Consider the following 108,746-nt stretch of genomic DNA (forward strand, 5'->3'; position numbering starts at 1 on the left):
AATGGATTGGCGCGCGACCTCATTAAATGCGATATTTTGCGCTGAAAGTTTAGGCGCACTGGCAATAATGACACAGTTATTTAATCGGTCAGGATAATCTACAGACCACTGAAGTGCCTGCATGCCTCCCAAAGAGCCACCAATAATAGAGTGCCAAACAGTGATACCAAGACGATCAGACAGCATTGCTTGAGTTTTAACCCAATCGCGCACGGTCACTAATGGAAAATCTGGACCATAAGGACGATTTTCATTTTCAGGATTTGGGGAGGTTGGTCCTGTTGATCCGTTACAACCACCAATATTGTTTAATGCCACCACAAAAAATGTATTGGTATCAATTGCTTTGCCTGGCCCAATACAAGCATCCCACCAACCTGCTTTTTTATCATCTTCATGGTGATAACCAGCAGCATGATGATGACCAGAAAGCGCATGGCAGATCAAAATTGCATTAGATTTATCTGCATTGAGTGTGCCATAAGTTTCGACCATCAATTCGAAACGTGGTAAAACGCGGCCACATTCTAATGCGAGTGGTTCTTCAAATTGGAACTTTTGTGGAACAACAATGCCCACTGAGTCAGCTGGAAAAGACACAGGATAAATTCGCCTAAAATCTTAAGTATGAATAAATAAAAGGATACCACTTGAGGGTATCCTTCTAAAGTCATTTTCGTGCTAAATATTATTGCTAATATTTATACTGCCGCAGCGATCACTTGATCTGTGCTCAAAACACCTTGATCAATTAAACGATTTGTACATGCAATAATTCCTTCAATAGATGAAGTCACGATGTTGTCATGTACACCAGCACCGAATGCTGATTTACCTGTACCTTTGACTTGAAGTTCAATTAGTGCCAACGCTTTAGCATTTGCACCAGAACCAATGCTACGTTCTTCATAGTTCACAACATCGATTGGCAACTGTAAAGCATCTAAAATTGCAGAGATTGGTCCGTTGCCTTCACCACGTAGATGTTGAACTTGACCACCGACTTCAATATCTAATTCAATGACTTGATTGCCATTTTCATCAGATAATCGATAGTTTTTCGCGACATAATGTTTATCTTTCTGATTTACATATGTACTTTGGAATAAACTCCAAATTTGCTCAGCAGAAACTTCTACGCCTTCTTCGTCAGCTACCTGTTGCACGACTTGCGAGAACTCAATTTGTAAGCGACGTGGTAATACGACGTTGTAGTTCGACTCTAACAAGTATGCGATACCACCTTTACCTGATTGTGAATTGACACGAATGACTGCGTCATAATCACGTCCCAAATCTTTAGGATCAATTGGTAAGTAAGGCATGTCCCAAATTTCTTCGTTTTTCTGGAACTCAAAGCCTTTTTTAATCGCATCTTGGTGTGAGCCAGAAAATGCAGTAAATACTAAATCACCCGCATATGGATGACGTGGATGAACGGGTATACCTGTACATTCTTCAATAGTAGAAATGATTTCATTAATATTTGAAAAATCTAGATTTGGAGCGACACCTTGGGTATACATATTTAATGCAATCGCTGCAACGTCAACGTTACCTGTACGTTCACCATTACCAAATACACAACCTTCCACACGATCAGCACCAGCCATGATCGCTAACTCGGATGCTGCAATACCGCATCCACGGTCATTGTGACAGTGTACAGAAATAATGACACCATCGCGGCGTTGTAAGTTGCGATGCATCCATTCAACTTGGTCAGCGTAAACATGAGGCCCAGAAACTTCAACAGTCGCGGGTAGATTCAAGATAACTTTATTATCTGGGCGAGCATCCCAAATTTCAGTGACTGCATCACAGACATCTTTTGCAACTTCTAATTCAGTTGCGGTAAAGCATTCAGGAGAGTATTGGAACACCCATTCAGTTTCAGGGTATTGCGCTGCATATTCTTTCACTTTTTGAGCCGCATTCACCGCTAAGGCTTTTGCACCCGCTACATCAACATTCAATACTTTTTGGCGGAATGTTGGTGAGTTTGAATTATAGATATGCACAATTGCACGTTTTGCACCTTGTAATGATTCAAATGTACGTTGAATCAAGTGATCACGAGCTTGAACTAATACTTCGATATAGACATCATCTGGAATATGATTTTCTTCGATTAATTTACGGGTAAAGTCAAAATCAATCTGTGAGGCAGATGGAAAGCCAATTTCAATATGTTTGAAACCAATTTTCACCAACATTTGGAACATCTTGAATTTTTGTTCGATGTTCATTGGTTCGAAAATAGCTTGGTTACCATCACGAAGGTCGGTGCTCATCCAGATAGGCGCTTTATTAATTTCGTTATTTGGCCATTGACGGTCAGGTAAGTCTACACGTTGGTACATGCGACGGTATTTTTTGCTTGGATCAGCCAACATCATGAGATAACTCCTTTCATAGCACAACATGCTTGGGTCTTGTGTAAAGGCACTGCGCTATTTATATCGATTGTGTCTATTCTATCAATTTACAAGTGGCTTACTGCATCATTTTGCTGAATTCTCTAAAAATCTTTTGAATATATAGAGCTTAGCTATACCGTCACAGTGCTTGTAAATTCTTTCTTTTATTATAGTGCGATCTTCAAGAGAATTATTCCCTGATTTAGATCAAAGTATGATGAATGTGAAATTTTTTTTCACAATATATTTTTTTTTAATAAAATTTTTCATTATAAAAATTAACAATGAAAAATAAATTAGAGTTCTGCCCATTTTCGAATTAAATTGTGATAGAGGCTCGTGAGTTTGATGACTTGCTCATGTTGATCTCCTAATGCCATACGAAGTTGCTGAATAGATTGATCTAAAGTAAATAACATATGTCGATTTGAATCATCTCGAATCATACTTTGTACCCAAAAAAATGATGCCAAGCGACAACCCGATTGGATAGAAGTGACCTCATGTAAGCTAGTAGATGGATAAAGTATCAAATCTCCTGCAGGGAGTTTGACTTCGTGATATCCATAAGTATCTTCAATGACTAATTCACCGCCGTCATATTCGTGCGGATCACTCAAGAATAAGGTACAAGATAAATCTGTTCTCAAGCGTTCTTGTGAGCCTTGAACTCTGCGAATCGAATTGTCGACATGAAAACCGAATGATTGATGCTGTTCATAGCGATTAAACAGAGGGGGAATGATATCTAGTGGAATTGCTGCTGATAAGAATAAAGGATGTTGACCTAGGGATTCTAAAATAATATCACCTAGATGTTTGGTCAGGGGATGATCATTGGAAAGTTGATGATTATGTTTCACTGTTGCAGAGAGTGTTCCAGCTGTTACCTTTCCATTGACCCAATCTACTTTAGACATTTCTTCACGAAAATATCGAACTTGTTCGGGGCTTAGAATATTTGGAATATGATGAATCACTACGATCACTCACTGCTTTAGGTGATGAAAAGCATAGCTTGTATAGAGCTATGCTGAAATGAAATTAAAACTTGAAATTTAAAGACAATACAGCATTTCGACCTTCAGCTTCAGTTGCATAATGCGAAGCATAAGCTTTCGTGAAATAACGTGTATCTGAGAGATTATTGACGTTCAATTGAAGATCAATATCTGAATTTACTTGATAGCGAGCCATGGCGTCATAACGAACATAGCCTGGTACAAATTTGGTATTAGCTATATCACCATAGACTTTGTCCATCGCAAATGTACCAGCACCAATGGTGAAATCAGGTGTTAAGGCATAGGTTGTCCAAAGTGTTGCGCTGTTTTTTGGTACGTTTGGTATTTGATTGCCGTTATACACAGTTTGGTCTGTACATGTTGTACCACGACAGCTCACACCATTTTTAGTTGATTCACTATCTAAATAGGTGTATCCAAGGCTAATATCCCAACGATCAGTAAGGCGTCCATTTAAGCCAAATTCAAAACCATCTACTTTATTTTCACCAATATTTGCATAGGTGGTTGGGTCTAATTGAATACGAGCATTTTGTTTTTCTGTACGAAAAATTGCAGCAGTTAAGTTGAGGCGGTCTTTGAACAGATCCCATTTTGTACCTAATTCAAATGTACGACTTTCTTCAGGATCTAGATTACTATAGTTCGCACCAATACCTTCGGAGCCATCACCTGCATCAACACCCACAGGGTTTGCTGATGTTGCAAAGCTTGCGTAAATTGAACCATTTTCTTGTGGTTTAAATGTTAGACCTGCTTGATACGAGAAGAAGTCGGTATTACTTTTCGTTTTAACTTTGTCGCCTGCATTTACTGTAGGCTTTTCAGCAGTGACTGCGCTATTTAATGCGCCATAAGTCATGGTTTGTTCTGTATCAAACTGATCCCAACGAATACCTAAATCTAATAACCATTGAGGGTTGAACTCAATGCTGTCTAAGAAAAAGATCGAGGTTGATTCTGTTTTGGTATTGTATTGATCTGCACCATTTGTGTTCAACGAACCTGTCCATTCACCACGGTCAGGATTTTTCACAGATGTACACCAACCTGATGGTGCAGATGTGGGGCATTTTTCATAAGCATTACCTGTCGCATTTAAGCCATTAATAATGTACTGAGTACGTTCATTTTCCTGATCAGAATATTCTGCACCTAAGTTAATGCTGTGTTGCAAAGCCCCTGTCTTGAATTTACCTCTAAGTGATAATTGATCAGTGAATGTATCTGTATCAGCGATTCGAGAGTTGGCACGCGCAAAGACACTATTATTTAGGTAAATATTACCTTTTGAATCGTCAGGGTTTGTCCACAAATAATTATTTTTAGACTTTGAGTAGCTCGCAATATTTGAAATTGTGAAGTGATCAGTTAAATCGTGTTCTAACTTAATTGTACCAATCTGATTTTCTTGTTTTTGGAAATCACGATCCGCCCATCCATAGTAAATCCCTTGTTTTACATCTATAGGTTTACCATTTCCATTCAGGCTCGCATTTGCATTATTTGAGGCAAATGGGTTGTTATAAGGCACACCTGAATCTGGCGTGTCATCAGATTTTAAGAAGTAATAACCTAAAGTTGCTCGAGTAGGCGTGTCTAGTCCAAAGCTAATACTTGGCGCAATACCAGCTCGTTTATATTCAGCGCCGTTATGTTGTCCCGCTTTTTCATTCTGGTGACCCATTGCCACGACACGAGTCGCAATACCATTCTCAAAATCTTTATTTGCATCTAATGTGATACGTGCATAAGCATCAGTACCGCCAGCAACAGAGCCTTGGAAAGCATTTCCAGATTTGGCTAATTTGGAAATTAGGTTAATACTACCACCCGTAGAACCTCCACCACCTAAAGTAGAGGCGGAGCCTTTGGTGACTTCAACCTGTTCAACAGCAAACATTTCACGGTTTTGAGAAGTGGAGTTTCTTACACCGTCAACGTACATTGAACTTTCAGAGTTATAACCACGGATAAATGGACGGTCACCATTTGGGTTGCCACCTTCACCCGCACCAAGCGTAATTCCTGGAACAGTTCTTAGAGCATCAGAAAGCGTAGTCACTTGAGTATCTTGTATCTGTTTTTGAGAAATAACAGAGATTGATTTTGGGGTATCGAGTAAGGGAGCAACGTATTTAGCGTTTGAGGATTTGTCGACTTTAAATGACTGCTCTGATTGAGCCTCGGATTTAATTGTTTCTAAATGCACTGTATCTTCTTGTGCAAAAGTTTGACCTGAAATAACAGCCAATGACGTTGCTATTGCAGATGAAACGATTTTTTTACGTGTCGTGATAAAGGCCATGTTTAACCTGATATGAATTTGTTTTCAGGTTGAGAATAATAATGATTCTTTTTTAGCTTTAACGGGTCTTAAAATTGATATTTGCGATTTAAGTTAAACTAAATAACGGAAGCTTAAATGTAATAATGTAATATTTTATGTATAAGTAAATGAATTTAAATAATATTGGAAAAATTAAAGTTTCTACATTTTTGTATGGCTATTTTTAATAGGGAATTTTATTTTAATAAAATAAAAAACCCTGCTAGCGCAGGGTCTTTAAAAAAATTTTGCTTAGAACTTAAAAGTTGTACTTAATTGTACACGACGACCTTCTTGAGTGTTGGTATAACGGTTGTAGTACTGATCATCTAAAGTGACATATTGAAGATCAACAAAATCTTTATCAAAAATGTTGTAGATAGCAACGCCGACATCTATATTATCATTCACAGTATAGTTTGTACCAAGGTGCCATTGGGTGTAACCTTTGAAATCACCTAACGCATTTTTAACATTGCCTTCTTCACGTAATTGGCTACTACGATATTCACCACGCAACCATAAGCTCATGTTATCAGCAGGCACATAGTTAACTAAAAGGTTTGCCACATGTTCTGCATTATCTATGTCATCGGTTGTATTACCCAAAGCATCGGTAAGTTCACCTTTAGTCCATGTATAGTTCGCCGATAACTTCCACTGGTCATTTAACTGATAACCTGCACCTACTTCAATACCATGAGATTCTGCTTCATCCGCATTATAAGGGCGAGCAAGGGTTAAGTTACGATTTGATGCGGTATTCCAATCTATGCCCCATTCTGCAAACTTGGCATTACATGCATCTACTGCACCAGAACAATCGAATTCAATTGGACGACCGTTATAACTCACCCCAGGCACATAAGTACCTTTCGCAACTAAATCAGCAATATCTTTATCCTGAATATGTACTAAAGAGTAACCAGCACCAACTGTTGTGATTTTATCTTTAGTCTTGTTTTGGAAGAATGTTAAGTTGGCATTAAAGCCAGCTTGGTTATCGAAATAAACACCAAGTTCGTAGTTTTCACTTGTTTCAGGCTCTAAGTTAGCGCTACCTAATACCGGTGCACGACCTTGGCTCGCAACGTTTGATAGACCTTGAGTTAATTGCTCTAAACGTGGCACTTTATAGCCTTCAGAATATCCACCTTTTGCAGTCCATTGTTCATTCACATTCCATACGACATATGCACGTGGTGTGAAGAAATCACCAAAGCTGCTGTGGTCGTCAAAACGCCCCCCTAAAGTTAAGTTTAAGTTTGGTAAGATGCTCCAAGTATCTTCAATAAATAAGCCATATTGGTCAAAAGACAGTTCAGGGTTGGCACGGCGGATGCCATCCTTAACGCTTGATTCCCACCACTGAGCACCAACGGTTAAGCTATGATTTTCAAATTTTTGGGTGCTAAATTTAGTATCGAAATAGGTGTCTTCACTTGTTAGTTTGCGATCATTGAAATTATTTTTTTCAGCAGCACTTAACATGCCTGCAGGGATTAGACGACCAATAGTTTCAGTTTCAACATGTGAAATGCTGCTCTCAAACTTACCAAAGTCGGCATCCCATTCATGTGAGATATATCCTTTAGTACGTTCATATTCTTGGCTTGGGCCATAACCCTGTGTTGCTGATGGGGCTAATGGTTTACCAGAGTTATCAAGGTAAGTACCTAATTGACCGCGGCTGTTATCGAACCATTGTTGTGTATTTTCAACATCTAATGCAATTGTATGGTCAGCATGTGGTGTTAAAGTAATACGTGCACCTAAAGTTTCAATGTCAGACTTAGTCGGGCTATTACCTTGTGTTAAAGCACCATTTGGATCACTCAGATAAGATTGTTGACGCTCGGCTTTACGGCCACGTAATTGCACGCCAACTAAATCTTTAATTATAGGGCCAGAAGCAAACACTTCAGCTGAATATTGATTCCCAAAGTCAGAACTATTCGGGAGAATGGTACCATTAAGTGTTAATGATCCTGTCCATACATCTGAGACTTTTTTGGTGATAATATTAATTACCCCACCCATAGCATCTGAACCATAAAGGGTTGACATTGGACCACGAATAACTTCTATTCGTTCAATTGCAGAAATTGGTGGAATAAAATTATTATTTGATTCGCCGAAGCCATTAGGGGTGATGCTACCTACAGAGTTTTGCCGTTTTCCATCAATTAACACTAAGGTGTATTCTGCTGGCATACCACGCATACGGATATTAAGTGTACCTGTTTTACCAGCTGCTGGACTAATATCAACACCTTCAACTCCTTTAAGTGCATCAGCAAGAGAGGTTACACGTTTGGTTTTGAAATCTTCGCTTGTTAAAACTGTAATTGATGCAGGAGCATCTTTGATTTTCTGTTCGTAACCAGCTGCAGAAACTACAATTGTAGAAAGTTGATGAGCACTATTTTCATTTGTGGTATTTGCAAATGTTACACCGCTAGACAAAGCGAATAATGCAACTGTAAGAGGTTGAAGCTTAAACTTACTCATATTATGTTCTTCCGCTGGTATGAGTGATGCTTGAGGGCATGATCAAATTTGATGCAAATATTAATGATAAACTTTATCATTTGCAATAAAAAACAAACAATAATTAAGAAAAATGAATTGAATATGGTCAAACCTTGTGAGCAAAAAAAATATTCTCAGCTTTATAAAAAAGATGGTTTGAAAAAGGTATTTTGTATATCTTTGATTGTTGTCATATAATGTGGCACTTTAAAAATTGCAATTACTATTTCTATATCGAGGAAGCCATGCAAGTAACTTCTGAAGCGGTTTCGGGCGTAGCCCGTCGTTTAAATGTATCTGTACCGACGAGCCGTGTTAATGAGCAATTCGAAGCTCGTTTAAAACGTACTGCTAAAACAGTTAAGATCAACGGCTTCCGTCCAGGTAAAGTGCCTTTAAATGTTGTTCGTCGTGAATACGGCGCGAGCATTTACCAAGAAGTGGTAAATGATGTTATTCGTGACACAGTATTCGAAGCAATTCAACAAGAGAAAATCAATGCTGTAGGCATGCCTAACATTGAAAAAGTTGAAAACAAAGAAGATGCTTTAGTTTATGAAGCAACTGTTGAAGTTTACCCAGAAGTTTCAGTTAAGTTTGACGGTTTAGAAGTTGAACGTAAATCTACTGAAGTAAATGATAAAGATGTAGATCAAATGATCGAAAATCTTCAAAAGCAACGCGCGACTTGGACTGAAACAAAAGGCATGGCTAAAAAAGACATGCAAGTTACTTTTGATTTCGAAGGTTCTATTGACGGCGAAAAATTTGAAGGTGGTTCTGCTGAAGACTTCAAACTTGTATTAGGTTCTGGTCGTATGATCCCTGGCTTCGAAGACGGTATCGTTGGTATGAAGAAAGGCGAAGAGAAAGTAATTGATGTAACTTTCCCTGAAGATTACCAAGCAGAAAACCTTGCAGGTAAATCAGCTCAATTCAAAATCACAGTCAAGCTTGTTGAAAAACAAAAGCTTCCTGACGTAGATGCTGAATTCCTAAAAATCTTTGGTTTAACTGAAGAAGAAGGTGTTGAGAAGTTAAAAGCTGACGTTCGCAAAAATATGGAACGTGAAGTGAAAAACGGTCTTCGCAATCAAGTGAAAGGTGCAACTTTTGATGCGCTTGTAGCTGCAAATGAAATCGAAGTACCTGCGTCTATGTTGTCTCAAGAAATTGACCGTCAACGTCAACAAATGATCCAACAGTTTACTCAACAGTTTGGTGCTCAAGGCGCTAAAGCATTTGATTCAAGCATGCTTCCAGATGAATTATTCAAAGAGCAAGCTGAAAAATCAGTAAAATTAGGTGTTTTGGTGAGCAGTATTCTTGCTGAAGCAAAAATCGAAGTTGATCAAGCACGTGTAGAAGCTTATATCGAAGATATGGCGACTTCTTATGAAGATCCTACAGAAGTTATTGAATACTTCAAAAATGAAAAGCAACAACGTGCACAAATCGAAGCTGTTGTTTTAGAAGACCAAGTTGTAGATCACATCTTAGCGTCTGCTAAAGTAACTGATAAAGCTGTTAGCTATGAAGAATTGTTGAAAGAACAACAAGCTCGTCAACAAGGCTAATCGGTTATCCGAAGGAAGAGGCGCTTAACGCGCCTTTTTTCTTGTAAAAAATATGGATCAACTTGTCCTGTATTCACAAAGCCTAATTAAAAAATATCTGATATTTAATGGTGAATATTTTGCATTTTCGACAATTATCCCTCATATTGTGAAAATGTATTGAGTGACAAAAAATTCAGGAATAAATAACGTATGTATGTTCCAACAATTGATAATGCTTTGGTTCCAGTTGTCGTAGAGCAATCATCTCGTGGTGAGCGTTCTTTTGATATTTTCTCGCGTCTTTTGCGCGAACGTGTAATTTTCTTAACGGGTGAAGTTGAAGACAATATGGCGAACTTAATCGTTGCGCAAATGTTGTTCTTAGAAGCTGAGAACCCAGAAAAAGATATTCATTTGTACATTAACTCACCTGGTGGTTCAGTGACTGCGGGTATGGCCATTTACGATACGATGCAATTCATCAAACCAGATGTCGTGACATATTGTATGGGCCAAGCAGCCTCAATGGGCGCTTTTTTATTGAATGCTGGTGCTAAGGGTAAACGTTACTGCTTAGAAAACGCTCGTGTTATGATTCACCAACCATTGGGTGGTTTCCGTGGTCAAGCTTCAGATATTGAAATTCATGCACGTGAAATTCTATTTATTAAAGAGCGTTTGAACCGTCTAATGGCTGAACACAGTGGCCAAGATTATGAAACTGTTGCACGTGATACAGACCGTGATAACTTTATGACCGCTCAAGCTGCAAAAGAATATGGTTTGGTCGATGAAGTTTTAACGAAACGTCCGCAACTTTAAGCTGTAAAGCATAGAAATTTATTTGGAGTGAAGATGTCTGAAAATCCTCAAGGACAAAAGCATTGTTCATTTTGCGGTAAAACGCAGTCTGAAGTGGGTAAACTCATTGCAGGCGAGGACGCTTACATTTGTAATGAATGTGTAGATGTATGCTTAGATTTAGTTCAGACGAGCCAGCAAGTCGAAACTGGTGAATGGGCAACTCGTCCATTACCTAAGCCGCATGAAATTCGTGCAGCTTTAGATCAATATGTGATTGGTCAAGACACTGCGAAAAAAACGCTCTCTGTTGCGGTATATAACCACTATAAACGTCTTAAAGTGACTCAATCAACTGCAAAGTCAGAAGATCGTGTAGAACTTGCTAAAAGCAATATCTTACTCATAGGACCAACAGGTTCGGGTAAGACTTTGTTGGCGCAAACTTTAGCGCGCTTATTAGATGTGCCATTTGCGATGGCTGATGCAACGACATTAACTGAAGCTGGTTATGTTGGTGAAGATGTTGAGAATATCGTTCAAAAATTGCTACAAAAAGCAGATTACGATGTTGAGAAAGCACAGAAGGGTATCATTTATATCGACGAGATCGATAAGATTACCCGTAAGTCTGAAAATCCTTCAATAACACGTGATGTTTCAGGTGAAGGTGTTCAACAAGCGCTTTTAAAAATGATCGAAGGCACGGTAGCTTCAATTCCACCTCAAGGTGGTCGTAAGCATCCACAGCAAGAGTTCATTCAAATTGATACGTCTAATATCCTGTTCATCTGCGGTGGTGCATTCTCTGGTTTGGAGCGTGTCGTGCAACAGCGTCAAGAAAAAGGTGGAATTGGTTTCACTGCTGACGTGAAGACTAAAGATGACTCTAAGAAGTTATCTGAATTATTTAGTCAGGTAGAAGCTGCCGATCTTGTGAAATTTGGTTTAATCCCTGAATTCATTGGTCGTCTGCCAGTGATTGCAACGCTCGAAGAATTGGACGAAGAAGCATTAATGCAAATTTTGACTGAACCAAAAAATGCATTAACGCGTCAGTATCAATACTTGTTCGAAATGGAAGATGTTGATCTATTATTTGAAGATTCAGCATTGCGAGCTGTTGCGAAAAAAGCACTTGAGCGTAATACAGGTGCACGTGGTTTACGTTCAATTCTTGAAAACGTCTTACTCGATACGATGTACGATTTACCAAGTCGCTCTGATATTGGTACTGTTGTGATCAATGAAGCTGTGATCAATGAAAATGCTGAACCAGAATATCGAACTGAGCGCCAACCTAAACAAGAACAACAAGTTGAAGAAAAGGTCGATTTAAAGATTTTAGATACTAAATCTGCTTAATTGATTGTAATTCATCTGAAACGCGTAAAAAGTCCCACTTTTTGCGCGTTTTTTGTTTTTAATCTCGGATTGAGATGATAATCTAACGATAACAAAAATATGACATAGAATAAAAAGTATTCGTGATGAGGGATAATCATGCGATCAACCGTAGCAGTGTGTGCTTTGAGTCTGTTTCTTGTGGCATGTCAGACACATAAAGGGCTTAACGAAAATAATCAAACTCATGTGGTTTCAACGTTAAAACCGGTAGATTTTAGTGAGAAAAAAACTTTTGTATCTCAGAAGCTAGCTCAATATAAAGTTGCAGGATTTGATCTGGGCTCATGGGTAAATCAAAAACCAGGACAGTTTTTCAGCCGTGTAAAACCTCAACATCAGCAAGCCGCAGTGTTGTATCTGTACCGTCCTGATAGTAAGTGGAATCGTCAGGAAATTATTGCACCGAGTTTTTTTCTAAATGGTAAGCGCATTCCGAGTTTAATCAGCAATCATTATTATTGGATAGAGCTGGCTGAAGGGGATTATCAACTTAGTATCAGTCGACCTTTAACTGTGATGCATTTTCAAAAACCTTTGGTTGCAAGTTTTAGTGTTAAAGCGGGGCAGCAGTATTTCTTAAAATATGAAGAAGAACAGTTTCGAGGTGGACCAAATGGTAGTGAAGATCTCCTCAGAGTTGGACCATTGATGCAAATGCCAACAAAACAGGCATTAAGAGAAATTGGCATGACTCAGTTGAAAACGCCTGGGCTTAACTATGTTGCCGTTATTCAACCGAACGGAACATTGCAAAAATCAAAAGAAAAAATTAAAAATAAAGAATATAAAGCCAGTGATGATGTGCGCTTAACAGAACCTTTTAAGATATATGATCCACGCACATGGTAACTCTGATTCAGCAGAATGGTTTTTAGCTTATTTCGAGTCAGTATGAATACTTTGTTTTTGTAGTTGTTCTAATTTCTTTTGGACTTCAGCAAAATTCTTTTCTGTAGATTGTAAAGAGCCTGCAAGTTGTTGATTCAGGATTTTCATGGATTCTTGAGCAACAAGTGGACCTTTATTTAAAATGGATTGACCTGTTGGAGAGGAATAAAAGTCGATCTGGGCTTGAACTTCTTGGGCATCATAGACATCTTTATAAATTTTGAGATAGATCGGTTTAAGTTTTTCCCAAGAAGTTTGCTTAATATTTTCTTGGTGAATTTTATCAGCCAGCTCATTGGCAATAACTTGTTGTTGTGGTGTTAATTTTTCGGCCTTAACAATATTTTTAACAATGCTATAGGCCTGTTGATCAATTTGAGGTCGGATTTGTTTAAGTGTACTTTGTAAGAGCTGATCTAAATTCAATACTTGTATGAGTTTTTCGATTTGTTGATCAGTCGCTTGAGCTGCCATAACCGCAGGTGAGCAGACCATGCATCCGCTCAAAAATAATGTTCTTAAAATTTTCATGAGTATTCTCGGTATAAAAAAGCACCCTAATGATAGAGTGCTTTTTGAACTTGAGACAAGTCGAATATTATTTATTGTGCAGCTGCATCTACAACTGGAATTTTACCAATTTTAGCCTGCCAAATTTTTGGTGCAGTTGCGTGAACTGATGTTCCGTTAACGTCTACTGCAACAGATACAGGCATATCTTTAACCACGAACTTATAGATTGCTTCCATACCTAAATCTTCAAAAGCGACAACTTCCGCTTCACGAATTGCTTTAGATACGAGATATGCAGCACCGCCTACAGCCATGAGGTAAGTTGCTTTATTGTCTTTGATAGCTTCAATCGCAGCAGGACCGCGGTCCGCTTTACCGATCATACCGAAAAGACCAGTTGCTTCTAAAACTTGACGTGTGAACTTATCCATACGTGTTGCAGTTGTTGGACCTGCAGGACCTACAACTTCGTCACCCACTGGATCAACAGGACCAACGTAGTAAATGAACTTACCTTTAAGGTCTACAGGAAGCTCTTCACCGTTGTTTAACATATCAACCATACGTTTGTGCGCAGCGTCACGACCTGTATAGATTGTGCCGTTAAGAAGAAGCGTATCACCTGGTTTCCAAGAGTTCATTTCTTCTTGTGTGATGTTATCTAAGTCAACACGTTTAGAAGAAGATGAGTCCCAAGTGACTTCAGGATAGTCTTCAAGTTTAGGTGCAATAATATTCGCAACACCTGTACCGTCTAGTGTGAAGTGTGCGTGACGAGTCGCAGCACAGTTCGGAATCATACCCACTGGTTTGCCCGCAGCGTGACAAGGGTAGTCTTTAATTTTGATGTCTAGAACAGTCGTTAAGCCACCAAGACCTTGTGCACCGATACCTAAAGCATTTACTTTCTCGAAGATTTCGATACGAAGTTCTTCAAGTTTATTTTGCGGACCTCGACGAAGTAGTTCGTCCATGTTGATCTCTTCCATCAATGCTTCTTTTGCAAGCATCATGGCTTTCTCAGCAGTACCACCGATACCAATACCAAGCATACCAGGAGGACACCAGCCTGCACCCATGGTTGGTACAGTTTTCAGTACCCAGTCCACGATTGAATCGGATGGGTTTAACATAGCAAGTTTAGATTTATTTTCTGAACCACCACCTTTTGCTGCAACAGTGATATCTACTTTGTTACCTGGAACAAGTTTATGGTAGATCACAGCAGGGGTGTTGTCCTTCGTATTCTTACGGCCAAAAGCAGGATCAGCAAGTACAGATGCGCGAAGTACGTTAGAGTTTTCTAAGTAACCTTGGCGAACACCTTCATTAATCGCGTCGTCTAAGCTCATTGTTAAATCAAATTTAACGTCCATGCCCACTTCAACGAATACGTTGACGATACCAGTATCTTGACAGATCGGACGGTGACCTTCGGCACACATACGTGAATTGATTAAGATTTGTGCGATCGCATCTTTGGCAGCTTTGTTTTCTTCACGGTCATACGCACGACTCATTGCTTGGATGAAGTCTTGTGGATGATAGTAAGAAATGAACTGAAGCGCATCTTTAACGGATGTGATCAAGTCGTCTTGCTTGATAATAGTTGTCATACAAATATCTCTTGAGCGGGCTGATAGCTAGCGGGCTAAATTATAAGACAAAATGATTCAATTGTGGCTTTTTTGCTGAGGAATTGGGCGAAAGTTTAAGAGAGCAGATTCATTCATAGAAAAGTTAAAATTAGTATTTGCTAATTAATTTTTTAGATGGAAATACGTTTACGTAATAAGTTGTTTAAGCTTTTTTATACGTAACAATAATTTTTTTCAAATTTATCTCATAATATTTTTAGATTAAATGGGTGAAATTTCACTATTTTAGTCATCAATAATTCTAATACATTGACTTTATGAAATTAAATTTTGTTAAGATTTTCAATAGAAAGTATTAAGTAAATATTTATATAATTAAAAATCAATATTATTTATATATTTCATAAAATCTAGAAGTTAATTAAATATGAAGTCAAGTGACGCTGGAGTCTTTCTGAGTTATGCCTATATCACAATGCAACAGATGGGATTAAATGTAGAGCAAATTTTAGAAGATGTAAGATTGCCCGCACAGTTGCCTGATAAGACAGTTCGCAGAGATAATTCATGTCAGTACCGATTTTGGAATACAGCGCAAAAAGTTTCTAATGACAGAGATATTGGTTTACATGTAGGAGAGCATTTTCCTGTAATTAGAGGCTCAGTGATTGAGTATCTGTTTTTGAGTAGTTCGGGATTTAAAGTTGGACTAGAGAAAGCTTTAAATTACCAAAAATTACTTTCCTCAGCTTTTCATTTTAGCCTGTTCACAGATGAGCATGTTGCTGGAATTCAAGGGTTTAATCATCCTGTTCGGCACTATTTAGAGATTGTGATCAGTGTGATTTTAAAGTTTTTGAAATTCATTACAGATGATCAATTCCGCCCAATTAAAATTTATTTACCCTATGAATATGGTGCGACATTAATAGAATACAAGCGCGTATGGGGATGTGAAGTTGAGTTGGGCTGTCCAGATGGGAAAATTATATTTGATGCAGCGTTGTTGAATTTAAAATTTGACTGGTATGAGCCTGAATTATTTGCCATCCATGAAACTTATGCAAAACGTCAGATGAGACAGGTTGAAAAATATGAACTTATTTCTGATATAGAACAAATTCTAGCTGAAGTTTTACTCGAATCAGGCAATGTTCAATTAAAGCATGTGGCAGACAAGTTAAATATGAAGGTCAACACCTTGCGTGCATCTTTAAACGATATTGACACTTCTTTTGAGAAAATTCTAACTCATTATCGTATTCGGACTGCAAAGCAATTATTAGCATCCAAAGAGATTTCCATGTGCCATATTGTCAGCGTTCTCGGTTTCTCAGAGAGTTCTGTTTTTTCACGAGCATTTAAACGTTGGACGGGTGAGACACCTTTGCAATACCGAAAAAGAAAAATCTCCAGAAAATGATTCAATTGATACTTAAACTATATCATCTGAGTCAATTAAACTTATGCCAAATCCGTTACTTTAATCTGAGGTAGAACAGTTTTAACACTCTAAATGGTTACTTGGTTTTTAACACATTTAAGTTTTTAATGAAGTTCTAATCCTAATAAATCGAATTAAATTTTAAAAAATATTCAATTGCTTAAGAATTAATTTGATTTCATATTCAATTATTATTCAACCAATTTAAGGAGTTGAAAATGAGTTATGTAAAGACTAAAGACGGTGTTGAAATTTTTTATAAAGATTGGGGATCACGTGACGGTGAGGTTCTTTTTTTTCATCATGGGTGGCCTTTAAGTTCAGATGATTGGGATGCGCAAATACTTTACTTTTTAGACAAAGGTTACCGTGTAGTGGCGCATGACCGCCGTGGTCATGGACGATCTTCTCAAGTGTCTGAAGGTCATGATATGGATCATTATGCTGATGATGTTGCGGCTGTTGTAGAGCATTTGGGCATTAAAAAGGCGATTCATATTGGTCATTCAACAGGCGGTGGAGAGGTTGCACACTATATAGCAAGATATGGTGAGGAACGTGTCTCTAAAGCTGTTCTTGTGAGCTCTGTACCACCTTATATGGTGAAAACTGAAGATAATCCAAATGGATTGCCGAAAGCTGTTTTTGATGATATGCAGGCTCAGTTATTTAAAAATCGAGCTGAATTCTATCGTGCTGTACCTGAAGGTCCATTTTATGGCTTTAATCGTCCGAATGCGAAGCCGTCTGAACCAGTGATTCAAAATTGGTGGAGACAAGGGATGATGGGTTCTGCTAAAGCACACTATGATGGGATTGTGGCTTTCTCCCAAACTGATTTTAGAGAAGACCTTAAGAAAATTTCAGTGCCAGTATTAGTTTTACATGGTGATGATGACCAAATTGTTCCTCTTGATATTTCAGGAAAGTTATCGGCTGAATTGGTACAAAATGGAACTTTAAAGATTTATCCAGGTTATTCACATGGGATGCTCACTATTAATCCTGACGTGATTAATCCTGACCTTCTTGAATTTATTCAGAATTAATTTTAATTATTATAAAAAAAACAAGAACTCATCAGAGTTCTTGTTTTTTGAATACGATTTCAATAAACAAAATGATCCATAGGCATAACACCTCAGATTTATTAATTGACCTGAATATTTTTAAAAAACTTAGTCAAAAAAAACCCTAGCTCTTGCCATAATGGTTGCCCCTCTGTTAAATAAATTATTGACTTTGCTGATCTGCTTGAATAGCAGTGAGTGCAATAGTGAATACAATGTCATCAACCAAAGCACCTCGAGATAAGTCATTGACTGGCTTATTCAAACCTTGCAACATTGGTCCAACACTCACCACATTGGCAGAGCGCTGAACAGCTTTATAAGTGGTATTACCTGTATTAAGATCTGGGAAAATAAAGACATTGGCACGTCCAGCCACTTGAGAGTCAGGAGCCTTAGAACGTCCCACACTTTCGACAGATGCAGCATCATATTGAAGGGGGCCATCGATCAATAAATCTGGACGACGTTCTTTTGCGATGCGTGTTGCTTCAGCAACTTTTTCAACATCAGCACCTGTGCCAGATGTACCAGTTGAATATGAAATCATGGCAATACGTGGATCAATACCAAACGCTTTGGCTGAATCGGCAGATTGAATCGCGATTTCAGCAAGTTGCTCTGCATTAGGATCTGGATTGATTGCACAGTCACCATAAACATACACTTCATCTGGTAATAACATAAAGAAAACAGACGAAACTAAAGAGTAATCAGGTGCCGTTTTAATCAACTGAAATGCAGGGCGAACTGTATTGGCTGTGGTATGAACTGCACCTGAAACTAATCCATCCACTTGATCTAGTGCTAACATCATCGTTCCAAGAACCACTGTATCTTGTAACTGTTCTTTCGCTTGCAGTTCATTTAACTTGCCTTTACGCAACTCTACCATTGGCGCAATATAGTTGTCGCGAATGAGGTCTGGATCAATGATTTCTAAATCATCAGGTAATTCAATCCCTCGAGCTTTGGCTACATCTAAAACTGCTTCTGGTTTTGCCAGTAAGATACAGTGAGCAATACCACGTGATTGGCAGATCGCGGCTGCTTGAATCGTACGAGGTTCATCACCTTCAGGAAGAACAATTCTTTTCTTCGCTGCAATTGATTTTTGTACCAACTCATGACGGAATGCAGATGGAGAAAGTCGTGGTTGGTATGAGCCATTCAGCAACTGCGTTACCCAATCCGCATCAATATGGCTAGATACAAATCGAGTGACTTGTTCAGCGCGAGCTGTATCATCTACAGGAATTTCATTGCTTAAATTAGCCAGTTGGGTTGCCGTTTCAAAGGTACTCAATGGTGTGTGTAAAATAGGTAAGCCCTGTTTTATTGCTGCTTGGCAGAAAGCCAGTACTTGTTGATTAGGTGCATAATGTTCAGTCAATACTAAACCAGCAAGAGGGATACCATTGCTGCTTGCTAAACTACTTGCAAGTAAGACATCAATACGATCTGATGCGCTAATAATCAGTTCGCCTGCCGTGAATTTGTGCAGTTCGCGCTCGATATTTGAAGCGATCAGGCTACTATGCAGAACACGTCGTTGTGCAGCCTCACCTAAGTTAATCCATTCTGCTTGAATATGTTGCGCGATATCAGACATTCGCGGCACACTTAAAGTATTACTAAATGGTACTAATGCAATAACAGGAAGTTGTTCGGAACCAATCAGTGGATGTGTTTTTTGAATTTCCCCAACAAATTGTTGAGTCTCTTGTGTCAGACGCAGACTTGGATCAATGGTCACTGGAATCTGTGCAGACTCCTCGGACAGACCTTTGGTTCGCATGAACAGCACACCAGCTGTTCGGTTGCTGTTTGCTCCACCAAAATTACGTAATTGGGTTTCTACTTTTTCTGCTGTATAGGCTGGTTGTTTGATATCAGCATTGCTCACAATGATGACTTTCGCATCTAGTGCTTGAGCAAGTTGAGCATTCAGTTCAGATGCAAAACTATCACGACTGTTTGGAACTAACCCTTCCACAATAATAAGATCATGTTTTTTAGCAATTTGACGATGTAGACGAACAGCTTCTTCTAATAACTCATCACTTTCACCAGCATTTAATTGCTGAACTACATTTTGATATGAGATTGGTTCAACTGTTTCGTTCTGAGAAACATGGCGGAATAACGCTGTGGTGCGATCGAAATTTTCAGCATGTACTTCTTGTGAAAATGGCTTCACAAAACCAGCTTTTACACCTTGACACTCAAGTGCATAAATTAAGCCTAAACACGCTGATGTCAGACCTACACCTTCACCAGTTGGAACAAGTACAATTGTTTTCATATCATCAAAATCTATATCTAAAAATAAAAAATAAATATGTCTGCGTGGGCGACTACTTAAGCAGTCGTGGTTTCAAGTTCAGACTTTTTTTCAGATGAATTCACATCTCCGATTTGATTCACCACATGTTCTGTTTCTTGTGCAATACGTCCTTCTTCATCTGTAGGAATGACCCAAATTTGCGGACCAGTACCATTATCAATGCGACCTTCTGTACCGCGAGCTAATTGGTCATTTTTTTCTTTACTAAAGTTAAAACCAAAATGTGGCAAATAAGATAATGTTTTTTCACGAATAAATGCTGAGTTTTCACCAATACCACCTGTGAAGAATAAGCCATCAAGACGAGGTAAACCACAGCTGAGTGCTGCTAATGATTTAGCAAGACGATAGCAGAATACTTCAATAGCAAGTGCAGCATCTTCACTGCCTTCTTCTGAAGCTTCGATAAGTGTTCGCATATCGTTTGACAGGTTTGAAAGTCCTAATAAACCAGATTGGCTATTGAGCATTCTGTCAATTTTGTAAATGTCCCATCCTAGGTTTTTGGCTAAAAAATTATGTAAACTTGGGTCTACATCACCACTACGGGTACCCATCACTAAACCTTCGAGTGGCGTTAATCCCATAGAGGTATCAACACTTTTACCATTCCAAATTGCACAAGTAGAACTACCGTTGCCTAAATGAGCGGTGAGCCAACCACCTTCACGGAAACTACCAGCAAGCTCAGAACCACGATCTGATACATAGGCATGGCTCGTACCGTGGAATCCATAGCGGCGAACATTATGTTCAGTGTATAAAAATTTTGGTACCGCATAACGATAGGCATGCGCTGGCATTGTTTGATGGAACGCTGTATCAAACACTGCAACCTGCGGTAAGTCTGGGAACAAACGTTTGGTCGCTTCGATCCCAACGAGATGTGCAGGATTATGTAATGGAGCTAAAGGTGTTGCTTCACGGATTTTTTCAATAATTTCATCGGTGATTAACTCTGCTTGAGTTAAAGAACCACCATGTACAATACGATGACCAATGGCATCAGGCTTGTGATTCGCTAAGCGAGATAATCCAACTTCAAGTGCTTCTTTGTGGTCTGCATTTGGAATACGAATATCAACTGGTTCGTTGCCTACAGTCACGCCTTTGATGCGCGCTTCTGGCGTACCTAAGTTTTCAGCAAGACCATGAATTCGGAAATCTTGATCTTTAAGTAATAATGCAAACTTGATCGAAGAAGAACCGCAATTGATGATAAGAACTGAATGAGGCATGGTGTGTTCCTTTACTGGCAATTTTAATATTTCGTTTGTTTTCTTCCAAATGAACAAAAAATGTTATTTCTTGATCGTGAAGCATTTGTATCATGCGTTTTTTTATTGTCCTAGATAGACTTTAGGTGATTAGACTTAAGCACTATCGACCACTAAGGCAATAATAATTAAAATTTATAGTCTTTCTTTATTCATTTATTAAATAAATGATGGTTATATTTTAATTAAATTGTATGCGTAAAACATAGCATGTATTGTATTTTTTATATACCACTTCTGCTTTGTAATTGATTTAATTTATACGTTTTTTATTTAGTTATAATGAGTTGAATCACTCAAAAACAAAGCCCTTTACTCAAAGGGCTTTGTTTTTTAAGTTAGGTTTATTGACGGATTTGGCCATCGCCTAAGACAATCCATTTTTGTGAGGTAAGTCCTTCTAAACCGACTGGACCTCTGGCATGAATTTTATCTGTTGAAATACCGATTTCAGCACCTAAACCATACTCAAAACCATCAGCAAAACGAGTAGAGGCATTGACCATGACCGAACTTGAATCGACGCGTGTAAGAAATTTTCGCGCCGTGCTAAAGTTTTCAGTAATAATCGAATCAGTGTGATGCGATCCGTATTTATTGATATGCAAAATTGCTTCTTCAACGCCACTGACCACTTTAACCGCTAAAATAGGTCCTAGATATTCCTCATACCAGTCTTCTTCGGTCGCAGTTTTAATCTGTTCACCTAAAATTGCTTTGACTTTCAAGCAACCACGCAACTCAACTTGTTTTTCAGCATAAAGTTCAGCAATGCGAGGCAGAAAGTCATCAGCAACTTTTTCATCAACCAGCAGCGTTTCCATGGCATTACATACGCCATAGCGATGAGTTTTTGCATTTAACGCAATTGGCAATGCTTTTTGTAGATCTGCTTGGGCCTCAACGAAGACGTGACAGTTACCATCAAGATGTTTGATTACAGGAATAGTCGCTTCACGTGTAATACGTTCAATTAAGCCTTTGCCACCACGTGGAACAATAACGTCAACATACTCAGAGAGGGTAATCAATTGCCCAACTGCAGCACGATCTGCTGTATTGACAACTTGGACTGCGTTAACTGGTACACCAGCTTGCTCTAAACCTTTTTGAATTGCGGTAGCAATGGCTTTGTTCGACTCTAATGCCTCTGAACCACCGCGAAGAATGATGGCATTGCCAGACTTAATCGCTAAAGAGGCTGCTTCTAGAGTGACGTTAGGACGTGATTCATAAATCATACCTACGACACCTAAAGGCACTCGCATTTTTCCAAGCTGAATACCAGACGGGCGATAAGCTAGGTCAGTAATTTCACCAATGGGATCAATTAAACTGATGACATCTTTAAGACCTTGTAACATTCCACTGAAGCGTGTGGGTGTAAGTTCCAAACGATCGAGTAATGCGCTGTCTAAATTGTTTTCATGACCACGAGTCATGTCTAGTTTATTCGCAGCTAGAATTTGAGCTTGATGGTCTTCCAAAGCGGTATGGATTGCCGTCAAAGCATTATTTCGTTCAAAAGTCGAAGAGCCAGCCAAAAAGCGTGAAGCTTCACGCGCATTCTGACCGACGACTTGCATGTACTGTTCGATGGAGTCTTGCATAGCAGTTTAACTGATCATTTTAAAATCTCATTCAAATAGTAGCAGCGCAGATGACAACAATCTATGTTTATAAGCGAAAAAAGCTAAGTTGATAAAACTTGTAACTATTTTTAGAACCTAACGGCAGTTAAAAAAGATAAAAGGTGAATTCTTGCATTGCGCAGATTTCATGCATCTGTATAAAATGAAATGAATGTTAATTATGTTGCATAATCATAACGAATTGAGAGTATGATCAAATTAACGGCTGTGAAAACAAAACAATAAAGCCAAATGGAGATAAGGGAATGAATTCCATGATAAAAATGGAGCTTGAAGATTATTCAGCTGAAGACAGCACTCATTTTTTTGATCTGTACCATAAAAATAGTTTTAAAGAGCCGCCACGAACCACATGGATTGATGGGTGGAAAATTGAATATATGGCGATCGCATCGCCAGAAACACTGCATCAGACGCCAACGCTGATTGTCGGAGGCGCATTTCAAAATTTTAATTCATATAAATATTGCGTTGAACAGCTCTTCGAGAAAGGACCTGTTATTTTAATCGACTTACCATCTTTAGGTTCAAATCAACAAATCCACAATCGTGATACTGGAATTTCTGCTGGTACTCTAGAGCTACCAGAGCTTTCAAAAATGTTAGGTCAATGGTTGGATTTGGTGGAGATTAAGAAAGTCTCTGTTATGGGGATGTCATTAGGCTCTGTGGTTGCTTCCTGTTTTGCTCATTATCGTCCAGAACTGGTAGATCGATTAATTCTGATGGGCGTCATGCAGAAGACGCGTAAAAGCTGGCGTATGTTGCTTGAAGAGTCATTAATATTGATGCAAGAGCAACGTATGGATGAGTTTGGTCAGGCTGTCATTTTGTACTTGGTGAATCATGCAAAATTAGACCAAACGCGTATGTCTCCAACAGCTAAACGACTTTTTTATAAGCAGATGTCTGAGTTTGATATCGCTGAGCGTGAGCGATATGAAATTAACTGTAATCGTTTATTGCGTCTTTCCCATGTTCCAATTCCGATGTGTAAAACATTGGTCGCATGTGGTCAATTCGATAGTTTTACTTTGCCATTTGAGAATGCGAATTTTGCCTTGCAATGTCCAGATGTTGAGTTTGCAATGATTGCAAATGCGGATCATGTGCCTCAATTGCAACGTCGTAAAGAAACCATGAATCTTTTTACTAGTTTCTTAAAAGGCGAATCGATTCACAATCTAGATGGGATCATTTATTTAGATAAAGACCAAATGCAATCATTGGATCGCAGAGGGGAAGTTCGATTTGCCCTTAAAAATGCACATTCTGTTTTAATTCATCAAACAAATGCACAACGTTTTGAAGTTGAAATTAAAGACCTGAATTACTTTGGTGTATCATTCTTTTTGGATGACCCATCTCAAGTTCAAGTCTTACAGGAAGATGCTCGAAGTTTTGCAATTGAATTTGAGGATGAGCAAGGACATTTTGCTGTCGAATGTTTATTGTTCGATTTTATTGGAAATGAAGTAAGAGCATTATTCAAGCATGGTTATTTTGAAGTGGCTGATCGCTTACTTCAATTTATAGATACCCATAAACACAATGACAGCGTGGATTAGGCTGTCATTAAATTCAATTGAATCAGAAAATAGACTCTTCTTAATATTTAGATAAACGAATCATTATTTTATTGCATGAATCATCCATACTAGATCACCAAGATGCTGATCTGTATCCATATTTTGATTCTTTTTTTCAAAATACAGTTGAGGTTGAATGACTTCAACTTCAGTAAAACCTGACAGTTTAAAAAAGTGCTGTACCTCTAAAGGGTTTTTAAAGTGGAAGGTAAATGCACTTCTTGAAGCGTATTTGAGTAATTTGCTGCTCGACCAAATTAAGTTAGCCAGTTTATGTTGGACAGGTTCGGGATAAAGGTCAGTTAAATAATGAAGCGTTTGGAATGGTTGACCAAAACGTACAATTGAATTCAGCAATTGTTTGAGTAAATCTTGATTAAAATAATTGATTAATCCTTCACTGATAATCACTAGCGGTCGTGTTGGGTCGAATTCGTCAAAAGCTGTTTTGAAATCATCCGTGAATAAGTCTGCTGATAAAACTTTAGGGCTTTCGGGATCGATTTTATTCAAAGCGGATTGTTTTGTGGTAGCCATGTCTGGTAAATCTAATTCGCGATAATCTATTTCGGGATAATGAGATCTAAACCACCAACCACGAGGTGAAAGTCCCGCTGCAATTTCTAAAATTTGCAGGGTTGGATATTGTTTGATTAATAATTTTAAATGGTCGTCTAATAATGTATGTCGTGTCTTCAGGGTTGAACGCATACTTCCACCGACAAACTTCTCAGCCATACTTTCAAAAGGGTGAGCGAATTGCGCTAATGCTTTGCCTTTCGAAGTCGCAAATGCTTCGTGAGAGATACCCATTTGATACCATATATAGCCAGTGTAGTGAGCAGTAAACGAAATATGACGGTGCTTTGATTGTTTTGATTGAGACATACACATCCTTGGCTATGATTATTATTGGATTGGTCAAGATAAAGGGAGCATTAGAATGCTCCCTGTATTATTAAAATGATTGTCTAAAATCTTCAATGACCTTTTTGACAGATTTCCATTCGTTGCCTAAGTCAAGTTGTTCACCAATGGGAATCTCCTGAATCTTACCGCGCATACGCTCTAAGCGTTCTTGGTTCGGCAATGGATAATTCTCTATGGCACTGAGCGCGACATATGCAGATTCTCGATTATTGCAGACCAAACCCATATCACAGCCAGCTTCAAGTGCGGCTTTGATGCGAGCATCTGCACCACCTGCAACACAAGCTGCTTGCATACTTAAGTCATCAGAAAACAGGACACCGTCAAACTGAAGTGTTTCCCGTAGTACTTTTTGAACCCAATACTGAGAAAAACCAGCAGGATTTGGATCTACTTTTTCATAAATCACATGTGCTGGCATGAGTGCGTCAAGTTGAGGTTGGAGTTGAATAAAGCTTTGCATATCTTGAGCTTCGATTTCAGCATAACTTCGTGTATCCACAGCTGCAGCAATATGTGAATCTGCTTTAACCGAGCCATGGCCAGGGAAGTGTTTCCCCGTGGTTGCCATACCTGCGCGTTTCATACCTTGCATAAAGGCTTGGGCTAAAGGGATGATATCTGAGATATTTTTAGCAAAAGCACGATCACCAATAACATCGCTGATGTCGTTAAGGTCTAATACAGGTGCAAAGCTAAAATCGATCCCGACTGCAAGAACTTCGGTAGCCATGAGCCAACCGCATTGTTCAGCCAATTCAATTGCTCGTTCTGGCTGACTTAAATAGAGCTCACCGAAACGTCCCATGGCAGGAAGGAGAGAGAAGCCTTGTTTTAAACGTTGTACGCGTCCGCCTTCTTGATCGACTGCAATTAAAATATCGGGGCGAACTTGGCGCATATGATCCGTTAAGACGCGAACTTGTTGGGGTGATTCAATATTTCTTCCAAACAAAATGACTCCACCGACTTGTGGAGATTGAAGGAGTTGAATATCTTCTTGATTAAGTGTTGTGCCCTCAATATCAAGCATCAATGCGCCAATCATAGTGGAATCCGTGATTCTAATTTTAAAAGAGAAAACAATACCCGAATTCTGCAATGATTTGCTACATTTTCTCCGTACAGATTATGATAAAACTATACGGCAGAAATAAAAAAGTTGTTTAAGGTTTTGAATATTAATATTTCTATCTGAAAACAATAGTGTAAATTTGGTTTATCCAAGGAAAGACAAATTCGTTATGAAACTTCAAACAATCGCTTGCGCGGTAGCCATTGCCACTGGTGGTTTATTTTTTGGTCATACAATTAATGTTGCGATCGCAGCGAATGAACCAGCGGTTCAACAGGTTCAGAATATAAAGCCCACACAAGAACAAGCTTTAGTTTCAAGACAATTAGCAACTTTGGTGGATCGTCAGCACTATTTAAATATGCGTTTAGATGCTACGACCTCACAACGTATTTTTGATATGTATATTGATAGTCTTGATCCTGACCATAGCCTTTTCTTGGCAGATGAAGTGGCAAACTATAAGAAAAAATACGGACCAACTTTTGGAGCGGCGCTCAAAGCGGGTAACCTTGAAGGACCTTATGCCATTCACGCTCAATATCGTGATCGTTTAAAGTCATTCTATGAGTTTATGTTGGCGGAGTTAAAAAAACCGCAAAACCTAAATCAACGTAATGTGTTTATCGAGTCTGATCGTGAAAAGGCTCCATTTTTCAAAAATAAAGCTGAGCAAGAAAATCAATGGCGCAAAATGCTGGTGTCTCAGTTAATCAATTTAACGATTGCTAAAGAAGAAGATTTGGCTAAGCAAAAAGCGCTGAAAGATGATCCTTCTTTAGCAGCAGGGCAAGATCTCACTTCAGCTGAAGATTTAACGCCAGTTCAGACTTTGACCAAGCGCTATATGCGTCAATTAGAACGTATGAAGCGTACAAAAAGCGATGACGTTTTAGAAAAAACGCTCAATGCTATGTTAGCGACTTATGACCCGCACAGTAATTATTTCCCACCAATCGATGCGATTGAGTTAAATCGTCAGACCACATTGCAGCTTGAGGGGATTGGTGTGTCGATCCGCCCAGAACGCGGGAATGAAGACTATACGCGTATCGAGACGATCGTAGATGGTGGTCCTGCGTTTAAGACAGGACAGGTTAAGTCTGGTGATCGTATTATTGGTGTCGCGCAAGACGGTGACAAAATGGTCGACGTCATTGGATGGACCAGTTCTGAAATCGTTGGATTGATCCGAGGTAAGCGTGGGACTAAAGTCACCATTAAATTGCTCGGACCTGGAGCATCTATGAGTCAGGCACGTACCGTAACTATCGTACGTGATGTGATTCAAGAAGAGGATGCAGGTGTACGTTCAAGAACAGTAGAAATTGTACGAGATGGCAAGAAACATAAAGTTGGGGTAGTCGAAATTCCATCGTTCTATTACAACTACCGTGCCCGTCGTGCTGGTGAAAGCTATCGTTCAGTATCTGAAGATACCAATAATGCATTGAAAAGTTTAGCTGCGCAAAATGTCGATGGCATTATCGTCGATCTTCGTAATAACCCTGGCGGTTCACTCGAAGAAGTGGCAAAAATGATTGGGCAAGTGATTAAATCTGGTCCAGTGGTTCAAATTCGGGATGGGAATGGTAACGTCAGTGTCTTCGAAGATCGTGATGGAGGTGCTCAAACCTACGCAGGTCCATTGGCTGTCATGGTGAATCTGGCTTCTGCATCAGCAAGTGAAATCTATTCAGCTGCTGTGCAGGATTATGGTCGTGGGATTGTGATTGGAAGTACTACGACAGGTAAGGGTACAGCTCAAGTTCAATTGGACAGCTTAGCGTATGGTCAAGCGACATTGACGCAACGAAAGTTTTACCGTGTTACTGGTGGAAGCACACAAAATAAAGGGGTTGTGCCTGATATTCAATTGGTTGATATCTACGATGAAGAGTTTGGGGAGCGTAAAGCTAAGAATGCTTTAGAGTGGGATACCATCCCTACAGCTCCTTTCAAACGTGAGGGAGAAGTGCAAGCCTTTGTACCAAAATTAGCTGCTCATTCAAAACAGCGTGTTGCGAATGATATTCAATTTAAGTATTTAGAAGCGCGTAAAGCGATTTCGCAGAAAGCTAAAGAGAATAAACAAATCGTGTTGGATATCGATCAACGTAAAGCTGAACTCATCGCTTTGGAAAAAGAAACGTTGGCAGAAGAAAATAAACGCCGTATAGCAATGGGTAAAACTGCTTATCCAAATTGGGAAAGTTATCAGGCATCGATGGAAGCTTTGGCTGAATCGCGTGCTAAGATGAAAACTAATCAACGCCCACCTTTACCTGAAGAAGAGGCATTTGTCACTGAATCAGCTCATATCTTGCTCGATTACATTGCCTTGCAAAAATAAAAATATTTATTGTTAAGTTTTACTTAAAAAATGGCGTATTTCGATACGCCATTTTTTATGGATATCGCCGAAAAACAACTTGACGTTCAATGAGATGGTGATATTGTTGTAGGCGACAAATGCTCATTAAAAAGTTGAACCTTCTTACATTTATTTGCTGTACTTTTGGGGTTTAAATAAAATAAAAACAGGTTCAGGTACGGATAAGTCTCTATATGATTCATATGAGTTACGATTATGCAATGGTGGCGGGTTCTGCTGTGGCGGCAGTGATCGTCTGCTTTATTGCTATTTCATTTGAACAACTCATTAGTACCCACAAAAACCCAGTTGGTCAAAAAGTGCTGCTCGGTGTAAGTGGCATGATATTTGGTCTTGCGATTTGGGTCATGCATTTTGTTGGAATGCTAGCTTGTCATTTGCCCGAAGATCATAGTTTCGATGTAGGTTTGACGCTATTTTCTTATGTGATCGCAGCTCTCGCTTCAATTTTTGCCATATGGCTCACGACTAGATCTACACTTCCTTTAGCTAGATTAGTTTTGGGTGCACTTCTGATGGGTTTCGGTATTTCAGGTATGCACTATACTGGAATGGCGGGATTGATCGTTCCCAACTACATTATTCGTTATGACACCATTTTGGTGATTTTTTCTGTGCTGATTGCTGTATGTGGTTCAGGGTTGTCATTCTGGCTGATGTTTAAATATAAGCGTACCTATCACAATAAATTGGCATTCAAGCTTGCCGTGGCATTCATGATCGCTTTTAGTATTGTGGGAATGCACTATATTGGTATGGCGGCTGCGACTTTTCAACCCGTGGATGCCAAATATGCAGCATTGAATCAACTCCATGAAGGTCAAGGTTTATTACTTTTTGTCATTATATTTGTCACCTGCTTGGTTTTAGTGGTCAGTTTTTTTGTCGCTATTTTAGAATTACGACTTGAAGAGAGAAATCAACAACTAATCAAAATGAATAAGGAATTGGAAAGCCTTGCCCTTCAAGATAATTTGACCAAACTTCCAAATCGACTTTTTTTGCTTGATTACACCACTTCATTATTTTCACTTCACCAATCTAAAGATCATAAAGTTGCATTCATTTATATTGATTTGGATCGTTTCAAGGCAGTAAATGATGCTTTTGGACATCATATTGGTGATCAGCTTTTAGTGAATTTAGCACATCGACTTCATGCATTACTCGAAAAAAACCAAAAATTAATTCGTATTGGTGGTGATGAGTTTTTATTGGTCGTTGAAGACTTTTCTACAGACCAAATTGATCAAGTTGCCAATCTAGTATTGAGTAAAATCCAAGAAGGCTTTGTGATTTCTGGGAAGGAAATCAATATCTCAGCAAGTTTAGGTGTGGTCTATTATCCAGATCATGGTGCTGATTTACATGATTTGTTGGTGAATGCTGATGCTGCAATGCTGATGTCCAAAGAGCAAGGTCGCAATACTTACAGTGTGTTTAACTATTCATTAGATCAACAAGAAATCGCACGTAGCCAATCAAAACTTATTAATGATTTGTATCGTGCTGTTGAAGAACAACAATTCATTTTATTTTATCAGCCGAAATTCACAGCAGATTTTAAAATTTGTGGCGTTGAAGCTTTAATTCGTTGGAAGCATCCAAGTCTAGGACTTCTAGCACCGAATATGTTTATTGAGGGTGCGGAGCAAACAGGTCTTATTATTAAAATGGGCTACTGGGCCCTTGAACAAGCGTGTATACAGATTCAAGCTTGGCAAAAAAAGAAATTGCCTTTCTGCCCGATCGCTGTAAATTTATCAGCTGTTCAATTTGAACATAAAGCGCTGGTAGATACATTAAGATGTTTAATCACGCAATACCAGATCGATCCAGCCCATTTAATTATTGAGATTACTGAATCGACAGCAATGCATCATATCGATGTCAGTATTCGTACTTTTGAGAGCCTGCGAAACCTGGGGATTGGGCTTGCGATTGATGATTTTGGAACAGGTCATTCAAGCTTCTTATATTTAAAGAATCTCCCGGTAGATGAACTTAAAATTGACCGTGAATTTATTCGAAATCTTTCACCCAATACAAAAGATGAAATTATCTTAGAAAGTATTATTGTCTTGGCTAAACGTTTAGGTTTGGTGGTGACAGCTGAAGGCGTCGAAACTCAAAAACAAGCCGATATCTTAAAACGTTTAGGTTGTCAGCAATTACAAGGCTATTTATTGGGTATGCCATTACCTGTGGATCGTTTAGAAAGTACATTTAAGAACTATTAACTTCTGGTCAGTTTCTGATTCATCACATTCACATTCGGTATTGATCTGCTACAATATCGCCAATTTTTATTTTGATCTTTTTTGATCTTTTTTGATCTTCTAAACTGCATGTCTGCAGTAGGTGTTATTCATGAGCTTTAAGCAAGAGTTAGCGGAGCAAGTTGCTCAGCGACGTACATTTGCCATTATTTCCCACCCCGATGCGGGTAAAACCACAATGACGGAAAAGTTATTGTTGTGGGGGCAAGCGATCCAAGTTGCAGGTATGGTAAAAAGCCGTAAATCTGACCGTGCTGCGACATCAGATTGGATGGAAATGGAAAAAGAGCGTGGTATCTCGATCACGACCTCTGTGATGCAGTTCCCTTATAAAGACAAAATGATCAACCTGCTCGATACACCGGGGCATGAAGATTTCTCTGAAGATACATATCGTACCCTTACAGCCGTAGACTCAGCATTGATGGTGATTGATGGTGCGAAAGGTGTCGAAGATCGTACGATTAAATTGATGGATGTGTGTCGTATGCGTGACACACCGATTATTTCTTTCGTTAACAAAATGGACCGTGAAATTCGCGAGCCACTTGAACTACTCGATGAAATTGAAAACGTACTTAAGATTAAATGCGTACCTTTAACTTGGCCTTTAGGTACAGGCCGTGACTTCGCGGGTGTTTTTAATCTGATCGAAGAAAAATTCTATGTCTATAAAGCAGGTTTTGGTTCAACCATTACAGATATCGAAATTCGTGACGGTTATGACCATGCTGACCTTCGTGAAAAAGTCGGTGAATTAGCTTGGGCTGCATTTGAAGAGTCACTAGAATTAGTTCAAATGGCAAATGAACCGCTTGATCGTGAAGAATTCTTAGCAGGGCGTCAAACTCCAGTATTGTTTGGTACAGCGTTGGGTAACTTTGGTGTAGACCATGTCTTGAATGCATTTAGTGAATATGCACCACCACCAAAAGCACATCCTACCCAAGACCGTAAAGTTGAAGCGACTGAAGAGGGTTTCTCTGGTTTTGTCTTTAAAATTCAAGCCAATATGGACCCTAAACACCGCGATCGTATTGCTTTCATGCGTATCTGTTCAGGCAAATATGAAAAAGGCTTGAAAATGAAGCATGTCCGTATTGGGAAAGATGTGCGTATTTCAGATGCATTAACGTTCTTGGCAGGTGATCGTCAGCATTTAGAAGAGGCATGGCCAGGTGACATTATTGGTTTACATAACCATGGTACGATTCAAATTGGCGATACTTTCACTTCGGGTGAAAACTTGCAATTCACAGGTATTCCTCACTTCGCTCCTGAAATGTTCCGCCGTGTTCGTTTAAAAGATCCTTTGAAATCAAAGCAACTTCAAAAAGGTTTAAAAGAGCTTTCAGAAGAAGGTGCAACTCAAGTATTTATGCCACAAAACAGTAATGATCTTATTGTCGGTGCTGTGGGTGTTCTTCAATTCGAAGTTGTTGCTTATCGTTTAAAAGAAGAATACAAAGTAGATTGTATTTACGAGCCTGTGAGCATTAACACTGTTCGTTGGGTTTCATGTCCAGATGAGAAAAAATTTAATGAATTTAAGAAAAAAGCACATGACCAACTTTCAGTTGATGGTGGTGGGCATTTAACGTACTTAGCACCTAGCCGTGTCAATTTACAATTAATGCAAGAGCGTTATCCTGATATTGTTTTCCGTAATACACGTGAACATTAATTTTGCTTGAAAATGTAAAACAGCTTCCTCGTGAAGCTGTTTTTGTATCAGAATAACCAATGCTTTAATTTTGGTTGATTCTTGTGATTACTCTAAATTTACAAAAAAAACGATTGCGTATTCTTCTTGCTACCTTAGTCATTGGGGTGGCATCTTGTGAAAAACAACCAGAGTCTACGACACAAAACTCAGGGCAGTCTGCCCAAGTTAAAAACGCTGATGTGTTACCATACTTAAATGATGACGCGTTTCAATTTGAAATAAAGAGCGAAAATTGCACAAAATCGGTCTGCGAAAAAATTGAAATTTTAAGTCTAAAAACAGCAGATCAGTGGGTCAATCAACAACTTAACAACCATTTGGCTTTTGTGATTCAAGATCAAATCAATGAAAAAGAAAAATTGAGTTTGGATCAATCCATCGAAACCTATATAAGTCGATCTGAATCATGGATGAAGGAGTTTTCACTGAATCAGCCTTATGAGTTGGATATACTGACGCAAGTCGCCACCCAACGAAATCAATATGTGTTGATCCAATTCATTGTTAACACAAAACAAGCTGAAGTGATCGTTAAAGATCGTGGTTACTTTATGGTATTGGATCGAAAGCAGAAAAAAGTTTTACAGTTGCAGGATGTGATTCAAAAGAACCAAATAAATGATTTTGAAAGAATACTTCAAGTGTCCTATCAAAAATGGTTAAAGGCCCAGAGTGGTGAAGTGAGAAGTATCGCTCCAGTGAATCTCAGCTGGCAAAATCAGGAATGGTTCTTTGATGGTGAAGGGATTGGTGTTCATATTCGTGCGAACGAAATAGTCAAAGGTGGTGAGCAATTGGATATCTATTTGAATCATGCTCAAACCAAGCAGGTGGTTGTACCGCAGATCTTTCAAAAGATGTTTTGAAATATTACAAATATTGTAATGTAGCATATACAATTGCAGTTAAACCCATACAAACGAAGCTTGAGCTATCAATTTCATCGGGTTAGGCTTAAATCAATGATAAATGACCGTTTCTCCTCAAGGTTGTGAGATGTTAAAAAATAAAATAGTTTGGACTGTATCTGTACTTACTGCCGCAATTACGCTGAGCGCATGTCAGCCAAAAGGGGACGGGCCTAAAGAGTCACCTGACACTCAAACTCAAGCAGCATCGGAAGTTCAGATACTCGTGCTTCAGGGTGAAACTGAAAAAGTGCCTGTTCGGTTGGTAGAATGTGATGGTAACAATTGTCCAGAAATTTCAATTGATCGATTGAGAACGAATCAATTTGTGTTAGATGGCTTAATTGATCAAGCGATTATCAAAAATTTACAAGAAACGCTAGAGTTGTTCGAACCTGAGCAGACGCTGTCTAAAGACAAAGATACTCAAGCCGCAAGTGAAGTTGTTGAATATAAAACTGCAGCGCAGTTACTTGCAGAGCAGATTCAGCCCTATATTGATAACTTTGTGGGTTTAGATAAAGAGTTAAAGCACTTGGGGGTTGGACATCAAATTAGTTTGAGTATTAGTCCTAAAATTTTAAATTCACAAGGACCACTTGCAACCGTCGTATTGAATACGAGTAACTATTTAGGAGGTGCACATGGTTCTTCTTCACAAACTTACTTTAATTTTGATTTGAAACAGCAGAAACAAGTGTCACTGGATCAAATTTTAGTGAAAGACCAAAAGAATAAATTAAATCAATTGGCCCATGAAGAATTTAAAAAATGGGTCATAGATTCGCAGTTAGCAGATAACGTTGAAGAGTATGAAGAGGCTTGGAAATTTAAACTCACTGATAACTATTATTTGGGTAAAAAGGGTTTAATTCTTCAATACGGTGAATATGAAATTGGTCCTTATGTGGTGGGTTTGCCAAGACTCACGATTCCTTATGAAAAGCTAGAGGGTGTGATTAAACCTGAAATGCTGGAAGCTGTTCATCCTGCGGTTCAAGTTGCTGTACCTCAAGCTGCAGGTGAAGCAAAATAACATGCCCATGCCACGTTTGTTTGATACGCATACGCACTTTGATGTAGAAGTTTTTGACTTCGATCGTGAGCAACTTGCGTATCAAGCTAAACAGAAGGGAGTGGATGCCCTTGTATTGATCGGGTTTCAACACCAACGCTTTCATACACTGATTGAAACACACCATTGGTTAAATGGTTTAGATCAAGCACCGAGGAGTTATCTCGCTCCTGGTCTACATCCTTTTTATATCGAACAACATCAGCCTCATCATCTAGACGATTTAAAAAAAATTCTTGAAGTACAACAATGCATCGCCGTTGGTGAAATTGGTTTAGATACTTTTCTCAAGCAACATAAGCAGTCGGAAGTTTTCGCTAAGCAACAGGATTTTTTTGCGCAACAACTCGATTTGGCTCAACAATTTAAGCTTCCTGTGCTGTTACATATTCGTAAATCTCATGCTGAAGTATTAAGACTGTTAAAAGCAAAGCAATTTGTTCAGGGAGGTATCGCCCACGCATTTAGTGGAGGGGTAGAAGAAGCAAAGGCATTTATTCAACTTGGATTTAAGTTAGGGGTCACGGGACAGATTACCAATCCCAATGCTAAAAAATTACACCAAATAGTTCAGTATGTTGGCATTGAACATCTGGTTATTGAAACAGACTGTCCTGATATGACGCCATTATGTTGTCAAGCTTCAACTGAACACCGTACCCGTAATACCCCACAGAATTTAATTTATGTTTTAGATGGTTTGGCACATAGTCTAAATACGAGAGTCGAAGACATTGCGCAACGTGTTTGGGAGAATAGTGTGTCTGCACTCAACTTAAAAAATGAACTGAAATTGTCGTGAGTTCAAAACTCTCTATTCCTCTGAAGTTTTGCTAAAATACGCCTTTTCCAAATAGTGTTAGAGCAATATGACTGACTTAGTTCATGATGATGAATATGAACGCCGTTTTACCGGTGTAGCCAAAATTTATGGCGAAGAAAATTTTCAGCATTATGAAAACAGTCATGTCATGGTGATCGGTATTGGCGGTGTTGGCTCTTGGGCTGTCGAAGCTTTGGCTAGAACAGGTTTGGGCGAGCTCACATTAGTGGATATGGATTCTGTTGCAGCATCAAATATTAATCGTCAGTTACCTGCGATGACATCAACATTAGGTCATGAAAAAATTGAAGTGATGGCAGAGCGTTGTCGCCAAATCAATCCACGTATAAAAATCAATTTAATTGATGATTATCTAACGCCTGAAAATGTAACGGAGATTTTGAGTTCAAATCCAGATGTTGTGTTGGATTGCATTGATGATGTCAAAGCAAAACTCGCATTGATGCTACATTGTCGTTTCAATAAAGTCCCCTTGATTGTATCTGGTGGTGCTGGTGGTAAGTTAGATCCACTCAAAATTCGGGTCGCAGATTTGTCAAAAACAGAATACGACCCGATGCTGGCAAAATTAAGAAGTCAGTTACGCTCAAAAGGTATCTGTAAAAAGCCGAAAGAGAAGTTCGGTATCACCTGTATTTATTCGGTGGATAATCCTTTTTCGAATGCTAATGTTTGTGCGAGTGCTGGGTTAAGATGTGGTGGTTATGGTTCAGCCGTGGTGGTGACATCAAGTTTTGCAATGGTAGCTGTGGCTGAAGTGTTAAAACGATTAGATTCGATTCAAGCAAAACAAGCCTAAAAGTGATTATCAAAAAAGGTCTCTATCAAGAGACCTTTTTACTGATGTTATTTGTTTATTCAGCATTGATTTTTAAGCTTTCTTGTTCAGCATGTCTTTGAATGGCTTGTTGCATACCGATTAAGGCATTTTCAATATCTTTTAATGTTTTCGCGTTACCGCCACTCAGGGCTTGACGCCATTTTCGTGCACCAGGAAGGTTTTGAAATAAGCCTAAAATATGACGTGTAATCACTGATAGTGGCGCACCATCAGCTAAACGTTTTGCAATATATGGCATCATTTCCTGCATGATCTCAAAACGGTCAGGTGCTGACAAATTCCATAATTGTCCTAGTTCAGCCAGTAGATAAGGATTGTGATAAGCCTCGCGACCAATCATGACACCATCCACATGTTGTAAGTGTTGTTGAGTTTCAGCAAATGTTTTGATCCCACCATTGATTTCGATCAATAGTTCTGGGCGATCTTGCTTTAAACGATAGACATCTTCATAACGTAAAGGCGGAATGTCACGATTCTCTTTTGGTGACAAACCTTGTAGTAAAGCAATGCGTGCATGCACGATAAAATTTTGACATCCCGTTTTTGCAACGGTATCGACAAAATGCAGCATCTCCTCATACGATTGCATATCATCGATGCCGATTCGGTGTTTTACCGTGACGGGAATATCAACTGCATTTTGCATTTCAGCAATACATTCAGCAACCAGCTCAGGCTCAGCCATGAGGCAAGCACCAATTTTATTGTTTTGAACACGATCACTAGGGCAACCAACATTTAAATTGATTTCATCATAGCCCCAATCTTGAGCCATTTTAGAACAGGTTGCGAGGTCTTTAGGATTTGATCCACCAAGCTGTAACACAATAGGGTGTTCTTCTTTGCTGTAATCTAAATGATGGGCTGCATCGCCAAATAAAATTGCGCCTGTGGTCACCATCTCGGTGTACATGATGATATTTGGATTGAATAGACGTGCAAAAAAGCGGTAATCACGGGTCGTCCAATCCATCATGGGTGCGACGGAAATTCGAGGCTGTAAGGATTGGATATCAGACATGGTGAAACCTAGATTTAGTAAATCGTGAAAAGCTCGGCATCTTACCATAATTTGGAAAATGGGTCATTGAAGCACAATTGAGATTTAAATAGGTTGAACATTCAAGGAATTCAATAACCTCTCATACCTTACCGAGTACACCTTGATTAATTTTACCTTACTAATCTAAACTTTAATGTTCATTTAAAGACAATATTCGCTCTTTAAGCCCTTTTAAAATAAACTTAGCTGCTTGAGTTTGACTCTGGATAAAACCATTAAATTTTGGCAAATCATCAGCTACATCTTGCACACGACGATGGTAAAAAATATGCATATTTTCAGGGGGAACTTGCGAGAAGTCTTTTAAGTTCCATTTAGGAATAAATACCAACTGATCTAATATTCCAAATTCAATAGAAGGAGACTGACATTGTTTGCATATCCCACGACGGATATTGGGTGGTGACTTCAAACGTTTAAAAGTAGTCTGTTTAATATTTAAATCACAAACATCTTGTTTCAAGAATACTAAAACATCTGAAAATGCCTTACCTGTATATTCTTGGCAAACTTGGCAGTGACAAATAAAATGTGCGATGGGTGCATGAGAAAAGCGAAAAGTATTTGCGCCACAAGAACAACTTGCATCAACATTGAAAGGCATGTGATTTAAATTTGACATAAAACCTCCTTGTTTAAGATTTATTCATAGATGAAATTAAAATTTTAAAGTTCGATTGAGTATCACGCAGGATGAATAAGGACTCTGATCAAGTTTGAGCCCCATAGTAAAAAAATCGCTGAGCACTTATGTCGTATAGATCCTAAAGATTATCTAAAGTGCACTGATAGCAGATCCGGTCTTTTTGGGGTCGACCAAAATTTTAGCGTGTTGTTCAGGATCACCTAAGGCCTGAAAAGCATCTTTGACTCCTGCAAGACCTACAACGCCCGTTATCAGAGGAGAACAATCAATTTGACCTTCAGCGATCATATGGAGCACATCTCTGAACTCAAGTGGCGTATAACCAATCACAAACTGGATTTCGATTTCTTTGTTTAAAGCCAAAGCGGGTTCGATACTGTCGGATTGCATACATACACCCACACCGATAATTTTAGAAAATAACGGCGCACCGTTAATAATCTGTTGAAGGATGCCTGGCATCCCGACACATTCAAAAATCACAGGACGTTTGGGTAAAGCACCTAATTTGTCAGCCACACGCCACGCATGCCACCATGGAATATGCATAGACTGAATCTTTTCAAAAATACCGATTCCATAGTTAATCGCTTCAGAAGCATCACCCAATAAACCGTATTCTTTCCAACTCTCAAAAGGCGATGATTGTTTAGGATCAATGACGACATCTGCGCCACAGAGTTGAGCCAGCCTACGGCGATTTGGTGAAAAGTCACTGGCAATAATTTTTTTCACACCAATCGCTTTGAGCATTAAAATGACACCTAAGCCTACTGGACCACAACCAATAACAATTGCGGGTTCTGATTTCTTTATTCTGCTCCGACGTACTGCATGTAAAGCTACCGCCATTGGCTCGGTCATTGCCGCAAGATCGGGATGTAATCCATTTGGCACCGCAAACATGAGTTGAGATTGCACCAAGATTTGTTCGGCATAACCACCAGAAGCTTGAGGGGAAAGACCAGTCGCTTGATAACCCCACTGATCAACTTTCAATAGTGGCATCGCACAAACTAAGGTATCTGTTTTAAATTTTTTTCTAGTTTTAGGACCATAATCTAGAATACGACCGCAAAATTCATGCCCCATGACAAAACGGTCTGTTGACTTTGCAACACCTTTTAGACCCACTTTAGCCGTAAGTTCATGCATGTGGTCACAACTATGTTGCATATGTAAATCACTGCCACAAATACCACATCGCACAACTTCTAATAAAGTTTGTCCTTGTGATGGTGTTAGATGGCTGACATCTTCAAGTGTTAATTCATTTTGATGACATACAACTGCTTTCATTCTTGTTCACGAATATTTTTTATAATGATAGTGAACAGTGTGTGTGATTACGCACAAGAGATACACAGCTTTAGAGGACTGAATGATGACTGCAGAGGCTAAATTATTGAAAAAGCCTCCATTTATAGAGGCTTAACATGCATATTTTATGAGTTAACTGAGTTGGGTTCGATGATAACGTTGATCCACTAGCGTGAATAGTGCCGTACAACTGACCAGGATTAATCCTACGATACACGCCATTGCCCATCCACCATGATCCCAAGCATAAATTCCTAGCGCGGAACCACTTGCGCCACCAATGAAATAGCTGGTCATATAAAGTGAATTTACACGAGATTTAGCATCCGGTCTTAAATTAAAAATCACATTCTGGTTGCTACTATGCACCAATGCTAGACCGAGATTCATCAGTCCAAAACCGATGATATAGCAACTTAAATAGAATGCACCTAAATAAAGGAATATCCAAGCGCTACCTAGGATTAAAATGCCAAACCAAGTGATTTGTTTGACGTAACCACGGTCGGCGATCTTACCAATTTTCTTGGTGGACAAGGCGCCAAATACGCCAACCAAAGTGACTAAACCCACCATGACATCTTCAAGAGAAAAAGAGGATTTAAGTAAAATAGAAATGGTGGAGAAGAGAATGCTCATCGTTGCAAATGCAAAGGCACCAATGATAGAGCGATAGATTAAACGAGGCTCTTCTTTAAGTAGCAGCCCCATGGATTTAAACACAGCAAAATAACTAATTTTAGAGCTAGGAATATAAGGCAGACGAATATTAAGTACCACAGCGACCATTAACATCAAAATTCCACTGACGATATAAATGAGCTGCCAATTAAATAAGTTGGATAACAAACCAGCTAAACTGGTCGAAATTAAAATGCCTACCAATAATCCGCTCATCAGTAACCCGACGACTTCGCCTGTTCGTTCTGGTCGAACCGCCATCGTGGCAAACGGAATCAAAATTTGTGCTGCAACCGAGAAAAGCCCAGTGATAATTGTGCCAGCCCATAACATATAAAGGTTGAGCGAAAAAGCACAAATAAATAATCCCACTGCTGCAAAGAACATTAAAAATGGGATTAATTTCGTTTTATTGAGAATATCACCAAGTGGTACGATAAAAAGTAGTCCGACAGCATAAGAGACTTGAGCCAAAGTAACAGTTAATGCCACATCTGTTGCAGGGGCATTAAAGTAAAGTTGAACAGAGTGAATTAAGGGCTGCGAATAATAATTAGCGCCTGCACAAATACCACAAGCAATGGCCATCAACCAAAGTAAAGCAGTGTCATTCGTGATGTCTTTTTTATTTAAATCGTCAAGATCGTTATACATGAATAAATGGCTCAGTGGATGAGGAGCAGTAAGCTGTGGCTTCGATTTCAATTTGCATGGCGTCTAATGCCAAGCGAGACACAGGGATTAGTGTGCATGCTGGGAAATTTTGATCTTTCCATATTGTATTCATTTTCAGATTTAACAGGTGATGTTTTTGTTGGTCAAAATTGACAATCAATACGCTTAGAACAGCAATGTTATAAAAGTCGATATGTGCATAGCTGAGAGCGATTTTGAGATTTTCGAAGACTTGGTTGAGTTGTTCTGAATAATCAGTGGAATAATGTCCTTCGGCATTTTCACCACCTTGACCTGATATATGAACGACTGTGTTGAAGTGTTTGACCTCACAGATGTGGCTATATGCAAATTGCCTTGGGGAATAAAGCTGAGGTGGATTTTTAGTTGTTAAACTAAATGGTGGCTTATTTGGTTTTGTCATTCTATCTTCTCTGGATTAAGCTTAGAAAAGAATTATGAAAGCTCAACTTAACTTGAGGTCAAGAGCATGGAAGAACAAAAATTACAACAGTGGCTCAGTATAGGCGCGTTAGCTGCTCGAAGTGGTGTATCGGTCGCAGCACTCAGATTTTATGAAGACAAAGCTCTTATTTGGAGTGTGCGGACGGAAGGAAATCAACGGCGATATCCACGATATATGCTGAGAAGGATTGCCATCATCAAAGTGGCACAGCAGGTTGGGATTTCACTCTCTGAAGTGAAGCAAGCATTTAACATACTCCCTAAGAATAAAACCGCGACTAAATCAGATTGGACCGCATTATCGAGTGCATGGCAAAAAATTTTAGATCAAAAAATCTTAAATATGCTTCAACTTCGTCAACAACTGGATTGGTGCATTGGTTGTGGGTGCTTATCTTTAACTGAATGCCCACTAAGAAATGAAAATGATCAAATGGGGTCTACATCGTCGGGTTCCCACTTTGTTCCACTCGACATTAAATTTGACGATGATCAAGGGAAAATAGAAATTCACTATGAAGACTAAGTTTCATCGTGAAGCATTATTTTGAAATTTGAACTGTGAGGTTAATGTTGTCTTTATTTCAGTTTAGTTTTGGAAAGCGTAATCATCATCACACCCAATATATTCAGTGCACAACCAAACCATTGAATCATATTCATTGATTCCCCTAAAAAGATAGTTGCCAATATAATGGTCAGAATTGGACCAAGTGAACCAATCATGGCTGTTTGAGAAGCACCTAAACGAGCAATACTTTGCGCAATGAGAATAGTTGGAATCACCGTTACCCCAATACCTAATGCAACACCATATCCGATTATTTCTATGGGTTGTTGAAGGATATTGGATATAGGACTTGGCTGAGCAATAAAGTAGTGAAGAATCGTCCCTAAGCAGGCGATAGACATTGCTAAGCCCGTAAAATTCCACGATCCAAATTTTTGGATTAATTTTGGAGTCATCAATAGATAACTCGCAAAGCAAATCGCGCTTGCGAAAACTAAACTCACACCTAGCCAAAAATTACTTTCATGAGGCACATTGCTTTGTTCTTGGAGCATCACTATAAGCGTGCCGCCATAACTTAGTCCAATCGCAAAAATAGTCTTCATTGAAAGAGGATGTTTGAAAATTACACTTGATGCAATTACTGTCATGGTGGGATATAGAAATAGGATAATACGCTCCAAAGAGGCACTGATGTACATCAGACTCATAAAATCGAGCCAACTTGAAAAATAATATCCAATCAAACCAGCAACGAGGAGTAGGGCCCAATCCTGCGCTGAAAATCCGCGATTACGGTGTCGGTTCAACCAACAAATAAAAAGAAAAACGGGTAAGGCACTGAGCATCCTTAAGGCAACCAGCAATGTTGCATCAACATCTTCAGAAACTGCATAAGCTTGTTTGATTAAGATCGCTTTACTACTAAACAAGAATGCTGCCAACAGCGCACATAAACTCCCTAACTGAGTGGGAGTCAGCTTAAGTACCATAAATGTTAAAAATCAATTTTTAAGTAATGGAAGTATAAGCCAATCTTCATTGTAAGCTCTAAAATTCAATCTCTAATTTTCGCTAAATCACCTACCTAGCGACATAAGGCGTTTTGATTTTTTGTTTAAATGCATCATTGTGGTGCGTAATATGAAAATAACAGTGGTCTATCAACCCAAAAAATACATCAAAAAAATATTTCAAATTTTTTTTGCACGGTTTGTAAGCATTCTTTTCAAGAATCAGTCAGCTTGTATTTCATGTTCAGCCAAAATTTAAGCTCAATTTTAAAACCAAGATTTATCTAAATTTTGTCTTATTTATAATTTTTAAGAATGTCGTGAGAATTTGAATCGATTAGTCTGATTTTTTGTCAATTCGGCAAATTGAGATTTATGAGAATGAAAGAAGCAACTAAAAATGTGACATGCACGGCGCTTTAACACAATCAAAAGGGATAAAAAGAAAGCTAAAAAATGTCAGAATGATCAAAGCTTAATAAAGTCAAGCTCCCTATACTGACGATAAATTAGAAAAAAGTTTCTTTTTTGTTAAAAAATGGATCGAAAATTGAACGAATCTGGAACTATTTTTTATGAAAATGATAGATCAAATACCATGAAATTTTGTGATGATTGTGAATCATGAGTTCAAAATGAGGGTATTTATTAAATAAATATTGGGTGGTAATTTAAAAAAGTTCAATTAGAATCCAAAAAATTCACATGAATACATCCAGGGGTATATCGCAGGAATGCGATATCTACTTTAAGAAAAATTAGCTTGAGGAATGCTCATGCAGATCGGAATCCCTACCGAAACTGTAGTTGGTGAAAGTCGTGTAGCTGCGACACCAGAAACAGTAAAGAAGTTAATTGGTGCTGGTCACAGTGTCGTTATCCAACGTAATGCAGGTGTTAAAGCTGCTTATATTGATAGTGCCTATGAACAGGTTGGTGCAAAAATTGTTGATGATGCTTATACCGGCAGTCAATTGGTTTTAAAAGTTCGCGCACCTAAAGGCGAAGAAATACAAAAATTAGCCCCAAACACCACAGTGGTTGCGATGTTTGATCCGTACCGTAATACGGAACTTGATCAATTCGCTGCTCAGCAAGTGTCTGCATTTGCACTTGAGTTATTACCACGTACGTTATCTCGTGCCCAAAATATGGACGTGTTGTCATCACAAGCAAACTTGGCAGGTTATAAATCTGTGCTTCTTGCGGCGGCAGAGTACCAACGTATGTTCCCAATGTTAATGACAGCGGCGGGTACGGTTAAACCAGCTCGTGTAGTCATTATGGGTGTTGGTGTAGCAGGCTTACAGGCGATTGCAACAGCCAAACGTTTAGGTGCTATTGTTGAAGCGACAGACTTACGTCCAACAGCCAAAGATCAAGTTGAATCTTTAGGCGGTAAATGGTTAGACGTACCAATGTCAGCAGAAGAGCAAGCGCGTGCCGATGAAGCTGCAAAAAATGGTTATGGTTGGATGCCTGGTGAACAATATATTAAAGACCAAGCTGCAATTGTAGACAAAGCGGTATCGAATGCTGACATCGTGATCACGACGGCGCTTTTACCAGGTCGTGATGCACCGCGCTTAATTAAAGCTGAAACAGTTGCCAAAATGAAACCAGGTTCAGTCATCCTCGATATGGCAGTTGAAACTGGCGGTAACGTTGAAGGCTCAAAATGCGGTGAAACTGTTGTGACTGATAATGGCGTGAAAATTTTGGGTATTCCAAATATTCCAGCGACCGTTTCTACAGAAGCTTCAGCGCTATATGCACGTAACGTTTATAACTTTGTTGAAACGCTTTTTGATCAAGATAAAAACTACAGCATTAATCAAGAAGATGAAATCCAAAAAGCATTGCTTGTCACTCATGGTGGTCAAGTGCTGTTGAAGCGTGGTTAAGGAGACTGATCATGGTTGAAACTATTACAATTTTTGTCCTCGCAATCTTCGTAGGTTATTACGTTGTTTGGGGAGTGACACCTGCGCTTCACACGCCACTGATGGCCGTAACGAATGCATTGTCTTCAATTATTATTGTCGGTGCGATGATCCAAACTGTTGGTCTACCTGTTATGGGTGTTGAGGGGGCTGTTGATTTTCAAACCATTAATGTGGTGAGTGTATTAGGTGCGATCGCTGTTTTCTTAGCAAGCATTAATATTTTCGGTGGCTTCGCTGTAACCGCTCGTATGCTTGAAATGTTTAAGCCAAAGCAAAAGAAAAAAGAGGGTTAATACATGGAATTTATTCGTGAGTATGCGGATTGGTTTTACCTAATCGGTGCCGTTCTTTTTATCTTAACTTTGCGTGGCTTGTCTGGTCCTAAGACAGCAATTGCAGGTAACCGTTACGGTATGATTGCAATGGCAATCGCCGTGTTAACAACTTTCTTTGTTGCTGATAATCCTGTGGTATGGATGATTGTCGGTGCAATGGTATTGGGTGCGATTGTTGGTATTGCTCGAGCTCGTACAGTGCCTATGACACAAATGCCAGAAACAGTTGCTCTCATGCACTCACTCGTGGGTCTTGCTGCAGTGTTGATTGCGATCGCTGCAATTATTCACAACAACAAGCTCGTCGAGCTTGGGCCAGACTTACTGGCTGCAAATGGTGTGAACTTCCATGAAATGAGTCGCGTACATTTATTCGAATTATTCGTAGGATGTTTCGTTGGTGCCATTACATTCACTGCATCGGTATTTGCTTATGGTAAATTGGCGGCAAAGAAATGGGCAAAAACGATTTCAGGTGCATGGGTTAAACCTGTTCAAGCTTTGATTTTTATTGCGATGCTAGCAGCAGGGATTCACTTCTTCTTGACGGGTAACATGACCTCGTTCTGGGCAATGACAGCACTTGCTTTAGCCTTTGGTTGGGTATGGATTGCGCCTGTTGGTGGTGGTGATATGCCAGTTGTGGTGTCTTTGCTTAACTCATTCTCTGGATGGGCGGCAGCAGGGATTGGTTTTACGCTTGAAAACAACATGTTAATTGTTGCAGGTTCGCTTGTAGGTTCGTCAGGTGCAATTCTGTCTTATATTATGTGTAAAGCAATGAACCGTTCAATCATCAACGTATTGTTTGGTGGTGCAATGGGTGGTGCTGCAGCACCGACAGCAGCAGCTGGTGCAGCAGTTCAACGCAACTACCGTTCTGGTTCTGCTGACGATGCTGGCTTCTTAATGTCAAATGCAGACAGTGTTGTTATTGTACCGGGTTATGGTATGGCGCAAGGTCGTGCTCAAAATGCGGTGAAAGAGCTTGCAAACTTATTGAAAGAGCAAGGTGTAACAGTACGTTTTGCGATTCACCCAGTGGCTGGTCGTATGCCTGGTCACATGAACGTTCTTTTAGCTGAAGCAGATGTTCCGTACGAAGACATCTTAGAGATGGATGAGATTAATTCAGACTTCCCAGCAACAGATGTGGTATTGGTCATCGGTGCGAATGACGTCGTTAACCCTGCAGCGAAAGATGATCCAAACTCACCAATTTATGGTATGCCTATTCTTGAAGCACATAAAGCTCGTACCATTATGGTGATCAAGCGCTCTATGGCGACAGGTTATGCGGGTCTTGATAATGACTTGTTCTATAACGACAAAACAATGATGATCTTTGGTGATGCGAAGAAAGTTGTTGAAGATATGACGAAAGCCATTAATGGTACAGGTCACTAATTCATAGCTTGTTTTTAAAAACCACCTTCGGGTGGTTTTTTTATTTTTCATGTGTAGGTTTTCGCCACATTCCCCAAATTTCAGGTGCATCGTAGGGCAGATCGCGAAGGTGAAAGATCACTTCAAATCCATAATGACGATAGAGTCCAACATTGCTTGGTGTTGCAGTTTCTAAATAACATGGGATACCGTGTTGATCGCTCTTTGTGAGAATAGGTGTTAAGACTTTGCTGGCTAAGCCTTGTCCTTGGTGGTCAGGACTTACACCTATGAGTTGTAAATAATAATGCGCCTCACTGGGATGATGTTTCTGCACCAGATTAATGATGTGAATAAATTTCACCAGTTGTCTTAAACCGATAATCTTCGTTAATTGAGGGAGTAGTTTAACCTGCTGAATGAGGTTTAAATCCCACTGATTTGGCGGAATCCAAAGTGCAGCAACTGAGCGATCGGGATTGGTATAGACTTCATCATATGGTTGAGCGATATCTTTCAATTGAATACTAAAGAATTGCTCAAGTTTTGCATGTTTTTGTTGGAAACTCAGTTTTTCAGCTTGGATCGCCCAGTTGCAAAACTCTTCGTTCCAAAAGGATTGCTTTAATGTTTCTACCAATGCATCGTGATCTGTTCTTGTGGCTTTTATCATGGTCATATCAAGGTAAACCAAATTAGTGAGTTCTTTTTTGTTGGCTTTATTGTTATTAATATAAAATGCAAAGTATAAAAAAGCGACCAAGAAGGTCGCTTTAATATGTTTATGCTACAGACTCTGTAGTTGAAGCATTACGCCATAAGTTTTCTAAATCATAAAACTTACGTGCTGTAGGTAACATCAGATGTACTACAACAGCGCCAAGATCAACAAGGATCCATTCTGCATCGCTTTCGCCTTCAATACCGATAGGGCGAAAACCTGCTTTACGTGCTTCATCAGCGACGTTGTTTGCAAGCGCTTTCACGTGACGTGTAGAAGTACCTGAAGCAATGACAATTGCATCTGCAACATTGCTCACTTCGCTAACATCAATCGTTGTGATTTCTTTTGCTTTAACGTCAAGCAATGCTTCTTGAACAACTTTTAAGCAAGCTTGAACGTCTTGTTTTGGAGAATTCAAAGAGAGTTCGTGAGAATTAGAAGCGCCGGGCGATGGTTCTAAATTCATGAGAAGTGTATTTTCCTGACTATAACTCATCTTTCACTATAGCGCTTTCTGCTTGAAAATTCAAACTTTGAACAAATTTTATACCACAATATGATGATATTAAAGAAGTTTATTTTTCCATTCGAAAGAATCTGTTGAATGAGATTGGGGGCGATATTCGGCTGCGACAAATCCTTCATACATGCTATTTGCAATGCATTCAAAAATAGCGGGATAGTCAATTATCCCTGTGAGTGGTTCATGGCGACCTGGTACATCTGCAAATTGGATATGCCCAATGTGTTGCATATTTTCTTTGAGTGACAGAATCAGGTCTTCTTGCATTCTAGCCATGTGATAGCAATCGAATTGCATTTTTAGAGCTGGATGATTGACGTCTTTCAGTAACTCTTTGGCTTGATGCATTGTTTGAATCATGAAGTTGGGCATATCAAAGCCATTAATCATCTCAAAAACGGGTTGAATCCCATGCGCTGTGAAGATCTCGCTGACAAATTTAAGATTTGAGACTAAGGTTTCATAGCAGACCTGATATTCAACATTATCTGGTTGCTTGCCAGCCAAAATATTCACTCGAGGTATATTGAGTGAGCATGCATATTCAATCGCTAAGTCAACAGCTTGTTTAAATTCATCAGTTTTACTTGGGATACTTGCTAATCCGCATCCGCCTTGCATTAAATCTCCGGCAGGAACGTTGATGAGACACAAGCTAAGTTGATGTTCATTAAGTTCATGCTGAATTTGCTCAATACTCAGCTCATATGGAAATTGAATTTCTACATGTTGGAACCCATATTCAGCAGCCAGCGCAAAGCGTTCAATGAGTGGAACTTCTGTAAAGATCATCGATAAATTAACAGCGAGCTTCATATTGAATGCGACCTATTTATTGTTTTGTTCAACTTGCAGAATGACTGAGGCAAGGTCTGATTCAGAAAAGCCATTGGATTGATGCGCTTTCAATTGTTCTAAGGCTTGTTGAGCGACAGGAATATTAAGGTCAAATTGTCGAGCCAAACTCAAGGCATTATTTAAATCTTTAGACAGCGTCTGAACTTTCCATTGCACAGGCTCAAACTCATGCGTTGCCATACGTGGTGTTAAAATTTGAAAAGGTTTAGAGTCGGCGAATCCACCTGCTAAGGCAGGTGCAAGCAGTTGAGTATCAACACCCGCCTGATCTGCTAAAGCAACAGCTTCTGCGATGAGTGTGCTATTTGCAGCAACGATGAGTTGATTACAAATTTTGGTGGCTTGTCCTGTTCCAGTTCCACCCATACAGGTTACACGTTGTGAAAGAACTTGATACATTGGTTGTAAAGATTCGATGATGCTCGATGGTCCGCCAGCAAAAATAACTAAACTGCCATTTTCAGCACCAGCTGTTCCACCTGACACAGGAGAATCTATCCAATGCGCTGATTTAGCAGTTGCACGTTGTGCAAGATTTTTAGTTTTATCCACAGATAGACTCGAGAAGTCCACAATAATCTGCTTGGGTTGAATCAGTGATTCAATTTGAGAAAAAACAGCCTCTACCGCATTGTCATCGGCTAAACAAGTTAGGATCAGATCAAATTGTGCTATCTCAGAGAGTTGAAGGGGATGTGCCCCAAGCTGGATTAACGGCTCACATGCGTTGGGGCTTCGGTTCCAGACAGCAGTGTAAAACCCAGCCTGTATCAATCGAGTCGCCATTCTGCTACCCATTAAACCCATACCTAAGAATGCGATTTTAGTTTGACCGTTAATCATTATTGAAGCTAATCCCTGATCTAAGTTTGAAAACCAATTTATTTGAATTGACGTGGTAGAAATTCCAAATCTGGATTTTTATCTTTTTTACGCGCAATTTGACTGTTTTTGCCAAGGAGTAATTTGAGTTGCCAAATTTTCTCAAGACGAAGTGATTTTTTGGGTGCGTGTTCCATCGCATCTAAGACTTGTTTTACTGCAGCTAAGGCATCAGGTGAGCGCTGCAACATTTCGTCGGCAAGCTGTTGAGCTTTTTGCATCGGCGCGTTATCAACATGTGTGATCAATCCAATTTCTTTGGCATATTGACCATCAAATACACGTGCTGTTAATGATAATTCTTTGGCTAGGTCGACTCCAATAAGACCTTTGATTGAGCGTGTTAACCCCATATCTGGAACTAAGCCCCAACGGGTTTCCATAATCGACATTTGGGTTTTGGGGTGAGCAATTCGAATATCAGCAGCTAAAGCCAATTGCATACCTGCACCGAAGCAATACCCTTCAATAGCTGCAATGACTGGAACAGGGAGTTCTTGCCAGATTAAAAAAGCTTTTTGAAATAGACTTTGACCAGGCTTAATGAGTTCCCATGCGGCATAAGCACGATTTTGTGGATTATTCAGGTCTGTTAAATCAATACCTGCACTAAATACGTTGGCTTCACCAGTGAGAATCACACAGCGGATAGTACGATCAGATTTAATTTTTTTTGCGACTTGCACCAACTCTTTCAAAAGTTGAAAGCTCATCGCGTTACGTTTGTCGGGACGATTCAGGAAAACCGTCGCAATTCCATTATTTTTTTCTACACGTATTACAGCCATTATTGTGACTCGAGTTTATTGTTCCTTGTTTTAAGCATAACATGTCCAAAATAGACTGTCGTGACAGTAGAGTCATCACGTATTGCCTAATACAGTGCGTTGATCGTCTATTAATGATTCAAAATAGACTCGGCTGCTTCTTTTACTTGTACAATCGCGTCTTTTAATTCATCCAGTCGTTTCATCACATTTTCAATAAATTGCTCATCTGCTTTTCTACGCTCTTTACGCAGCGTTGAAACGAACTGTTCAAATTCACCTGTGATGCTTTGTAAATTCGGAGTGCCGACGTAGCGTGTTGCCCCATATAAACGGTGTAATACATGTTCGAGCTGCGGATAATCTTCAAGTTCGATGAGTTGTTCTATTTCAGCAAGTTCATTCGGGAAGCTGTCCACCAGCATCTTCAATAAATCTTGTGCTAAGTCTTCTTTATTCGCTGCCAATTGAACGCACTGTTTCCAATCTAAAACCTGATGATCTAAGGTTTCGATACGTAAAGTTTTTTCTTGGGATTTAATTGGATGAATAAACTTATCACTGCTCCAATGGGTCAGAATTTGAATAATCTGATCCATTTGGATTGGTTTGGTGACATAGTCATCCATGCCGACTTTAAGCAACTTTTGTTTCTCATCTGCTAAAGCATGTGCTGTAAGTGCAATGATCGGTGTGTGACGTCCCTCGATGGTGGATTCTAGTGACCTGATCGCACGAGTCGTATCGATGCCGGACATCACTGGCATTTGAATGTCCATAAATATCAGATCAAACGGCTTTTCATCATTTTGAATCTGTTGTTGTAAAATTTGTAGTGCCTCTTGTCCACTTTGCGCTTTAGTTGTTTGAACATTAATTTCGCCGAGCAAAGCTTCTAAAACGATTAAATTTGGTAGATGATCGTCTACTGCAAGTACATGTAAATTAAGGGCTTTAAAGTTATCATGAGGTTCTACTTCAAATATTGGCTGATTTTCCAAAAGCTGAATTAATGATGAACGGCTCAGAGGTTGATACAGTGGTCTCGCTTTGTATTCATTCAACATGTTGAGGTCGAGCGCCATCTGATAGCCATATACGGCTAAGTGACCTTGATAACGTCCGCGAATCTCTTTTAATAAAGCCTCTGGATCACCACTGTGATCTACAATCAACCATGTATTTTCAGGTTGATGTGTCAAACCGTTTAGACGGCTGAATAAATCTAGAATGGATTGAGCTTCTGTGTGTTCAACACCGTAATTTTCTAAATAATGACGTAAAACATTCGCAGTTGCAGGGTGGGCTAAATAGGAGATGACACGCATGTCATGGAATTGCGGATGAATAATTTCATATTCATCAACCGCAAATTTCGCAGTAAACCAGAATGTTGAACCCTTTTCAGTTGGGGCGCGTTCTTGGTTATCTTCAAAGCCAATTTGGCCATGCATCAGATTAACCAATTGTTTTGAGATTGCTAAGCCTAAACCTGTGCCACCAAATTGACGAGTGACGGAAGCATCGCCTTGAGAAAATGATTCAAATAACCGTTTTCGGTCTGTACCACTTAACCCAATACCACTATCTTGAACACTAAAATGCAATAGGCAATGTTCTAGATCGTCATGCTCCATTCGAACACGTACAATAATTTCACCATCAGGGGTGAATTTAATGGCATTTGAAATCAGGTTAGTCAAAATCTGTTTACAACGTAAAGCATCGCCAATCACATACTTTGGAATGTTATCGGCATAGTAGAAGGCCATGTCGATATTTTTTTGGGCGGCTAATGGCGACAACATGTCCATAACATCGAAGATCGCTTCTTCTAAATCAAATGATGCGGTTTCTAATTCAAGTTTACCGGCATCAATTTTTGAAAAGTCCAAGACGTCATTGATTAGTGCTAAAAGATGTGCTGATGATTTGCGAATCGTTTGCAAATACAGGCTTTGATCATTGCTGAGATTCTCTTGGCGCAATAACAAGTGAATAAAACCATCGATACTATTCAGCGGGGTACGCAACTCATGACTGATATTGGCAAGAAAAACAGATTTTGCCTGATTGGATGAGATGGCCTGATCGCGTGCTTGTTTATAAGTAATATTTTGCACTTCAAGTGTATCAAGCGTACGTCTTAAATCGTCTTCGGTCTGCTCGGTATGTTCCTTCAGCTCTAAAAAGCTGAAATGTAGACGCTTCACGACATTCGCAATATCACGTTGGAGTAACCTTAACTCGCCAGTACTATTGATGACCATGTGTTGGTCGAGTGTGTCTGCATTGAGTCGCTGTAATTGCATACGTATTTCGTACATAGGTGCAATCCAACGTCGTGAATAAAAGTTCAAGCACAGTAATAAGAGTAAAAGTGTCAACAAACCCGTCGTGATCAGTACAATGAAAACACGATATTGAGAGATGGCGAGAGGTTGATTATCTAGCTCGATAACAAGCCATTTTTTACTTTGATCAGGCGTATTTAATGCTAAGCCATAAATATGATTATGTTGATCTTTAATCGGACCAAATGTTTGTACATTGGTCGGGAAGCTAGGCCAAGGTTTTTCATTGCGATAGCCTAACCCAAAATAAGGTTTTTGTTGTTGGTCTAGGACTGCGACACTGAGTAAATACTTTTCATTAAACATCTTTTGTAAGATGCTTTTAGCGCGGTCTTGTTGCGCTTGTGAGGGGTTTTTTTCAAGCGCAATAAGTAGGTTTTCTGTCGTGTATTTATAACGACTTAAAATTGCATTTGCGGCAAAGCGTTGTTCTGATTTTGCGGAATTAGACGTTTCTGTGAGCACCAGTGCAGAGCCGACGCTTGCCAGTACCGCAATGGGTACAAAAATGAGGGCAATCAATTGCCCATAAGCATGGTTTAGTTTTAAGCGATTGAAGATTTTTTTATTCAAATTCGACATGTGCAGAGTGACTCATTCCCCATGTTGGGCATATTAGCACGCTTTAAAAAAATGATGGTGCTTTAATCACCCTCATTAAAAAGCCTTTGAAATTGATGCAGTGAGATACTTTTTTTCATACAATACCTGCACCTCAATATGGGTGCAAATAATGAGTAATACACAAGTAGATTTTCAATCAGACGATTTTTTATTAGACCACTATGTGGGTAAAACCCCATTGGTTAGGTTACAGCGTCTGGCAAGTCATACTCAAGCGACTGTATTGGCAAAACTGGAAGGTAATAATCCAGCGGGCTCTGTCAAAGATCGCCCAGCATATAACATGATCATGCAAGCTGAAAAACGTGGTGACATTAAGCCAGGTGATACGCTGATCGAAGCGACTAGCGGTAACACAGGTATTGCATTAGCCATGGTTGCGGCAATGCGTGGCTATAAAATGAAATTGATTATGCCTGCAAGCTCTAGTCAAGAGCGCAAAGATGCAATGCGTGCGTATGGTGCTGAGCTTATTGAATCCGAGAATATGGAAGAAGCTCGTGATATCGCATTGCAAATGGAAAAAGATGGTCTAGGTTTAGTGCTCAATCAATTTGGTAATCCAGACAATGTCCAAGCACACTATTTGACAACTGGTCCAGAAATTTGGCAACAAACTGGCGGTAAAATTACGCATTTTGTAAGTTCGATGGGAACAACGGGAACCATCATGGGGATTTCAAAATACCTCAAAGAACAAAATCCAAATATTCAAATTATTGGTCTACAGCCATCTGAAGGGTCGAATATTGCAGGTATTCGCCGTTGGCCTCAAGAATATTTACCGACGATTTTTGATGCTTCACGTGTTGATCAAATTATGGATATTCCACAAATTGAAGCTGAAAAAATGGCTCGTCAATTGGCACGTAAGGAAGGAATTAGTGCTGGTACTTCTTCTGGTGGTGCAGTTTGGGCATCAATAAAAATCGCTGAACAACATCCTGGTGCTGTGATTGCATGTATCGTGTGTGATCGTGGTGATCGTTATCTCTCTACAGGGTTATTCTCTGTAGAAGATGAACAATAAATTCGAGTAAATCTATATGCGCTTACCTGTTTTAGTGTTTGATATTGAAACATTGACCGATCTTAAATCAGGAGCGCATCTATATGGCTTAGATTTACCAGAAGATAGTATTGAACAAGCGCTGAGTAAGTTAAGACGTCAAGAAGCGGGCACTGACTTTCAGCGACTTGCTTTACATGAAATTGTCTGTATTTCAGGACTATGGATTGATGAAAAGGCGGGAATGAAATTATTTTCATTCAGTCGTGAACATTATTCAGAACCTGAAATTTTACAAAAATTTCTATCAATTTTTGATAAACGTAATCCGACTTTAGTCAGTTGGAATGGCTCCCAATTTGATCTGCCTGTTATTATGTATAGAGCAATGTATCATGGGTTGTCTGCGCCAAGTCTGTTTGATCAAGGCGAAATTGATACACAAAAGCGCTATAATAACTACCAGAATCGTTACCATCATCGTCATATTGATTTGATGGATTTTATGGCAATGTTTAATGCGCGTCACTTCCAAAAACTGGATGATGTCGCCTATATGCTCGGTTACCCGGGTAAGCGCGGAACACCAGGTTATTTTATCCCTGAATATGTTCGTAACAATAATTGGATAGAATTAACCAGTTATTGTGAAGGGGATGTTTTAAACACATGGTTAGTCTATCTGCGCTATGTATTGTTAAAAGGACAGATTTTGCCTGAAGATCATCGTCTCTGGATTCAAGCGACGATTCATTATCTTCAAGGTCAACCACAGCAAACAGAATTTTTGCGTATTTGGCAAGAAACTGCTGAAAAAACTGACTTCACCGCTTCGGATTTTAAATCAACTCAACATTAGGTTATCTCTTTGAAACAACGTGCCGCACATCGCTCATCTCAACTTCCTCGTTATACATTTACAGTTGAGAGACTTTCACACGAAGGGCGAGGGATCGCACATTTTCAAGGACAGGAACATCCTCAAGACAAATTGGGTAAAAAGGTCTTTATTCGTTTTGCACTGCCAGGAGAAACAGTAGAAGCTCAAATTACCCATCAGGCAAAAAAATTAGAAGAAGCTGATTGTGTGCAGTTGATTGGGGCGCCGAGTCCAATTCGTACACAGCCAGTTTGTCCACATTTTGGAAAATGTGGAGGCTGTAATATGCAGCACATAAAATTAGATGAACAAATTCGTTTAAAACAATCAGTTTTAGAGTCGCATCTCACCCACTTTGCAGGTGCTCTTCCAGAGTCGTGGCTAGAACCATTGCGTTCGACACGTGAAGATTATCGTCACAAGGCTCGTATTGGCGTTCGCTACATTGCTAAAAAAAATAAATTAGTCATGGGTTTTCGTGAGGCTCAATCTAATCAGCTTACTGAAATTAAAACCTGCAAAATTTTAGATGCAGAGCTAGATGCTGCGTTACCTCACCTCAAGGTACTCCTTGAAAATCTAAAAGCAAAAGCAGATATAGGTCATATTGAATTGGCGAAAGGAGATCAAGAGGTTGCACTTTTGATACGTCATACCAACAAATTACCGCAAAATGATGTCAACCAACTGCGTGAATTTGCGTTAGAAAGATCATGGCAGCTTTATTTGCAACCAGCTGGTGTAAGTAGTGTTCATCGTGCGGATGGTGACCTATCTGAGCGATTACATTACTCACTACCTGATTTTAACGTGACGTTTGGTTTTAAACCGACTGACTTTACTCAGGTGAACCCCACCATTAATCCACAAATGGTGAAGCTGGCATGTGAATTGCTTGACCTGAGCGGAAATGAGCGTGTTCTTGATTTATTCTGTGGTCTAGGGAATTTCTCATTGCCACTTGCACGTTCTGTAACACGGGGTGAGGTCGTCGCGGTGGAGGGAAGTGAGGAAATGGTGATGCGTGGGACAGAAAATGCACTGAAAAACGGCATCACAAACGTAAAATTTTATGCTCAGGATTTAACGCAAGATTTTTCGCAACATTCTTGGGCAAATCAAGGGTTCGATGCACTCTTAATAGACCCACCACGCGCTGGAGCTGAAGAAATTATGCACTATGTGCCAAATTTTGGTGCAAAAAAAATCGTCTATGTTTCCTGTAATCCTGCTACATTAGCACGTGATACAGGGATTTTAGTACAACATGGCTATCAGTTGAAGAAAGCTGGTGTGATGGATATGTTCAGTCATACAGGCCATGTTGAATCTATTGCTTTATTTGAAAAAAGCTAGTGCTAAGTGTTGATTTAATAAAATGAAGATTAGATTTAAAAAAGGAGAAGGGTATGGTCACAGTACGTGAGCAGTTACCTGGACGACTGACTGAGTTGTCTGAGGAAACGACTGTAGAACATGCCGCTGAAGCGCAACTTGGTTTAGCAACTTGGCTAGACCGTGCGCGGATTATTTTAGACGGTGCAGAACTTAAAAAATTAGAAGAAGTCGCTCTTAGTGTTTTAAAAAAAGAACTGACTTCTGATCACCATCATAAAACCAATACCTTCGCGACTGGCTTAGGTATGGCAGATATTTTGGCTCACCTACATGTTGATGAAGATACTTTGTCAGCAGCGATGCTTTATCGTAGTGTGCGTGAGGGCATGACGTCGCTTGAGGAGATTCGTAAAAGCTTTGGTGAAAGTGTCTACAATTTGGTGAAAGGCACTTTGGCAATGGGTAAGTTGTCAGAGCTGATCGAAAAAAATAAACGTTTAGAAGATCACTTCAATAATAATCAGCGTGAACATTTAACTGGGATTTACAAGATGTTGATCTCAGTAACAGAGGATGTTCGCGTTGTATTAATCAAGTTGGCTGAGCGTACGCTGGCTTTGCGTGAGTTGGCAAACTCTCCAAGAGAGCGTCAAGAGCGTGTCGCACGAGAAATTTTAACCATTTACTCACCCTTGGCGCATCGTCTTGGTATCGCGCAGTTAAAATGGGAACTTGAAGATCTTGCATTCCGTTATTTAGCACCAGAGCGCTATAAAGAAATTGCATCTTTGCTCAATGAAAAACGCTTAGAGCGCGAACAATATATTCAATTCGTGGTCGATAAACTGAAAAGTGAGTTGCTGAAGCATGGTATTGAGGCTGAAATCTCAGGTCGTGTGAAACACATTTATTCGATTTATCGAAAAATGAAAAGCAAGAACTTAAGTTTCGATCAGCTATATGACATTCGAGCTGTTCGTGTACTGGTTCAGAATGTATCTGAGTGTTATCACGCTTTGGGGATCGTACACCAAATCTGGCGTCATATTCCCCATCAGTTTGATGATTACATCACTAACCCGAAAGCCAATGGTTACCGTTCTTTACATACCGCAGTGATTGCTGAAAATAAATCTTTAGAGATTCAAATCAGAACCACTGAAATGCATGAAGAAGCTGAGTTAGGCGTTTGTTCTCATTTCAATTATAAGGAAGGTGCGAAAACTACAGATTATTCATTTAATCATCGTTTACACTCTTTACGTTCGGTGCTTGAGCATTATCAAGAACGAAATGAAGCAGGTGCGCATCCGAATGAAGACGAAACTGAAAATTTCAATCAGCTTCAAGATTTTGAAGATTTTGAAAAAATTTATGTTTTTAGTCGTGATGGTGACATCAAAGAATTACCTCGTAATTCAACCGTTTTAGATTTTGCATACCATGTGCATACGGAGGTTGGCAACAAGTGTTATGCAGCACGTGTGAACCAACGTTATGTTCCACTGACTTATACATTAAAAACAGGTGAACAAGTCGAGATTTTGACCAAGAAAGATCGTGAGCCAAATCGTGATTGGTTGGTGAACTCTTTAGGTTATATCAAGACAGCACGTGCAAGAGACAAGTTGCGCCATTGGTTCAGACAGCAAGACCGTAGTAAGAACTTAGAAGTCGGTCGAGAGATTCTCACTAAGGAATTATCACGTCTTGCAATTCACCCAAAAAGTATTGATTTGAGTGATTATTGTGCTCACTTTAACGTTAAAACAGGTGAGGACATTCTTGTATCCTTGGTGAGTGGAGATATCAGTCTTCATGCATTGATTAATCAAGTCAATCGTCATATGCACTTGGATCAAGATGAGCCTGAGTTAGTGCTGAAGCCAGCATTAAATCCACGGGCGAGTCATACATTATCAGCGCATGGGATTCTGATTGACGGTTTGGATAATGTTGAACTACATATTGCACAATGTTGTCAGCCTGTTCATGGTGAGTCGATTGCTGGATATATCACACTCAATCGTGGCGTGAGTATTCATAAGGTGGCTTGTCCGGATTATGTGCGTATGATCAGCCAAGAACCTGAACGCGCTGTTGAAGCAGATTGGGAAATGCAACCGACAAGAGGACAGAGTGTCCAAATTGTGGTTGAGGCTTATGATCGTCGAGGACTGCTGAAGGATCTAACCCAAGTGATTTTTTCAGATCAGATTAATATTCGCCAAGTGAATACCATTTCCGAAGCGGATGGTATTGCCAATATGAAGCTGTTGATTGAGGTTAAAGGTTTGGCTCAATTGTCTCGTTTATTGGCTCGATTGGAACAGCAACCAGGCATCATTAGCGCAAGACGTTTGGTTCAAGGAAATTAAAAAAAGCCTGCTTTAGCAGGCTTTTTTATGACTGATCACTCAAATAGAGTTAAATCAGATTTTGCATTTTTTAGAACCTTGATAGATTCCAATATTATCAATGTTTGCTTGTGATGCAGCTTTGATCTGTTGCTGTAATGGAATATTTGCAGCATCAGAAGTATCGCTTTCACCCGCTACAGAGTTTGCAACTTGCCCCATTTTTGTTGCTTTTTCTGAGTTGCCACCGAAAGTAGATAATGCATTACCTGCCATACCCGCCCATTTGCTCAATGATTTAGCTGGCGTTTGGGTTGCAGCAGCTGCAATATTTTTATCAGCATTTTCTAAGTTACGCTTAGCATTGGCTTTTTCAACAGCTAGTGTTGCACAATCCATTGCCTTGAGTTCAGCAGTTGAGTGTTGTTTCGTTGGTAGTTCACCCGAAGCTTGAGCAAGAGTCGTTGTTAAAGCAGTAGCGATAGCTAAAGTTAAAATTTTTTTCATTATATATTCTCATTTGTAACGCATTGTTATAAATGCCCCTATTGGGGCGAGAGAATATTACACAAATGTGACTAATTTGTCATTTCTTTTTACTTAATATTAAATTTGTCACTCTATTGATCAATTGAGGACTGAATCTTGACAGGTGATACATCAGTTCAGTTTTGATGCCAACCGTATGGTGAGTCACGGTTAAGTGATGGTTTTTTAAACGTGCGACACGGTAAATTTCCTGAGCAACGTCTTGGGCGCTGAGACTGACTCCCATATTTTGAATCGTACCCGCATCCATGCCTTTTACCATGGCAGTCTGAACAAATAATGGCATGATGTCTAATACGCGTATTCCATATTTTTGCCATTCAACATCAAGACCTTCTGTAATGCCGCGAACAGCAAATTTACTTGCTGAATAGGACACTAAATCAGCTTGACCATAGATAGCAGAAGCAGAGGACATATTGATGATACGTGCGTGGGAGGCCTGTTTTAAGAAAGGGAGCGCAGCATGACAGCCATTGAGAACGCCGTTAACATTGATATTAAATGTTCGATGATGCGATGAGATATCTGTATTTTCGAATGCCCCTGAATATAAGATGCCAGCATTATTTAATAATATATTTATTTCACCAGCCCATTCGTTGAACTCAGTTAAAGCACTTTGCCATTGGTCGTATTGGGAAACATCTAGCAAACCCGCTTTAGCATTTGGCCCTAAAGATTGAGCCAATTGTTCAGCTTGTTCGAGATTGATGTCATAAATACCGACTTTATAACCTTGCTGATAGAATAGTTTTGCGGTAGCTGCGCCAATCCCTTGTGCTGCGCCACTGATAAAAATGCTAGATGTCATCGAAAATCCTTGTTGTTTTACATCATTTTATGTTCCTAGTTGAGCATAAGATTGTTCATTGAATCAACAATATCTTTAAACTCATCATTCACTAGAGATCAACTTTCATGGAAAAACTTTTAAATATCATGCAAGAGCTTCGTGCGAAATGTCCATGGGATCAAAAACAAACGCCTGAAAGCTTGACTCGCTATGCGATTGAAGAAGCTTATGAGGTTGAAGAAGCAGTTCGATCACAAAATACAGCGCATGTAAAAGAGGAATTAGGAGATCTTCTGCTGCAAGTTGTATTTCAAGCGCAAATGTATAGTGAGCAAGGAGCATTTAATTTTCATGATGTGGTGGAAACGTTGTGTGACAAGTTGATTCGAAGACATCCTCATGTTTTTCAATCAGCTCAATTTGAACAACTGAATGAACAGCAGGTGAGTGAACTTTGGCAAAAAATTAAGGCTGAAGAGAACAAAGACAAAACTAAATCACGTTTAGATGAAATTAAAGCGGGTCCTGCCTTAGATCAAGCCGAGCAAATTCAAAAAAATGTAGCTCAGATTGGATTTGATTTCGAAAATGTTGAGCAAGCGTATGAAAAGTTAGATGAAGAGTTATCTGAATTGAGAGAGGCGCTAAACCATCAAAATTCCGACGAAATACAAGAGGAGTTTGGAGATTGTTTATTTTCTTTAATCAATGTTGGACGTAAAATCGGCATTTCAAGTGAGATGGCTCTACTTGGAACCATCCACAAATTTAAACAACGTTTTTCATACATTGAGTTGCAGGCAAAAAATAGAAATACGCCCACTGAAAATATGAGTCTCAAAGAAATGGACCAATTGTGGGATCAGGCAAAAGTGTATCTAAAGCAACATAACAATAAAATTCAGGTTCAACATGAATAGCATCATTTCTTTTCTTCTTCTGATATTTACTGCATGTGTGAGTTTAATCAGTTCGGCATATCCACAACAGTTTGATCAATCTTACTTAAAATGGAAAGCAGAGCAAGAAGCTCATGATCAACGACTTAACCGGCAAAGTGCGAACCATTATTTATCTCGACCAGCCGTAAATACATCATCAAAGCAAGCAGCTGGTGGTGTCGGGCAATCAACTAAAGTTCGTCTTAATACGGCTTCAATGGTTGAACTACAAATGATTAAAGGAGTGGGTGAGAAGAAAGCTGCTGCAATTATTGAGTATCGGCAAAAGCATGGCAGTTTTAAGTCAGTAGATGAACTTCAAAATGTCAAAGGAATAGGTCCAAAGTTTATCGAAAAGAATCGCAACCAGTTAGCCCTCTAACACATTTTTATAGAGATCAAATGGCACTAAGGGGTGTTGAAATTTAATCAATTTTGACGGTGAATCTTGGAGAATAAAATTGCCCTTTGATTGTGTTAGAGCTATGATTAGCACAATTATGATTTTACGTTCTGACGTAGGAGACAGCGTCTTTTGCAAACTTTGCACGCGTCAAAGTGCGGTTTATCCACTGCACAATTACCTTCTTCCATTTTAGATGTTATTGATTCTTTAACTAAAGCCGGCTATGAAGCCTATATCGTCGGTGGTGGTGTCCGTGATTTGATGCTTGGACTTGCCCCTAAAGATTTCGATGCTGTAACCAATGCGACACCTTCACAAATTAAAGAAGTATTTGGTCGTCGTTGCCGAATTATTGGTCGTCGTTTTGAGTTGGCTCATGTCTATTCTGGTCGTGAATTAATTGAAGTGGCCACTTTCCGAGCTCCTCCTAAAAAAGCAGTGACTTCTGCTGCAGGGATGATTCTAAGAGATAATAATTGGGGCTCAATTGAAGAAGATTTTGCTCGTCGAGATTTCTCAATCAATGCGATGTATTACCAACCGCGTAAGGGTATCGTTCTTGATTTCTGTAACGCTATTGATGATATAAAAACAAAAACATTGCGTTTATTGGGTGATCCAAAGTTACGTTTTGAAGAAGATCCAGTTCGTATGTTACGAACACTAAGATTTGCTGCGAAACTTAACTTTAAAATTGATCCTGCAATTTTAGACGTATTTACACCTGAAGCAACCTTGCTTTTACGTGATGTATCACCACATCGTTTATATGATGAATCTCAAAAGTTATTCACAATGGGGCATTTGAATCGTGTGCTCCCAATGTTGATTGAGTTTGGAATCTGGAAACAATTATTTGCAGATATCCCTCCTCATATTGATGCATTTATTGAACGTGCAGCGAAAAATACAGATCAGCGAATTCAAATTGGTAAAACGATCAACCCTGCATTTTTCTATGCGGTATTGTTGTGGAAACCATTCCTTGAGCGTTGTGATTTTTATATGCACAAAGGTGTTGTGGCAGCTGAAGCACGTGCTCAAGCTGGCTTAGATGTGCTGAAGCGCCAAGCGACACGCACGATTATCCCGCGTTTTGCAGAAACATTTATTCGTGAAGTTTGGGAAATGCAAACTCGTTTGTTGAACCCAAAACCTCAGCAAATTGAAGCACTCTCAGGTCATGCTCGTTTTAGAGCAGGTTTTGACTTTATGTTGCTGCGTGAAAAGTCTGGAGATCAGACGACCAATGGCATGGGTCAATGGTGGGATGCTTATCAGTTGATGTCTTTGGACGAAAAAGAGCGTGTGATTGCGCAGTACAATCGTCAACGGACTAAATCACGACGTAAAGTTGCCGTGACCGAAGATGTTGCGGAAACAAAGCCTCAGCAGATTGAACCGCTAGTTAAAGAAACGGAGTCACGTAGCCGCCGCAGTCGTAAGGCCGCTTCAGCGAATGAGCGAAGAACAGAGCAAAATGCGAGTATCGCTTTGGATAATGGTATTGCAGCTGATCATCCTATTTTGAAGCGTAAACGTGTCAAACGCGATTTAAATACAGTGGTGTTTGGTCCTATCCAATGACAGTACGAACATATATTGGACTGGGAAGTAATTTAGGTGATTCTCAGCAGTTGATGGCAGAAGCCTATACGAAACTGGCAATGCTGGGTGTGGTGAAAGCATCAAGGCTTTATCATAGTCCACCTATGGGTCCTCAAGACCAACCACATTACCACAATGCGGTCGTTCGTTTAGATACGAGTCTAACGGCGCTTGAATTATTGGATGAATTACAAAAAATAGAAAATGAAGCAGGGCGGGTGCGTTTACGTCGTTGGGGTGAACGCACACTCGATTTAGATCTATTGTTATATGGTGATCAAACGATTCAAAATGATCGCTTAACTGTTCCGCATATCGGGATATTTGAGCGAGATTTTGTCATACTGCCGTTATTAGATCTGGATGTCGAATTAGAAATTCATGGACAGAAAATTCGAGAAACGAATATTGCAAAACACAGCCAATTGGATGTTTTAGCAGATTCATCTTGGATCAATATTTAAACTTTAAAATGTTCTAAGGAACTGTGTTAGAGGACATCTTATGATCAGTCTGAGCGATTTAAGACAATTCAAACAGCAAGGTCGAAAATTTTCATGTCTGACTTGTTATGACGCCAGTATGGCGAAGGCAATGGAAATTGCTGAAATAGATACCATTTTAATTGGTGATTCGCTTGGGATGACTATTCAAGGCCATGATTCAACGTTGCCTGTGAATGTGGAAGATATGGTCTATCACACCTCAGTTGTACGTCGTGGAAATAACCATGCTTTCATCTTAACTGATCTGCCTTTTATGAGTTATGCCACACTCAATGATGCACTAGTAAACTCGAAAAAAGTGATGCAAGCTGGCGCACAAATGGTCAAGCTTGAAGGTGGTGCTTGGCTTGCTGAAACGGTAGAAGTATTGACTCGCAATGGTATTCCAGTGTGTGTCCATCTTGGACTAACGCCACAATCCGTTCATGTATTTGGTGGCTATAAATTACAAGCCAAAACGCGTGAAGCTGCGGATCAGCTGATTGCTGATTGTAAAGCCGTTGTTGAGGCTGGGGCTGCAGTGTTATTGCTAGAGTGTGTACCTGCACAATTGGGTCAAGAAATTACAGAACTATTTCCGCATGTACCTGTGATTGGTATTGGTGCTGGAGCACAAACCGATGGTCAAGTTCTGGTTGTTCAAGATATGCTGGGATTAAACTTCGGTCGTGTTGCACGTTTTGTACGTAATTTTATGAAAGAACAGTCTGGTGAAACGGCCATTCTTGATGCAATCAAATCGTATCATGTTGCTGTACTAGATCAATCTTTCCCTGCTAAAGAACATACGTTCCAAGTTGAGCTTTAATCATGAAAACTGAAACAACAATCCATGGTTTAACCGCATCACTTCATGCTGCTCGTCAAGCACGAAAGACTATTGGTTTTGTCCCGACCATGGGGAATCTACATCAAGGTCACTTAAATTTAGTACGTGAAGCACGTAAATTATGTGATGTGGTTGTGGTCAGTATTTTTGTGAATCCGATTCAATTTGGCCCAAATGAAGATTATGACAGTTACCCACGCACACTTGATCAAGACAGTCAGTTGTTGGCTGAAGAGGGTTGTGACATTATTTTTGCACCTTCAGTTGAGCAAATGTATGGCAGTCAACCTCGCTTAACAAACATTAGTGTCGGTCAAATTACCAATGATTTATGTGGTGCTCAACGTCCGGGGCACTTTGATGGTGTTGCGGTAGTGGTAACGAAGTTATTTAATATCGTACAACCACATTTTGCATTTTTTGGTCAAAAAGACTACCAGCAGTTGGCTGTGATTAAGACAATGGTACGTGACTTGAACATGCCGATTGAAATTATTGGTGTGCCAATTGCACGTGCTGAAGATGGTTTGGCATTAAGTTCACGTAATGGTTATCTTTCGGCTGAACATCGTCAAATTGCACCAGTCATTTATCAATCTTTAAAAACTGCTGAAACAAATTTAAAACAAGGTCAAGCGCTTACAGAGGTTCTTGCTGAGATAAAATCAACTTTAAGTGATGCTGGCTTTGTCGTGGATTATGTTGAAGCACGTAATCCAATGTTGCAGGCAGTAGAGCAATTTGACCAAGATATTGTGTTATTTGTTGCTGCGAAAATTGGTTCGACACGCTTGATCGACAATTTACAAATCAGTCATTAAAACAGGATTAAACTCGATGATGATCGTCAGGTGTGGTGCATGAAGCGAATTCTTATTGTTACAGGACAATCCGGTTCAGGGAAGTCATCTGCATTGCAGGTTCTCGAAGATTTAGGTTATTACTGTATCGATAATTTGCCGCTAGCATTACTTCCTGAGATCGTTGGAAAGTTAGATCAAGAAAATAATTTAGAACAATTGGCTTTAGGGGTTGATGTTCGGAGTACACGCGCTGATTTGCAAGAATTTGAACAAGTTTATCAGCAACTGGAAAAACATGGTGAGGTCGAGGTGATTTATCTCACCACCAAAGATCAAGAGTTAATTGCTCGTTTTAGTGCTTCGCGTCGACCTCATCCACTGGCGAATCGTTTTAAAAGTCTGAATGAGTGCATTCAGGAAGAGAAACAATTACTGTTGCCGATTCAATTAAGAGCAACTGTACAGATTGATACATCAGATAAAAGTGTCCATGATCTTAAAGATACATTATTATCCCGCTTAGGGCAGGTAGATAACTTAATTGTTATTTTACAGTCTTTTGGATATAAGCATGGTATTCCATTGGATGCTGATTTTATTTTTGATGTGCGGCATTTACCCAATCCACATTGGGATTTAGAGCTTAGAAAATATTCGGGTTTAGATGAGCCCATTGAAAAATTCCTGACATCATTTGACCAAGTGAATATGATGTTTGAGGATTTAAAGCAATTTTTAGAGAAGTGGTTGCCTGCCTTTGCAGAAGGGCATCGCCATTACATTACGGTTTCGATTGGATGTACAGGTGGTCAGCACCGCTCTGTATTTATTGTGGATAGACTCAAAAAGGCGCTTGAGGCACAATGGTCTATTCAGGTCTTGCATAGAGAAATGAAGCACTGGTCATGATTGACACAACTGTTGACGTAATTAACAAATTAGGATTACATGCGCGTGCGTCAGGCAAGCTCATTGAGGTCACTACCAAATTTCGAAGTTCGATTAAAATTGGTAAGGGCGATAAATTAGTCGATGCCAAAAATATTATGTCTTTGCTCATGCTCGGTGCAGGCAAAGGAACTACATTAAGACTAGTGATTGAAGGGGCAGATGAAGAGAAAGCTTTGTCTGAAGTTCAAGCATTATTCGCAGCAAAATTTTACGAGGCTGAATAATCGTGGCACGTCGATCGCAACGTTTTACTGAAGATGATTTTGAGTCTTTAGAAGGACGTGCAAGTAAAACTGAACAAAAGAAAGCTGTACAACGTATGGCTGCTTTAGGGGCTCAACTTGCTGAGTTACCCAAAAAAAAGATTGAAAGCCTTCCTGTGGAAGAGCGCTTAATTGAAGCTTTATTGGATGTTCAATTGATAACATCAGGTGAGGCTCGTCGTCGTCAATTTTTGCGTATTGGTAAATTATTACGCAATGAAGACGAGAGCATGATCTTATCTTATTTGACACCTCAACAAGGGGCGAAAAAGACAGCACAATTGCACCGCTGGGTCGATCGTATGATTGCACAAGGTGAGCCTGTTATTAAAGAATTTATGAAGACTTACAATGCTGCAGAGCATCATGCAATACGTCAGCATTTACTTCGTATTGAACGTGATATTCAAAAAAACTTAGGTGAGGATGCTGTTGCACAATCTAAGTTAAATTTGCTGAATTACGTTCAGCAAGTTGCACTTATCTCTGATCGTTAATGGTCAAAAAAAAGGTCTGATGTTTCAGACCTTTTTTATTTCTTAGATGCTTAATATTTAGAGTGCAGCACGATCTTTTGCCCAATCTCGCAACACAAACTTTTGCAGTTTACCTGTTGAAGTTTTAGGGATTTCAGTAATCACTACGTCTTTAGGTACCTTGAATCGAGCAAGATGTTGTTTGCAGTATTCAATGATTTCTTCAGGTGTAGCTTGTTGCCCTTGCTTCAATTCAATAAATGCGCATGGAACTTCTTGCCAACGTGGATCAGGTTTTGCAACAACTGCAGCTGTCAGCACGGCAGGGTGTTGATAAAGTACTTCTTCCACTTCAAGTGAAGAAATATTTTCACCACCAGAAATAATCACATCTTTCGAGCGATCTGTGATTTTGGCATAACCATCAGGCTGGCATACGGCAAGATCGCCAGTATGGAACCATCCACCAGCAAATGCTTCAGCGGTGGCTTCAGGATTCTTCAAGTAACCTTTCATGACAATGTTGCCACGGAACATAATTTCCCCCATGGTCTGACCATCGTTCGGTACAGGCAGCATCGTTTCAGGATCCAATACTTTCATCCCATCTTGAAGTGGATAAGGTACACCTTGGCGTGAATGTAGCTGAGCTTGTTCTTGGATGCTTAAATCACTCCAGCCTGCTTGCGAAGCACATAGCGCTGATGGTCCATAGGTTTCAGTGAGACCATAGACGTGGGTAACATTGATTCCTAGATTTCGCATACCTTCAATAATGGCAGCTGGTGGCGCTGCACCAGCAACCATCACTTCGACTCGATGATTAATTTCGCGTTGTTGCTCTTTTGGTGTGTTGATCAACATGGACAATACAATTGGTGCACCGCAGAAGTAATCGACTTGATGATCCGCGATCAATTGATAGATCTGTGCTGGATCAACTTTTCGAAGACAAACATTTGTGCCACCGTTGGCGGCCATGGTCCAAGCGAAACACCATCCATTACAATGGAACAGAGGCAAAGTCCATAAATAGGTGGCACGGGGTGTCATACCACAAGCAATGATATTACTCGCTGCATTAATATAAGCCCCACGATGATGATAGACCACACCTTTTGGATTCCCAGTTGTGCCTGAGGTGTAGTTTAAGCTGATGGCATCCCATTCATCCTGTGGTAATTGCCACTCAAACTCAGGATTACCTTGTGAAAGCCAAGATTCATACTCAATTTTTCCAATACGGGGCGCTTGATCATTGAATTCATATTCAGTATCTGCAACATCGATAACATAAATGTCCTGAGGAACTTGTGCTAAAGCTTCCTGTGCTAATTCTGAGAATTCAGGGTCAACTAAAAGTACTTTTGATTCAGCATGTTCAAGCATAAATGCGAGTGTTTTTGCATCTAGGCGCGTATTTAATGTATTGAGTACAGCGCCTGCCATAGGCACTGCAAAATGCGCTTCGATCATGGCTGGAATATTTGGAAGTAATACCGACACAGTATCATTTTTTTGAATACCAAGCTTTTGCAGCTGATCGGCAAATTGACGGCAACGTTTGTACTTTTCTTTCCAGCTAATCCGGCGTGTACCATGAATAATTGCATCTTGCTGAGGGTAGATATAGGCCGCACGCTCTAAATATCTGAGTGGAGAAAGGGCAACAAAATTTGCTGGCGTTCTAGGTAGTTCGTCATACGGACTTAAATTCATTTTAGTATCCATCTTCATTTTTATAATCCTGAGTAAAAGATAAGCAAAAAATAAACGGAATACATTTATCCTTTAGTCGAGCAAACGTGACATTTTGTCAATTAGGCGAAATTTCATATTTTTTAACTTCATTTTATTGCGATTTATTCGTGAAGTTGGTGATATTTATTTGTGCTGAATAATGTAATTGATCGAGAAATAGGGTAAATTTTAAACAGATTTTAAGTTTCAAAATCGAATAATAAAAGCAAAAGGATTTTGCATATGTATATTGTTGGGTGGGGGAAAGATGAAATTAACATCGAACCCAAAGGCTATGCCATGTTTGGCTATGGGATGTGGCATCACCGTGCCTATAAAAAAAGAACTGCGCTGTATGCGAGAACAGTGACCATTCAAAAAGATCAAGATGCCCCATTGATATTATGTTGTCTAGATTTTGGCTGTATTACTTCAGCAATTCGAATCAATGTAATTCAACGCTTGAATGAAACGTTGAGGGATCGTTTCGATCCGCATCGTTTGGTTCTAATGGCAACGCATACCCATTCAGGTCCAGGCGGTTGTGGTTATGAAGCTCTTTATAATATGCCGACACCAGGATTTGTGCCTGAGCACCTTGATGCAGTTGTGGATGCTGTGCAATCCAGTATTCAACAGGCATTATCCAATCGCGATTTTACAGAGATTCGATTAGCTACAATTGACATTCCTGAGCAAGTCCCTGTGGCATGGAATCGCTCGATAAAAGCGTATAATCGAAATCTCGATACTGCATTCGTCGATGAATCTGAAACTTACAAAGCAATCAATCGACAAATGCAAGTCCTTGGCTTTTATCGTGGGGAAAAGCTTCATTCTCTGTTGTCACTGTTTGGTGTGCATGCGACATGTTTGGGCAATCAATTAGACGCTCATGATGGTGATAATAAAGGCTATGCCGCAACACTTTCGGAAGAGACCTTAAGTGCTGCTGGGGTGGATGGACCAGTTTGTATATTTGCGCAAGCAACAGCAGGCGATGTGTCACCACACTTCCATGGAAAGAATCAGACTAAGATCAGAAAAAAGATAAAAGGAGAAGCAGAATACATCTATGCGAGAAACAATGGTCGTATACAGAGTGAGTATGCTTTAGCCGCTTTACTTGAGAAACAGAATCAAAACATCCAATATCAAGATTTGGATGCAGTACTCGAGTATGTGGATATGGCAAATACTGTGGCTGATCCAGAGTTTTCAGGTGGATATAGCAATGCGATAACAAGCCAAGCTTGTCATGGGACAGCATTTATTGCGGGCACACCAGTCGATGGTGTGGGTGCTGCAAAGCCATTGATCATGGCTATGAATTTACTTTCAAAACAATTCAAACGAAGTAAATTGAATTCAAAAGATCCAGTGGAAAGTGCTTATTATCAGAAGCTTTATCATGCTCAAGGACCCAAAAATATTATTTTTGAATCGGGTCAGCATCGGATATTAGGAAAAAAATTAGGTTCACTTCCTGGTGTTTTAGATCCACTCATTGCTGAAATGAATGCTCAAGTTCACGCTGGCGCAATTCAAGAAAGCGATTTAGTGCCACATATCGTGCCAATTCAGCTCATTCGAATCGGTCAACTTTTTTTGGTATGTGCTCCCGGAGAGTTTACAACAACTTCAGGTAAGCGCGTATTAAATAACATTCAGAAAAGTGTATTACCGACATTTCCTAACGCAAAAATTTGGTTTGCATCTTATTGTAATGACTATATGGGCTATGTGACGACATTCGAAGAATATCAAGAACAAGCCTATGAAGGTGGACACACTTTATTTGGTCAATGGACTTTGGCAGCTTTTCAAACCTATTTTAAACATTTGGCTAAACAGATTTGTTTGCCACCTGAACAACGTCAATTATCAAATTGCGTACCTAAAGCAGTACCTCAAAAAGAATTAGAGAAAAGAACCAATCTGGGAAATGTTCAAACCGCCGTTGCACAAAAGGAGTTGGCAACATGAGTAATCTGACACATCATTATTGGTCTAACTGGTCGGGATATTGCCACTCAAACCCGCAACATATCTTATATCCAGACCAATTACATGAATTACAGGATATTGTGATTCAACATCCTAAAGTTCGTGTGGTTGGTGCAGGGCATTCATTTACTCCGTTGGTAAAAACGGATGCGTCTATTATTTCTTTAGACCGATTTTCAAGTGTCTTAAATGCTGATCAGGCTAAATGCCAAGCGACGTTATGGGCAGGTACTCGACTATTCAATTTAGGCCAGCATCTTGCGCCTTATGAGCAGTCGCTTATGAATCAGGGTGATATCGATCAACAAAGTTTAGCTGGTGCTGTATCTACAGGAACACACGGGACAGGTGCAGCGCTATATTCTATTTCAGGCTATGTAGAAGATTTTGAGCTATTACAGGCAAATGGGGATTTAATCCAATGCTCAAAGACGGAGAACCCTGAAATTTTTCAGGCAGGGAGAGTATCGTTGGGATCGCTCGGGATATTAACGAAAATAACCATGCAAAACCGCCCTAGATATAAATTGGAAGAGAAAATTCATTTAGCCCCTGTAGAAGAAAGCCTTGATCAATTTCTCCAATTGATGCACCAACATCGGCATTTGGAGTATTTTATTTTCCCTTTTACAGATCAGTTAATTTTTAAAACACTTGATGTTACAGAGGGTGAGGTGAAGCCAAGAGAAACTTCTTGGCCATCCGAGGGTCAACTTTTAACATGGTGTTGTGAAATTTCTAAAAAAGCCCCTTTTTTGACGAAATATCTTCAAAAATTAGTCGGTGTTTTTGTGAAGCCAACAGAATTCATTGATTGGTCGAGTGATATTTTTGCAACACCTCGGAATACCAAATTCAATGAAATGGAATATCAAATTCCAATTGAGAATGGCATTCAATGCATCAAAGAAGTGATTGCAACGTTTAGAAAATATCAGATAAATTCTTTTTTCCCTATCGAATTTCGCGTGGTCAAAGGGGATGATATTTGGCTAAGTCCTTTCTATCAGCAGGACAGTATTTCGATTTCCATCCATCAATATTATAAGCAGTCACCTCAAAAAGTATTTGATCTTATTGAGCCGATTTTTCAAAAATATCGAGGCCGTCCACACTGGGCTAAGATGCATCAACTGTCTCATCAAGAGATTCGAGCTCTTTATCCGAAATGGAATGAATTTATGCAAATCAGAGAAGCGCTCGATCCCCATCGAAAGTTTCTCAATCCCTATCTTGAAAAACTATTACTTGGGCAGCAAGGATGAGAGATGAATAGTTTTTTTAATCAAATGAATGATGATTTGCGGGCACATGGTTTAGGTCAACCTATGCTCTTGATCGATGACGATGCATTAAACTTTAATATTGCTTATGTAAAAAATCAGTTAGCTTCGGCAAAGCACTTAAAACCGCGGTTGGTCGTTAAATCCTTGGCTTGTTTGCCTTTGTTAAAAAAGCTAAGTTTCGATTTAGACACCAGACACTTTATGGTGTTCCATATTGATCACTTAGAATTGATGTTCAATCATTTTGATCAAGCTGATTTACTCTTTGGCAAGCCGATGCCAATTCGTGCAGTAGAAAGGTTTTATCAAAACCATCACACGCCAATCCAATGCAAGATACATTGGTTAATTGATTCCTTTGTTCGCTTGCAACAATATCATGCCTTGGCTGATCAACTGGGACTTAGCTTCAATATCAATCTTGAAATTGATGTGGGATTACATCGTGGAGGCGTTCAAAATTCTGCTGAATTTATACAAATGCTCAATTATATTCAGCAGCATCAAAAAACTTTAAATTTAAGTGGTTTAATGGGCTACGATGCGCATGTCACTAAACTACCTAAGGTGGTGAAGCGTGCAGAAACAGCTTATGCTGAATCTCAACATATTTATCAAAATTATCAGCACATCTTAAAGCACCAATTTCCAGATTTAAATCATGCTCAGCTTTGTTTTAACGGAGGAGGAAGTCCAACCTTTAGTTTTCACGTGAAAGATAGTGTGTGTAATGATCTGTCATTTGGCTCAATGTTGCTAAAGCCCAGCGATTTTGATTCTGAATATCTTTCTTTGCTTAAACCCGCTTTATATATTGCGAGTCCCGTACTGAAAGTATTAGACGAAGTCTCGTTGCCTGGGATGCCTTCATTTAAAAAAATAAAATTCTTTCAGAAGCATCAAGCGGTTTTTATCTATGGTGGCTATTGGATGGGTCAATATGTTTATCCAGCAAAATCTCATCCTCATCTATTGTATGGACGAAGCACCAATCAGGAAATGATTTGTGTCGATCGTAAAATTGATATCCATCCTGATGACTACGTATTTATTCGACCGAGTCAGAGTGAAGTGGTCATCCCGCAGTTCAATCGCACGTATCTTTATCGAAAAGAAAATGAGTGGAATTCATCTGACTTGGAATCGAATAAATTTGAACCTTGGGAAAATTTTAGAGAGTAGTGATTAAAAGAAAAAAGGGATGAAGTTAATCATCCCTTTTTAGCATTGGTTTGAAATTTATTGGACGCCGCCGTAATGGATGCCCGTTAATTCACTGATTTCTTTTTTCCAAGTGGTTAAGTCATCCAAATTAAATTTACTTAAATGGTCATGCCCACAAGCACGCGCCATTACTTGCATCAACTCGACTGAAGCATTGAAGAAGTTGGCGAGTTGCTGTGCTGATTTTTCTATTTCGAGTCTTCGACGCAAATGATCTTTTTGTGTTGCAATACCGACAGAGCATTCATTTGTATTACACGCGCGCATTCCCAAACAACCAATTGCCTGCATGGCAGAGTTAGACACGGCAATGGCATCTGCACCCAGCGCTAAGGCTTTAATAAAATCAGCAGGGACACGTAAGCCACCTGTAATGACCAAACTAATGTCACGACGTCCTAAACGATCTAAATGACGACGTGCCCGTGCTAAAGCAGGAATGGTCGGCACTGAAATATTGTCACGGAATAATGTTGGTGCTGCACCTGTACCACCACCACGACCATCTAAAATAATGTAGTCCACACCTATCGCAATCGCAGCATCAATGTCTTTTTCGATATGCTGTGCAGACAGTTTAAAGCCAATCGGAATGCCACCTGTCTGCTCGCGTATATAGTTTGCAAACTCCTTGTACTGTGAAAGTTCAGTCCAATCCGGAAAGGTTGCGGGAGAAATCGCAGATAGTCCTTCTTCTAAACCACGTACTTCTGCAATTTTTCCTACCACTTTATGCCCGGGTAGATGTCCGCCTGTTCCTGTTTTTGCTGCCTGTCCACCTTTAAAGTGAAAAGCTTGGCATTTTTTTACTTTTTCAATGTCATAGCCAAAACGACCAGAGGCCAACTCGTAAAAATATCGTGAATTCGAGGCTTGTTCATCATCTAACATTCCACCTTCACCAGAACAGATGCCAGTACCTGCCATTTCCGCACCCATTGCCAGTGCAGTTTTTGCTTCTTGAGATAAAGCTCCAAAACTCATGTCGGAAACAAATAATGGAATATTGAGTCTCAATGGTTTTTTTGCATTTGGTCCAATAATCACTTCGCTTGCAACGGGGGCATCATCCAGTAGAGGAACTTTCCAAAGTTGAGCTGTGACCAGTTGAATATCTTCCCATTTTGGAAGTTTGTCAAAAGGCACACCCATGGCTGCGGTAGGACCATGATGACCGAAATTTTTTAGACCATTTCGAGCTAATTCTAAGATGAATCTATTGTGTGGCTCTTCAGGAGCAGGCTGAGAATCTGCGTAGAGTCCTTGATAACGATTACGGTTGAATTGCTGTGGATTTCTTTTTTCCCAAGCTTCGATTTCTTCTAAGTCAACATAGACATGATCATCATGAATCCAAGCTTTAAATTTTTGCAGATTTTTATTGAGATATCTCGGGTTAATGCCAGTTTTATAGAGGTAATGAGAGCCGTGAAGGCCACATACAATTTTGTCGCCTTGAATATGGGCATCGGACATGAGTGCTCCGCGATGCTGACAACGACCATACATGACAACGACTTTTTCTTCATCATGATCTTCAAGACGAAGAACAACAAGATCCACATTGGCTGCTAAAGCATATGCGGGTTTAAGCGGCTGGAGTGTAGACCAAGCAATTAGTGGGTGAGATTTCATATGACCTGCCTAATGATTTCAGTGGGTTATATTTATTTGTTTAAAAGTATGTTGATCATCTAATAGAAAGTATAAAAGATTATTTTTCTATAATTGGGATAATATTGGTTTAAATATTAAATTGGGAATATATTTTAACTATTTTTGTCACAATTAAAACTGCTATCGCCTAATGCTCGATTAACGGTTTATTAAACAACGTGACACGTGTAAAATCTCTAGCGATTTTATTTATCCACCGTTTTTATCTTTTGAGGTTCGCCTCGATCATAATCTCGCGGTGACATGCTCCATTGTACGGGGCATCACTCCTTAAGGATTTTTTATGCCAATTATTACTTTGCCAAACGGCGATCAAAAACAATTTGATCAAGCTGTCTCTGTCATGGAAGTTGCTCAAAGCATCGGTCCAGGTCTTGCAAAAAATACGGTTGCAGGTCGTGTAAACGGCCATCTAGTTGATGCATGTGACTTAATCACTGATGATGCCACGTTGCAGATCATTACGCCTAAAGATGATGAAGGTGTTGAAATTATTCGTCACTCTTGTGCCCATTTAGTTGGTCACGCAGTGAAGCAGCTTTTCCCCGAAGCAAAGATGGTGATTGGACCTGTCATTGAAGATGGTTTCTATTACGATATCTACAGTGAAAAACCATTTACACCAGATGATATGGCTGCCATCGAAGAGCGTATGAAAAAGCTCATCGATCAAGATTATGATGTCATTAAAAAGATGACACCTCGTGATGAAGTGATCAAAGTATTCACTGAGCGTGGTGAAGATTATAAATTACGCCTCATCGAAGATATGCCAGATGAGACTCAAATGGGTCTTTATTATCATCAAGAATATGTGGATATGTGTCGTGGTCCTCACGTACCAAACACTAAATTCTTAAAGTCATTTAAGTTGACGAAGATGTCAGGTGCTTACTGGCGTGGTGATGCGAAAAACGAACAACTTCAACGTATTTATGGTACGGCTTGGGCGGATAAGAAGCAGTTGGCTGCTTATATCAAACGTATTGAAGAAGCTGAAAAGCGTGACCACCGTAAAATTGGTAAAGCGCTTGATCTGTTCCACATGCAAGAAGAAGCACCAGGCATGGTGTTCTGGCATCCAAATGGCTGGACGATCTATCAAGTTTTAGAACAATACATGCGTAAAGTTCAGCAGGACAATGGTTATCAAGAGATTCGCACACCTCAGGTGGTCGATTTTAGTCTGTGGGAAAAATCAGGACATGCTGCAAACTATGCAGAAAACATGTTTACTACACATTCTGAAAACCGTAACTATGCCGTTAAACCAATGAACTGCCCATGTCATGTTCAAGTGTTTAACCAAGGTTTAAAATCTTACCGTGATTTACCAATTCGTCTTGCTGAATTTGGTTCATGTCACCGTAACGAACCATCGGGTTCATTACACGGGATTATGCGTGTTCGTGGTTTCACCCAAGATGATGCACACATTTTTTGTACAACTGAGCAAATTGGTCAAGAAGTTGCTGACTTTATTAAACTGACTTTAGATGTTTATAAAGATTTCGGTTTTGAAGAAGTGCAAATGAAACTCTCAACACGTCCAGAAAAGCGTGTAGGGGATGATAAGCTTTGGGATGTTGCTGAAAAATCTTTAGCTGACGCACTGGATGCAGCGGGTCTCGCTTGGGATTTACAACCTGGTGAGGGTGCGTTCTACGGTCCTAAAATTGAATTTTCTTTGAAAGATTGTTTAGGTCGTATCTGGCAGTGCGGTACAATCCAATGCGATTTTAACTTGCCATTACGTTTAGATGCATCTTATGTCACTGAAGACAACGATCGTGATCATCCTGTGATGCTTCATCGTGCAATTCTTGGCAGTTTTGAACGTTTTATTGGTATACTTATTGAACACTACGCTGGATTTATGCCACCATGGTTGGCACCAATTCAAGCATGTGTAATGAATATTACCGATTCTCAAGCAGATGCTTGTCAGTCAGTCGTCGCTAAATTGCAAGAAAATGGCATTCGAGCGATTTCAGACTTGAGAAATGAGAAAATCGGCTTTAAGATTCGTGAGCGTACTTTAGAGCGTATTCCATACCTATTGGTGCTTGGGGATCGAGAAGTAGAGGAAGGTACAGTGAATGTACGTACTCGCTCTGGAACAAATTTAGGTACTATGTCTATCGATGCATTCGTTGACTTAGTGAAAGTAGCCGTAGCCGAACGCGGCCGGTATATTGTGGAGTAAGAAAGATTAAACAGCCTGACCGTAACCAACAACAAGGTGCTAAAAGCAATCGTCCTGCATTAAATGATGAGATTCGTGCGAAAGAAGTGCGTCTCGTTGGCGCTGACGGAGAACAAAAAGGCATCGTTTCACTTGCTGAAGCGTTGCGTGCTGCAGAAGAAGTTGATCTTGACCTCGTTGAGATCGTTGCGAATGCAGAGCCGCCTGTTTGTAAAATCATGGATTACAACAAGCATTTATTTGATCTGAAGCAAAAGCAAAAAGATGCTAAGAAAAAGCAGCATCAAGTTCAGGTTAAAGAGATCAAGTTGCGTCCTGGTACAGACGTTGGTGATTACAATGTTAAGTTGCGTGCTATTCTGAAATTCCTTGAAGAAGGCAACAAAGTTAAAATTACTCTACGTTTCCGTGGTCGTGAGATGGCTCACCAACAATTGGGTCTTGCTCAATTACAAAAGATTGAAGCTGATGTCGCTGAAATCGGTGTAGTGGAACAAGCACCAAAAATGGAAGGCCGTCAAATGGGTATGTTACTTGGTCCTAAAAAGAAAAAGTAAAACCGATTTAGAGAAAAAGCCCTGCACATGCAGGGCTTTTTTTATATGTTGATTGAAGGGATATAGGTACATCCTGAGTTAGTAAAGAGAGGAACGACTGTAGTTGGGGTATAAATCATCAGTTGAATATTTCCATCAGGCAGTACTTTAGTGAAGTCTAATAAACGTATATTTTAAACTTCACGAATCATTTTGTGGCTTGAGTAAAAAATGTAATTATTTCGACAGGTAAACTCGTACTTGAGCATAGAAAATTCTAGATGGATGGTAAAGCTGAATAGGTTTGGAGTGTTTTAACGTCTTTAAGATGATTCATAAAGAATTTTTTATTGCACATGAGTATATCAGAAAGTTAGTTGCTCAAAGCACCTGTAGATTTGATCTATAAAAAAAGCCGATACTTTTGCATCGGCTTTTTTGTGACTCATCAAGTTCGATGTTTTATTCAACATGAACTGTTTTTTCAGTAGACTCTGTATTTTCTAACAGAAGTTTTTTGCCAATTGGAATTTGTCGAGGTAATTTCTCTTCTGGAATGATACGCTCTAAGTCGATCACTAATAAGCCATTTTCATAATCTGCTTGTTGAACTTCAATGTGTTCATCTAAGCGAAGCGATAATTTAAATGAACGACGCGCAATTCCTTTATGAAGATATTCGGTTTGTTCAGATTGAATAGCTTCTGGTTTTCCTGTTATCGAGAGAAGCTGATTTTCAAGACTGATATTTAACTCATCTTGACTAAATCCTGCAGTAGCGACCACGATGCGATATTTATTCTCACCTTTTTTTTCAATGTTATAAGGTGGGTAGTTTGGAGCATCACTTTGCATTGCATAATCAATAAAATCGTTTAAACGATCAAAACCAATGCTACGACGAAACAATGGATGAAGATTTAAGTTACTCATGATTAAAACCTCCTGAGGTCAGCAAAGTCATAAAAATAAGAATGTTGTTCTGTCATGACTATCATCAACAGAACCAGATGATCATCATAAATCTGGCAATTTTTTATATAGGTTCAGACCGAAATTTTTCAATAATAAATTCAAAAAATTTTTAAAATATTTTATAAATAATTGATTTTTTATAACTTATAAATAAAAAAATTCTATCCTTGTTGTTTGGTTTGAAATGATTTATGGTGGATAAATCAATCAACAAAGGGCATATGGAGCCTGAACTGTAATGATCGATTTATATTACTGGGGAACACCCAACGGATTAAAAATAACAATTGCACTCGAAGAAATGGCTTTAGATTATCAAATCTATCCAATCAATATATTAGAAAATGATCAGTTCCAAACTGACTTTCTTGCGATCTCTCCTAATAATAAAATTCCTGCGATAGTTGATCAAAATGGACCGAATAATCAATCGATTTCGATTTTCGAGTCTGGTGCAATACTGCAATATTTAGGACGTAAAACGGGACAATTCTATCCTCAGCACGAAATCGCGAGGATTCAGGTTGAACAATGGTTGATGTGGCAAATGGGTGGTCTAGGACCGATGTTAGGTCAAAATCATCATTTTGCTAAATTTGCTAAAGAGAAAATCCCTTATGCGATCGAGCGCTACATTACAGAAACTAAAAGATTATATGGGGTGCTCAATAAGCAGTTAGTTGGGCAAGACTATGTGGCTGGTGAGTACTCTATTGCGGATATGGCAATTTTCCCTTGGTTGATGCGGCACGAGTGGCAAAGTATTCATTTAGCAGAGTTTCCTGAAGTGGAAGCTTATATTCAACGTATCCAACAGAGACCAGCGGTACAAAAGGCGCTTGCACTACTAAAGTAGATCACGGATTTAAGTGTGCTAAACTCTATACATCTAAACCACCATTTGGTGGTTTTTTTATGGAGAACTGCCATGAAGGATTTTTTTTTAAATTTCAGCAAAATTGTTGAATCTAATTCAAAAGTATACTGGGCAATTATTGCTGGTATTTTACTCTGTGTTGCTTCTTATATCGTCGAAATATTTCATGTGCAAAATATCATTGCAGCAATCGATCCAGATTCTAGGGATCAATTAAAACAGGTGATTCCAGCGACAACGAGTAAATATACGGTGCTACGTGCCATCATAGTAGTGTTAGCAATTGCTTGGTCGATAAAAGAATATCGTAAAACTCAGAAACTTCTAGCGGTGAATAAGTCCAGTAAATGAATCTGATTTTATTGTTCTTAAGTGCCTTTGGAGCCGCCACTTTATTGCCCTTACAGTCCGAAGCAATATTGTTGGGGTCATTTGCTCTAAAACAATTTTCGCCGTGGATGCTTATTTTTGTTGCAAGTGTAGCGAATGTGATGGGTTCATGCGTTAATTGGTGGTTGGGCTTAAAAATAGAGCAGTTTAAAACCAAAAAGTGGTTTCCATTTAAGTCAGATCAAATGATTCGTGCTCAACGGGCTTATCAGCAGTATGGTACATGGTCACTTCTTTTAAGTTGGGTGCCTATCATTGGTGATCCAATCACCTTAATTGCAGGAATCTTGAAAGAAAAATTCTGGAAATTTATCTTCGTGGTGGGTATAGCGAAAACAGGTCGATATCTATTTATCTACTGGGTGTATCTTGGTTTGTTCTAAATTTTCGTAGAGTAAAACTCATCAAGATTAATTTGTCTGAATCAAGATTAACGGTGCTTTTGTTTTGCGCAAAGATGCTATAGAATACTCGCTCCCTTACCTGCAGGTCGTATTGTAATGGTGCAAACGAGCCGAACAGGTGTTCAAAAGAGGTTGTTATGCCTAAGATGAAAACTCGCCGTGGTGCAGCAAAACGCTTCAAAGCGACTGCTAACGGTTTTAAGCGTAAACAAGCGTTCAAACGCCACATTTTGACCAAAAAATCTGCTAAGCGTATTCGTCAATTGCGCGGCTGTGTAATGGTTCACGTAAGTGACGTTGCTTCAGTTCGTCGTATGTGCCCGTACATCTAAGGAGATTATAAATGGCTCGTGTAAAACGTGGTGTACAGGCTCATCGCCGTCACAAAAAAATTCTTGCTCGCGCTAAAGGTTACTATGGTGCTCGTTCACGCGTTTACCGCGTAGCGTTCCAAGCGGTAATCAAAGCAGGTCAATATGCTTACCGTGACCGTCGTCAAAAGAAACGTCAATTCCGTGCTTTATGGATTGCGCGTATCAATGCTGGTGCACGTCAAAATGGTTTGTCGTACAGCCGTATGATCGATGGCTTGAAAAAAGCTCAAGTGATCATCGACCGTCGCGTACTTGCTGACATCGCTATGCATGACGCAGTTGCATTTGCTGCTTTAGCTGAAAAAGCTAAAGGCGCATTAGCTGCTTAATCATCGTAGATGAGAAAAAGACCGCTTTTTAGCGGTCTTTTTTATTTTCATCGTTTACGACCAAATAAAGCCAAGAGATTAGTATGAATAAAATTATGGTCGTCGGTACAGCAGCATCTGGGAAAACAACCTTTGCACGTAAGTTGGCTGTTCAACTGCAAGTCGATCATATTGAACTTGATAATCTCTTTTGGTTGGATAACTGGATCGAGTCAGCTTCAATACAATTTCAAGAAAAATTTATAAATCGTGTTAGGTCTATGAATAAGGGCTTCGTGATTGATGGTAATTATTCCCTGATTCAAAATTTAATCTTAAGTGAGATCGACACTGTGATGTGGTTGGATTTTTCACTACGCGTAAATCTTTATCGTGTGATTAAGAGGTCGCTATACCGTGTGATTAGCCAAAAGAAAATATGGAAAAATTCTAACAATAGAGAACATTGGGCGAAATTGTTAAGTAAAGACTCAATAATATTGTGGGTAGTCCAAACACATGGGAAAAATAGACTTAAATATTTGCAGATGATGAATGCCACTCAATATCATCATATAAAGTGGCTACATTTTCATAAAACTGAACAATTAGATGAATTTTTAAAACATCACAGTCCAAAATAGTAAGCGCAGAAACAGATTATTGCAGTGACTAAAATGAGGGCAAACACATTTGATTTACCTGTTTTAGGTGTGGGTTGGTGAGAACTGGAATCATTGTTGAAAAAGCGTTTTCCATGTTGAGTATGTGTTAAGGCTTCATCCAAAGGGGAGTGAATTTCGGGGCTTTTTAAATGAGCAGTTTTATAGTGATTTGCTACTTTAGTAATGAATTTTGCACTCAGGTCATCTAACTTTTGTTGAAATACCTTCAGTTGTTTTTCTTCCTCAAGAGATTCTTGATGATCTTGCTCCAAAAGCTTTCGTTTTTGAATCTTTAAATGTTGTTCTAGATGCATGAAACGCACTAAGGTTTCATTGGCATAAGGTGCTGCATAATCTTGTGGCAGTAATGGTAAGGCAGCTCCAGCGTTGGAGGGTGATTGATCGTCAGTACCATAAAAGATTGCGCCACGTTTAACGGATTCCACCCCTTGTGCTAATGCGCGATCGAACAGCTCATTCTCTGTGTAGTCGTGAATATCATTCCAATTAGGTGCTTGAAGATCTGCCTCAACACGTTTGATATGTTGGGTGGATAGATCAAAACGCCAAAATGTTTCAATTCGTGCAGGGAGTGTTTGGTTGTTTGGTATGTCGAAGTCTTGTTCAGAACTATACCATTCGGCAAGTTCTTTACCACAGATCCATGCTGTTTTTACATTGCGGTGATGACTGACAATGAAATGGGGATATGGTAAAAGCTCAACATTTGGATTGGGATTTTTTTCATCGATTAATAAACTTGAGTTATGTAGGCTTAAGCGTGTGACACCCTGACGTTTTAAGCTTTCTAACCAAACTTGGAAATGTTGTGCCAATAAGTGTTGCGTATTTAAATCTCGAAAAAGGAAATGGTGCTGATTAAAAATCGCATGATTTTTCCAGTGTTGAAAACTTAAATCCTGACTTAAAAACTCATTGCCGTAAGTCACGAGTGTGAGCTGTTGTTTCCAAATTTGATCTAATGCCATGACATATCTTCTCAATGATCATTGCGCATATCTTAAACTTTTTATAAATGTAATTTCCAATTTAATTCCACATCCAATTTTAACACTTGCTGATCTTCATACGGAGCTATAAAAGCTGTTAGAATGCGCAGTTATATTATTTTTTATATTTGTTGCTTTGAGAGTTACTATGTCACTGGAAGCCCTGACCACTGAAGCGCTCGCTGCCATTGCAGCAGCTCAAGACCTTGCAACACTCGATCAGGTTCGAGTGCAATTTACGGGTAAGAAAAGCCAGCTTGCTGAACAATCGAAAGCACTGGGTAAAATGGATCCGGAAGAGCGTAAGGTTTTTGGTGCGCAGATTCATTCAGTTCGAGAAGCGATTAATGGCGCATTAACTGAGCGTCAAACTGCATTACAAAAAGCTGCACTAGAACAAAAATTAGCAAGTGAACAGATCGACATCACGTTGCCTGGTCGTGGTCAACAGGTGGGCAGTATCCACCCAGTGACCCAAGTACAAGAGCGTATTTGTCAATTCTTCACGAAAGCAGGTTTTTCTGTTGCGACTGGTCCAGAGGTTGAAGATGACTATCACAACTTTGAGGCATTAAATATTCCTGGTCATCACCCTGCGCGTGCAATGCACGATACCTTTTACTTCGATGTAAACCATTTGCTTCGTACGCATACCTCTGGTGTACAGATTCGAACGATGGAAACACAGCAACCACCAATTCGTATTGTATGTCCAGGTCGTGTGTATCGCTGTGACTCAGACCAAACACATTCTCCGATGTTCCACCAGATTGAAGGTTTGTACGTTGCAGAAAATACGAGCTTTGCTGAGTTAAAAGGATTATTGGTTAATTTGCTGAATGAGTTCTTTGAAAAAGACTTGAAAGTACGTTTCCGCCCATCTTACTTCCCATTCACAGAACCAAGTGCTGAAGTCGACATCATGGATGAGCGAGGAAAATGGTTAGAAGTATTAGGTTGTGGCATGGTACATCCAAATGTTCTTCGCTCAGCGGGTATTGATCCAGACAAGTACAAAGGCTTTGCATTTGGTTTAGGTGTTGAACGTTTTGCAATGCTTCGTTATGGCATAAACGACTTGCGTATGTTCTACCAAAATGATGTGCGTTTCTTACGCCAGTTTGCTTAAAACTTTTTATTAAATCCTCTCCTAACTTGAGGAACTCCACAGAATCATTTGGGGTTCTCTCCCTTAGCAAAGGGGGTTAGAGGGAGGATTCTAGAGATTTGAATTACAGGTTTTATATCAATGAAAATTAGCGAAAATTGGCTACGCACATGGGTTAACCCAGCCATCGATAGCGATACTTTATCTGACCAGCTGACCATGCTTGGCCTTGAGGTAGATGATTTATCTCCTGCTGCAAAACCATTTACAGGTGTGGTTGTAGGTGAAGTACTTACGGTAGAACAGCACCCAGATGCAGATCGTTTACGAGTAACGACTGTCAACATTGGTGTGGGTGAACCATTACAAATCGTCTGTGGTGCACCTAATGTACGTGCAGGAATGAAAGCACCCGTAGCAACCATCGGTGCAGTATTGCCAGGTGATTTTAAAATCAAAAAAGGTAAGCTTCGTGGTGTTGAATCACAGGGTATGCTGTGCGGTGCATCTGAAATTGATTTAGAAGATAAAATCGACGGTCTACTCGAGCTTCCCGCGGACGCGCCAGTCGGTGTAAACGTACGTGAATATCTAGACCTTGATGACAACGTGATTGATATTAGTATCACACCAAACCGTGGTGACTGTTTCAGTATTCGTGGGATTGCACGTGAAATTGGTGTGATTAACCAACTTCCCGTGACTGCGCCTGAAATTAAAGAAGTGGCTGCAACGATTGCTGATGAAAAGAAGGTCGTTGTATCTACTGAAGGTTGCCCACGTTACTTAGGTCGTGTGATCAAAAACGTCAACACCAAAGCGCCAACTCCTGAATGGATGGAGCGTGCACTGGCTCGTTCTGGTATCCGTCAGCACAGTATCTTGGTTGATATTACCAACTATGTATTAATGGAGTTGGGTCAACCGCTTCACGCATTTGATGGTGGTAAAGTTCAAGGTGCGGTACACGTTCGTCAAGCAACTGCAGGTGAAAAACTTGTTCTCTTGAATGAGCAAGAAGTTGAAATGCAAGACAACGTGATGGTGATTGCAGATGACGAAAAAGCATTAGCAATTGCGGGCATCATGGGTGGCTTGTCTTCATCGGTGACAGACGCAACGACTGAAATCTTCCTTGAATCAGCATTCTTTGCACCGCTTCATATCGCAGGTCGTGCGCGTAGCTTCGGTTTACATACAGATGCGTCTCAGCGCTATGAGCGTGGAGTAGATTTCGAACTTCCAATGATCGCAATGCACCGTGCATCTCAGTTGATTTCTGAGCTTGCAGGTGGTGAATTTGGTCCAATTACGGTAGCAGAAAATCCAGCAGTATTACCAACACGAGAAGCAATCGAGCTTGAGCAGGCGCAAGTTGATCAACTTCTTGGTTATAAAGTTGACTCTGACTTTATTACTGATGCGTTAACACGTCTAGGTTGTCAGGTAGCAATTAAAGCACAAGGTCAATGGTCTGTCGTACCGCCATCACATCGTTATGATATGGCAATCTACCAAGACTTAATTGAAGAGGTTGCGCGTATTCATGGTTATGACAACATTCAAATCAGCTTGCCTGTGATTGATGTGAAACTTGCAAAATACCAAGATCAATTTGAAGTTGCACAATTACGTCAAACTTTGGTTGCTCTTGGTTATCAAGAGGCAATCAGCTTTAGTTTTGCTGATTTAAAACTTGAAAAACAGTTAAATCCAAGTGTAAATCCTTTGGCATTGGCAAATCCAATTTCAAGTGATTTGGCGGTAATGCGTTCGACTTTACTTTCAAGCTTAATTCCTTGTGTCCAATACAACGTTAATCGTCAACAAAGTCGCGTACGCTTCTTTGAGCTTGGCTTACGTTTTGATTATCAAGAAGCCACCAGTATTCATGATCTTAAGCAAATACCTACACTTGCGATTGTGACAACAGGTGCGAAGAATCAGGAATCTTGGCATGCTAAACCTCAGCCAATGGATTTCTTCGATTTTAAAGGTGAAATTGAGGCTGTATTGGCGGCTGGGCGAGTTCAAGTAGAATATGTGCGTTCAGAGCGTTCATGGTTACATCCAGGTCAATCTGCTGAAATTTTAGTGGACGGACAATCAATTGGTTATATTGGTCGTTTACATCCATCGCTTGAAGATGAGCTTGATCTCGCAACGACATGGGTAGCAGAACTCGATCAATCGTCTGTTTTGCAAACTTATGTATCTAATTTTACAGAATTATCACGATTTCCTTCAGTGAGACGTGATATTGCAGTTTTAATTAGTGATAAGATTAATGTTAGTGAAATTCAGCAACTTATCGAAAAAACTGGAGGAGAGTTACTTGATTCTTCTTGGTTATTCGATGTGTATACGGGTCAAGGTGTAGAAGAGGGTAAACGTTCATTGGCGTTTGCACTTTTATGGCAGCATCCGAGTCGCACGCTTGAGGATGCTGAAATTAAATCTGGTATGGATAATATTTTACAAGTGTTAGAAAACACTTACCAAGCGACATTGAGGGCCTCATGACAGCATTAACAAAAGCAGAAATGGCTGATCATTTGAGTGAGCTGACGAGTTTAAATCGTCGTGAAGCTAAACAAATGGTTGAGTTGTTTTTTGATGAAATTAGCCAGGCATTAATTGCAGGTGAACATGTCAAATTATCGGGTTTTGGTAATTTCGAACTGCGTGACAAGCGTCAGCGTCCAGGGCGTAATCCAAAAACAGGTGAGGAGATTCCTATTTCTGCACGCCGTGTAGTGACCTTCCGTGCTGGTCAAAAGTTTAGACAGCGTGTAGGGACAGAGCAAGTCGATTAATCGCTTGATCAAATAACATTAAAAAAAACCTGAGCTCAGCTCAGGTTTTTTTATGCTCTTAACTTTATGCGTATTCATAAAATTCAGCGCATAAAAAAAGAGAACCAAAGGTTCTCTTTTTTTCGAATAATCTAAACTTTAGATTATTGAGCAGCAGAAGCAGCAGCAGTAGCGTCAGCAGCAGCGTCAGTAGCTTCAGCAGCAGCAGCAGTAGCTTCAGAAGCAGCAGCGTCAGCTTGAGCAGCAACTTCAGAAGAAGCTTCAACAGCAGCAGCGTCAGCAGCTACAACAGCTTCAGAAGCAGCTTCTACAGCTTCAGAAGCAGCAGCGTTTGCATCAGCAGCAGCTTCTTCAGTTTTTTTAGCACAACCAACGAAAGCTAAAGTAGTAGCAACGGCAGCAGCAATAGCAATTTTTTTGAATAACATGGCATCACTCTCATTAAAATAAATTGAGACAAAAAACCCGGTTAGTCTGTTGTGTGCTTTTATTATTCCTAACGTTAGTAAGGTTAATAACGCATGGAGCAGCCTAACTGGTATGTCGACATGCTATCACTGAGTATTTTGAATTACTACTAGGCGAGATGAAAAAATGCTTAAAAAATGAGAAATTTGAACCTATTTTTAACAGAAAATTACAATCATTTTTGCATTTTGAATTGGAGAAATACTAAGTAAATACTTAAAAAATAAAGGGAATTAAAATACAAAATGATAAAAATCACATACTTGCAATAAAAGTTACATTCAAAAGTTAGTATTGTGTATTTATGTAAATGGTGTCAACCCAAATAAAAGGCCATCAATAAATGATGGCCTTTTGCGTATTAGTTGGCAGCTTTGCGTTTCATTTGATCGAAGAAATCATCATTGGTCTTGGTTTCCTTCATGCGATCAAGTAAGAATTCCATCGCAGCAAGTTCGTCCATAGGATGGAGAAGCTTACGTAAAATCCAAACCTTACGTAGTTTATCTTCATCCATGAGGCGTTCTTCACGACGTGTACCAGATTTCTTGATATTCATCGCAGGGAATACACGTTTCTCAGCAATACGGCGATCAAGCGTAATCTCTTGGTTACCTGTACCTTTGAATTCTTCGTAGATGACTTCATCCATTTTACTGCCAGTTTCAATTAAAGCAGTAGAAATGATCGTAAGTGAACCACCTTCTTCGATATTACGTGCAGCACCGAAGAAACGTTTTGGACGTTCTAAAGCGTGGGCATCAACACCACCAGTTAAAACTTTACCTGATGATGGAATAACAGTGTTATATGCACGTGCTAAACGTGTAATTGAGTCAAGCAAAATAACAACGTCTTTTTTGTGTTCTACCAGACGTTTAGCTTTTTCAATCACCATTTCAGCGACTTGAACGTGACGTGCAGGTGATTCGTCAAATGTTGAAGCAACAACTTCACCACGAACGGTACGTTCCATTTCTGTTACTTCTTCTGGGCGCTCATCAATGAGAAGAACGATTAGGAAGCATTCAGGATTATTACGAACAATAGATTGAGCAATGTTTTGGATCAACATTGTCTTACCAGCTTTAGGTGGTGCAACAATAATTGAACGTTGACCTTTACCAATTGGAGCAACTAAATCGACAACACGCGCAGTTAAATCTTCAGTCGAACCATTTCCTAACTCCATCACTAACTGTTCAGTTGGGAATAAAGGCGTTAAGTTTTCGAAAAGAATCTTATTGCGAGAGTTCTCTGGCGTGTCGTAGTTAATTTGATTAACTTTTAAAAGTGCAAAATAACGTTCGCCTTCTTTTGGTGGACGAATCGTACCTGTAATCGTATCCCCAGTGCGCAAATTGAAGCGGCGAATTTGAGAAGGGCTGACATAAATGTCATCTGGACCCGCAAGGTAAGACCCTGCTGCAGAACGTAAAAAACCGAAACCATCAGACAGAATTTCAAGAACACCATCGCCGAAAATTTCTTCACCATTCATAGCATGGCGTTTCAAAATGGCAAAAATAATGTCTTGCTTACGGTTACGTGCCATTCCTTCAAGGCCCATGAACTCAGCAATTTTGATGAGTTCGCCTATCGGTTTTTTCTTGAGTTCAGTTAAGTTCATAAATGGTCGATTGAATTAAAAGGAAGTGTGGAACACAGATAGAATAGAAGCAAAAGACATCCGCAGTGCAAGAAAAGAGCAGCAATTGATTTGCACAATAACAAACTCAGAATCTAGTAAGTTCTTTCGAGGAGAAATGTGTAAACAATTTCTTTAGCCGAGCGGCGATCTTATGTTTTGTGTATTGTAAGAAACGAGGAGAAATTGTCCAAGTGTTTCTTGATCATGCAATATAAGTGAGATATGGCTCTTTGTCAATTTTACCGTCAAAAAAAGCGCCAAAAATTTGACGCTTTCAAAGCAATTAAAATTGAAAGAATTAGATATTTTCTTCAATAAAAGCTGCAAGTTTAGATTTAGGAGCTGCACCAACTTGTTGAGCAACAACTTCACCATTTTTAAACATCAATAAAGCTGGGATATTACGAATATTGTAATTTACAGCTGTTTGTTCGCATGAAGTTACGTCAACTTTTACGATTTTAACTTTACCTTCGTATTCAGTTGCTAAAACTTCAAGTACAGGAGCAATAGCTTTACATGGCGCACACCAGCCTGCCCAAAAATCAACAAGAACTGGCGTGTCAGAATTTAAAACGTCAGCTTCAAAATTAGCATCAGTTGTATTAACGATATTAGCAGACATGGAATTTGCTCCGAATAATTTTTTGAAAACGGTCTATCTATGTATATAAGTATTACATAGACCACTTTAACAAAGTAGGGGATAGGGTTTATTTTCGGACTAAATTCTGTAAATGTCTAATTGATGCTCACGATTTCCATGATCGGTGTAACACAATTGTCATATATGATGATTTTTTAAATAGTCGTTAAATTGACTAAATAAATGGCTTTTAAATTACAGTTATGTGAATTAATCTAGGCACAATTCTGGTTGAACTTAGCGCAACAATGTCTGATTTTTTGATTGATGAAGAACTCCTTGCAGCCATTGATATGGGCTCAAACAGCTTCCACTTGGCGATTGCTCGAGTTGATCATGGTGAGGTAAAAAAAGTCGCATCGATGTCTGAAAAGGTCCAATTGGCCGCAGGTTTAGATGAAAATAAAAATTTGACAGAAGCTGCTCAACAACGTGGTTTAGCATGCTTGGCTCGATTTGTAGGGCGCTTAAGTTCAGTCCAATCGAATCGTTTAAGAATTGTAGCCACCAATGCTTTGCGCCAAGCTAAAAATGGGCATGAATTCATTCAAAAAGCAGCTGAAATTCTGCCTAAACCTATTGAAATTATTGCTGGTCGTGAAGAAGCACGCTTAATTTATTTAGGTGTATCACATACTATGGCGAACAGCGGTCGCCGTTTGGTGATTGATATTGGTGGTGGCTCGACTGAGTTAATCATTGGTGAAGAGTTTGAGCCGATTCATACTGAATCCGTGCAAATGGGATGCGTTGCATTTACGAAGGCCTATTTTGCAGACGGAGATATTAATCCAAAAGCTTTCGATCGTGCGGTGACTGCCGCACGCAAAGAAATCTCGGGTATCGCGACTACTTACCGTGCGGCAGGATGGGATACTGTTGTTGGTTCAAGTGGAACCATTAAAGCCTGTCGTCAAATTGCGGTAAATATGGGTTGGAGCGATGATCAGGAAAACTTGACGCGAGAAGGCTTGGAAAAACTTAAAGATAAGTTACTCAAATACAAGCATATTTCAGACATGGAATTTGAGGGTCTTAAGGAAGATCGTCGTGCAGTCCTACCTGCGGGTATTGCGATTTTATACGCTGTATTTGAAGTTCTTCAAGTTGATAAGCTGGTCTATTCAGATGGCGCCTTACGAGAAGGTGTAATGTATGATTTACTCGGGCGTTTCCAGCATGAAGATATTCGAGATCGTAGCGTACAAGCCTTGATGGGGCGTTATGGTGCTGATCAAAAACAAGCAGAACGTGTTGTTGAAACGGCTCAACAATTATTTGATACCGTGGCAGGAACGCTTGGTCTAAATAATGACGATAGTGATTTGCTACGTCGAGCAGCTTATCTTCATGAAATTGGTTTAGCGATTAGTCATAGTGGTTATCATCGTCACGGCGCATATTTGCTTCAGCATTCTGACATTGCTGGTTTTTCACAAATTGATCAAAATCATTTGTCACATTTGGTCGCTCATCATCGCCGTAAATTGCGTGCTGAAGCAAAAAATGATGTGACGAAAGTCGGTGGAATTAAACTTGTCTATCTATGTTTGCTCCTTCGTCTCGCAATTTTGCTGAATCACAGCCGAAGCGATGAGATGCTTCCTGCCATTGAATTAAAGATATTAGATGAGCAACAATGGCAACTGAAAGTTTCTGGTGATGCAAAACAATGGCCTTTGTTGGTTGCAGAGCTGCATGATGAGCAGGTGCAATTTAAACATTGGGATATCGTTTTGAATATTCAGTCGGAACAATTTATTGGCTAACAGAAGCTGATAAGCGAATTTTATTAGTTAACTACGTCATAGTTAATTTAGGGATATTCATCGACTTATGAAAAATAAAGCTGCTCAATCTAAAGCATGGAAAACGGTTCAAATTGCGCGTCATCCAGATCGCCCACAATTTTTAGATTATGTGAGCGAAATTTTTACAGAATTTGATGCACTTCATGGTGACCGTTTATATGGTGATGATGGTGCAATGGTTGGCGGTTTAGCGCGTTTTAATGGTCAGGCTGTGATGGTGGTTGGTCAACATCGTGGTCGTAGTACACGTGAAAAGTTACAGCATAATTTTGGGATGAGTAATCCAGAAGGCTATCGCAAGTCTCAGCGTTTACTTGATATGGCTGAACGCTTTAATCTTCCAGTTTTCACATTTATTGACACCATGGGTGCATACCCTGGTGTTGGTGCTGAAGAGCGTGGACAAGCAGAAGCAATTGCTACGAGCCTAGCTCAACTCTCAAGTTTAAAAGTACCTGTCATTGCGACTGTTCTAGGCGAGGGTGGTTCTGGCGGAGCATTAGGCATTGGCGTTGCAGATCGTGTGATTATGCTCTCTCACAGTATTTACTCTGTGATTTCACCTGAAGGTTGTGCCTCAATTCTTTGGAAAACTGCTGAAAAAGCTGAGCAAGCGAGTGAAGCGCTTGCACTCACTGCAGATAAACTGAAAGAACTTGGTATTGTTGAGTATGTTGTAGATGAAGGTGAGGGTGCTCATCTTCAGCCAGACGTAGTCATGGATAAATTAAAACATGTGTTACAAGCTGCACTTGATGAGCTTGTTCCAATGGATGCAAATGCAAGATGCGAAGCACGTTACCAACGTTTAATGAAGTTTGGCAGCGACAATTCAGGTCTAGCTTCTTAAAACAAATTGCCAAATTTGGTGATGAACACACGTTCTTAGTGGGATGCAGTGGCGGCATGGATTCCATGCTGTTGCTGTATGTCATGTCTCAATTAATTCCCCAAAAAATCCGTGCGATTAATATTAACCACCAGTTGCAATCTGCAAATCAGGAATGGGCTGAATTCGTACATCAATTTTGTATGGCAGCGCACATCCCTGTGGTTCTCGAGACAGTTCAAATTGCTGAAGGGAATTTGGAACAGCAAGCTCGAGCAGCACGTTATCAAGCTTTTAAACATCATTTATCCGACACAGATATTTTAGTACTGGCACATCATCAGCAGGATCAAGCTGAGACCGTATTATTACGTTTGTTCTCTGGTGCTGGAATACAGGGATTGTCCGCGATGAAATTATTAGATTCACGTGAAGACATCATTATTTGGCGACCATTGTTGAATCTCAGTCGTGAGCAGATTTGCCAATGGGTAGAACAACTCAAATTGCCCTACGTGGATGACCCGACCAATTTTGATACGCACTATGATCGAGCTTGGTGCCGTCATGAGCTTTGGAATATTTTGCAAAGCCGATTCCCTAAAATGCAACAGGCGATTGTGAGAACCAGTGTGTTGATGCAAGATGCGGATGAAATTTTGCAAGAGATTTTACAACAGGATTTGGCGTTCTGTGGCGATGATGATCATCTAGATTTACGACAACTCAATCAATTAAGTTTAGCAAGAAGAAGACAACTTTTATCAAATTGGATGAAAGGTAAGGATCAATACCGTCCTGCATTTGAGATGGTAGAGCGATTGACTGAAGAAGTTATTTTGGCGAAACCTGATGCACAAGCAGCATTGCATTGGAATGGACAATATTATGTTCGTTTCCAAAATATCTTATATCGAGTTCCTAAGGATGAATACTTAACAGAATCGAATAAAACTGATTCAGAAATAAAATTTGAACTCCAGCAAGTTGTAAATTTAGCTTCGGGTCAATTTAAGATCTGCCAACATCATGAAGAGTGTGGTCTGCGTACAGAACTTTTAAATCAGTCTCTGACATTGCATTATCGTCAAGGTGGGGAAAAAGCCCATTTGCATGGACGTGTGGGGAAATGGCCATTAAAAAAAGCAATTCAAGAGGCACAAATTTTTCCATGGAAGCGTCATACTATTCAAATTTTAAGCTTAGATAATGTTATGCTTGGTGTTTTCACGCCAAAAGGGTTTTGGCTGGCTGAATCAGAGTATTGTGAAGTCGGTGGTTGGCAGCCAAAGTTAGTTTCATCGCTATAAAATCAAGGTTGAGAGTCGTTCATGAGTGTTGCGTTAAACTGTAATATTTGTTTCATTGGTGGTGGTAATATGGCTCAAGCCCTAATTGGAGGGTTGATTAGTCGTGGTTTACCAACAACGCGTATTACAGTTTCCGATCCTGTAGAACGTGTGAGAGAGTTATTAAAAGAAAAAGAAATTCAAGTTACAGACAATAATGAAGACGCGATCCAAAATGCTGATGTTGTTGTTCTGGCGGTGAAACCACAAGTACTGGCACAAGTTCTTAAACCGTTAAAAGATAAATTTGAGAATAAGTTAATTGTTTCGATTGTAGCAGGAGCTGAAATTGCAACGATTGCTGCATTAACGGGGACGGAGTTTATCGTTCGTGTCATGCCTAATACACCTGCATTGGTTCAAACAGGTGCCCATGGTTTATATGCTCATGACGTTGTTGACCAAGCAAAGCGTGAATTGGCAAGTCAGATTTTAGCTGCAACAGGCTTAACACTTTGGGTAAACTCAGAAGAGCAAATTGATGCAGTAACTGCGGTATCGGGGTCAGGTCCAGCGTACTTTTTCTATATGATGGAAAGTATGATTCGTGCTGGAAAAAATTTAGGCTTGGATGAGAAAACTGCAACAGCATTAACGCTACAAACAGCTCTCGGTGCTGCACAAATGGCGATCACCAGTTCTAATACGCCATCTGAACTGCGTAAAAATGTGACATCACCAAATGGTACAACTCAAGCGGCCTTGGAAGTTTTTGATCGAGCGCAAATTTCACAGAATATTCAGGCTGCTCTTGCGGCTGCAAAAAAACGCAGTCAGGAGCTCGCTCAGGAATTAAGTGATAGTTCTAAATAACTAAATTTTAGGAAAATTGAAGTATGGGTGCGAACTCTGCGCTATTTTTTGACATTATCATTAATGTTGCGATTTTATTGGTATTTTTCCGTTTTTTAATGCAATTGGCGGCAGTCAGTCCATATAACCCTGTTGTGCTATCGACAGTGAAAGCAACTAGAATTGTAGATGTGTTTGGACGAATCTTGCCAACTGTGGCACAGGGGCGTGTAAATCTAGCAGCTTTAGTGCTGATCGTATTGTTGTATTTTCTTAAGGTATTTGGCTATAAATATTTAAATGCCTTACCAACAGGCGATGCATTGTACTTTATTGGTTCAACTGTACTTTCAATGTTGCAGGCATTAATTTCAATTCTTAAATATTTGCTGTTCGCTTACATTATCTGTAGTTGGATTTTAATGTTTTCACAAACACGTTCACCTTATATTGAAGTGATTCAAGAATTAGCTGAACCGATGTTGGCACCATTCCGTAAAGTAATGCCAAATTTAGGGATGATTGATCTTTCTCCAATCCTTGCATTCTTTACACTTTATATTGCTGAAATCATGTTGAAATCAATTGGTTAAATCTAAATTGTGGATTTAAACAATGTCATAAAAAAGGACTCATTTGAGTCCTTTTTTACAATCTAAGAATCTTAGAAATTAGTGCGCTTCACCCCAGTTTTTCCCTTTCCCGACTTCAACAACAAGTGGCACAGAGAGTTGAACAACACCTTGCATTGCATCTGCGATTTTAATAGCGATCTCGTCAGCGATCGCTTCATCTACCTCAAACACTAATTCATCGTGAACTTGCAATAATAATTTGGCGTGATCTTTAGGTAAAATTTTATCTACTTCGATCATTGCCATTTTGATAATCTCCGCAGCAGAACCTTGAAGAGGCGCATTAATTGCAGCGCGTTCAGCTGCCTTTCGAATCATCATATTGCGCGCATCGATATCTGGGGTGTATAAGCGTCGCCCTGTAATGGTTTCAACAAAGCCTTGTTCTAATGCGACTTGTCGTGTGCGTTGCATATACTCATAAATGCCAGGATAGCGATGGAAATATTGTTTAATGTAATTTTGAGATTCTTCGCGTGTGAATCCCAACTGACGTGTTAAACCAAACTCAGACATGCCATAAAGTAATCCAAAGTTGACTGCCTTGGCTTGGCGACGTTGATCATTGGTTACATCATCCAAAGCAATATTTAATACTTCTGCTGCAGTACGGCGATGAACATCTTGGCCGTGATTAAACGCGTCAACTAAAGCCTCATCTTGTGAAAAATGTGCCATAAGACGTAGTTCAATTTGTGAGTAATCGGCAGCAAGTAAAACCCGACCTTCAGGTGCAACAAAAGCTTTTCGGATTTGACGACCGATCTCTTCACGAATTGGAATATTCTGAAGATTAGGATCAGTTGAAGATAATCGTCCAGTTGCGGTTAAAGCTTGATGGTAGCTGGTATGAACACGATGACTTTCGTTATTGGCTTGTTTTATTAAACCGTCAGTATAGGTACTTTTTAATTTAGACAAGCCACGATATTCTAAAATAAGTGCAGCGATCGGGTGATCAATTTTCTCAAGAATGCTTTCGCTGGTACTGTATTGACCTGTTGAAGTTTTCTTACCACCTTTTAAACCTAACTTATCAAAAAGAATATCACCCACCTGCTTAGGTGAGCTGACATTAAAAGGTTGACCCGCGATTTCGATAATCTGATTTTCTAACTCTAGAATTGTATTAGAAAATTCTTGACCCAATTGATCGAGGAAACTCAAATCGAGCTGAATTCCATTTTCTTCCATCGTCGTCAGAACTGCAGCTGTCGGCATTTCGATTTGATGAAGAATATTGAGAAGCTCTGGGATTTCTTTAAGCTTACGCTCCAATACCTCATACAAACGATAGGTTACATGGGCATCTTCAGCGGCATAATGCGCTGCTGTTTCGATTTCAATTTGATTAAAGGTTTTTTGTTTAGCACCTTTGCCCGCCACTTGTTCGTAAGTGGTGGTTAAGTGGCTAAGATAAACGCGCGCAACGTCATCCATACCATGGCGCGTCGCAACAGCATTGAGCACGTACGAGGCAAGCATGGTGTCAAAGTACCAGCCTTGTAAATGAATTCCATGATTTTCGAGAATATGAGCATCATATTTTAAATGATGACCAATCTTCTCAACCTCAGCGTTTTCTAAAATTGGTTTGATTTGCGCAAGAATAGCGTCGCGATCCAATTGCTCTGGAGCACCTTCATAGTCGTGAGCAAGCGGAACGTAATATGCATCTTGGGCATCAAATGCCACAGAGAAGCCTACCATCTCTGCAACACGATAATCTAAACTTGTGGTTTCAGTATCGAAAGCAAAACGTTTCTCAGTAGCCAATCTTTGAAAGAGTTTTTCCCAATCCGCTGGTGTTAAAACGGTATGGTAAGTTGCCTCGCCAAGCTGATCATCTACACTAGTCTGAACCGCTTGGTCTTCGATTTTCGATGTTGCAGTACTCGGTTTTGCGACAACTTGACTTGATTGTTTATACGCAGCACTATTTGGATTGTTGGGATGATCTAAAGACTGAAGTTGATTTCTAAACTCAAGTTCGGTGTAAAGCTGACGTAACTCTGCAACATTTGGATCTCGGAGTTTAAGATCATCGTAGGTCAGATTCATGTCTAAGTCACAAACAATACTTGCTAGCTGATGATCTAGCGCAATACCATCTGCATTGTCTTTAATATTTTGGCCTACTTTGCCTTTAATTTTATCGACATTTTCAAGAATGCCACCAATTGAACCATATTCATTCAGCAGTTTAGCCGCAGTCTTTGCCCCGATACCAGGAACGCCCATGATGCCGTCAGAGGCATCTCCCATGAGGGTTAAATAATCAATAATTTGGTTCGGCCAAACTCCAAACTTTTCAAAAACGCCATTCACATCCATGGGCTTGTCTTTAAAACTGTCTTCAAGTGTCACTTTGTCCGTGACCAATTGGGCCATGTCTTTATCGCCTGTGGAAATCAAGACTTGATAGCCTTCTTTTTCTGCACGTTTTGCCAGCGTACCGATGATATCATCGGCTTCCGCACCAGGTATGGCATGGAGTGGGATACCTAAAGCACGAATTAAATTATGTAAATACGGAATTTGTTGAGCGAGTTCGTCAGGCATGCTCGGTCGATCCCCTTTATATATTGGGGAAAGTTGATGACGGAAAGTTGGTTCAGGTGTGTCAAAAATGACAGCCATGTGTGTAGGTTGAACACGACGCATTAACTTTTGGATAGCAGAAATAGCTCCGCGAATTGCGTTGGTTTGTAAACCTGTTGACGTCGTTAGCGGTGGTAGTGCGTGATAAGCACGAAATAAAAAATATGACCCATCGACCAAGACAAATGGTGGCATTGAAACGTTCCTAATCCAATTAACTTTTTCATTGTACGTGATTTTCAGCAGTTGCGCTGATACAAGATTTGCAATCAAGTGTACAGAATATGCGATGAAAAACGCAAAATGCTAATTCTTGCTGAGGTATCATCAATCTAGCTAAAAAGGAATGATGTGTATGCTGAAGCAACATAGTGAAATAAAAATGATTTGGTTGATGCTACTCATCATAGTAGCGATCAGTACTTGGGTTCTAGCGTTGCCGATCATTACGTTTTTATGTGTTGCTGCATTCCTCATAAGTGTTATGCAATATGCCCATCATATTGAAAAACCGCTTACCAACATTGAGCAACAGACTCATTATTCGAAACAGAATACATCACGATTGCCCTTATATATTTCGTCATTTCTTGCACTAATTGGCAGCTTGTTTGATTGGACATGGTTGGTTGGATTAGGTTTAACACTCTGGATTTATTTTTTTCTAAACTGGTTGCGACAACTTGAGGGACGATTAATTCAAATCGGTGCTTTACAGGAAAAGCTAATAAAACAAGATCCAGACGATCAGACCAGCATCACAAGTATTTTACAAGGTTCAGAGGGAATCCAGATAAATCAGCAGGATGATTTGGGTTTTGGGGCGCAAATCAGACGATGGATCTTTCATGGGAACCCTGTTCTCAAAGTTGCGATTACTGTCCTAGTGATTGGGATCGTCTTATTATTGAGATATATGGTTGAACATTGGACCTTAAGTCTTTCAATCAAACTTTTGGCTGTTGCTGTCATCGCCGTCATATGTGTTGCCTTTGGTTATCATATACAGAAAAAAAACCGCGGCTTTGGTCTTGCTTTACAAGGACTGGGTTTTGCGGGATTGTTATTAAGTATTCTATTTGCTTATCACTATGATCTGTTAAATCTCATTAATACGATTACGCTTTACAGCTTGAGCATGCTGTCGTTGGTCATACTGATTTTAAAACAGCGGTCAGTGGAGCTTTCCCAGATGGGAGTTTTGGTTGCTTATATTGCACCGTTCACATTACCTCATGCAGATTTTTCCTCAGCTCAATTACTGTCTTATTATCTAGCGGTCAATAGTGTTGTAGGTGTAATTTGTACATTACATCCATGGAAAATACTCACTCAAATAGCGTTGCTGCTCATTGTTGTTATCGGTGGTGGTTATGCCTTTTTGAATGGCGGTGTTGCAGAGAGATTCGTTTTATCCTGTCTAGTTATTGCACATGCGAGTGTATTTATTTGGTTGGGTTTCAGATTTAACCAGCTCGCTACACATCAAAATCAGGCTCATTTAGGTCAGCGTATTATTGACTCCGCATTGATTTATGTCAGTCCCTTGGTCGCATATGCATTTTTACATCTCATGTATTTAGATCAAACATCAGTTCAAATTGCCTTGTGTTTGGGTTTTGCATTGACTCACTTTGCGATTTTTAAAGTTGTGCAGCACGCAAAATTTGATACGGCGATTAAACAAAATTATTTAATGTTAGGTTTTATTTTTCTAAGTTTTATCCCGCCGATCTTGATTCCACAAGCATGGAGTGTGATCGGGTGGATCATTGAAGGACTGCTTATTTTAATGTGGGGCTTGCATCGTGAGTTTAGGGTAGGGCGAACATTAGGTTATGCGTTGTTAGCAGTTGGATTATTTTCGTATTTATACTATTTGATCGAGTTAGCATCAATTCCAAATATCATCCCATGGTTACTAGGTCTAAGTTATATCCTTGCGATTGCGGTCTCCAATGTTGTGATGCATTATCAAAAACAGCTGACACTGTCAGATAAAATTTTCCTGTCTATTTTTTCTTTTTTTGCGAGTCTTTTACTGCTTTATCAAGGTGTGGAAAGTTTTAGTGAACCGATGAGATTAATCTACACACTTGCATTCACAACTGCGATTTATTTTGCTGCTAATTTAGTCTTACAACCGCGTCAAGTAGTCTCATGGTCATGGTTATTACCAAAATGGTTGGGGCTGATTCCTATTGTAGTGTTCGCAGCTATTATGCTGATCGATCAATACACTCAAGGAGTCATCGTCTGGCAGTCATTTGGTGAGCAAGGCTTGTTTATCTTGGCTTGTTTGGGCCTGAGCTATCTGTGGTTAAAACCAATTTCCAATGCTCAGTATGAAAATGAATGGATCGCCTTTGGTGGACTCGCTTCTTTAGCTTGTGCCAGCGTGGGTGTAGTTTCAATGTCACCTATGATGGGAGCTGTCCTTTTACCGTTGATACTTTATGGCTATAGTATTTTTAAAACACCAGACTTGAATAAGCTTTGGTTAACAAAGACCAGCCTCATTTTATTGTTGTGCTGGATTGTCAGCTCACAAATTTGGGTGGTAGAACCTTTTTGGAAATATTTTATCCCAATCTTAAACCCTATTGATGTCGTCAGTCTGGCTGGTTTGTGGGTGCTTATTCAGATGCTTTGCAGTCAAATCAGAATGGGGCTAGAGCGAACACTTGGCGCATTCTTGATCTTACTTGCTGTGCTATGGGTAAGTAGTTATGTACTTCTTAGAGCCTTACATTTTTATTTTGCTACACCTTATAACCAGTGGATCATTTGGCAAGATTCTGCAGTGCAATTGGCGTTGACATTATTGTGGGTGGTCATGGCATTCATTGTGATGAAATATGCCGCTGTCATCCATAATCGAGTGGTATGGATGCTTGGTGCAAGTATTTTGGCGATCGTGACGTTTAAGTTGGTGTTGTCAGATTTATCCCATATCGGCACTCTAAGTCGAGTTTTATCATTTTTAGGCGCGGGAGGATTAATGTTGATTATTGCGTACATCGCTCCAGCGCCAGAGCAAAAACGAGTAGAAGAGACTAATGCTTGATCCTGAGATCAAGCATTAACCTTAATTCATTATAATTTAGGCTCTCTTTTGATTTCCTTATCATTAGCGTATTGGTCTATTTCCTCATCTGTCAACGAGGGTTGTGGAGGGCGATCAACAAAACCCATTTTAGGTACAGGAATTTCAATATGGTGATCAACAAAACCGTTTCGAATCCGCTCTTGCATTTCATCACGCACTTTTAAAAAGTTTTCCTGTTGGCACCAAATGGCGAATAACAATTCGATTGAAGATTCACGGAATGCGGTTACCGTTACAGCAGGTTTGGGATCTGCTAACACTAAAGGATAGCTGTTTGCCACTTTTAATAAAACTTCTCGTACTTTAATGATGTCTTCATGAAAGTTGATTGCAAGTGTAATGGGGATGCGCCGTATCGGGAATTTAGAAAGGTTGTGTACGGGAGCACGAATTAATTGCTCATTAGGTAAACGGACATAGACATTATCTTGAGTCAGTAATTTGACAGACAGTAAATCAATGGAGATCACTTCACCTTCGATGGTATGTCCACGAATTAACGTAATTTGAATGGTGTCACCAATTTCAAAAGAACCTTCACCAATCAAGAATAAACCGCTGATCAAGTTCGTCGCAGAGGTTTGAGATGCAAAACCCAGCGCTACGGTCAAAATACCAGCGGCACCTAGAAATACACTTAATTTAAAACCTGCTTCTTTTAAACTCGCCATCACAAAGATGAGGAAAATAAAATAAAAAATACCGCGCCGCCATACCAAACGCTGATGAGCATTAAATTTGGCGCCGATCGTTCTCACAAAAGTATTGGAAACGACTCGAGCAAAAAGGAATCCAATAAAGCAAAGCACAATCGCAATAATAATTTCAGTTAGGCGATCCGTATTGATATTGGTAAATATACTTTTGAGGCTATCAGCAATGGTGCCGGTAAGACTATCTGCCATATGCCCCCCTTAGAAGAATGAATCAAACATGTTAAATAAAGTACTACCTGGGGCACGTGCTGGATTGACATAAATTACATCACCAGCCAATGGTGGGGTGCGATTTTCAATACGAATACGTGCTGGTCGATCCATCCCTTCGTGAATGACTTTAATTTGTGACGTCCATAATCGCTCTGTACTTTCACTATAAAACAAAGGCAGGGCAGGAACAGGTACATTCATTCGATCGAAACGGAGTTGATGTCCACTGACATTGTGAAAGTCAATTGGAGTGACTGCACGAAATGCACGTGGACGAAGTTGTTTGAGTTCTGTTCGACCATCAACTGAAGTGGCGTAACACATTTCACCACTGCGTTGATCAGGTCCGAACCATGTATCTTTAGGCATAATGACCGGTATATCGAATAATGGGGTCTTTTGACTTTCGACATAACCTGAAAGCCACAGAGGGGTACTAATATAAAGCGTGCCACGTTGACCAGCTGGAATGTAAATTGGGTCTACAGGACGGATCACCACAGATCGATCTGCAAGACGTGGTATCAATTGAATTTTAGGGTGAGTTTCCCTGAACATGTAACGTTCTACATGCACTGGACGAGGAAATGAAAAATGGGGGTCATCCATTTCCTGCCACTTTTGTTCGTAGTCGTATTGAATTTGAGGACGGTAGTACTCCATGCGCCATTCTTGTAAGCCACGAGTGAGTCGAAAGAGCAATGAACCAAATTGCCAAGCACGCACTTGATTGAGTTCAAAATGCTGCTCACCCCACCATCTTAAAGTCGAAGGGTTTTGCTCAAGTTTCTGATCTAGAGACAATAGGGAATATCCTTAAATAAATTCATTAAAAAACTGTCTTCACGCTGTCAAATGCTTAGAGTACACTCGAGGTAATTTTAATCATGATTATCATCCCTTATGCAAGTACTTAAACAAATACAAATACCGTATAGTTTTGCAAAAAAGCATGGCGTTTTGTTGCGTTATGAAGGGGATCAAGTTTTTATTGTCCGTCGTCAAGATACTGCTTTGATTGCTTTGCAAGAAGCACGCCGTTACGTGGGGCGTACAGCCCAATATCAATTGGCGACTGAACAAGATTTTAGTCAGTTACTCAGTTCAAGTTATGCTGGCGAGACAGGCGAGTCTCAGCAAGTGGCTGCTGGTTTAGAAGATCATCCTGACTTGTTAAGTTTAGCCGATCAAGTACCTGAAGCAGAAGATCTGATGGATCAGGAAGACGATGCTCCGATTGTTAGATTGATTAACGCATTATTGTCCGAAGCCATTCGAGTGAGTGCATCAGACATACATATTGAAGCTTTTGAAAAAAAGTTATCGGTTCGTTTACGTGTTGATGGGCAACTTCGAGAAATCGTGCAACCACGTCGTGAACTTGCCCCATTGTTAGTTTCACGTATTAAAGTAATGGCAAAACTTGATATTGCTGAAAAGCGAATTCCTCAGGATGGTCGTATCTCTTTACGACTGGCAGGTCGTGAGGTGGATGTCCGTGTTTCGACTTTACCCTCTTCACATGGTGAGCGCGTAGTAATGCGTCTTTTAGACAAGCAAGCAGGTCGTTTAAATATGACCCATTTGGGTCTGATGAAAGATGATTACGAGCGATTAACCCAATTAGTGCATCGTCCTCACGGTATCATTCTCGTGACCGGACCGACAGGTTCTGGTAAAACGACGACACTTTATGCTGCACTCTCGGATTTAAATGACGGATCTAAGAATATTTTGACCGCGGAAGATCCAATTGAATATCAACTTGAAGGTATTGGACAAACTCAGGTTAACACTAAAGTGGATATGACATTTGCGCGTGCATTGAAAGCGATGCTTCGTCAAGATCCCGATGTGGTGATGGTGGGGGAAATTCGAGATTTAGAAACTGCAGAAATTGCTGTGCAAGCATCTTTGACGGGTCACTTGGTATTGTCGACGTTGCATACCAATACTGCGATTGGTGCAGTGACGCGTTTAAAAGACATGGGAATTGAGCCATTTCTTCTGTCGAGTTCTTTAATTGGTGTGATTGCGCAACGATTGGTTCGTACTTTGTGTTCGCATTGTCATAGTTGGCGTGCCGCGGATGACTTTGAAAAAGAAATTTTTAAGAATGTCCATGATGGTATTGCGCTCAATCTGCCTCAACCAGAGGGGTGTGAACATTGTGCGCATACAGGTTTTAGTGGTCGTACCGCCATTTATGAAATCGTCCCTGTTGATGATGGAATGCGCCGTCTGATTCACGGGAATGCTGCAGAGTTTGAAGTTGAAAACTATGCTCGCCAGCAGTCAGGTTCGATACGTGATGATGGATTACGAAAGGTGCTTGAAGGTAAGAGTACATTAGAGGAAGTACTTCGAGTAACAAACGAAGCGGCGGAGTGATTCAGAGATTATTTAATAATTCTCGATAAAACGAAGAAGCGCTGATTTGAAATTAAGCCCGAAAGCTGAGGATTCAACAAAAGAGCCCAATCGGAGATGAAAGGGCTTCTTTTATATGGTTAAACAACTGATTTTAAATGCGTTCTAACATGAACTTAACCTACAACGCTAAAAAAGCTGAGATGCAATATGCATATCAGCGTGATTTTTAGGATTGAAACAACTGGATCAAACAATCACATTCAAGGTCACATCAATATTGCCACGTGTTGCATTTGAATATGGACAAACGATATGAGCAGCATCTACTAGCTTTTGAGCTTGCTCTTTATCCAAGCCTTCCAGATGAATATTTAAAGTGGCTGCTATTCCAAAACCAGTTGGAATAGGACCAATACTCACTTCACCTTCAATATAAGCATCTGGTGTGATTTTCAATTTATCGCGGTTGGCAACAAATTTCATCGCACCTAAGAAACATGCAGAATAACCAGCAGCAAATAATTGCTCTGGATTTGTTCCACCACCGGGACCACCCATTTCTTTTGGTACAGCAAGCTGAACATCTAAAATTTGATCTGATGATGTAGCACGACCATCACGCCCACCAGTAGCTTTTGCATGTGCGGTATAAACAACTTTTTCTAATGACATGATTCCTTCCAGATAGAGTATAGGTGAATATCTATACTCTCTGATTTAAAAGGAATGATAAGCGGTAATTTTGTAAAGCTTGGTATTCAATTTTTTATGTGTGAGCAGGTCAAAGCTGAATAAGTTTACGATGCTGAATTAATGGCATCGATTCTCTAATTTTTTTCTGTTCATCGATGTCAAACGGAACTGTAATCATTTGAGCACCTTCTTCAGAGATGATATCTAACAATTGACCACGAGAATTCGCAGCACCAGAGTGACCCCAGGTTTGTCTTTTTTCACCGTGCCACCCTTGTTGAGCTGAGCCTAAAACTTGGCATTGACTATCCATGGCACGAGCTTGTAAAAGTAATTGCCAGTGCATTTGACCTGTCGTGTAAGTAAAAGCAGAAGGTGCTGTTAAAATATTTGCGCCTTGTGCGCGCAGCTTTAAAGCAAGTTCAGGAAAACGAAGGTCATAGCAGACCATTAAACCAATATTGCCAAATGGAGTTTTAGCAATGACGGTTTGATCACCTGGTTCAAAAAACTTAGATTCTTGATATCCACCTACCGCATCACCGACTTGAACATCGAATAAATGAATCTTGTCATAACGTGCTTCTGTCTTTTCAGGGCTAATACAAAGACTGGTTGTTCTGACACGACCATCTGGCACAATGGTGCCGTCTGGGCGAAAAGGACAGGGGAGTGTCCCAGCAACAATCCACATTTGATATTGATGAGCAAGCTGTTCTAAACGAGATTGTATTTCTTCAAATCGTTCAGCAGTCTCACGCTGTTTGCCTGCCGCAAAACAAACGAAATTCTCCGGGAAAACGATCAAGGAGGAGCCTTGATCCTTACTTTTTGCTAACAATGATTCAATGACTTGAAAGTTATTTTCAATATCATTTTGGGAGTTCATTTGGGTGACAGAAAGTAAGGTTGTCATGAGGTTCTCCTTAAGCGCTCAGTATGCTTAAGAGAATATCAGATGCTGTGATCGATGGTATCTTGTTGTTGTTCTAATTGCTTAACCAAAGGCTCGAACATATTTTGGTTATCAGCATTTAATTTCATTAATGTACGATGAGCATCTAATACAGTTGAAAGCATTGCATTATGTGTGATGTGTTCGTCCAATAAAGCGCGCGTGCACACATTCGGATCTCCGCAATAGTTTAAAATTACGAAAACCTGACCAAGACCCATACTGTTCGCAAGTGTAGTGATATCTGGGTTAGTAGATAACATAACAGCTTGAACTTGATGCACTTGTTTGAGCTTTAATCCTAGTTTTGCGAGGATTCCAAGCACAGTACTGTCTATGAATGTAGTTTGGGTTAAATCAACAATTGCGCCTACGACGTTTTGTTGTTGTTCAATCCGAGATAATAATTTATCAAGGCTTATACAAGATTGAGCGCGCACTTCTCCAATGAGTTTGAAAATGTGCGTACCATCCAAGCTTGCATATTCAACATGACCTGTTGACATATAAATGCCATTTGCAGAAAGGATGCTAAAATTATCACATAGCGCAAGTCGATACTCAAGTAGTCTTCAGTCGTAGATCGATTTATAAACAGCTACACTATTGATTATTAACTTAATTTAGGCGTTGGAAGCTGAGTATTGCAATATCATCTGCAACATGTTCAGGAACTTCGAATGATTGATTTTGCAAGTGATAGACCAATTGTGTGAATTGTTCATTCAATCCACCATCAAAAGGTTCAAGTGCACCATCTGAGCAAATAATAAAACGAGCTCCACGATTCAACGTACATTCAAACTCTTCAATTTCGAGATCTTCAGTAAGACCTAAGGGAAAGCTGCTGGTGTTGAGGATGCGAGCATCCTGATTAGGTTCAAAGATAATTGCTGGAGGGTAATGCCCTGCGCTGGACCACTTAAGCTGGTGGGTCTCTAGATTCAATGTGCCTGCAATCATTGTAATATGCTTTTCGATGTTCTCTTGTAAAAGCATGCCATTAAGTTTTTTGAGGAGTTCTCGTGGGGTTTTCGATCTACCGTGAAATGCAGCCATCCAAGAGGTAAGAAGTGAGCTTGTTACACCATGCCCAGAAACATCCGCGAGATAAAATAAAATTTCACGATCACTGAGTTTCCAATAATCATACCAATCACCAGATAAATAAGCAGACGGTTGAAATAAAGTCTCGACTTTATAATTAAGTAGATCGATTGGGTTGGGTAATAGTTTTTTTTGTAATTCAGCTGCGGAGGGCAGGTCGCGGCTGTCCTGATTACGTTTGTATTTTGCTTCAATTTTAGCAATCGATTTTGCGAGGTCTTTTGGAAGACGATCCCAAATCCAGCCAGCGAGTGCACCAAGTTCCCATGCTTGCGAGAGTTGAAGTCCCTCATCTGCATGACCTATCACGATCGTAGGGAGGGTCCATTTATATTGCAGAAAATCATTAACATCACTAATGGCAATGATGGTTGAATCGTAAAGATGAAGATCATCTATATGAATCATTTGTAAACTCGGCAGAGCCTCTAGAACGCTATCTAGAAGATGGATGTCACGAGTGGGTTGAATGAAATACATAGATGAAAGAATCAATCCTAAATGCTTTATTTATAAAACTATCTTAGACGAACTTATATCGAACGCCAAGTTAAAGTCTAAAAACAGAAGATTTAGACTTTAACTTGCATATGGTTTCTATTCGGATTCCATAGACTCATCCATGAAGGATTCATCATCTGAAAAATCATCTTCAATAAATAGTCCAGAACCCGTTTCTAAACCGCGTTTTTCAGCAATAACATAGTTTTTTCGTTGTAAGTAGGCATCACGCATTGCTGCATACTTGTCACCTTGCAAGACTTGTTCAATCTCTAAAAGTTGAGCACGTGTATCTAATGCGCTAAGTGCCCAGTCACTATAATAGATGCGATCATGACCATCGAGTAAATATTTTTGAGGGCGTGCCTGACTATCTACTACGCGACCAACAGTATCACGGAAGGTGCTTGGTCCCATAAAAGGAAGAACGAGGTAAGGACCAGAAGGGACACCGTAATAGCCTAGAGTAGTTCCAAAATCCTCATCTTCCATTGGCAGAGATAAGCGACGTGCAGGATCAGCGAAACCAAGCGTTGTAATTGTATTTAATGTAAAACGACCAAACGTTTGTGCGGCACGTTTAAAGCGACCTTGAGCAACCTGATTTACAGCATTCCATGGCTCACCCAAATTGTCTCGGAAGCCACGTAATGAATCTCTAACTTGTTCTGGAACTTTATCAGCGTACTGCACGGCTATAGGGCGCAAGACATTTTGATCGACAACATCATTAAATGCGTAGATTTGTCTGTTTAAAGGTTGAAGTGGATCTTTTTCATTTTCAGGTAATGCTGCTGTTGCATTGACTTTGAAATTATCAATTTTTAAATTTTTTAAATCTTTGATAGATCCATTGGTGTTAACTGAATTTTCTAAAGCTGGTTGTGAAGCCTTAGCAATATCGTTGTTTAAAGGCTGGTTATTATCATTTGAGGTAGACAACTTATCAGATGTTGATAATGCAGTATCGTCAGCAATTTTATTGCCTGCAATCTCAGGTTGTTTGGCGTAAGCGGGTGCTGCTAAACCAATACTTAACATACTGACCCAAATAAGTTGAGAGTACTGCATAAAAACATCCTAGAATAAAAGCTGAATATTAGTCTTATTAAATAAATAGTAAGTACGAACAGAATAACGCCATTATAGCGAGAGTTGAAAGCAGTTTACTAAAGTATATTTGCACAAAAAATGTGAATTAACCGTGAAAAAAGAGTGATTTTGTAGAAAATATAATCACTTGTTAAGAAAATATAATTAAATTTTAAAAAAGAGGTTGCATTGGATATGAAATACTGTAGAATGCACATCCATCGGCGGTGATGTTGATTAAAACTTGTTGAAAAACAAGGGTTTAGCTTAATAGGTTGGATCTAAGTTTTGAGAATGAGTTAGAAAATAAATTAACATTGCTAGTTGACTTTCTGAAAAGAAAGGGTAATATAGCCGACCTAGCTTGATGCTGACGAAGCATTAAGAAGATCATTAAGAGATTATGAAGAACAACTTGTGTGGATTTTTACTGGTTGATTGATCGATATATATTATCATTAATAATTGGTAGAAATTTCTCGAAGTTTATTTGAGCAATTTTTTTGTCAGTAATTGATGAGCCAAGATTGGTACCCTTTAGGTACTATTGATTTTAAACTGAAGAGTTTGATCATGGCTCAGATTGAACG

The 108,746-nt window shown here is 39.6% G+C and carries 93 protein-coding genes (1 of these 93 only partly in view); 52 read left to right on the plus strand and 41 right to left on the minus strand.

Features of this window, described 5'->3' with window-relative positions:
• The 5 genes from metX to AC1M9H_RS09005 form a co-directional block, all read right to left on the minus strand.
• Positions 1-600 carry the 5' portion of a homoserine O-succinyltransferase MetX gene (metX, locus tag AC1M9H_RS08985; RefSeq protein WP_035265259.1) on the minus strand. The gene continues 561 nt to the left of window position 1, outside the view, so the window shows 600 of its 1,161 coding nt (coding positions 1-600); it begins with the start codon at positions 598-600; the stop codon falls past the left edge of the window.
• Positions 601-701: 101 nt separating this feature from the next.
• Positions 702-2,399 (minus strand): 2-isopropylmalate synthase, encoded by a 1,698-nt coding sequence (gene leuA, locus AC1M9H_RS08990; RefSeq protein WP_035265262.1) that lies wholly within the window; start codon positions 2,397-2,399, stop codon positions 702-704.
• Between the two features lie 317 nt (positions 2,400-2,716).
• Positions 2,717-3,400 (minus strand): Fe2+-dependent dioxygenase, encoded by a 684-nt coding sequence (locus AC1M9H_RS08995; RefSeq protein WP_092766780.1) that lies wholly within the window; start codon positions 3,398-3,400, stop codon positions 2,717-2,719.
• Positions 3,401-3,464: 64 nt separating this feature from the next.
• Positions 3,465-5,753: a TonB-dependent receptor gene (locus tag AC1M9H_RS09000; protein WP_481613226.1), complete on the minus strand. Its 2,289-nt coding sequence runs from the start codon at positions 5,751-5,753 to the stop codon at positions 3,465-3,467.
• A 273-nt stretch (positions 5,754-6,026) separates the two neighbouring features.
• On the minus strand, positions 6,027-8,285 hold the full coding sequence (locus tag AC1M9H_RS09005) for a TonB-dependent receptor domain-containing protein (RefSeq protein WP_481613227.1): 2,259 nt from the start codon (positions 8,283-8,285) through the stop codon (positions 6,027-6,029).
• A 266-nt stretch (positions 8,286-8,551) separates the two neighbouring features.
• Between AC1M9H_RS09005 and tig the strand changes: the two genes are divergently transcribed.
• From tig to AC1M9H_RS09025, 4 genes are all read left to right on the plus strand, one after another.
• Positions 8,552-9,883 carry a trigger factor gene (tig, locus tag AC1M9H_RS09010; protein WP_481613228.1) on the plus strand — a complete coding sequence of 444 codons (1,332 nt, stop codon included), beginning with the start codon at positions 8,552-8,554 and terminating at the stop codon, positions 9,881-9,883.
• Positions 9,884-10,075: 192 nt separating this feature from the next.
• Positions 10,076-10,687, plus strand: coding sequence for an ATP-dependent Clp endopeptidase proteolytic subunit ClpP (gene clpP, locus AC1M9H_RS09015; RefSeq protein WP_035265270.1), 612 nt, complete (start codon positions 10,076-10,078; stop codon positions 10,685-10,687).
• Between the two features lie 33 nt (positions 10,688-10,720).
• Complete coding sequence (gene clpX / locus AC1M9H_RS09020) at positions 10,721-12,031, plus strand: ATP-dependent protease ATP-binding subunit ClpX (RefSeq protein ID WP_035265272.1); 1,311 nt, start codon at positions 10,721-10,723, stop codon at positions 12,029-12,031.
• Positions 12,032-12,169: 138 nt separating this feature from the next.
• Positions 12,170-12,922: a DUF2846 domain-containing protein gene (locus AC1M9H_RS09025; protein ID WP_035265274.1), complete on the plus strand. Its 753-nt coding sequence runs from the start codon at positions 12,170-12,172 to the stop codon at positions 12,920-12,922.
• A gap of 27 nt (positions 12,923-12,949) precedes the next feature.
• Here the strand turns inward: AC1M9H_RS09025 and AC1M9H_RS09030 are convergent, their stop codons facing one another.
• Positions 12,950-13,492 (minus strand): DUF2059 domain-containing protein, encoded by a 543-nt coding sequence (locus AC1M9H_RS09030; protein ID WP_481613229.1) that lies wholly within the window; start codon positions 13,490-13,492, stop codon positions 12,950-12,952.
• 71 nt (positions 13,493-13,563) lie between these two features.
• Entirely contained in the window at positions 13,564-15,090 is a 1,527-nt protein-coding gene (locus tag AC1M9H_RS09035) for a fumarate hydratase (protein ID WP_035265279.1), read from the minus strand.
• A 409-nt stretch (positions 15,091-15,499) separates the two neighbouring features.
• Here AC1M9H_RS09035 and AC1M9H_RS09040 point away from each other — a divergent pair, with 409 nt between their 5' ends.
• Positions 15,500-16,495, plus strand: a complete 996-nt coding sequence (locus AC1M9H_RS09040) for an AraC family transcriptional regulator (RefSeq protein ID WP_481613230.1) — start codon at positions 15,500-15,502, stop codon at positions 16,493-16,495.
• A gap of 239 nt (positions 16,496-16,734) precedes the next feature.
• Positions 16,735-17,565 carry an alpha/beta fold hydrolase gene (locus AC1M9H_RS09045; protein ID WP_481597600.1) on the plus strand — a complete coding sequence of 277 codons (831 nt, stop codon included), beginning with the start codon at positions 16,735-16,737 and terminating at the stop codon, positions 17,563-17,565.
• 184 nt (positions 17,566-17,749) lie between these two features.
• Here the strand turns inward: AC1M9H_RS09045 and pta are convergent, their stop codons facing one another.
• The 3 genes from pta to AC1M9H_RS09060 form a co-directional block, all read right to left on the minus strand.
• Complete coding sequence (gene pta, locus AC1M9H_RS09050) at positions 17,750-19,891, minus strand: phosphate acetyltransferase (RefSeq protein WP_481613231.1); 2,142 nt, start codon at positions 19,889-19,891, stop codon at positions 17,750-17,752.
• A 56-nt stretch (positions 19,892-19,947) separates the two neighbouring features.
• On the minus strand, positions 19,948-21,171 hold the full coding sequence (locus tag AC1M9H_RS09055) for an acetate/propionate family kinase (RefSeq protein WP_481613232.1): 1,224 nt from the start codon (positions 21,169-21,171) through the stop codon (positions 19,948-19,950).
• A gap of 383 nt (positions 21,172-21,554) precedes the next feature.
• Positions 21,555-22,820 (minus strand): glutamate-5-semialdehyde dehydrogenase, encoded by a 1,266-nt coding sequence (locus AC1M9H_RS09060; protein WP_035265287.1) that lies wholly within the window; start codon positions 22,818-22,820, stop codon positions 21,555-21,557.
• 287 nt (positions 22,821-23,107) lie between these two features.
• On the opposite strand from AC1M9H_RS09060, the gene AC1M9H_RS09065 reads away from it, so the two are divergent.
• Entirely contained in the window at positions 23,108-24,430 is a 1,323-nt protein-coding gene (locus tag AC1M9H_RS09065) for an alpha/beta fold hydrolase (protein WP_481613233.1), read from the plus strand.
• Between the two features lie 63 nt (positions 24,431-24,493).
• Here the strand turns inward: AC1M9H_RS09065 and AC1M9H_RS09070 are convergent, their stop codons facing one another.
• Both AC1M9H_RS09070 and nagZ read right to left on the minus strand, forming a co-directional pair.
• A complete protein-coding gene (locus AC1M9H_RS09070; protein WP_481613234.1) occupies positions 24,494-25,339 on the minus strand; it encodes a class I SAM-dependent methyltransferase in 846 nt (281 codons plus the stop codon).
• 70 nt (positions 25,340-25,409) lie between these two features.
• Positions 25,410-26,429 (minus strand): beta-N-acetylhexosaminidase, encoded by a 1,020-nt coding sequence (gene nagZ / locus AC1M9H_RS09075; RefSeq protein WP_481613235.1) that lies wholly within the window; start codon positions 26,427-26,429, stop codon positions 25,410-25,412.
• A gap of 196 nt (positions 26,430-26,625) precedes the next feature.
• Here nagZ and AC1M9H_RS09080 point away from each other — a divergent pair, with 196 nt between their 5' ends.
• The 7 genes from AC1M9H_RS09080 (at position 26,626) to AC1M9H_RS09110 (ending at position 36,482) form a co-directional block, all read left to right on the plus strand.
• Entirely contained in the window at positions 26,626-28,809 is a 2,184-nt protein-coding gene (locus AC1M9H_RS09080) for a carboxy terminal-processing peptidase (protein ID WP_481613236.1), read from the plus strand.
• A gap of 215 nt (positions 28,810-29,024) precedes the next feature.
• Positions 29,025-31,091, plus strand: coding sequence for a putative bifunctional diguanylate cyclase/phosphodiesterase (locus AC1M9H_RS09085; protein WP_481590365.1), 2,067 nt, complete (start codon positions 29,025-29,027; stop codon positions 31,089-31,091).
• 130 nt (positions 31,092-31,221) lie between these two features.
• On the plus strand, positions 31,222-32,814 hold the full coding sequence (locus AC1M9H_RS09090; protein WP_035265298.1) for a peptide chain release factor 3: 1,593 nt from the start codon (positions 31,222-31,224) through the stop codon (positions 32,812-32,814).
• Between the two features lie 83 nt (positions 32,815-32,897).
• A complete protein-coding gene (locus AC1M9H_RS09095; protein WP_481613237.1) occupies positions 32,898-33,722 on the plus strand; it encodes a hypothetical protein in 825 nt (274 codons plus the stop codon).
• A 130-nt stretch (positions 33,723-33,852) separates the two neighbouring features.
• Positions 33,853-34,800: an RsiV family protein gene (locus AC1M9H_RS09100; RefSeq protein WP_481613238.1), complete on the plus strand. Its 948-nt coding sequence runs from the start codon at positions 33,853-33,855 to the stop codon at positions 34,798-34,800.
• 7 nt (positions 34,801-34,807) lie between these two features.
• A complete protein-coding gene (locus tag AC1M9H_RS09105; RefSeq protein ID WP_481607846.1) occupies positions 34,808-35,641 on the plus strand; it encodes a TatD family hydrolase in 834 nt (277 codons plus the stop codon).
• Between the two features lie 67 nt (positions 35,642-35,708).
• Positions 35,709-36,482, plus strand: coding sequence for a tRNA threonylcarbamoyladenosine dehydratase (locus AC1M9H_RS09110; RefSeq protein WP_481613239.1), 774 nt, complete (start codon positions 35,709-35,711; stop codon positions 36,480-36,482).
• Between the two features lie 55 nt (positions 36,483-36,537).
• On the opposite strand, the gene dusA is transcribed toward AC1M9H_RS09110, so the two are convergent.
• The 5 genes from dusA to AC1M9H_RS09135 all read right to left on the minus strand — a co-directional run bounded on the left by dusA (position 36,538) and on the right by AC1M9H_RS09135 (position 41,336).
• Complete coding sequence (gene dusA, locus AC1M9H_RS09115; RefSeq protein ID WP_481613240.1) at positions 36,538-37,548, minus strand: tRNA dihydrouridine(20/20a) synthase DusA; 1,011 nt, start codon at positions 37,546-37,548, stop codon at positions 36,538-36,540.
• Between the two features lie 172 nt (positions 37,549-37,720).
• On the minus strand, positions 37,721-38,212 hold the full coding sequence (locus AC1M9H_RS09120; protein ID WP_481613241.1) for a GFA family protein: 492 nt from the start codon (positions 38,210-38,212) through the stop codon (positions 37,721-37,723).
• Positions 38,213-38,365: 153 nt separating this feature from the next.
• Positions 38,366-39,535 (minus strand): zinc-binding dehydrogenase, encoded by a 1,170-nt coding sequence (locus AC1M9H_RS09125; protein ID WP_481613242.1) that lies wholly within the window; start codon positions 39,533-39,535, stop codon positions 38,366-38,368.
• A 153-nt stretch (positions 39,536-39,688) separates the two neighbouring features.
• Positions 39,689-40,891, minus strand: coding sequence for an MFS transporter (locus AC1M9H_RS09130; protein ID WP_035265309.1), 1,203 nt, complete (start codon positions 40,889-40,891; stop codon positions 39,689-39,691).
• Positions 40,884-41,336, minus strand: coding sequence for a RidA family protein (locus AC1M9H_RS09135; protein WP_481613243.1), 453 nt, complete (start codon positions 41,334-41,336; stop codon positions 40,884-40,886). Before AC1M9H_RS09135 ends, AC1M9H_RS09130 begins: the two co-directional genes overlap by 8 nt.
• A 66-nt stretch (positions 41,337-41,402) precedes the next feature.
• Between AC1M9H_RS09135 and soxR the strand changes: the two genes are divergently transcribed.
• Positions 41,403-41,903 carry a redox-sensitive transcriptional activator SoxR gene (gene soxR / locus AC1M9H_RS09140; protein WP_035265311.1) on the plus strand — a complete coding sequence of 167 codons (501 nt, stop codon included), beginning with the start codon at positions 41,403-41,405 and terminating at the stop codon, positions 41,901-41,903.
• A 53-nt stretch (positions 41,904-41,956) separates the two neighbouring features.
• Here soxR and AC1M9H_RS09145 read toward each other — a convergent pair whose 3' ends face one another.
• Positions 41,957-42,880, minus strand: a complete 924-nt coding sequence (locus AC1M9H_RS09145) for a DMT family transporter (protein WP_481587564.1) — start codon at positions 42,878-42,880, stop codon at positions 41,957-41,959.
• Positions 42,881-43,677: 797 nt separating this feature from the next.
• Between AC1M9H_RS09145 and AC1M9H_RS09150 the strand changes: the two genes are divergently transcribed.
• Genes AC1M9H_RS09150 through AC1M9H_RS09160 form a run of 3 tightly spaced genes read left to right on the plus strand, consistent with a single transcriptional unit; the run spans position 43,678 to position 46,589 of the window.
• Entirely contained in the window at positions 43,678-44,805 is a 1,128-nt protein-coding gene (locus tag AC1M9H_RS09150) for a Re/Si-specific NAD(P)(+) transhydrogenase subunit alpha (RefSeq protein ID WP_035265315.1), read from the plus strand.
• An 11-nt stretch (positions 44,806-44,816) separates the two neighbouring features.
• The gene (locus tag AC1M9H_RS09155) at positions 44,817-45,140 is read left to right on the plus strand and encodes a proton-translocating transhydrogenase family protein (protein ID WP_035265316.1); all 324 of its coding nucleotides are present in this window, start codon (positions 44,817-44,819) and stop codon (positions 45,138-45,140) included.
• A gap of 3 nt (positions 45,141-45,143) precedes the next feature.
• On the plus strand, positions 45,144-46,589 hold the full coding sequence (locus AC1M9H_RS09160; RefSeq protein WP_481587562.1) for an NAD(P)(+) transhydrogenase (Re/Si-specific) subunit beta: 1,446 nt from the start codon (positions 45,144-45,146) through the stop codon (positions 46,587-46,589).
• Positions 46,590-46,629: 40 nt separating this feature from the next.
• On the opposite strand, the gene AC1M9H_RS09165 is transcribed toward AC1M9H_RS09160, so the two are convergent.
• The 6 genes from AC1M9H_RS09165 to AC1M9H_RS09190 form a co-directional block, all read right to left on the minus strand.
• Complete coding sequence (locus AC1M9H_RS09165) at positions 46,630-47,247, minus strand: GNAT family N-acetyltransferase (RefSeq protein ID WP_481613244.1); 618 nt, start codon at positions 47,245-47,247, stop codon at positions 46,630-46,632.
• A 103-nt stretch (positions 47,248-47,350) separates the two neighbouring features.
• On the minus strand, positions 47,351-47,758 hold the full coding sequence (gene rsfS / locus AC1M9H_RS09170; RefSeq protein WP_481610023.1) for a ribosome silencing factor: 408 nt from the start codon (positions 47,756-47,758) through the stop codon (positions 47,351-47,353).
• A gap of 99 nt (positions 47,759-47,857) precedes the next feature.
• Positions 47,858-48,631, minus strand: coding sequence for a hydroxypyruvate isomerase family protein (locus tag AC1M9H_RS09175; protein ID WP_481588703.1), 774 nt, complete (start codon positions 48,629-48,631; stop codon positions 47,858-47,860).
• Between the two features lie 12 nt (positions 48,632-48,643).
• Positions 48,644-49,519: an NAD(P)-dependent oxidoreductase gene (locus AC1M9H_RS09180; protein ID WP_171076746.1), complete on the minus strand. Its 876-nt coding sequence runs from the start codon at positions 49,517-49,519 to the stop codon at positions 48,644-48,646.
• Positions 49,520-49,554: 35 nt separating this feature from the next.
• Positions 49,555-50,343 carry a crotonase/enoyl-CoA hydratase family protein gene (locus tag AC1M9H_RS09185; protein WP_481613245.1) on the minus strand — a complete coding sequence of 263 codons (789 nt, stop codon included), beginning with the start codon at positions 50,341-50,343 and terminating at the stop codon, positions 49,555-49,557.
• 110 nt (positions 50,344-50,453) lie between these two features.
• On the minus strand, positions 50,454-53,258 hold the full coding sequence (locus AC1M9H_RS09190) for a GacS-like sensor histidine kinase (protein WP_481607823.1): 2,805 nt from the start codon (positions 53,256-53,258) through the stop codon (positions 50,454-50,456).
• Positions 53,259-53,409: 151 nt separating this feature from the next.
• Between AC1M9H_RS09190 and cysM the strand changes: the two genes are divergently transcribed.
• Genes cysM through AC1M9H_RS09210 form a run of 4 tightly spaced genes read left to right on the plus strand, consistent with a single transcriptional unit; the run spans position 53,410 to position 58,905 of the window.
• Complete coding sequence (gene cysM, locus AC1M9H_RS09195; RefSeq protein ID WP_092768315.1) at positions 53,410-54,330, plus strand: cysteine synthase CysM; 921 nt, start codon at positions 53,410-53,412, stop codon at positions 54,328-54,330.
• A 16-nt stretch (positions 54,331-54,346) separates the two neighbouring features.
• On the plus strand, positions 54,347-55,168 hold the full coding sequence (locus tag AC1M9H_RS09200; protein WP_035265329.1) for a 3'-5' exonuclease: 822 nt from the start codon (positions 54,347-54,349) through the stop codon (positions 55,166-55,168).
• A 9-nt stretch (positions 55,169-55,177) separates the two neighbouring features.
• On the plus strand, positions 55,178-56,545 hold the full coding sequence (rlmD, locus tag AC1M9H_RS09205; RefSeq protein ID WP_180028509.1) for a 23S rRNA (uracil(1939)-C(5))-methyltransferase RlmD: 1,368 nt from the start codon (positions 55,178-55,180) through the stop codon (positions 56,543-56,545).
• Positions 56,546-56,598: 53 nt separating this feature from the next.
• The gene (locus tag AC1M9H_RS09210) at positions 56,599-58,905 is read left to right on the plus strand and encodes a RelA/SpoT family protein (RefSeq protein ID WP_481613246.1); all 2,307 of its coding nucleotides are present in this window, start codon (positions 56,599-56,601) and stop codon (positions 58,903-58,905) included.
• Positions 58,906-58,959: 54 nt separating this feature from the next.
• Here AC1M9H_RS09210 and AC1M9H_RS09215 read toward each other — a convergent pair whose 3' ends face one another.
• Both AC1M9H_RS09215 and AC1M9H_RS09220 read right to left on the minus strand, forming a co-directional pair.
• The gene (locus tag AC1M9H_RS09215; protein ID WP_035265332.1) at positions 58,960-59,391 is read right to left on the minus strand and encodes a hypothetical protein; all 432 of its coding nucleotides are present in this window, start codon (positions 59,389-59,391) and stop codon (positions 58,960-58,962) included.
• Positions 59,392-59,470: 79 nt separating this feature from the next.
• Positions 59,471-60,247 carry an SDR family oxidoreductase gene (locus tag AC1M9H_RS09220; protein WP_481596266.1) on the minus strand — a complete coding sequence of 259 codons (777 nt, stop codon included), beginning with the start codon at positions 60,245-60,247 and terminating at the stop codon, positions 59,471-59,473.
• A 107-nt stretch (positions 60,248-60,354) separates the two neighbouring features.
• On the opposite strand from AC1M9H_RS09220, the gene mazG reads away from it, so the two are divergent.
• From mazG to yjgA, 9 genes are all read left to right on the plus strand, one after another.
• Positions 60,355-61,149, plus strand: coding sequence for a nucleoside triphosphate pyrophosphohydrolase (gene mazG, locus AC1M9H_RS09225; RefSeq protein WP_481613247.1), 795 nt, complete (start codon positions 60,355-60,357; stop codon positions 61,147-61,149).
• The gene (locus AC1M9H_RS09230) at positions 61,142-61,552 is read left to right on the plus strand and encodes a ComEA family DNA-binding protein (protein ID WP_092768325.1); all 411 of its coding nucleotides are present in this window, start codon (positions 61,142-61,144) and stop codon (positions 61,550-61,552) included. Before mazG ends, AC1M9H_RS09230 begins: the two co-directional genes overlap by 8 nt.
• A 153-nt stretch (positions 61,553-61,705) precedes the next feature.
• Positions 61,706-63,163: a polynucleotide adenylyltransferase PcnB gene (pcnB, locus tag AC1M9H_RS09235; protein WP_481588712.1), complete on the plus strand. Its 1,458-nt coding sequence runs from the start codon at positions 61,706-61,708 to the stop codon at positions 63,161-63,163.
• The gene (folK, locus tag AC1M9H_RS09240; protein WP_035265339.1) at positions 63,160-63,648 is read left to right on the plus strand and encodes a 2-amino-4-hydroxy-6-hydroxymethyldihydropteridine diphosphokinase; all 489 of its coding nucleotides are present in this window, start codon (positions 63,160-63,162) and stop codon (positions 63,646-63,648) included. The genes pcnB and folK overlap by 4 nt, the downstream gene beginning before the upstream one ends.
• A gap of 40 nt (positions 63,649-63,688) precedes the next feature.
• On the plus strand, positions 63,689-64,498 hold the full coding sequence (panB, locus tag AC1M9H_RS09245; RefSeq protein WP_035265341.1) for a 3-methyl-2-oxobutanoate hydroxymethyltransferase: 810 nt from the start codon (positions 63,689-63,691) through the stop codon (positions 64,496-64,498).
• A 2-nt stretch (positions 64,499-64,500) separates the two neighbouring features.
• Entirely contained in the window at positions 64,501-65,340 is an 840-nt protein-coding gene (panC, locus tag AC1M9H_RS09250; RefSeq protein ID WP_179998617.1) for a pantoate--beta-alanine ligase, read from the plus strand.
• 39 nt (positions 65,341-65,379) lie between these two features.
• Positions 65,380-66,231, plus strand: coding sequence for an RNase adapter RapZ (gene rapZ / locus AC1M9H_RS09255; protein ID WP_035265345.1), 852 nt, complete (start codon positions 65,380-65,382; stop codon positions 66,229-66,231).
• Positions 66,228-66,497: an HPr family phosphocarrier protein gene (locus AC1M9H_RS09260; RefSeq protein WP_035265349.1), complete on the plus strand. Its 270-nt coding sequence runs from the start codon at positions 66,228-66,230 to the stop codon at positions 66,495-66,497. The genes rapZ and AC1M9H_RS09260 overlap by 4 nt, the downstream gene beginning before the upstream one ends.
• A 2-nt stretch (positions 66,498-66,499) precedes the next feature.
• A complete protein-coding gene (yjgA, locus tag AC1M9H_RS09265; protein WP_035265351.1) occupies positions 66,500-67,033 on the plus strand; it encodes a ribosome biogenesis factor YjgA in 534 nt (177 codons plus the stop codon).
• A 57-nt stretch (positions 67,034-67,090) separates the two neighbouring features.
• Here the strand turns inward: yjgA and AC1M9H_RS09270 are convergent, their stop codons facing one another.
• Positions 67,091-68,731, minus strand: a complete 1,641-nt coding sequence (locus AC1M9H_RS09270; protein ID WP_481587552.1) for an acyl-CoA synthetase — start codon at positions 68,729-68,731, stop codon at positions 67,091-67,093.
• A gap of 264 nt (positions 68,732-68,995) precedes the next feature.
• Here AC1M9H_RS09270 and AC1M9H_RS09275 point away from each other — a divergent pair, with 264 nt between their 5' ends.
• From AC1M9H_RS09275 to AC1M9H_RS09285, 3 genes are read left to right on the plus strand one after another with little or no spacing between them, the layout of a single operon-like run.
• Positions 68,996-70,738, plus strand: a complete 1,743-nt coding sequence (locus tag AC1M9H_RS09275; RefSeq protein WP_481613248.1) for a neutral/alkaline non-lysosomal ceramidase N-terminal domain-containing protein — start codon at positions 68,996-68,998, stop codon at positions 70,736-70,738.
• On the plus strand, positions 70,735-72,024 hold the full coding sequence (locus AC1M9H_RS09280; RefSeq protein WP_481613249.1) for a D-arabinono-1,4-lactone oxidase: 1,290 nt from the start codon (positions 70,735-70,737) through the stop codon (positions 72,022-72,024). The genes AC1M9H_RS09275 and AC1M9H_RS09280 overlap by 4 nt, the downstream gene beginning before the upstream one ends.
• Positions 72,025-72,027: 3 nt before the next feature.
• The gene (locus AC1M9H_RS09285) at positions 72,028-73,227 is read left to right on the plus strand and encodes an alanine racemase (protein ID WP_481613250.1); all 1,200 of its coding nucleotides are present in this window, start codon (positions 72,028-72,030) and stop codon (positions 73,225-73,227) included.
• 57 nt (positions 73,228-73,284) lie between these two features.
• Here the strand turns inward: AC1M9H_RS09285 and AC1M9H_RS09290 are convergent, their stop codons facing one another.
• On the minus strand, positions 73,285-74,904 hold the full coding sequence (locus AC1M9H_RS09290; protein WP_481613251.1) for a glutamate synthase-related protein: 1,620 nt from the start codon (positions 74,902-74,904) through the stop codon (positions 73,285-73,287).
• 325 nt (positions 74,905-75,229) lie between these two features.
• On the opposite strand from AC1M9H_RS09290, the gene thrS reads away from it, so the two are divergent.
• Complete coding sequence (gene thrS, locus AC1M9H_RS09295; protein WP_092768341.1) at positions 75,230-77,152, plus strand: threonine--tRNA ligase; 1,923 nt, start codon at positions 75,230-75,232, stop codon at positions 77,150-77,152.
• 5 nt (positions 77,153-77,157) lie between these two features.
• The gene (gene infC / locus AC1M9H_RS09300; protein WP_081403231.1) at positions 77,158-77,709 is read left to right on the plus strand and encodes a translation initiation factor IF-3; all 552 of its coding nucleotides are present in this window, start codon (positions 77,158-77,160) and stop codon (positions 77,707-77,709) included.
• A 441-nt stretch (positions 77,710-78,150) separates the two neighbouring features.
• Here infC and AC1M9H_RS09305 read toward each other — a convergent pair whose 3' ends face one another.
• On the minus strand, positions 78,151-78,621 hold the full coding sequence (locus AC1M9H_RS09305) for an Hsp20 family protein (protein ID WP_179998611.1): 471 nt from the start codon (positions 78,619-78,621) through the stop codon (positions 78,151-78,153).
• A gap of 280 nt (positions 78,622-78,901) precedes the next feature.
• Here AC1M9H_RS09305 and AC1M9H_RS09310 point away from each other — a divergent pair, with 280 nt between their 5' ends.
• From AC1M9H_RS09310 to AC1M9H_RS09335, 6 genes are all read left to right on the plus strand, one after another.
• Positions 78,902-79,519: a glutathione S-transferase family protein gene (locus AC1M9H_RS09310; RefSeq protein ID WP_035265364.1), complete on the plus strand. Its 618-nt coding sequence runs from the start codon at positions 78,902-78,904 to the stop codon at positions 79,517-79,519.
• A 72-nt stretch (positions 79,520-79,591) separates the two neighbouring features.
• Positions 79,592-79,891: a hypothetical protein gene (locus AC1M9H_RS09315; protein WP_481613252.1), complete on the plus strand. Its 300-nt coding sequence runs from the start codon at positions 79,592-79,594 to the stop codon at positions 79,889-79,891.
• Entirely contained in the window at positions 79,888-80,313 is a 426-nt protein-coding gene (locus AC1M9H_RS09320; RefSeq protein WP_035265367.1) for a YqaA family protein, read from the plus strand. The genes AC1M9H_RS09315 and AC1M9H_RS09320 overlap by 4 nt, the downstream gene beginning before the upstream one ends.
• Positions 80,314-80,471: 158 nt before the next feature.
• Positions 80,472-80,666, plus strand: a complete 195-nt coding sequence (rpmI, locus tag AC1M9H_RS09325) for a 50S ribosomal protein L35 (RefSeq protein ID WP_004278281.1) — start codon at positions 80,472-80,474, stop codon at positions 80,664-80,666.
• Positions 80,667-80,677: 11 nt separating this feature from the next.
• Positions 80,678-81,037 (plus strand): 50S ribosomal protein L20, encoded by a 360-nt coding sequence (rplT, locus tag AC1M9H_RS09330; RefSeq protein ID WP_004867327.1) that lies wholly within the window; start codon positions 80,678-80,680, stop codon positions 81,035-81,037.
• A gap of 83 nt (positions 81,038-81,120) precedes the next feature.
• Positions 81,121-81,660 (plus strand): P-loop NTPase family protein, encoded by a 540-nt coding sequence (locus tag AC1M9H_RS09335; RefSeq protein ID WP_481613253.1) that lies wholly within the window; start codon positions 81,121-81,123, stop codon positions 81,658-81,660.
• Here the strand turns inward: AC1M9H_RS09335 and AC1M9H_RS09340 are convergent.
• Positions 81,645-82,670, minus strand: coding sequence for a hypothetical protein (locus AC1M9H_RS09340; RefSeq protein ID WP_035265371.1), 1,026 nt, complete (start codon positions 82,668-82,670; stop codon positions 81,645-81,647). The two genes, AC1M9H_RS09335 and AC1M9H_RS09340, sit on opposite strands and share 16 nt — an antisense overlap.
• A 169-nt stretch (positions 82,671-82,839) precedes the next feature.
• Between AC1M9H_RS09340 and pheS the strand changes: the two genes are divergently transcribed.
• The 3 genes from pheS (at position 82,840) to AC1M9H_RS09355 (ending at position 86,615) form a co-directional block, all read left to right on the plus strand.
• Positions 82,840-83,820 carry a phenylalanine--tRNA ligase subunit alpha gene (gene pheS / locus AC1M9H_RS09345; RefSeq protein WP_035265373.1) on the plus strand — a complete coding sequence of 327 codons (981 nt, stop codon included), beginning with the start codon at positions 82,840-82,842 and terminating at the stop codon, positions 83,818-83,820.
• A 120-nt stretch (positions 83,821-83,940) separates the two neighbouring features.
• Positions 83,941-86,322, plus strand: coding sequence for a phenylalanine--tRNA ligase subunit beta (pheT, locus tag AC1M9H_RS09350; RefSeq protein ID WP_481613254.1), 2,382 nt, complete (start codon positions 83,941-83,943; stop codon positions 86,320-86,322).
• Positions 86,319-86,615: an integration host factor subunit alpha gene (locus AC1M9H_RS09355; protein WP_035265376.1), complete on the plus strand. Its 297-nt coding sequence runs from the start codon at positions 86,319-86,321 to the stop codon at positions 86,613-86,615. The genes pheT and AC1M9H_RS09355 overlap by 4 nt, the downstream gene beginning before the upstream one ends.
• A gap of 143 nt (positions 86,616-86,758) precedes the next feature.
• Here AC1M9H_RS09355 and AC1M9H_RS09360 read toward each other — a convergent pair whose 3' ends face one another.
• The 3 genes from AC1M9H_RS09360 to trxA form a co-directional block, all read right to left on the minus strand.
• Positions 86,759-87,043, minus strand: a complete 285-nt coding sequence (locus AC1M9H_RS09360) for a hypothetical protein (protein ID WP_481613255.1) — start codon at positions 87,041-87,043, stop codon at positions 86,759-86,761.
• 401 nt (positions 87,044-87,444) lie between these two features.
• Positions 87,445-88,713, minus strand: a complete 1,269-nt coding sequence (gene rho / locus AC1M9H_RS09365; protein ID WP_035268567.1) for a transcription termination factor Rho — start codon at positions 88,711-88,713, stop codon at positions 87,445-87,447.
• A gap of 319 nt (positions 88,714-89,032) precedes the next feature.
• Entirely contained in the window at positions 89,033-89,359 is a 327-nt protein-coding gene (gene trxA, locus AC1M9H_RS09370; protein ID WP_035268564.1) for a thioredoxin, read from the minus strand.
• A gap of 269 nt (positions 89,360-89,628) precedes the next feature.
• Here trxA and ppx point away from each other — a divergent pair, with 269 nt between their 5' ends.
• From ppx to AC1M9H_RS09395, 5 genes are all read left to right on the plus strand, one after another.
• The gene (ppx, locus tag AC1M9H_RS09375) at positions 89,629-91,149 is read left to right on the plus strand and encodes an exopolyphosphatase (RefSeq protein ID WP_092768355.1); all 1,521 of its coding nucleotides are present in this window, start codon (positions 89,629-89,631) and stop codon (positions 91,147-91,149) included.
• Between the two features lie 67 nt (positions 91,150-91,216).
• Complete coding sequence (locus AC1M9H_RS09380) at positions 91,217-92,041, plus strand: acetyl-CoA carboxylase carboxyltransferase subunit alpha (RefSeq protein WP_035268558.1); 825 nt, start codon at positions 91,217-91,219, stop codon at positions 92,039-92,041.
• Positions 91,978-93,330, plus strand: coding sequence for a tRNA lysidine(34) synthetase TilS (tilS, locus tag AC1M9H_RS09385; RefSeq protein ID WP_481613256.1), 1,353 nt, complete (start codon positions 91,978-91,980; stop codon positions 93,328-93,330). Before AC1M9H_RS09380 ends, tilS begins: the two co-directional genes overlap by 64 nt.
• Positions 93,331-93,351: 21 nt before the next feature.
• The gene (gene proC / locus AC1M9H_RS09390; protein WP_481593340.1) at positions 93,352-94,182 is read left to right on the plus strand and encodes a pyrroline-5-carboxylate reductase; all 831 of its coding nucleotides are present in this window, start codon (positions 93,352-93,354) and stop codon (positions 94,180-94,182) included.
• A gap of 23 nt (positions 94,183-94,205) precedes the next feature.
• Complete coding sequence (locus AC1M9H_RS09395; RefSeq protein WP_481595070.1) at positions 94,206-94,754, plus strand: YggT family protein; 549 nt, start codon at positions 94,206-94,208, stop codon at positions 94,752-94,754.
• Positions 94,755-94,832: 78 nt separating this feature from the next.
• Here AC1M9H_RS09395 and polA read toward each other — a convergent pair whose 3' ends face one another.
• Positions 94,833-97,592, minus strand: coding sequence for a DNA polymerase I (gene polA / locus AC1M9H_RS09400; RefSeq protein WP_481613257.1), 2,760 nt, complete (start codon positions 97,590-97,592; stop codon positions 94,833-94,835).
• A 160-nt stretch (positions 97,593-97,752) separates the two neighbouring features.
• On the opposite strand from polA, the gene AC1M9H_RS09405 reads away from it, so the two are divergent.
• A complete protein-coding gene (locus tag AC1M9H_RS09405; protein WP_481613258.1) occupies positions 97,753-100,464 on the plus strand; it encodes a DUF2339 domain-containing protein in 2,712 nt (903 codons plus the stop codon).
• Between the two features lie 29 nt (positions 100,465-100,493).
• Here AC1M9H_RS09405 and AC1M9H_RS09410 read toward each other — a convergent pair whose 3' ends face one another.
• Entirely contained in the window at positions 100,494-101,411 is a 918-nt protein-coding gene (locus AC1M9H_RS09410; RefSeq protein WP_180028502.1) for a mechanosensitive ion channel family protein, read from the minus strand.
• 9 nt (positions 101,412-101,420) lie between these two features.
• Entirely contained in the window at positions 101,421-102,239 is an 819-nt protein-coding gene (locus AC1M9H_RS09415) for a hypothetical protein (RefSeq protein WP_092768367.1), read from the minus strand.
• A gap of 99 nt (positions 102,240-102,338) precedes the next feature.
• On the opposite strand from AC1M9H_RS09415, the gene gspE reads away from it, so the two are divergent.
• Entirely contained in the window at positions 102,339-103,826 is a 1,488-nt protein-coding gene (gene gspE / locus AC1M9H_RS09420) for a type II secretion system ATPase GspE (RefSeq protein ID WP_481613259.1), read from the plus strand.
• A 228-nt stretch (positions 103,827-104,054) separates the two neighbouring features.
• Here gspE and AC1M9H_RS09425 read toward each other — a convergent pair whose 3' ends face one another.
• The 5 genes from AC1M9H_RS09425 to AC1M9H_RS09445 form a co-directional block, all read right to left on the minus strand.
• Positions 104,055-104,480: an organic hydroperoxide resistance protein gene (locus tag AC1M9H_RS09425; RefSeq protein WP_179998598.1), complete on the minus strand. Its 426-nt coding sequence runs from the start codon at positions 104,478-104,480 to the stop codon at positions 104,055-104,057.
• A 109-nt stretch (positions 104,481-104,589) separates the two neighbouring features.
• Complete coding sequence (locus tag AC1M9H_RS09430) at positions 104,590-105,417, minus strand: carbon-nitrogen hydrolase family protein (RefSeq protein WP_481613260.1); 828 nt, start codon at positions 105,415-105,417, stop codon at positions 104,590-104,592.
• Positions 105,418-105,455: 38 nt separating this feature from the next.
• Positions 105,456-105,962 carry an anti-anti-sigma factor GigB gene (gene gigB / locus AC1M9H_RS09435; protein WP_035268529.1) on the minus strand — a complete coding sequence of 169 codons (507 nt, stop codon included), beginning with the start codon at positions 105,960-105,962 and terminating at the stop codon, positions 105,456-105,458.
• A gap of 112 nt (positions 105,963-106,074) precedes the next feature.
• On the minus strand, positions 106,075-107,043 hold the full coding sequence (gene gigA, locus AC1M9H_RS09440; protein WP_035268527.1) for an RsbU family protein phosphatase GigA: 969 nt from the start codon (positions 107,041-107,043) through the stop codon (positions 106,075-106,077).
• Positions 107,044-107,160: 117 nt separating this feature from the next.
• Complete coding sequence (locus AC1M9H_RS09445; protein WP_481588734.1) at positions 107,161-108,135, minus strand: MlaA family lipoprotein; 975 nt, start codon at positions 108,133-108,135, stop codon at positions 107,161-107,163.
• Positions 108,136-108,746 lie beyond the last annotated feature (611 nt).

This window comes from Acinetobacter sp. ANC_7512 (assembly GCF_056779935.1).

Coding starts and splice junctions, on each gene's coding strand:
- AC1M9H_RS09315 (WP_481613252.1), top strand. CDS start 79,592: ATGAAGGATTTTTTTTTAAATTTCAGCAAAATTGTTGAATCTAATTCA.
- AC1M9H_RS09310 (WP_035265364.1), top strand. CDS start 78,902: ATGATCGATTTATATTACTGGGGAACACCCAACGGATTAAAAATAACA.
- AC1M9H_RS09110 (WP_481613239.1), top strand. CDS start 35,709: ATGACTGACTTAGTTCATGATGATGAATATGAACGCCGTTTTACCGGT.
- panC (WP_179998617.1), top strand. CDS start 64,501: ATGAAAACTGAAACAACAATCCATGGTTTAACCGCATCACTTCATGCT.
- rpmI (WP_004278281.1), top strand. CDS start 80,472: ATGCCTAAGATGAAAACTCGCCGTGGTGCAGCAAAACGCTTCAAAGCG.
- AC1M9H_RS09430 (WP_481613260.1), bottom strand. CDS start 105,417: ATGACAACCTTACTTTCTGTCACCCAAATGAACTCCCAAAATGATATT.
- AC1M9H_RS09340 (WP_035265371.1), bottom strand. CDS start 82,670: ATGGCATTAGATCAAATTTGGAAACAACAGCTCACACTCGTGACTTAC.
- nagZ (WP_481613235.1), bottom strand. CDS start 26,429: ATGATTGGCGCATTGATGCTTGATATTGAGGGCACAACACTTAATCAA.
- proC (WP_481593340.1), top strand. CDS start 93,352: ATGAGTGTTGCGTTAAACTGTAATATTTGTTTCATTGGTGGTGGTAAT.
- AC1M9H_RS09085 (WP_481590365.1), top strand. CDS start 29,025: ATGATTCATATGAGTTACGATTATGCAATGGTGGCGGGTTCTGCTGTG.
- rplT (WP_004867327.1), top strand. CDS start 80,678: ATGGCTCGTGTAAAACGTGGTGTACAGGCTCATCGCCGTCACAAAAAA.
- AC1M9H_RS09000 (WP_481613226.1), bottom strand. CDS start 5,753: ATGGCCTTTATCACGACACGTAAAAAAATCGTTTCATCTGCAATAGCA.
- mazG (WP_481613247.1), top strand. CDS start 60,355: ATGGAAAAACTTTTAAATATCATGCAAGAGCTTCGTGCGAAATGTCCA.
- dusA (WP_481613240.1), bottom strand. CDS start 37,548: ATGTCTGATATCCAATCCTTACAGCCTCGAATTTCCGTCGCACCCATG.
- AC1M9H_RS09445 (WP_481588734.1), bottom strand. CDS start 108,135: ATGCAGTACTCTCAACTTATTTGGGTCAGTATGTTAAGTATTGGTTTA.
- AC1M9H_RS09070 (WP_481613234.1), bottom strand. CDS start 25,339: ATGTCTCAATCAAAACAATCAAAGCACCGTCATATTTCGTTTACTGCT.
- AC1M9H_RS09355 (WP_035265376.1), top strand. CDS start 86,319: ATGACAGCATTAACAAAAGCAGAAATGGCTGATCATTTGAGTGAGCTG.
- AC1M9H_RS09210 (WP_481613246.1), top strand. CDS start 56,599: ATGGTCACAGTACGTGAGCAGTTACCTGGACGACTGACTGAGTTGTCT.
- rsfS (WP_481610023.1), bottom strand. CDS start 47,758: ATGAATTTAGAACCATCGCCCGGCGCTTCTAATTCTCACGAACTCTCT.
- AC1M9H_RS09005 (WP_481613227.1), bottom strand. CDS start 8,285: ATGAGTAAGTTTAAGCTTCAACCTCTTACAGTTGCATTATTCGCTTTG.
- AC1M9H_RS09080 (WP_481613236.1), top strand. CDS start 26,626: ATGAAACTTCAAACAATCGCTTGCGCGGTAGCCATTGCCACTGGTGGT.
- tilS (WP_481613256.1), top strand. CDS start 91,978: ATGCGAAGCACGTTACCAACGTTTAATGAAGTTTGGCAGCGACAATTC.
- AC1M9H_RS09215 (WP_035265332.1), bottom strand. CDS start 59,391: ATGAAAAAAATTTTAACTTTAGCTATCGCTACTGCTTTAACAACGACT.
- AC1M9H_RS09280 (WP_481613249.1), top strand. CDS start 70,735: ATGAGTAATCTGACACATCATTATTGGTCTAACTGGTCGGGATATTGC.
- AC1M9H_RS09360 (WP_481613255.1), bottom strand. CDS start 87,043: ATGTTATTCAAAAAAATTGCTATTGCTGCTGCCGTTGCTACTACTTTA.
- panB (WP_035265341.1), top strand. CDS start 63,689: ATGATCAGTCTGAGCGATTTAAGACAATTCAAACAGCAAGGTCGAAAA.
- AC1M9H_RS09100 (WP_481613238.1), top strand. CDS start 33,853: ATGTTAAAAAATAAAATAGTTTGGACTGTATCTGTACTTACTGCCGCA.
- AC1M9H_RS09270 (WP_481587552.1), bottom strand. CDS start 68,731: ATGAATTTAAGTCCGTATGACGAACTACCTAGAACGCCAGCAAATTTT.
- AC1M9H_RS09320 (WP_035265367.1), top strand. CDS start 79,888: ATGAATCTGATTTTATTGTTCTTAAGTGCCTTTGGAGCCGCCACTTTA.
- AC1M9H_RS09105 (WP_481607846.1), top strand. CDS start 34,808: ATGCCACGTTTGTTTGATACGCATACGCACTTTGATGTAGAAGTTTTT.
- AC1M9H_RS09130 (WP_035265309.1), bottom strand. CDS start 40,891: ATGTATAACGATCTTGACGATTTAAATAAAAAAGACATCACGAATGAC.
- AC1M9H_RS09220 (WP_481596266.1), bottom strand. CDS start 60,247: ATGACATCTAGCATTTTTATCAGTGGCGCAGCACAAGGGATTGGCGCA.
- AC1M9H_RS09290 (WP_481613251.1), bottom strand. CDS start 74,904: ATGAAATCTCACCCACTAATTGCTTGGTCTACACTCCAGCCGCTTAAA.
- AC1M9H_RS09155 (WP_035265316.1), top strand. CDS start 44,817: ATGGTTGAAACTATTACAATTTTTGTCCTCGCAATCTTCGTAGGTTAT.
- AC1M9H_RS09125 (WP_481613242.1), bottom strand. CDS start 39,535: ATGAAAGCAGTTGTATGTCATCAAAATGAATTAACACTTGAAGATGTC.
- pta (WP_481613231.1), bottom strand. CDS start 19,891: ATGAAAACAATTGTACTTGTTCCAACTGGTGAAGGTGTAGGTCTGACA.
- AC1M9H_RS09160 (WP_481587562.1), top strand. CDS start 45,144: ATGGAATTTATTCGTGAGTATGCGGATTGGTTTTACCTAATCGGTGCC.
- AC1M9H_RS09040 (WP_481613230.1), top strand. CDS start 15,500: ATGAAGTCAAGTGACGCTGGAGTCTTTCTGAGTTATGCCTATATCACA.
- gigA (WP_035268527.1), bottom strand. CDS start 107,043: ATGTATTTCATTCAACCCACTCGTGACATCCATCTTCTAGATAGCGTT.
- gigB (WP_035268529.1), bottom strand. CDS start 105,962: ATGTCAACAGGTCATGTTGAATATGCAAGCTTGGATGGTACGCACATT.
- AC1M9H_RS09395 (WP_481595070.1), top strand. CDS start 94,206: ATGGGTGCGAACTCTGCGCTATTTTTTGACATTATCATTAATGTTGCG.
- soxR (WP_035265311.1), top strand. CDS start 41,403: ATGGAAGAACAAAAATTACAACAGTGGCTCAGTATAGGCGCGTTAGCT.
- gspE (WP_481613259.1), top strand. CDS start 102,339: ATGCAAGTACTTAAACAAATACAAATACCGTATAGTTTTGCAAAAAAG.
- AC1M9H_RS09065 (WP_481613233.1), top strand. CDS start 23,108: ATGAATTCCATGATAAAAATGGAGCTTGAAGATTATTCAGCTGAAGAC.
- AC1M9H_RS09285 (WP_481613250.1), top strand. CDS start 72,028: ATGAATAGTTTTTTTAATCAAATGAATGATGATTTGCGGGCACATGGT.
- AC1M9H_RS09145 (WP_481587564.1), bottom strand. CDS start 42,880: ATGGTACTTAAGCTGACTCCCACTCAGTTAGGGAGTTTATGTGCGCTG.
- leuA (WP_035265262.1), bottom strand. CDS start 2,399: ATGATGTTGGCTGATCCAAGCAAAAAATACCGTCGCATGTACCAACGT.
- AC1M9H_RS09055 (WP_481613232.1), bottom strand. CDS start 21,171: ATGCCTCATTCAGTTCTTATCATCAATTGCGGTTCTTCTTCGATCAAG.
- AC1M9H_RS09060 (WP_035265287.1), bottom strand. CDS start 22,820: ATGCAAGACTCCATCGAACAGTACATGCAAGTCGTCGGTCAGAATGCG.
- rho (WP_035268567.1), bottom strand. CDS start 88,713: ATGAACTTAACTGAACTCAAGAAAAAACCGATAGGCGAACTCATCAAA.
- AC1M9H_RS09185 (WP_481613245.1), bottom strand. CDS start 50,343: ATGGCTGTAATACGTGTAGAAAAAAATAATGGAATTGCGACGGTTTTC.
- AC1M9H_RS09045 (WP_481597600.1), top strand. CDS start 16,735: ATGAGTTATGTAAAGACTAAAGACGGTGTTGAAATTTTTTATAAAGAT.
- AC1M9H_RS09200 (WP_035265329.1), top strand. CDS start 54,347: ATGCGCTTACCTGTTTTAGTGTTTGATATTGAAACATTGACCGATCTT.
- pheT (WP_481613254.1), top strand. CDS start 83,941: ATGAAAATTAGCGAAAATTGGCTACGCACATGGGTTAACCCAGCCATC.
- AC1M9H_RS09025 (WP_035265274.1), top strand. CDS start 12,170: ATGCGATCAACCGTAGCAGTGTGTGCTTTGAGTCTGTTTCTTGTGGCA.
- AC1M9H_RS09410 (WP_180028502.1), bottom strand. CDS start 101,411: ATGGCAGATAGTCTTACCGGCACCATTGCTGATAGCCTCAAAAGTATA.
- AC1M9H_RS09035 (WP_035265279.1), bottom strand. CDS start 15,090: ATGACAACTATTATCAAGCAAGACGACTTGATCACATCCGTTAAAGAT.
- AC1M9H_RS09405 (WP_481613258.1), top strand. CDS start 97,753: ATGCTGAAGCAACATAGTGAAATAAAAATGATTTGGTTGATGCTACTC.
- AC1M9H_RS09030 (WP_481613229.1), bottom strand. CDS start 13,492: ATGAAAATTTTAAGAACATTATTTTTGAGCGGATGCATGGTCTGCTCA.
- AC1M9H_RS09275 (WP_481613248.1), top strand. CDS start 68,996: ATGTATATTGTTGGGTGGGGGAAAGATGAAATTAACATCGAACCCAAA.
- AC1M9H_RS09120 (WP_481613241.1), bottom strand. CDS start 38,212: ATGTCAAATTTAAATCACATGCCTTTCAATGTTGATGCAAGTTGTTCT.
- AC1M9H_RS09150 (WP_035265315.1), top strand. CDS start 43,678: ATGCAGATCGGAATCCCTACCGAAACTGTAGTTGGTGAAAGTCGTGTA.
- ppx (WP_092768355.1), top strand. CDS start 89,629: ATGTCTGATTTTTTGATTGATGAAGAACTCCTTGCAGCCATTGATATG.
- AC1M9H_RS09380 (WP_035268558.1), top strand. CDS start 91,217: ATGAAAAATAAAGCTGCTCAATCTAAAGCATGGAAAACGGTTCAAATT.
- clpX (WP_035265272.1), top strand. CDS start 10,721: ATGTCTGAAAATCCTCAAGGACAAAAGCATTGTTCATTTTGCGGTAAA.
- rapZ (WP_035265345.1), top strand. CDS start 65,380: ATGAAGCGAATTCTTATTGTTACAGGACAATCCGGTTCAGGGAAGTCA.
- cysM (WP_092768315.1), top strand. CDS start 53,410: ATGAGTAATACACAAGTAGATTTTCAATCAGACGATTTTTTATTAGAC.
- AC1M9H_RS09190 (WP_481607823.1), bottom strand. CDS start 53,258: ATGTCGAATTTGAATAAAAAAATCTTCAATCGCTTAAAACTAAACCAT.
- polA (WP_481613257.1), bottom strand. CDS start 97,592: ATGCCACCATTTGTCTTGGTCGATGGGTCATATTTTTTATTTCGTGCT.
- clpP (WP_035265270.1), top strand. CDS start 10,076: ATGTATGTTCCAACAATTGATAATGCTTTGGTTCCAGTTGTCGTAGAG.
- AC1M9H_RS09260 (WP_035265349.1), top strand. CDS start 66,228: ATGATTGACACAACTGTTGACGTAATTAACAAATTAGGATTACATGCG.
- AC1M9H_RS09335 (WP_481613253.1), top strand. CDS start 81,121: ATGAATAAAATTATGGTCGTCGGTACAGCAGCATCTGGGAAAACAACC.
- AC1M9H_RS09135 (WP_481613243.1), bottom strand. CDS start 41,336: ATGACAAAACCAAATAAGCCACCATTTAGTTTAACAACTAAAAATCCA.
- tig (WP_481613228.1), top strand. CDS start 8,552: ATGCAAGTAACTTCTGAAGCGGTTTCGGGCGTAGCCCGTCGTTTAAAT.
- folK (WP_035265339.1), top strand. CDS start 63,160: ATGACAGTACGAACATATATTGGACTGGGAAGTAATTTAGGTGATTCT.
- AC1M9H_RS09090 (WP_035265298.1), top strand. CDS start 31,222: ATGAGCTTTAAGCAAGAGTTAGCGGAGCAAGTTGCTCAGCGACGTACA.
- thrS (WP_092768341.1), top strand. CDS start 75,230: ATGCCAATTATTACTTTGCCAAACGGCGATCAAAAACAATTTGATCAA.
- trxA (WP_035268564.1), bottom strand. CDS start 89,359: ATGTCTGCTAATATCGTTAATACAACTGATGCTAATTTTGAAGCTGAC.
- AC1M9H_RS09230 (WP_092768325.1), top strand. CDS start 61,142: ATGAATAGCATCATTTCTTTTCTTCTTCTGATATTTACTGCATGTGTG.
- AC1M9H_RS09425 (WP_179998598.1), bottom strand. CDS start 104,480: ATGTCATTAGAAAAAGTTGTTTATACCGCACATGCAAAAGCTACTGGT.
- AC1M9H_RS09165 (WP_481613244.1), bottom strand. CDS start 47,247: ATGACCATGATAAAAGCCACAAGAACAGATCACGATGCATTGGTAGAA.
- pheS (WP_035265373.1), top strand. CDS start 82,840: ATGTCACTGGAAGCCCTGACCACTGAAGCGCTCGCTGCCATTGCAGCA.
- AC1M9H_RS09305 (WP_179998611.1), bottom strand. CDS start 78,621: ATGAGTAACTTAAATCTTCATCCATTGTTTCGTCGTAGCATTGGTTTT.
- AC1M9H_RS09175 (WP_481588703.1), bottom strand. CDS start 48,631: ATGAAGCTCGCTGTTAATTTATCGATGATCTTTACAGAAGTTCCACTC.